115 protein-coding genes, 2 tRNA genes and 1 CRISPR repeat array (2 of these 118 only partly in view) are annotated in these 108,982 nt (G+C 66.3%); of the genes, 55 read left to right on the top strand and 62 right to left on the bottom strand.

The features are described from left to right. The 4 genes in view from DV704_RS00855 to DV704_RS00840 are tightly spaced (at most 12 nt apart) and all read left to right on the top strand, a layout consistent with a single transcriptional unit that may run on beyond the window. A protein-coding gene (locus tag DV704_RS00855) for an alpha-amylase family protein (protein ID WP_114797666.1) crosses the window boundary here: on the top strand, nt 1–506 show its 3' portion. 1,405 nt of this gene lie to the left of the window's left edge; only the last 506 of its 1,911 coding nucleotides appear in the window; the start codon falls outside the window, past its left edge; it ends in the stop codon at nt 504–506. A gap of 12 nt (nt 507–518) precedes the next feature. Then, nucleotides 519–2,108, top strand: coding sequence for an alpha-amylase family glycosyl hydrolase (locus DV704_RS00850; RefSeq protein ID WP_114797665.1), 1,590 nt, complete (start codon nt 519–521; stop codon nt 2,106–2,108). Then, nucleotides 2,105–2,557: a low molecular weight protein-tyrosine-phosphatase gene (locus DV704_RS00845; protein WP_233498187.1), complete on the top strand. Its 453-nt coding sequence runs from the start codon at nt 2,105–2,107 to the stop codon at nt 2,555–2,557. Before DV704_RS00850 ends, DV704_RS00845 begins: the two co-directional genes overlap by 4 nt. Further along, entirely contained in the window at nt 2,544–3,332 is a 789-nt protein-coding gene (locus tag DV704_RS00840; RefSeq protein WP_114797663.1) for a fructosamine kinase family protein, read from the top strand. Before DV704_RS00845 ends, DV704_RS00840 begins: the two co-directional genes overlap by 14 nt. Nucleotide 3,333: 1 nt before the next feature. On the opposite strand, the gene DV704_RS00835 is transcribed toward DV704_RS00840, so the two are convergent. The 3 genes from DV704_RS00835 to DV704_RS00825 are packed head-to-tail and all read right to left on the bottom strand — an operon-like array spanning nt 3,334 to nt 6,580. Further along, a complete protein-coding gene (locus tag DV704_RS00835; protein ID WP_114797662.1) occupies nt 3,334–4,548 on the bottom strand; it encodes a VWA domain-containing protein in 1,215 nt (404 codons plus the stop codon). Between the two features lies 1 nt (nt 4,549). Beyond that, complete coding sequence (locus DV704_RS00830) at nt 4,550–5,968, bottom strand: sigma 54-interacting transcriptional regulator (RefSeq protein ID WP_114797661.1); 1,419 nt, start codon at nt 5,966–5,968, stop codon at nt 4,550–4,552. Between the two features lie 24 nt (nt 5,969–5,992). Beyond that, complete coding sequence (locus tag DV704_RS00825; RefSeq protein WP_114797660.1) at nt 5,993–6,580, bottom strand: lactate utilization protein; 588 nt, start codon at nt 6,578–6,580, stop codon at nt 5,993–5,995. 277 nt (nt 6,581–6,857) lie between these two features. Between DV704_RS00825 and DV704_RS00820 the strand changes: the two genes are divergently transcribed. Beyond that, nucleotides 6,858–7,259, top strand: a complete 402-nt coding sequence (locus tag DV704_RS00820) for a bacteriohemerythrin (RefSeq protein ID WP_114797659.1) — start codon at nt 6,858–6,860, stop codon at nt 7,257–7,259. Between the two features lie 44 nt (nt 7,260–7,303). After that, nucleotides 7,304–7,534: a hypothetical protein gene (locus tag DV704_RS00815; RefSeq protein ID WP_114797658.1), complete on the top strand. Its 231-nt coding sequence runs from the start codon at nt 7,304–7,306 to the stop codon at nt 7,532–7,534. On the opposite strand, the gene nth is transcribed toward DV704_RS00815, so the two are convergent. Together nth and proS are read right to left on the bottom strand one after the other, a co-directional pair. Next, nucleotides 7,531–8,187 carry an endonuclease III gene (gene nth, locus DV704_RS00810; protein ID WP_114797657.1) on the bottom strand — a complete coding sequence of 219 codons (657 nt, stop codon included), beginning with the start codon at nt 8,185–8,187 and terminating at the stop codon, nt 7,531–7,533. The two genes, DV704_RS00815 and nth, sit on opposite strands and share 4 nt — an antisense overlap. 3 nt (nt 8,188–8,190) lie before the next feature. Further along, nucleotides 8,191–9,624 (bottom strand): proline--tRNA ligase, encoded by a 1,434-nt coding sequence (gene proS, locus DV704_RS00805; protein WP_114797656.1) that lies wholly within the window; start codon nt 9,622–9,624, stop codon nt 8,191–8,193. 49 nt (nt 9,625–9,673) lie between these two features. On the opposite strand from proS, the gene alr reads away from it, so the two are divergent. Both alr and DV704_RS00795 read left to right on the top strand, forming a co-directional pair. Then, nucleotides 9,674–10,777 carry an alanine racemase gene (gene alr / locus DV704_RS00800; protein ID WP_114797655.1) on the top strand — a complete coding sequence of 368 codons (1,104 nt, stop codon included), beginning with the start codon at nt 9,674–9,676 and terminating at the stop codon, nt 10,775–10,777. A 39-nt stretch (nt 10,778–10,816) separates the two neighbouring features. After that, complete coding sequence (locus DV704_RS00795; protein ID WP_114797654.1) at nt 10,817–11,137, top strand: DUF3208 domain-containing protein; 321 nt, start codon at nt 10,817–10,819, stop codon at nt 11,135–11,137. On the opposite strand, the gene DV704_RS00790 is transcribed toward DV704_RS00795, so the two are convergent. The 3 genes from DV704_RS00790 to glgC are packed head-to-tail and all read right to left on the bottom strand — an operon-like array spanning nt 11,134 to nt 13,501. Continuing rightward, entirely contained in the window at nt 11,134–11,547 is a 414-nt protein-coding gene (locus tag DV704_RS00790) for a gamma-glutamylcyclotransferase (RefSeq protein ID WP_114797653.1), read from the bottom strand. The two genes, DV704_RS00795 and DV704_RS00790, sit on opposite strands and share 4 nt — an antisense overlap. Before the next feature lie 15 nt (nt 11,548–11,562). Then, nucleotides 11,563–12,252 carry a SagB/ThcOx family dehydrogenase gene (locus DV704_RS00785; protein WP_114797652.1) on the bottom strand — a complete coding sequence of 230 codons (690 nt, stop codon included), beginning with the start codon at nt 12,250–12,252 and terminating at the stop codon, nt 11,563–11,565. 7 nt (nt 12,253–12,259) lie between these two features. Then, entirely contained in the window at nt 12,260–13,501 is a 1,242-nt protein-coding gene (gene glgC / locus DV704_RS00780; protein WP_114797651.1) for a glucose-1-phosphate adenylyltransferase, read from the bottom strand. Nucleotides 13,502–13,594: 93 nt separating this feature from the next. Between glgC and DV704_RS00775 the strand changes: the two genes are divergently transcribed. Continuing rightward, entirely contained in the window at nt 13,595–15,742 is a 2,148-nt protein-coding gene (locus tag DV704_RS00775; RefSeq protein ID WP_114797650.1) for an AAA family ATPase, read from the top strand. A 14-nt stretch (nt 15,743–15,756) separates the two neighbouring features. Continuing rightward, on the top strand, nt 15,757–16,743 hold the full coding sequence (locus DV704_RS00770; protein ID WP_114797649.1) for a S41 family peptidase: 987 nt from the start codon (nt 15,757–15,759) through the stop codon (nt 16,741–16,743). On the opposite strand, the gene DV704_RS00765 is transcribed toward DV704_RS00770, so the two are convergent. From DV704_RS00765 to DV704_RS00755, 3 genes are read right to left on the bottom strand one after another with little or no spacing between them, the layout of a single operon-like run. Then, complete coding sequence (locus DV704_RS00765) at nt 16,740–17,531, bottom strand: class I SAM-dependent methyltransferase (RefSeq protein WP_114797648.1); 792 nt, start codon at nt 17,529–17,531, stop codon at nt 16,740–16,742. The genes DV704_RS00770 and DV704_RS00765 overlap by 4 nt on opposite strands. Nucleotides 17,532–17,570: 39 nt before the next feature. Next, a complete protein-coding gene (locus tag DV704_RS00760; RefSeq protein WP_114797647.1) occupies nt 17,571–18,344 on the bottom strand; it encodes an S-adenosyl-l-methionine hydroxide adenosyltransferase family protein in 774 nt (257 codons plus the stop codon). A 2-nt stretch (nt 18,345–18,346) separates the two neighbouring features. Next, entirely contained in the window at nt 18,347–19,843 is a 1,497-nt protein-coding gene (locus DV704_RS00755; protein WP_114797646.1) for a CPBP family intramembrane glutamic endopeptidase, read from the bottom strand. 145 nt (nt 19,844–19,988) lie between these two features. On the opposite strand from DV704_RS00755, the gene DV704_RS00750 reads away from it, so the two are divergent. Then, nucleotides 19,989–20,558, top strand: coding sequence for an NYN domain-containing protein (locus tag DV704_RS00750; RefSeq protein WP_114797645.1), 570 nt, complete (start codon nt 19,989–19,991; stop codon nt 20,556–20,558). Then, a complete protein-coding gene (gene queA, locus DV704_RS00745) occupies nt 20,559–21,569 on the top strand; it encodes a tRNA preQ1(34) S-adenosylmethionine ribosyltransferase-isomerase QueA (protein WP_114797644.1) in 1,011 nt (336 codons plus the stop codon). On the opposite strand, the gene cysE is transcribed toward queA, so the two are convergent. From cysE to lnt, 3 genes are read right to left on the bottom strand one after another with little or no spacing between them, the layout of a single operon-like run. After that, nucleotides 21,559–22,104, bottom strand: a complete 546-nt coding sequence (gene cysE / locus DV704_RS00740) for a serine O-acetyltransferase (protein ID WP_114797643.1) — start codon at nt 22,102–22,104, stop codon at nt 21,559–21,561. The two genes, queA and cysE, sit on opposite strands and share 11 nt — an antisense overlap. A gap of 55 nt (nt 22,105–22,159) precedes the next feature. Continuing rightward, nucleotides 22,160–22,897 carry a YebC/PmpR family DNA-binding transcriptional regulator gene (locus DV704_RS00735; protein ID WP_114797642.1) on the bottom strand — a complete coding sequence of 246 codons (738 nt, stop codon included), beginning with the start codon at nt 22,895–22,897 and terminating at the stop codon, nt 22,160–22,162. Continuing rightward, nucleotides 22,884–24,293 (bottom strand): apolipoprotein N-acyltransferase, encoded by a 1,410-nt coding sequence (gene lnt, locus DV704_RS00730; RefSeq protein WP_114797641.1) that lies wholly within the window; start codon nt 24,291–24,293, stop codon nt 22,884–22,886. The genes DV704_RS00735 and lnt overlap by 14 nt, the downstream gene beginning before the upstream one ends. Before the next feature lie 96 nt (nt 24,294–24,389). Here lnt and DV704_RS00725 point away from each other — a divergent pair, with 96 nt between their 5' ends. Together DV704_RS00725 and DV704_RS00720 are read left to right on the top strand one after the other, a co-directional pair. Then, nucleotides 24,390–25,100, top strand: a complete 711-nt coding sequence (locus DV704_RS00725) for a metallophosphoesterase (protein WP_114797640.1) — start codon at nt 24,390–24,392, stop codon at nt 25,098–25,100. A 54-nt stretch (nt 25,101–25,154) separates the two neighbouring features. Next, on the top strand, nt 25,155–25,466 hold the full coding sequence (locus DV704_RS00720; protein ID WP_114797639.1) for a helix-turn-helix domain-containing protein: 312 nt from the start codon (nt 25,155–25,157) through the stop codon (nt 25,464–25,466). On the opposite strand, the gene DV704_RS00715 is transcribed toward DV704_RS00720, so the two are convergent. From DV704_RS00715 to DV704_RS00705, 3 genes are all read right to left on the bottom strand, one after another. Beyond that, nucleotides 25,450–26,010: a hypothetical protein gene (locus DV704_RS00715; RefSeq protein WP_114797638.1), complete on the bottom strand. Its 561-nt coding sequence runs from the start codon at nt 26,008–26,010 to the stop codon at nt 25,450–25,452. The two genes, DV704_RS00720 and DV704_RS00715, sit on opposite strands and share 17 nt — an antisense overlap. Before the next feature lie 56 nt (nt 26,011–26,066). After that, complete coding sequence (locus DV704_RS00710) at nt 26,067–27,239, bottom strand: thiolase family protein (RefSeq protein ID WP_114797637.1); 1,173 nt, start codon at nt 27,237–27,239, stop codon at nt 26,067–26,069. A gap of 119 nt (nt 27,240–27,358) precedes the next feature. Further along, nucleotides 27,359–29,650 (bottom strand): 3-hydroxyacyl-CoA dehydrogenase/enoyl-CoA hydratase family protein, encoded by a 2,292-nt coding sequence (locus tag DV704_RS00705; RefSeq protein WP_114797636.1) that lies wholly within the window; start codon nt 29,648–29,650, stop codon nt 27,359–27,361. 114 nt (nt 29,651–29,764) lie between these two features. Between DV704_RS00705 and DV704_RS00700 the strand changes: the two genes are divergently transcribed. Next, on the top strand, nt 29,765–30,412 hold the full coding sequence (locus DV704_RS00700) for a riboflavin synthase (RefSeq protein WP_114797635.1): 648 nt from the start codon (nt 29,765–29,767) through the stop codon (nt 30,410–30,412). Here the strand turns inward: DV704_RS00700 and DV704_RS00695 are convergent. Next, on the bottom strand, nt 30,356–30,922 hold the full coding sequence (locus tag DV704_RS00695; protein WP_114797634.1) for an NUDIX domain-containing protein: 567 nt from the start codon (nt 30,920–30,922) through the stop codon (nt 30,356–30,358). The genes DV704_RS00700 and DV704_RS00695 overlap by 57 nt on opposite strands. A 29-nt stretch (nt 30,923–30,951) precedes the next feature. Here DV704_RS00695 and rsmI point away from each other — a divergent pair, with 29 nt between their 5' ends. Next, complete coding sequence (gene rsmI / locus DV704_RS00690) at nt 30,952–31,758, top strand: 16S rRNA (cytidine(1402)-2'-O)-methyltransferase (protein ID WP_114797633.1); 807 nt, start codon at nt 30,952–30,954, stop codon at nt 31,756–31,758. A 55-nt stretch (nt 31,759–31,813) separates the two neighbouring features. Beyond that, nucleotides 31,814–32,782, top strand: a complete 969-nt coding sequence (gene pfkA, locus DV704_RS00685; RefSeq protein ID WP_114797632.1) for a 6-phosphofructokinase — start codon at nt 31,814–31,816, stop codon at nt 32,780–32,782. Here the strand turns inward: pfkA and DV704_RS00680 are convergent. The 4 genes from DV704_RS00680 to DV704_RS12110 form a co-directional block, all read right to left on the bottom strand. Further along, nucleotides 32,779–33,900, bottom strand: coding sequence for an MFS transporter (locus tag DV704_RS00680; protein WP_114797631.1), 1,122 nt, complete (start codon nt 33,898–33,900; stop codon nt 32,779–32,781). The genes pfkA and DV704_RS00680 overlap by 4 nt on opposite strands. After that, a complete protein-coding gene (locus DV704_RS00675; protein ID WP_114797630.1) occupies nt 33,897–34,394 on the bottom strand; it encodes a cupin domain-containing protein in 498 nt (165 codons plus the stop codon). Before DV704_RS00675 ends, DV704_RS00680 begins: the two co-directional genes overlap by 4 nt. Nucleotides 34,395–34,397: 3 nt before the next feature. Beyond that, complete coding sequence (locus tag DV704_RS00670; RefSeq protein WP_114797629.1) at nt 34,398–34,907, bottom strand: metal-binding protein; 510 nt, start codon at nt 34,905–34,907, stop codon at nt 34,398–34,400. Nucleotides 34,908–35,276: 369 nt separating this feature from the next. Then, nucleotides 35,277–35,837: a CRISPR direct-repeat array (repeat unit 35 nt; unit sequence GTTGCAATCCCCTTGCGGGGCTATTTGTTTGCAAC). A gap of 65 nt (nt 35,838–35,902) precedes the next feature. Next, nucleotides 35,903–36,373 (bottom strand): hypothetical protein, encoded by a 471-nt coding sequence (locus DV704_RS12110; protein WP_147279579.1) that lies wholly within the window; start codon nt 36,371–36,373, stop codon nt 35,903–35,905. 31 nt (nt 36,374–36,404) lie between these two features. On the opposite strand from DV704_RS12110, the gene DV704_RS00665 reads away from it, so the two are divergent. Next, nucleotides 36,405–36,968, top strand: coding sequence for a TetR/AcrR family transcriptional regulator (locus DV704_RS00665; RefSeq protein ID WP_199489911.1), 564 nt, complete (start codon nt 36,405–36,407; stop codon nt 36,966–36,968). Next, nucleotides 36,965–37,459, top strand: a complete 495-nt coding sequence (locus DV704_RS00660) for a CarD family transcriptional regulator (protein WP_114797627.1) — start codon at nt 36,965–36,967, stop codon at nt 37,457–37,459. The genes DV704_RS00665 and DV704_RS00660 overlap by 4 nt, the downstream gene beginning before the upstream one ends. A gap of 38 nt (nt 37,460–37,497) precedes the next feature. Here the strand turns inward: DV704_RS00660 and rbsK are convergent, their stop codons facing one another. After that, a complete protein-coding gene (gene rbsK, locus DV704_RS00655; protein WP_114797626.1) occupies nt 37,498–38,415 on the bottom strand; it encodes a ribokinase in 918 nt (305 codons plus the stop codon). 59 nt (nt 38,416–38,474) lie between these two features. Between rbsK and DV704_RS00650 the strand changes: the two genes are divergently transcribed. Further along, nucleotides 38,475–39,410, top strand: a complete 936-nt coding sequence (locus DV704_RS00650) for a carbohydrate kinase (protein ID WP_114797625.1) — start codon at nt 38,475–38,477, stop codon at nt 39,408–39,410. Here the strand turns inward: DV704_RS00650 and DV704_RS00645 are convergent. Further along, nucleotides 39,391–40,440 (bottom strand): [LysW]-lysine hydrolase, encoded by a 1,050-nt coding sequence (locus DV704_RS00645; protein WP_114797624.1) that lies wholly within the window; start codon nt 40,438–40,440, stop codon nt 39,391–39,393. The genes DV704_RS00650 and DV704_RS00645 overlap by 20 nt on opposite strands. A 123-nt stretch (nt 40,441–40,563) precedes the next feature. On the opposite strand from DV704_RS00645, the gene DV704_RS00640 reads away from it, so the two are divergent. Beyond that, entirely contained in the window at nt 40,564–40,803 is a 240-nt protein-coding gene (locus DV704_RS00640; RefSeq protein WP_114797992.1) for a ferredoxin, read from the top strand. A 26-nt stretch (nt 40,804–40,829) separates the two neighbouring features. Here DV704_RS00640 and DV704_RS00635 read toward each other — a convergent pair whose 3' ends face one another. Both DV704_RS00635 and DV704_RS00630 read right to left on the bottom strand, forming a co-directional pair. Continuing rightward, nucleotides 40,830–41,786: a branched-chain amino acid transaminase gene (locus DV704_RS00635; RefSeq protein WP_114797623.1), complete on the bottom strand. Its 957-nt coding sequence runs from the start codon at nt 41,784–41,786 to the stop codon at nt 40,830–40,832. A 60-nt stretch (nt 41,787–41,846) separates the two neighbouring features. Continuing rightward, nucleotides 41,847–42,647 (bottom strand): DUF721 domain-containing protein, encoded by an 801-nt coding sequence (locus tag DV704_RS00630; protein WP_114797991.1) that lies wholly within the window; start codon nt 42,645–42,647, stop codon nt 41,847–41,849. 229 nt (nt 42,648–42,876) lie between these two features. Here DV704_RS00630 and DV704_RS00625 point away from each other — a divergent pair, with 229 nt between their 5' ends. The 3 genes from DV704_RS00625 to DV704_RS00615 are packed head-to-tail and all read left to right on the top strand — an operon-like array spanning nt 42,877 to nt 46,189. Further along, complete coding sequence (locus DV704_RS00625; RefSeq protein WP_114797622.1) at nt 42,877–44,373, top strand: ABC transporter substrate-binding protein; 1,497 nt, start codon at nt 42,877–42,879, stop codon at nt 44,371–44,373. A 48-nt stretch (nt 44,374–44,421) separates the two neighbouring features. Continuing rightward, the gene (locus tag DV704_RS00620) at nt 44,422–45,369 is read left to right on the top strand and encodes an ABC transporter permease (RefSeq protein WP_114797621.1); all 948 of its coding nucleotides are present in this window, start codon (nt 44,422–44,424) and stop codon (nt 45,367–45,369) included. Then, on the top strand, nt 45,362–46,189 hold the full coding sequence (locus tag DV704_RS00615) for an ABC transporter permease (protein WP_114797620.1): 828 nt from the start codon (nt 45,362–45,364) through the stop codon (nt 46,187–46,189). The genes DV704_RS00620 and DV704_RS00615 overlap by 8 nt, the downstream gene beginning before the upstream one ends. A gap of 2 nt (nt 46,190–46,191) precedes the next feature. Here DV704_RS00615 and DV704_RS00610 read toward each other — a convergent pair whose 3' ends face one another. Next, on the bottom strand, nt 46,192–46,986 hold the full coding sequence (locus DV704_RS00610) for a carbohydrate ABC transporter permease (RefSeq protein WP_114797619.1): 795 nt from the start codon (nt 46,984–46,986) through the stop codon (nt 46,192–46,194). A 9-nt stretch (nt 46,987–46,995) separates the two neighbouring features. Continuing rightward, entirely contained in the window at nt 46,996–47,829 is an 834-nt protein-coding gene (locus DV704_RS00605; RefSeq protein ID WP_114797618.1) for a carbohydrate ABC transporter permease, read from the bottom strand. Nucleotides 47,830–48,152: 323 nt separating this feature from the next. On the opposite strand from DV704_RS00605, the gene DV704_RS00600 reads away from it, so the two are divergent. The 3 genes from DV704_RS00600 to DV704_RS00590 all read left to right on the top strand — a co-directional run bounded on the left by DV704_RS00600 (nt 48,153) and on the right by DV704_RS00590 (nt 53,608). Then, complete coding sequence (locus DV704_RS00600) at nt 48,153–49,352, top strand: ABC transporter substrate-binding protein (protein WP_114797617.1); 1,200 nt, start codon at nt 48,153–48,155, stop codon at nt 49,350–49,352. Between the two features lie 71 nt (nt 49,353–49,423). Further along, entirely contained in the window at nt 49,424–50,620 is a 1,197-nt protein-coding gene (locus tag DV704_RS00595) for an ABC transporter substrate-binding protein (protein ID WP_114797616.1), read from the top strand. A 387-nt stretch (nt 50,621–51,007) separates the two neighbouring features. Beyond that, nucleotides 51,008–53,608, top strand: coding sequence for a hypothetical protein (locus tag DV704_RS00590; protein WP_233498185.1), 2,601 nt, complete (start codon nt 51,008–51,010; stop codon nt 53,606–53,608). Here the strand turns inward: DV704_RS00590 and DV704_RS00585 are convergent. The 7 genes from DV704_RS00585 to DV704_RS00555 form a co-directional block, all read right to left on the bottom strand. Beyond that, nucleotides 53,603–55,039, bottom strand: a complete 1,437-nt coding sequence (locus DV704_RS00585) for a UDP-N-acetylmuramoyl-L-alanyl-D-glutamate--2,6-diaminopimelate ligase (RefSeq protein WP_114797614.1) — start codon at nt 55,037–55,039, stop codon at nt 53,603–53,605. The two genes, DV704_RS00590 and DV704_RS00585, sit on opposite strands and share 6 nt — an antisense overlap. Before the next feature lie 7 nt (nt 55,040–55,046). Continuing rightward, on the bottom strand, nt 55,047–56,192 hold the full coding sequence (locus DV704_RS00580; protein WP_114797613.1) for an ABC transporter ATP-binding protein: 1,146 nt from the start codon (nt 56,190–56,192) through the stop codon (nt 55,047–55,049). A 132-nt stretch (nt 56,193–56,324) separates the two neighbouring features. Beyond that, entirely contained in the window at nt 56,325–58,370 is a 2,046-nt protein-coding gene (locus DV704_RS00575; RefSeq protein ID WP_114797612.1) for a (Fe-S)-binding protein, read from the bottom strand. An 82-nt stretch (nt 58,371–58,452) separates the two neighbouring features. After that, entirely contained in the window at nt 58,453–59,604 is a 1,152-nt protein-coding gene (locus tag DV704_RS00570; RefSeq protein ID WP_114797611.1) for a pyridoxal phosphate-dependent aminotransferase, read from the bottom strand. Between the two features lie 42 nt (nt 59,605–59,646). Then, entirely contained in the window at nt 59,647–60,165 is a 519-nt protein-coding gene (locus DV704_RS00565) for a DUF402 domain-containing protein (RefSeq protein WP_114797610.1), read from the bottom strand. 1 nt (nt 60,166) lies between these two features. After that, nucleotides 60,167–61,486: a TldD/PmbA family protein gene (locus DV704_RS00560; RefSeq protein ID WP_114797609.1), complete on the bottom strand. Its 1,320-nt coding sequence runs from the start codon at nt 61,484–61,486 to the stop codon at nt 60,167–60,169. A gap of 15 nt (nt 61,487–61,501) precedes the next feature. After that, on the bottom strand, nt 61,502–62,896 hold the full coding sequence (locus DV704_RS00555) for a TldD/PmbA family protein (RefSeq protein ID WP_114797608.1): 1,395 nt from the start codon (nt 62,894–62,896) through the stop codon (nt 61,502–61,504). Nucleotides 62,897–63,000: 104 nt separating this feature from the next. On the opposite strand from DV704_RS00555, the gene DV704_RS00550 reads away from it, so the two are divergent. Then, entirely contained in the window at nt 63,001–64,182 is a 1,182-nt protein-coding gene (locus DV704_RS00550) for an N-acetylmuramoyl-L-alanine amidase (protein ID WP_233498184.1), read from the top strand. A gap of 25 nt (nt 64,183–64,207) precedes the next feature. Beyond that, nucleotides 64,208–65,170 (top strand): calcium/sodium antiporter, encoded by a 963-nt coding sequence (locus tag DV704_RS00545; RefSeq protein ID WP_114797607.1) that lies wholly within the window; start codon nt 64,208–64,210, stop codon nt 65,168–65,170. Here DV704_RS00545 and holA read toward each other — a convergent pair. Next, nucleotides 65,137–66,069, bottom strand: a complete 933-nt coding sequence (holA, locus tag DV704_RS00540; RefSeq protein ID WP_114797606.1) for a DNA polymerase III subunit delta — start codon at nt 66,067–66,069, stop codon at nt 65,137–65,139. The two genes, DV704_RS00545 and holA, sit on opposite strands and share 34 nt — an antisense overlap. Next, nucleotides 66,044–66,376, bottom strand: coding sequence for a DUF4160 domain-containing protein (locus DV704_RS00535; protein ID WP_114797605.1), 333 nt, complete (start codon nt 66,374–66,376; stop codon nt 66,044–66,046). Before DV704_RS00535 ends, holA begins: the two co-directional genes overlap by 26 nt. Nucleotides 66,377–66,415: 39 nt before the next feature. On the opposite strand from DV704_RS00535, the gene DV704_RS00530 reads away from it, so the two are divergent. Next, nucleotides 66,416–67,099, top strand: coding sequence for a hypothetical protein (locus DV704_RS00530; RefSeq protein WP_114797604.1), 684 nt, complete (start codon nt 66,416–66,418; stop codon nt 67,097–67,099). On the opposite strand, the gene carA is transcribed toward DV704_RS00530, so the two are convergent. From carA to DV704_RS00510, 4 genes are read right to left on the bottom strand one after another with little or no spacing between them, the layout of a single operon-like run. Then, the gene (gene carA / locus DV704_RS00525) at nt 67,050–68,216 is read right to left on the bottom strand and encodes a glutamine-hydrolyzing carbamoyl-phosphate synthase small subunit (RefSeq protein WP_114797603.1); all 1,167 of its coding nucleotides are present in this window, start codon (nt 68,214–68,216) and stop codon (nt 67,050–67,052) included. The genes DV704_RS00530 and carA overlap by 50 nt on opposite strands. Nucleotides 68,217–68,231: 15 nt before the next feature. After that, nucleotides 68,232–68,783, bottom strand: a complete 552-nt coding sequence (locus DV704_RS00520; protein ID WP_114797602.1) for an N-acetyltransferase — start codon at nt 68,781–68,783, stop codon at nt 68,232–68,234. After that, nucleotides 68,780–70,171, bottom strand: a complete 1,392-nt coding sequence (gene argH, locus DV704_RS00515; protein ID WP_114797601.1) for an argininosuccinate lyase — start codon at nt 70,169–70,171, stop codon at nt 68,780–68,782. The genes DV704_RS00520 and argH overlap by 4 nt, the downstream gene beginning before the upstream one ends. 8 nt (nt 70,172–70,179) lie before the next feature. After that, entirely contained in the window at nt 70,180–71,373 is a 1,194-nt protein-coding gene (locus DV704_RS00510) for an argininosuccinate synthase (protein ID WP_114797600.1), read from the bottom strand. 285 nt (nt 71,374–71,658) lie between these two features. Here DV704_RS00510 and DV704_RS00505 point away from each other — a divergent pair, with 285 nt between their 5' ends. Genes DV704_RS00505 through folK form a run of 9 tightly spaced genes read left to right on the top strand, consistent with a single transcriptional unit; the run spans nt 71,659 to nt 78,448 of the window. Then, a complete protein-coding gene (locus tag DV704_RS00505; protein ID WP_114797599.1) occupies nt 71,659–72,219 on the top strand; it encodes a glycerol-3-phosphate acyltransferase in 561 nt (186 codons plus the stop codon). A 51-nt stretch (nt 72,220–72,270) separates the two neighbouring features. After that, nucleotides 72,271–74,541: a hydrogen gas-evolving membrane-bound hydrogenase subunit E gene (mbhE, locus tag DV704_RS00500; RefSeq protein WP_114797989.1), complete on the top strand. Its 2,271-nt coding sequence runs from the start codon at nt 72,271–72,273 to the stop codon at nt 74,539–74,541. Further along, nucleotides 74,538–74,957, top strand: a complete 420-nt coding sequence (locus DV704_RS00495) for a Na+/H+ antiporter subunit B (RefSeq protein WP_114797598.1) — start codon at nt 74,538–74,540, stop codon at nt 74,955–74,957. The genes mbhE and DV704_RS00495 overlap by 4 nt, the downstream gene beginning before the upstream one ends. Beyond that, a complete protein-coding gene (locus DV704_RS00490; RefSeq protein WP_114797597.1) occupies nt 74,957–75,370 on the top strand; it encodes a sodium:proton antiporter in 414 nt (137 codons plus the stop codon). The genes DV704_RS00495 and DV704_RS00490 overlap by 1 nt, the downstream gene beginning before the upstream one ends. Next, nucleotides 75,367–76,839, top strand: a complete 1,473-nt coding sequence (locus tag DV704_RS00485; protein ID WP_114797596.1) for a proton-conducting transporter membrane subunit — start codon at nt 75,367–75,369, stop codon at nt 76,837–76,839. The genes DV704_RS00490 and DV704_RS00485 overlap by 4 nt, the downstream gene beginning before the upstream one ends. Next, nucleotides 76,836–77,315 carry a Na+/H+ antiporter subunit E gene (locus DV704_RS00480; protein ID WP_114797595.1) on the top strand — a complete coding sequence of 160 codons (480 nt, stop codon included), beginning with the start codon at nt 76,836–76,838 and terminating at the stop codon, nt 77,313–77,315. The genes DV704_RS00485 and DV704_RS00480 overlap by 4 nt, the downstream gene beginning before the upstream one ends. Further along, nucleotides 77,312–77,578 carry a monovalent cation/H+ antiporter complex subunit F gene (locus tag DV704_RS00475; RefSeq protein ID WP_114797594.1) on the top strand — a complete coding sequence of 89 codons (267 nt, stop codon included), beginning with the start codon at nt 77,312–77,314 and terminating at the stop codon, nt 77,576–77,578. The genes DV704_RS00480 and DV704_RS00475 overlap by 4 nt, the downstream gene beginning before the upstream one ends. Further along, entirely contained in the window at nt 77,579–77,953 is a 375-nt protein-coding gene (mnhG, locus tag DV704_RS00470) for a monovalent cation/H(+) antiporter subunit G (RefSeq protein WP_114797593.1), read from the top strand. It abuts the gene before it with no gap. Then, nucleotides 77,954–78,448, top strand: a complete 495-nt coding sequence (folK, locus tag DV704_RS00465; RefSeq protein ID WP_114797592.1) for a 2-amino-4-hydroxy-6-hydroxymethyldihydropteridine diphosphokinase — start codon at nt 77,954–77,956, stop codon at nt 78,446–78,448. It begins immediately after the preceding gene. On the opposite strand, the gene DV704_RS00460 is transcribed toward folK, so the two are convergent. The 4 genes from DV704_RS00460 to DV704_RS00445 form a co-directional block, all read right to left on the bottom strand. Further along, nucleotides 78,437–79,753, bottom strand: a complete 1,317-nt coding sequence (locus tag DV704_RS00460) for a folylpolyglutamate synthase/dihydrofolate synthase family protein (protein ID WP_114797591.1) — start codon at nt 79,751–79,753, stop codon at nt 78,437–78,439. The genes folK and DV704_RS00460 overlap by 12 nt on opposite strands. Then, nucleotides 79,750–80,103, bottom strand: a complete 354-nt coding sequence (gene folB, locus DV704_RS00455; protein ID WP_114797987.1) for a dihydroneopterin aldolase — start codon at nt 80,101–80,103, stop codon at nt 79,750–79,752. The genes DV704_RS00460 and folB overlap by 4 nt, the downstream gene beginning before the upstream one ends. Next, nucleotides 80,096–80,881: a dihydropteroate synthase gene (gene folP, locus DV704_RS00450; RefSeq protein ID WP_114797988.1), complete on the bottom strand. Its 786-nt coding sequence runs from the start codon at nt 80,879–80,881 to the stop codon at nt 80,096–80,098. The genes folB and folP overlap by 8 nt, the downstream gene beginning before the upstream one ends. A 74-nt stretch (nt 80,882–80,955) precedes the next feature. Next, the gene (locus DV704_RS00445; protein WP_114797986.1) at nt 80,956–81,690 is read right to left on the bottom strand and encodes an esterase family protein; all 735 of its coding nucleotides are present in this window, start codon (nt 81,688–81,690) and stop codon (nt 80,956–80,958) included. A gap of 47 nt (nt 81,691–81,737) precedes the next feature. Between DV704_RS00445 and DV704_RS00440 the strand changes: the two genes are divergently transcribed. Then, nucleotides 81,738–82,064 carry an HIT domain-containing protein gene (locus DV704_RS00440; RefSeq protein ID WP_114797590.1) on the top strand — a complete coding sequence of 109 codons (327 nt, stop codon included), beginning with the start codon at nt 81,738–81,740 and terminating at the stop codon, nt 82,062–82,064. A gap of 12 nt (nt 82,065–82,076) precedes the next feature. Here DV704_RS00440 and DV704_RS00435 read toward each other — a convergent pair whose 3' ends face one another. Further along, a complete protein-coding gene (locus DV704_RS00435; protein ID WP_114797589.1) occupies nt 82,077–82,508 on the bottom strand; it encodes a bifunctional nuclease family protein in 432 nt (143 codons plus the stop codon). A gap of 77 nt (nt 82,509–82,585) precedes the next feature. Between DV704_RS00435 and DV704_RS00430 the strand changes: the two genes are divergently transcribed. Both DV704_RS00430 and DV704_RS00425 read left to right on the top strand, forming a co-directional pair. After that, nucleotides 82,586–83,122 carry a phosphoribosyltransferase family protein gene (locus DV704_RS00430; protein ID WP_114797588.1) on the top strand — a complete coding sequence of 179 codons (537 nt, stop codon included), beginning with the start codon at nt 82,586–82,588 and terminating at the stop codon, nt 83,120–83,122. 33 nt (nt 83,123–83,155) lie between these two features. Further along, nucleotides 83,156–83,692 (top strand): adenine phosphoribosyltransferase, encoded by a 537-nt coding sequence (locus tag DV704_RS00425; RefSeq protein ID WP_114797587.1) that lies wholly within the window; start codon nt 83,156–83,158, stop codon nt 83,690–83,692. On the opposite strand, the gene DV704_RS00420 is transcribed toward DV704_RS00425, so the two are convergent. From DV704_RS00420 to DV704_RS00405, 4 genes are all read right to left on the bottom strand, one after another. Then, nucleotides 83,689–84,342 (bottom strand): alpha/beta fold hydrolase, encoded by a 654-nt coding sequence (locus DV704_RS00420; RefSeq protein WP_114797586.1) that lies wholly within the window; start codon nt 84,340–84,342, stop codon nt 83,689–83,691. The genes DV704_RS00425 and DV704_RS00420 overlap by 4 nt on opposite strands. Nucleotides 84,343–84,348: 6 nt before the next feature. Next, nucleotides 84,349–86,004: a methylmalonyl-CoA mutase gene (locus tag DV704_RS00415; protein WP_114797585.1), complete on the bottom strand. Its 1,656-nt coding sequence runs from the start codon at nt 86,002–86,004 to the stop codon at nt 84,349–84,351. Nucleotides 86,005–86,070: 66 nt separating this feature from the next. Further along, the gene (locus DV704_RS00410; protein ID WP_233498182.1) at nt 86,071–87,543 is read right to left on the bottom strand and encodes a SpoIID/LytB domain-containing protein; all 1,473 of its coding nucleotides are present in this window, start codon (nt 87,541–87,543) and stop codon (nt 86,071–86,073) included. 5 nt (nt 87,544–87,548) lie between these two features. Further along, nucleotides 87,549–88,241 carry a DNA repair protein RecO gene (locus DV704_RS00405; RefSeq protein WP_114797583.1) on the bottom strand — a complete coding sequence of 231 codons (693 nt, stop codon included), beginning with the start codon at nt 88,239–88,241 and terminating at the stop codon, nt 87,549–87,551. A gap of 38 nt (nt 88,242–88,279) precedes the next feature. Between DV704_RS00405 and DV704_RS00400 the strand changes: the two genes are divergently transcribed. Both DV704_RS00400 and DV704_RS00395 read left to right on the top strand, forming a co-directional pair. Further along, nucleotides 88,280–88,516 carry a hypothetical protein gene (locus tag DV704_RS00400; protein WP_114797582.1) on the top strand — a complete coding sequence of 79 codons (237 nt, stop codon included), beginning with the start codon at nt 88,280–88,282 and terminating at the stop codon, nt 88,514–88,516. Continuing rightward, nucleotides 88,517–89,506, top strand: a complete 990-nt coding sequence (locus DV704_RS00395; protein WP_114797581.1) for a P1 family peptidase — start codon at nt 88,517–88,519, stop codon at nt 89,504–89,506. On the opposite strand, the gene DV704_RS00390 is transcribed toward DV704_RS00395, so the two are convergent. Continuing rightward, the gene (locus DV704_RS00390; protein WP_114797580.1) at nt 89,503–90,147 is read right to left on the bottom strand and encodes a hypothetical protein; all 645 of its coding nucleotides are present in this window, start codon (nt 90,145–90,147) and stop codon (nt 89,503–89,505) included. The two genes, DV704_RS00395 and DV704_RS00390, sit on opposite strands and share 4 nt — an antisense overlap. A gap of 124 nt (nt 90,148–90,271) precedes the next feature. Between DV704_RS00390 and aroQ the strand changes: the two genes are divergently transcribed. Continuing rightward, nucleotides 90,272–90,712 (top strand): type II 3-dehydroquinate dehydratase, encoded by a 441-nt coding sequence (gene aroQ, locus DV704_RS00385; protein ID WP_114797579.1) that lies wholly within the window; start codon nt 90,272–90,274, stop codon nt 90,710–90,712. Beyond that, nucleotides 90,709–90,957, top strand: a complete 249-nt coding sequence (locus DV704_RS00380) for a hypothetical protein (protein WP_114797578.1) — start codon at nt 90,709–90,711, stop codon at nt 90,955–90,957. The genes aroQ and DV704_RS00380 overlap by 4 nt, the downstream gene beginning before the upstream one ends. Here the strand turns inward: DV704_RS00380 and DV704_RS00375 are convergent. The 4 genes from DV704_RS00375 to DV704_RS00360 form a co-directional block, all read right to left on the bottom strand. Beyond that, entirely contained in the window at nt 90,929–91,525 is a 597-nt protein-coding gene (locus DV704_RS00375; protein ID WP_114797577.1) for a biotin transporter BioY, read from the bottom strand. The two genes, DV704_RS00380 and DV704_RS00375, sit on opposite strands and share 29 nt — an antisense overlap. Continuing rightward, complete coding sequence (locus DV704_RS00370) at nt 91,522–92,451, bottom strand: biotin--[acetyl-CoA-carboxylase] ligase (protein ID WP_114797576.1); 930 nt, start codon at nt 92,449–92,451, stop codon at nt 91,522–91,524. Before DV704_RS00370 ends, DV704_RS00375 begins: the two co-directional genes overlap by 4 nt. Nucleotides 92,452–92,493: 42 nt before the next feature. After that, complete coding sequence (rlmN, locus tag DV704_RS00365; protein ID WP_114797575.1) at nt 92,494–93,519, bottom strand: 23S rRNA (adenine(2503)-C(2))-methyltransferase RlmN; 1,026 nt, start codon at nt 93,517–93,519, stop codon at nt 92,494–92,496. Between the two features lie 110 nt (nt 93,520–93,629). Then, nucleotides 93,630–93,706, bottom strand: a tRNA-Ile gene (locus DV704_RS00360). A gap of 121 nt (nt 93,707–93,827) precedes the next feature. Between DV704_RS00360 and DV704_RS00355 the strand changes: the two genes are divergently transcribed. Beyond that, nucleotides 93,828–93,904, top strand: a tRNA-Pro gene (locus tag DV704_RS00355). 42 nt (nt 93,905–93,946) lie between these two features. Here the strand turns inward: DV704_RS00355 and DV704_RS00350 are convergent. The 3 genes from DV704_RS00350 to DV704_RS00340 form a co-directional block, all read right to left on the bottom strand. After that, nucleotides 93,947–95,185 carry a 2-oxo acid dehydrogenase subunit E2 gene (locus DV704_RS00350; RefSeq protein ID WP_114797574.1) on the bottom strand — a complete coding sequence of 413 codons (1,239 nt, stop codon included), beginning with the start codon at nt 95,183–95,185 and terminating at the stop codon, nt 93,947–93,949. A gap of 13 nt (nt 95,186–95,198) precedes the next feature. Continuing rightward, nucleotides 95,199–97,919 carry a pyruvate dehydrogenase (acetyl-transferring), homodimeric type gene (gene aceE / locus DV704_RS00345; RefSeq protein ID WP_114797573.1) on the bottom strand — a complete coding sequence of 907 codons (2,721 nt, stop codon included), beginning with the start codon at nt 97,917–97,919 and terminating at the stop codon, nt 95,199–95,201. Between the two features lie 197 nt (nt 97,920–98,116). Next, entirely contained in the window at nt 98,117–98,791 is a 675-nt protein-coding gene (locus DV704_RS00340) for a hypothetical protein (RefSeq protein ID WP_114797572.1), read from the bottom strand. Between the two features lie 55 nt (nt 98,792–98,846). Between DV704_RS00340 and DV704_RS00335 the strand changes: the two genes are divergently transcribed. Further along, the gene (locus DV704_RS00335; RefSeq protein WP_114797571.1) at nt 98,847–99,761 is read left to right on the top strand and encodes a tRNA (guanosine(46)-N(7))-methyltransferase TrmB; all 915 of its coding nucleotides are present in this window, start codon (nt 98,847–98,849) and stop codon (nt 99,759–99,761) included. Nucleotides 99,762–99,818: 57 nt separating this feature from the next. Then, nucleotides 99,819–100,778: a Stp1/IreP family PP2C-type Ser/Thr phosphatase gene (locus DV704_RS00330; protein WP_114797570.1), complete on the top strand. Its 960-nt coding sequence runs from the start codon at nt 99,819–99,821 to the stop codon at nt 100,776–100,778. Here the strand turns inward: DV704_RS00330 and DV704_RS00325 are convergent, their stop codons facing one another. Beyond that, the gene (locus DV704_RS00325; protein ID WP_114797569.1) at nt 100,779–102,614 is read right to left on the bottom strand and encodes an arginine--tRNA ligase; all 1,836 of its coding nucleotides are present in this window, start codon (nt 102,612–102,614) and stop codon (nt 100,779–100,781) included. 17 nt (nt 102,615–102,631) lie between these two features. Then, nucleotides 102,632–103,138: a molybdenum cofactor biosynthesis protein B gene (locus DV704_RS00320; protein ID WP_114797568.1), complete on the bottom strand. Its 507-nt coding sequence runs from the start codon at nt 103,136–103,138 to the stop codon at nt 102,632–102,634. A gap of 40 nt (nt 103,139–103,178) precedes the next feature. Between DV704_RS00320 and DV704_RS00315 the strand changes: the two genes are divergently transcribed. After that, nucleotides 103,179–103,775: a GNAT family N-acetyltransferase gene (locus DV704_RS00315; RefSeq protein ID WP_114797567.1), complete on the top strand. Its 597-nt coding sequence runs from the start codon at nt 103,179–103,181 to the stop codon at nt 103,773–103,775. Here the strand turns inward: DV704_RS00315 and DV704_RS00310 are convergent. Then, nucleotides 103,755–104,360 carry a hypothetical protein gene (locus DV704_RS00310; RefSeq protein ID WP_114797566.1) on the bottom strand — a complete coding sequence of 202 codons (606 nt, stop codon included), beginning with the start codon at nt 104,358–104,360 and terminating at the stop codon, nt 103,755–103,757. The genes DV704_RS00315 and DV704_RS00310 overlap by 21 nt on opposite strands. 75 nt (nt 104,361–104,435) lie before the next feature. Between DV704_RS00310 and DV704_RS00305 the strand changes: the two genes are divergently transcribed. From DV704_RS00305 to DV704_RS00285, 5 genes are read left to right on the top strand one after another with little or no spacing between them, the layout of a single operon-like run. Next, a complete protein-coding gene (locus tag DV704_RS00305; protein ID WP_233498181.1) occupies nt 104,436–105,260 on the top strand; it encodes an alpha/beta hydrolase in 825 nt (274 codons plus the stop codon). Between the two features lie 33 nt (nt 105,261–105,293). Then, on the top strand, nt 105,294–106,154 hold the full coding sequence (gene purU / locus DV704_RS00300; protein ID WP_114797564.1) for a formyltetrahydrofolate deformylase: 861 nt from the start codon (nt 105,294–105,296) through the stop codon (nt 106,152–106,154). Nucleotides 106,155–106,212: 58 nt separating this feature from the next. Next, nucleotides 106,213–107,448, top strand: coding sequence for a S1C family serine protease (locus DV704_RS00295; RefSeq protein ID WP_114797563.1), 1,236 nt, complete (start codon nt 106,213–106,215; stop codon nt 107,446–107,448). A gap of 27 nt (nt 107,449–107,475) precedes the next feature. After that, nucleotides 107,476–108,249, top strand: coding sequence for a cobalamin-binding protein (locus DV704_RS00290; RefSeq protein WP_114797562.1), 774 nt, complete (start codon nt 107,476–107,478; stop codon nt 108,247–108,249). Then, complete coding sequence (locus tag DV704_RS00285) at nt 108,240–108,536, top strand: hypothetical protein (protein WP_369910778.1); 297 nt, start codon at nt 108,240–108,242, stop codon at nt 108,534–108,536. Before DV704_RS00290 ends, DV704_RS00285 begins: the two co-directional genes overlap by 10 nt. On the opposite strand, the gene DV704_RS00280 is transcribed toward DV704_RS00285, so the two are convergent. Beyond that, on the bottom strand, nt 108,533–108,982 hold the 3' portion of the coding sequence (locus tag DV704_RS00280) for a WD40 repeat domain-containing protein (RefSeq protein ID WP_233498180.1). It continues 1,293 nt past the right edge of the window; 450 of the gene's 1,743 nt are visible here — the last part of the coding sequence; the start codon falls outside the window, past its right edge — the gene reads right to left on this strand; its stop codon occupies nt 108,533–108,535. The two genes, DV704_RS00285 and DV704_RS00280, sit on opposite strands and share 4 nt — an antisense overlap.

Raw genomic sequence — 108,982 nt, 5'->3', positions numbered from 1 at the left:
TAGAGCGCCTCCTGCTGGCCCATGCGGTGATCATCGGCCACGGCGAGGGCATCCCCCTCATCTACATGGGCGATGAGCTGGGCATGCTCAACGACTACGAATACGCCCAGGAGCCCGCCCACCAAGACGACAACCGCTGGCTGCACCGGCCCCGAATGGACTGGGGCAAAGCCGAGCGGCGCAAGCAGGCCGGCACGGTGGAGCATCGGCTCTTCCAGGGTATAAAAGCGCTGCTCGAGGCCCGCGCACGCACCCCTCAGATGCACGCCGCCTTCCCCACCCGGCCCCTCTGGCAGCCCAACCCCCACCTGCTCCTCCTCAAGCGCGAGCACCCCCAGGGCGTGCTGGTGCAGGTCTACAACTTCAGCGAGCAGGAGCAGCCCTTTCCCTTTGAGGCCCTGCGGCAGGAGGGCATCGTACAACCCTTCGACTGCATCACCCAGGCCCCCGCCCCAGCCTACCTGCGGCCCTACGAACGCCTCTGGCTCATCCAACACCCCCTTTGAAAGGAGACCCCCATGGAATGGTGGCGCACCGCCAGCATCTACCAGATTTACCCCCGCAGCTTCCAGGACTCGGACGGCGACGGCATCGGCGACCTGCCGGGCATCCGCCAGCGCCTTTACTACATCCGCGACCTGGGCTTTGATGCCATCTGGCTCTCGCCTTTTTACAAAAGCCCCATGAAAGACTTCGGCTACGACGTGGCCGACCACTGCGACGTAGACCCCATCTTCGGTACCCTGGAGGACTTCGATGCCCTTTTGGCCGAGGCCCACCGGCTGGGCCTCAAGGTGCTCATCGACTTCGTGCCCAACCACACCTCCGACCAGCACCCCTGGTTTTTGGAGTCCAGGAGCAGCCGCGAAAACCCCAAGCGCGACTGGTACGTCTGGCGCGACCCCGCCCCGGACGGCGGCCCCCCCAACAACTGGATGTCCTACTTTGGCGGGCCTTCCTGGACCTTCGACGAAAAGACCGGCCAGTACTACCTACACCAGTTCTTGCCCGAACAGCCCGACCTCAACTGGCGCAACCCCGAGGTGCGCCAGGCCATGTACGACGTGATGCGCTTCTGGCTCGACCGGGGGGTGGACGGCTTCCGGGTGGACGTGCTCTGGCTTTTGGTAGAAGATGCCCTTTTCCGCGACGAGCCCGAAAACCCCGACTACCGGCCCGGCCAGATCGACCGGTTCCGCCATCTGCACATCTACCAGGAAGACCAGCCCGAGACCCGCGAAATTGTGCTGGAGATGCGCAGGGTGCTGGATGAGTACCCCGGCGACCGGGTGATGGTGGGGGAAATCTACCTGCCCTACGAAAAGCTCATCCCCTACTACGGCACCCCTGAGCGGCCCGGCTGCCACCTGCCCTTCAACTTCCACCTGATTTTCAGGGGCCTCAACAACTGGACCGCAGAAAACATTCGCAGCATTGTGGAGGAGTACGAAAAAAGCCTGCCCCCCTTCGCCACCCCCAACTGGGTGCTGGGCAACCACGACCAGCACCGCCTGGCCAGCCGCATCGGGCACGACCAGGCCCGCGTGGCGGCCATGATGCTCTTTACCCTGCGGGGCTCGCCCACCTGGTACTACGGCGACGAAATCGGGATGGTGGATGGGGTGATTCCACCCGAAAAAGTGCAGGACCCCGCCGCGCTGCGCCAGCGAGGGGCTGCGGGTGAGCACGGCTTGGACCCAGGGCGTGACCCCGAGCGCACCCCCATGCAGTGGACCGGTTTTGCCTACGCGGGCTTCAGCACGGTGGAGCCCTGGCTGCCGGTGAACCCCGACTACCTCGAGCGCAACGTGGAGGTGCAGGACGCCGACCCCTTCTCCATGCTGACCTTAGTCCGCACCCTGCTGGTGGTGCGGCGCGAGACGCGGGCCCTGCTTTACGGCGATTACCAAAGCTACAAGTCGCCCCCGGGGGTCTACGCCTACCTGCGGGGGGGTGAGGTGCTGGTAGCGCTGAACTTCACCGCCGAGCCCAAAAAGCTCTCCACCCCTGGGGGAGAAATCCTGCTCTCGACCCACCTGGACCGCTACGAGCGGGTGGGGGGGGTGCTCGAGCTGCGCCCCCACGAGGGCGTTATCGTAAAGCTATGACGAGGGTACTCTTCGTTTGCATGGGCAACATCTGCCGTAGCCCCATGGCCGAGGGCATTCTGCGGCGCAAGCTGCGCGAGCGGGGGCTGGAGGAAGAGTTTGAGGTGGACTCCTGTGGCACCGGCGGCTGGCACGAGGGCGAGCCGGCCGACCCCCGCACCCAGGCCGTGCTGGCCAGGTATGGGGCCCTTTTCCCCCACACTGCACGGCAGATTCGGGCCGAGGACCTGGAGCGCTTCGACCACATCTTCGTGATGGACCGGGAAAACCTCCGGACCCTGGAGCGCAGGTTCCCGCAGCACCGGGGCAAGGCCCGGCTGCTGCTCGAGCTGAACGGCGGGGGTGAGGTGCCCGACCCCTACTATGGGGGCATGGAGCAGTTCGAGGAGGTCTACCAGATGCTGGAGGAGGCCATCGAGCAGTTCCTGAACACCCATGCACCCCGCTGAGCTGCTGCGCCGGGCCGGCCTGGAAGCCCATCCCCTCGAGCCCCTCCACGGGGGCGATATGGGCCAGATCTGGCGGGCCGGGCCCTACGTGGTCAAAACCCACCCCCAACCACCCCGGGGCCTGTTCCAGGCCGAAGCCCAGGGCCTCTCTGCCCTGGCCCGGTCTGGAGCGCGAACGCCCAGGGTCTACTGGGCCGGCCCAGAGGGGCTGGTGCTGGCCTACCTGCCGCCGGGCCCTCCCGACTGGCCGGCGCTGGCCCGGATGCTGGCCGAGCTCCACCGGCAGGCCGCCCCCACCTACGGCTGGCCTGGCCCGGTCTTCCTGGGCCGCTTCGAGCTGCCCGGCGGCACCCTGGACGACTGGCAGGGCTTCTGGCTAGAAAAGCGCATCCGGCCCCTGCTGGAGGCCACCTGGGCCCAGCTAGGGCCCCTGGGACCCAGGGTGGAAGCGGCCCTGGAGGCGCCTTTACCCCGGGAGGGGCCGGTGCTGATCCACGGCGACCTGTGGCAGGGCAATGTGCTGCACACCCGGGAAGGGCCGGCTCTGATCGACCCCTCGGCCTGGTGGGGCGAACGGGGGGTGGACCTGGCCATGATGCACCTGTTCGGGGGCTTCCCACCCGAGTTCTGGGAGCACTACCAGGCGCTTTACCCCATCCCGCCCGCGGTGGAGGCTGCTTTGCCCCGCTACCAGCTTTACTACCTGCTGCTGCACCTTTGCTTCTTCGGCCGAAGCTACCTGCCGGCCATCGCTCGAACGCTGGCGGAGGGCTAGGTCAGTTCCGGCTCACCTTGCGGTTCAAAAAATCCATCAGCACGTACTTGCCTATGTTGGCCGGGGTGGTCAGATAGGCCTTGCCCCGGGTGATCTGGGTGATTTTCTTGACGAAGGCCAGAAGCTCGGGCTCCCGCGCCAGCATGAAGGTGTGGATGGGAATCCCCTCCTTGCGGGCCAGGGTGGCCTCCTTGAGGGTCTCGGCCAGAATCACCGGGTCAAGCCCCCAGGCGTTTTTGTAAATCTGCCCCGAGGGCAGGGTGAGCGCCGAGGGCTTGCCGTCGGTGATCATGATGATCTGCTTCATCTCCCCGCTCATCTTGCGCAAAAGCTTGCGGGCCAGCCTGAGCCCCTCGGCGGTGTTGGTGTGGTAGGGCCCCACCTGCACGGTGGGCAGCCGGCCCAGGGGCACCTCCTCGGCGCTGTCATGGAAGATGCAAAAGCGCACCTGGTCGCCTGGGTACTGGGTGCGGATCAGATGGGCCAGGCCCAGGGCCACCCGCTTGGCCGGGGTAAAGCGGTCCTCGCCGTAGAGGATCATGGAGTGGGAGCAGTCCAGCAGGACCACCGTGTTCATGGCCGCGGTGTACTCGGAAAGCTCCACCACCAGGTCCTCAGGGGCCAGGTTCTCCAGGCCCTTCATCACCACGTTCTTGAGGGTCTCGCCTATGTGCAGGTTGGGCTGGTCGCCAAACTCATAGGGCTTGGTCTCCCCGCTCGACTCCACCCCTGAGGCGTAGTGGCGGGTGGGGTGGGCCCCCGGGGCGTTCTTGCCCAGCGAACCCAAAAGGGCCCGCAGGCTCTTGAGGCCCAGGAAGTCCACCGACTTGTTGGTAAGTTCGATGCGAACCTCCTGCGCTTCGCCCTGGTAGCCCTGGCCCATCGGCGGCTCGGTGCCCGGCAGGCGGATGTACCCCTCGTCTTGCAGGCGCTGGATGAGCTTCTGAATCTCGCGGTAAAGCCGGGTCTCCTCCTTGCGGTTGGCAAAGCGCGCCTCCCTGAGCCACTCCTCGGGGATGCGGCCCTGCTCCATCAGGGCCTGCAAAAGCGCGTCGTAAAGGTCTTCCAGGGTAGGGACCCGGTTGGGGTCGGGCTGGTAGCGGTTGTAGGGGTCAGAGAAGCCCGAGTCCATGAGGAAGTCCTGCAGCATCTCCATCAAATCGGCCCCGGTAAGGTCGTCGAAGCCGGGCTCGTACTTGGAGTACCGGACGCGCATGTTAGTTCCCACTCCCCCATCGCTCGCCCCGCTCCACAGGGGCGCTGTAGCTCTCCTCGCCGCGGGCAATCTTGCGTCGGCCCGCCAGCCCCTCCAGGATGAACTCCGCCGCGGCCACCAGGGCCTCGGGGGAGGACTGGGCCTCGAGCCGGCGGGCTGCGGCCAGAAGCCCCGGCACCCGCTCCATGGTCCGCAGCACCTCCCTAGCGCCGGCCTCGGGCAGGGTGAGCAGGTTGCCCTCGGCAAAGTACTGCACCACCTCGTCCACCCCAAGCCCCCGGGCCCGCTCGCCATAGGCCATGGCGAAGGCCTTCTGCAAAAGGTCCTTGGCCACCCGCTCGGCCCCTTGCAGCTCGCCCTCGTACTCCAGCTCTATCTTGCCGGTAATGGCCGGCAGGGCTGCGTACAAATCGAGGGGTCGGGCCACCGGCCGCTCGCCGAAGCGCAAAGCCCGCCGCTCGGCGTTGGAGACCACCAGCTCCAAAAGGCTGATGGAAAGCCGCTGCGAGACCCCCGAGGTCTTGTCCACGCGCTTGTCTTCACGGGCCACAAAGGCCACCGCCTCCGCGGCCTCGGCCACGTAGGCCGGCACGTAGATGCCCTCCTCGCGGGCTATCCAGGCCTCCTGCCGGGTGATGGAAAGCCCCTCCTCCAGGGTGCGGGGGTAGTGGGTGCGAATCTCCGAACCGATGCGGTCCTTGAGGGGGGTGACGATCTTGCCCCGGGCGGTGTAGTCCTGGGGGTTGGCGGTGAAGGTGAGCCACACGTCGAGCGCCAGCCGCACCGGGTAGCCCCGGATCTGCACGTCGCCCTCCTGCAGGATGTTGAAAAGGGCCACCTGCACCTTGGGCGAGAGGTCGGCCACCTCGTTGATGGCGAAGATACCGCGGTTGGCCCTGGGCAGAAGGCCGTAGTGGACGGCCTCGAGGTCCGAAAGGCCGCTCCCCCGTCGGGCGGCCTTGATGGGGTCGATATCGCCCAGAATATCGGCCACGGTGGTGTCGGGGGTGGCCAGCTTCTCCACGTAGCGCTCGTGGCGGGGAACCCAGACGATGGGCGCGTCGTCCCCGGCCTCCTCTAAAAGGCGCTTGGCTTCGGCTGAAAGGGGAAAAAGAGGGTTATCGCGAAGCTCGGTGGGCAGGGCTGGGATTTCTTCGTCCAGAAGGTCGGTGAGCTGGCGCAGGATGCGGCTTTTGGCCTGGCCGCGCAGGCCCAGCAGGATGAAGTTGTGCCGGGCCAAAATGGCGTTCACCAGGCTCGGGATGACGGTGTCGTCGTAGCCCTGAATGCCAGGGAAAAGCCGCTCGCCTGCCCGAAGCTTGGCAATGAGGTTTGCCCGTGCCTCGTCCTTCACGCTGCGGCGAAGCTTTTCCAGGGGGTAGGTACGCTTGAGTTCGCCGAGGGTTCGGGCCTTGGTCATTGCCTAAGTGTAGCCGGGTCTGCCCTAGGATTGTGTAAACCAAACCCCGCTTCGCAGCACCGCCACCACCAACCGCCCCGGCCCGTGCACCCCTTTGACCATGATCTGGCCGATATCGGCGGACTTGCTGGGGCCAGAGTGCAGCCCGATGGCCGAGGGCAGGTGGGGCTTCAGGGCCTCCAGGGCCTCGTAAAGCGTCGCGTATATCCTCTCCGCAGACACAAACACCAGGTGGGTGGGGGGCAAAAGCTGCACCCGGCGGCCTTCCTGGCTGCCCAAAATAACGCTCCCGGTCTCGGCCACCGCGCCCAGGGCCCAGGAGACGCCCAGGGGAGCCTCCTCCGGGGGCCGCTGGGGCAGGGCAGGGCGCAGGGCGGGGGGCACCCCCTCCCCTATGGCCACCCCCTCGAAGGTCTGGGCAAAGCTCTGCAGCCAGGCCGGGGCCTCGTCCTCCTGTAGGAAGACCACCTCGCCCCCGTTCTCGCAAAGCCGCTTCTGGAAAAGGGCCCAGGCGGCGGGCTCGAGGGCCGCGGCCCCCAGGGGCTCGGGCAATCCAGGGCGCAGGCGGTGATTGAGGGCCTGCCGGAGGCGGGCCAGAATGCGCTCGCGCATAAAGGCAGTCTAGCAGGCCCGACGATGGGGCAGGAAGGGTGCGGATAATCGAGGCCTCCAAGGCGACGCTGCGGTAGGGGGGTGGGTACTTTGTGCGGGGATGCACTCGAGGGTCCATAGAAGGCTGCCCGATGGAGAGAACCAAAGGTGGGCCCCTGGGCGACGGTGGACAGCGGCACGTGGGGGTCGGTGGGAGGGCCGGCATCGCCGCCGATGGGGCTGGACATAGGACATTCCTCCGCCCCACCCTCCCCTACAATCCCCCCAGGGGGAGGCCATGCCCATCGAGTGGAACGAACAATACGCTGTGGGGGACGCCCGCACCGACAGCCAGCACAGGAATCTTTTCACCTATGTGAACCGGCTCGAGCAGCTCATCGAGGAAGGGCGCAAAAGGGGCCTCGACCGGCAGGCGGTGGAGAACCTGTTCATCTTCTTAGATGCCTACGTGAACACCCACTTCGCTTATGAGGAGCTCTGCATGACCCTTAGGGCCTGCCCCGCTGCAAGGAAGAACAAAGAGGCCCACGATAAATTCCTGGCCTTCTGGAACGAATTCAACCGCCAGCATAACCCCAACAGCGTTGGGCTAGTTGCGCTGGAGGAGCTGCACGCCGCGCTGGCGGGATGGCTCACCCAGCACATCTGCCGGATTGACGTGGCCCTGCGCAAAAACTGAGCCGGCTTACCCCGCTCATCCACAAAGGGGGGTAGACTGGTGGCATGGGCGCGTACTTCCTCCGCATCCCCCGAGGGCCCCTGGGGCTGCTGGTGCTTTTGCTGGCTGGGACGGTGGGGCTCTTCCTGGCCCTGTGGCTCATCACCACCCTGTGGGTCCTGGCGGTGGGGGCGGGGCTGGTGGGGGCGCTGGCGTATGCCTGGCGCCGGCTGGAGGCCAGGCTGCGCCCCCGCCGCTGGCGGCGGCTGCCGGTGCGGCTGCGCCGGTGGGGCTAGTAGCGGCCCTTGCTCAGGCAGTCGGTGTAGAGGGGGCACCCTCCGCACTTGGGCTTGCGGGCGGTGCAGTGGTAGCGGCCGAACAGGATTAGGGCGTGGTGGACGAAGACCCACTTTTCCCGAGGGAAAAGGCGCTCGAGCTCGGCGCCAATGCGCTCCGGGGTCTTGGCCTCGGAAAGGCCAAGCCGTCGGGCGAGCCGGGTGATGTGGGTGTCCACCGCAATCCCCGGCACCCCAAAGGCCGCCCCCAGCACCACCGTGGCGGTCTTCCAGCCAACCCCGGGCAGGGCCTGGAGCTGGGCCTTGTCCGATGGAACCTGCCCCCCGTGCTGCTCTACCAATCGCCGGGCCAGCGCCACCAGGTTTTTGGCTTTGGCCCTGTAGAGCCCAATGTGCCTGATGTAGGGCTCCACCGCCTCAGGGGTGGCCTGGGCCAGGGCAAAGGCATCCGGGAAGCGCTGGAAGAGGGCCGGGGTAGCCTTGTTCACTGCAGCGTCGGTGGCCTGGGCCGAGAGCACCGTGGCCACCAGGAGCTCGAAGGGGTTGCGGTGCACCAGCTCGGTGGCGGCCTGGGGGTATAGCTGCTCCAGCACCGCCAGCACCCGCCCTGCCCGCCTGGCCTTGTCGTCCGACTCTACTGCTCCAGGCTCCATACCTCAGTAGGCCTTGGCGAAAAGAATCCGCTTGCCATAAGCGCTGGGCCGGCCGCAGCGCACGCAGACCCCGCTGGCCTCGGGCTCCTCAAAGGGAATGCAGCGGGTGGTGGCGGTGGTCTCGGCCTTGATCTGCCGCTCGCACTCCTCATCGCCGCAATGGAAGGCCTTCACGAAGCCCTGCTCCACCTTCTCCCTGAAGACCTCGTAGCTATCCACCACAAAAGTATGCGCATCGCGGAAGGCCAGGGCCCGCTCGTACAGGGCCTGCTGGAACTGCCCAAGCCGGGCTTCGAGCGCCTCGGCCAGCCCCGAAAGCCCCAGCGTCTCCTTGCCCCCCAGACGGCTGGCCAGCACCACGGTGCCTGCCTCCACGTCGCGGGGGCCCAGCTCCAGCCGCAGCGGCACCCCCTTGAGCTCCCATTCGTTGAACTTGTAGCCGGGGCTGTACTGGTCGCGGTCGTCCAGGTGGACCCGCAGGCCGCTGGCTCTGAGCCCCTGGACCAGCCGCTCGGCTGCCGGCAGCACCACCTCACGCGTCTCGGATTTGTAGATGGGCACCACCACCACCTGGATGGGGGCCAGCCTGGGGGGCAGGATCAGGCCCTTGTCGTCGCCGTGGGTCATCACGATGGCCCCTACCACCCGGGTGGAGAAGCCCCAGGAGGTGGTGTGCACGTACTTGTTTTGCTGGTCTTTGTCCTGGAACTGGATGTCGAAGGCCTTGGCGAAGTTCTGGCCCAGATAGTGCGAGGTGCAGGACTGCAGGGCTTTGCCGTCGCGCATCATGGCCTCGTAGCTGATGGTGTAGACCGCCCCAGCAAACTTCTCCGAGGCGGTCTTGAGGCCCACCCAGCCCGGGATGGCGCACCACTCCCTGAGCACCTGGGCGTACACCTCGGCCATCCGGTGGGCCTCGGCCTCGGCCTCCTCCTGGGTGGCGTGGGCAGTGTGGCCCTCCTGCCACAAGAACTCGGTGGTGCGCAAAAAGGGCTTGGTGCGCAGCTCCCAGCGCACCACGCTGTTCCACTGGTTCAAAAGCTGGGGCAGATCGCGGTAGGTGCGGATCCACTTGGCCCACATGTAGCCGATGATGGTCTCGGAGGTAGGCCGTACCGCCAGGGGCTCTTCCAGGGTCTCCCCCCCAGCCTGGGTTACGAGGGCCAGCTCAGGGGCAAAGCCCTCCACGTGCTCGGCCTCTTTCTGCAGAAAGCTCACCGGTATAAAAAGGGGAAAGTAGGCGTTCTGGTGGCCGGTTTCCTTGAACAAGCGGTCCAGCTCACGCTGTATGTTTTCCCAGATGGCATAGCCGTAGGGCTTGATGACCATGGTGCCGCGCACCGGCCCGTAGTCCACCAGATCAGCCCGCAGAACCACCTCGTTGTACCACTCGTTGAAGTCTTGGGACTGAGGGGTGATACCCTTCTCCTTGGCCATACCGACCCATCATAGCTGAAGCGCAAGGGTGCGGGCTAAACTATCTCCCATGCGTCCGGCCTGGCTGGAGGTAAACCTCGACACGCTGGCTCAGAACTACCATCGGCTCAGGCACAAAGCAGAAGGAGCCCAGGTCATCGGGGTGGTGAAGGCCAACGCCTACGGCCACGGGGCGGTGGAGATAGGCAAGGAGCTTTTGCGGCTGGGGGCCTGGGGGCTGGCGGTGGCCACCCCCCAGGAAGCCCTCGAGCTGCGCAAGGCCGGCGTTGTGGGGCGCATCCTGCTCTTGGGCAGCCTGCATCCCGAGCAGGCCCGGACGGTGGTGGAGCTGGAGCTGATTCCCTCCCTCTCCACCCTGGAAAGCGCCGAGGCCCTCAACGCCCTGGGCCGGCCGGTACCGGTGCACCTGGAGTTCGACACCGGGCTGGGCCGGGTGGGTTTTGCCCCCGAAGAGGCCCCGCTGGTGCAGGAGCGGCTGGCCAGCTACGAGAACCTGCTCATCCAGGGCATCTACACCCACTTCGCCAACGCCGAAGAGGACGAGGAGGGAAGCCGCGACCAGATGGCGCGCTTCGAGCGGGTGCGACAAGTGTTCGGGCCCGGCTACCTCTACCATGCCTGCAACACCGCCGGCACCTTGAGATTTGGCGCCTACGGCCTTGGCGCGGTGCGGCCCGGGATTGGGCTTTACGGCCTGCTGCCCGCAGAGGGCCTGCGACCTATAGCCCGGCTGCTGGCCAAGCCCACCCAGGTCAAGCGGGTCCCTCCGGGTCAAAAAATCGGCTACGGCGGGGCTTACACCGCCCAAGGCGAGGAGTGGATCGCCACGTTGCCGGTGGGCTACGCCGACGGCATGCCCCGCCAGGTCTTCGGCCGGGCCACGGTGCGGTACCAGCCAGAGGGCAGCCCCACCCCTTGCGTCTGTCCGGTGGTGGGGAGAATCTCGATGGACCAGATCACCGTGCGCCTGCCGGGGCCGGTGGACCTCGAGCAGGTCTTCGAGGTGGTCACCCCGGACCACAGCCCCACCAGCAGCCTATGGGGCTGGGCCGAGCTCAGCGGGACCACCAGCTACGAGACCGCGGTGCGGCTGTCCCCCCGCCTGCCCCGGGTCTACCTGCGCGAAGGGGTGGAGGTGGCCCGGGTCGAGTAGGTCACTTTTGCCGCCAGAGCCTGGCACGAGAATCTAAGAATGAAGGCCATCCGGCTGTTTCAGGGCTATCTGTGGCATCCCAAGAGCCTCCTCTTCGAGCCCCGGGCCCACATCCCCCCCCGGCTGGGGGAGGTCTACGTGCTCATCGACAAGGTGCGCCCGCCGGTGAGCTTCTTCGAGGACGGCACCCCCACCGAGACCCAACAGTTCTACCAGCTCACCCTGCTGGTGCGAAGCGACAAGGAGCCCGCGGAGCTAAAACCCCTGGCGGCCTGGGCCAGTCGGGAGCTGGATGCCTATCTGCAGGCCACGCCCAAGGAGGTAGGCTGGCAGATCCTGGAGGACCTGCGCCCCCTCTAGGCGCGGCCCTCCCCCGGCCAGACCCCCTCGGGCAGCCATATACCCTGGGCCCCCTGGACCCGCTGCACGCTGGGGTAGACGTAGAGCCAAACCCGTACCGGGTCCCCCTCCTGGGGATAGGCCCAGCCCGCCACCCGCTGGTACTCGCGCCCGGCGTCCTCGAGCCAGTCCAGCAACCTGAGGGCCGAGGCCAGCTCGGCAAACCACTGCACCTCGCCCCACACCCGCCCCTCGCCCGCCACCACGGCCGGATAGGCGTAGGGGCGGCTTTTCCCCTTGGGCAGGTGGAAGAGCCGGAAACCCTCGATGTAAGCGGGCACCGAGCGCACCCAGCCGGCCCGGCGGGCCACCTCGAAGTTGCGCTCGCCCTGCTTGAGGGTGCCGTATACGAAGACGGCCTCCGGCTCCACCCCTAGAGAATACCCTCAACGCCCCAGCAAGAGCACCACCACCGGGTGCTCCCCCTCGGGCAGAAGGAGCAGGGAGCGCACCTCCTCGTCGTAGAAGGTGGCGGCGGGGTAGGCCTGCAGGCCCAGAGCGGTGGCGGCCACCAGCACCTCCCCTACCGCGTAGCCCACCTCGAGCAAAGCGTAGCGGAAGCCCCGCAGCCCGAAGACCGCCTCCGAGCGCTCCGGCACCGCGCAAAAGACCAGCAAAGCCGCCGAAGCCTCCACCGCCTCTAAATCCAGAAGGGCCGAGCGCCAGGCCCGGCGGTCAAAGCCGCTGGCGAGCTGCTCGAGCTGGTGCTGTTTGGCGGCGTAGTGGTAGACGCCCTGGAAGGTATCCTGCAGCCGCTGCACCGCCAGGTAGACCTCGAGGGGGTACGCCCCCCCCGCCGAGGGGTAGCCCCGCCCCTCGCGGCGCACCGCCAGGGGGGCCAGCACCTGCGAGAGCTCGGCCAGGGTGAGGGAGGAGCCTACCTTAGGTGCGGTAGGGGCCACCCGGGCCAGCACCCGCCAGACCGCCGGCCCCCCCTCCCGCACCGGCTCCGAAAGCTCCACCGACTCCAGCGGGTTGGCGTAGACCTTGGCCGCCGGCACCCGCCCCAGGGGGAGGGAGTCCCCTGGGAACAGGCGGGTGAGACGGTAGAACAGCTTGCCCGGGTGCTTATCCATGCAAGCCCTAGAACCTGTAGCTCTTGGGCACCACCACGATGCCCTCCGGGGTTACGGTGAAGCCGCGGGCCCGGTCGGCCTCGAGGTCGTAGCCGATCTCGGTGTGGGGAGGAATCTTGACGTTCTTATCCACGATGGTGTTGCGGATCTTGCAGTAGCGTCCCACCTCCACCTCGTCGAAAAGCACGCTCCGCTCTACCAGGGCATATGAGTTGATGCGGCAGCGGCGGAAGACCACCGACTCGCGGATGGTACCCCCGGAGATGATGCACCCCCCCGCAATCAGGCTGTTGAAGGCCTGGCCGGTGCGGGCCCCAGCCTCGTGCACGAATTTGGCTGGGGGAGAGTTGAAGTTGGCCGCCCGCAGGGGCCACTCGGGGTTGTAGAGGTCGAATTCCGGGGTGACCTGGATCAGGTCCATGCTGGCCTCGAAGTAAGCGTCGATGGTCCCCACATCGCGCCAGTAGGTGTTGGGACCCTGCTGGCCGGGGATGGGGTTGCGCTTGAAGTCGTAGACCTGGATGCGATAGCCCTCCTGCAGGGCCCGAGGGATTACGTCCTTGCCGAAGTCGTGGGAGGAGTTGGGGTCCTTGGCATCGTGCTCGAGCTTCTCTACCAAAGCCTCGGTGCGGAAGACGTAGTTGCCCATGGAGACCAGGGCCATGTCCGGTTTGCCGGGGATGGGGGTGGGGTTCTTGGGCTTCTCCTGGAAGCCCACCAGGCGCCACTGTTCGTCCACCTGCAGAACGCCAAAGCGGCTGGCCTGCTCGATGGGGACCGGGTAGGCGGCAATGGTCAGATCGGCCTTGTGGTCGCTATGGTACTCCACCATGTGGGCGATGTTCATCTTGAAGATGTGGTCGCCCCCGAAGATGGCCACGTTCTCGGGCCGGTGGTTGTGGATGAGGTGCAGGTTCTGGTAGATGGCATCGGCGGTGCCGCGGTACCAGACCGGCCCCAGCTCCTCGTAGCGGTACATCTGGGCCGGCACCAAAAAGATGAAGGCGTCCTCCAGAAAGCCCCCAAAGCGCCAGTGGCGCTGCACGTGCTCGGTGAGGGACTGGGCCTTGAACTGGGTGAGAACATATATGCCGTATATGCCCGAATTCAGGAAGTTGTTGAGCACAAAATCGATGATGCGGTAGCGGGCCCCGAAGGGTACCGCCGGCTTGGCCCGCTTCGCGGTCAGGGGGTACAGCCTAGAACCCTGCCCCCCCGCGAGAATCATCCCCAAAACTCGCATCGCCATGGCGAAGTTGCCTCCTTTGGCTCCAAGATAACAGGAGGCGCCCCAGGCTGAAAGCCTTTCCAGCGTTTAACCCCTGGGTATACTTTTCCCGCCATGGTTTCCTACGAGGCCCTGGAATGGCGCACCCCCCTACCCGACGAGGACGAGGTGCTCAACCTGCCCCCCCCACCCCCCTTCTTCGGCCAGGAGCGGGCCCGCAAAGCCCTCGAGCTCGCGGTACGGGGCGGGTTTCACGCCTATCTGGTGGGGCCTCCGGGCCTGGGCAAGCACGAGGCTCTTTTGAACTACCTCAGCGCCCAGCGGGTGGAAACCCCGCCCGACCTGCTCTATGTACCCCTTTCGGAGCGGAAGGTGGCGGTGCTCACCCTGCCCAGCGGGCAGGAAAACGAGCTGGCCGAGGCGGTGGACGGCTTGCTGCTGGAGGTAAATCATCTGGACGAGCTTTTCCGCCAGGCCTCCTTCCTGCGCGAGAAAAGCCGGCTCGAGGCCCGCTTCAAAGCGCGCTGGGAGGAGCAGCTAGCCCTCCTGCGGCAGGAGGCCCAGGCGGCAGGGTTTGCCCTTTCCGAGGAGGGGGAACGGCTGGAGCTGGCCGGCCCAGGGCCCGTTCCCAGCGAGCTTAGCGCAAGGCTGGAAGAGGTCCTGCTCAGCCGGCTGGCCGCAAGCGGTGAGCTCGAGGTGGCCCTCAGGCGGTTGCGGCGCGAGTGGGCCTTGCAGTACCTAAAAAACCGCTTTGAACCGCTGTTCAGGCGCTTTCCCCAGGCCCGGGCTTACCTCGAGGCCCTCCAGAACCGCCTGGCCCGCTATGCCGAGACCGGCGAGCCCCTCGAGGCCGCCCAGTGGCGGCCCAACCTGCTCACCTCCAGCCACAGCGGCAGCCCGCCCCCCATCGTCTACGAGCCCTACGCCACCGCCCCACGGCTTTTTGGGCGGTTGGATTACACCGTGGAAAAGGGGGTCTGGAGCACCAACGTGAGCCTGATACGCCCGGGCGCGGTGCACCGGGCCCAGGGGGGCTATTTGATTCTGGATGCCCTGAGCCTCAAGCGCGAGGGCACCTGGGAAGCCTTCAAGCGGGCCCTGCGCAACGGCCAGGTGGAGCCGGTCACCGAGCCCCAGGCCCCGGCCAGCCTCGAGGTGGAGCCCTTCCCCATCCAGATGCAGGTGATGCTGGTGGGCACCCCCGAAGCCTTCGAGGGGCTAGAAGAGGACCCGGCCTTCGGCGAGCTCTTCCGCATCCGGGTGGAGTTCTCCCCCACCCTGCCGGCCACCCCGGAAAACCTGGAGGCCCTGGGCGGCTGGCTCCAGGCCCAGGGCTTCCGGCTCACCCGCGGAGGGCTGGTGCGGCTTTTCGACGAGGCCCGCCGCATGGCCGAGCAGCGCAGCCGGATGGACGCGAGGCTGGTGGAGATTCGCGCCCTGGCCGAGGAGGCTGCGGTGTTGGGGGAGGGTCTCCTGACTGCCTGGGCGGTGGAGAAGGCCGTACAGGCCCGCGAAGAGCGCGGTTTTTTGTCCGAGGAGGAGTTCCTGCGGGCCGTGCAGGAAGGGGTCTGGAGCCTGAAAACCCAGGGCCTGGGGGTGGGCGAGGTCAACAGCCTGGTGGTGGTGGAGTCCCCCCCCTACTGGGGCCGGCCGGCCCGGCTCACCGCCCGGGCCGCTCCAGGACGCGACCACCTGATCTCCATCGACCGCGAAGCCGGGCTCGGAGGGCAGATCTTTCACAAGGCGGTGCTCACCCTGGCCGGCTACCTGCGCAGCCGCTACATCGAGTCCGGGCCGCTCCCGGTCACCATCAGCCTGGCCTTTGAGCAGAACTACGTCTCCATCGACGGCGACTCGGCCGGCCTGGCCGAGCTGGTGGCGGCCCTCTCAGCCATCGGGAACTTCCCCTTGCGGCAGGACCTGGCCGTCACCGGCGCGGTGGACCAGACCGGCAAGGTGCTGGCGGTGGGGGGCATCAACGCCAAGGTGGAGGGCTTCTTTCGGGTCTGCCAGGCGCTGGGGCTCACCGGCACCCAGGGGGTCATCCTGCCCAAGGCCAACCTCCCCCACCTGACCCTGAGGCCCCCGGTGCTGGAAGCCGTGCGGGAAGGCCAGTTCCACATCTACGCGGTGGAAAGCGTGGATGAGGCCCTGGAAATCCTCACCGGCAGCCGCGTGGAGGGGTTCCGCGGCCTGCACCACCGGATCAAAACCGCCCTGGCCGAGTTTGCCCGGCTGGAAGAGGGAGAAAACTCCGACTGAATTATGATGGGGCCATGCGCAGGTGGGGGGTGGCCCTGGTTTTTTTGGCCGGCCTGGCCCTGGGCCAGAACCAGGCCGAGTTCGCCCTGCGGCTCGAGCAGGCCTGGCGGCTGGTCAAGGAGCGCTACTACGACCCGAATTTCAAGGGGGTGGACTGGGCGCAGGTGGGCCAGGCCTACCGCTACCGCCTGGGCGAGGTCAAAAGCTGGGAGGAGCTCTACCGGCTGCTGGACGAGATGTACGGAGAGCTGAACGACGGGCACTCGCGCGTGCTGAGCCCGGCCCAGGCCCGAAGCCTGGGGGGGCAGGCATGCCAGCCCCTGCCCTTCAAAGACCAGGACCTCCTACCCCTCCCCTCTCCCCCCACCGCCCCGCCCTACCTGCCGCCCCCTCCCAAACCCCTACCCCAGGCCCCTGCCCTCGGCCTCGGCGACTTTGAGGCCCAGCTTCTTCAGGGGGTGGTCGTAATTCGGCTGGGCAACCTGCTGGAATCCCAGGGGCCTGCCCTGCTGCGGCAGGCTGTCCGCAGGTACGAGCCCCAGGCCAGGGGCTACCTGCTCGACCTGCGGGACAACCCAGGAGGCCTGGTGCTCCACATGGCCGAAGCGGCGGGGGTCTTCATGCGGGGGGTGCCATGGCGGCTGGTGGGTCGGGGCCTGGGGGCGGTGCCCCTGCCCACCCTGCCCTTTCTGGGCCCCCCCACCACGCAAAAGCCCCTGGCGGTCCTGATCAACGGCCAGACCCACTCCGCTGCTGAAGGGCTGGCCGGGGCCCTCAAGAACGCCCGGCGGGCCTACCTGGTGGGCACCCGCAGCGCGGGCAACACCGAGGCCCTGGTGCCCTACTGCTTCCCGGACGGTGGGGTGGCCCTGGTGGCCGCCGGGGTGCTGGCCCCCCTGAGCGGGCCCACCTGGGAGGGGCGGGGGGTGGAGCCCGACCAGGTAGAGGAAAGACCCGAGGCGCAGCTCGAGGCCGCCCTCCGCCACCTCCGGCAGCGCTAAAGGCGCGTGGTGCGCACCAGGAACTTCCAGCGCACCGGATACTCCGCATCCAGATTGGAATAGACATCGCTGGCCCAGGCCAGAAGCTCGGCAATGGAGGGGCGGAATACCTCTTCAGGCACGGCCCAGGTAAAGGAGTAGATGCGCTCCGAAAGCATCTCCAGGCTGGTGCGGGGGCTGCGCATCTCCACCCACTCGGCCACCACCCGGGTCCTGGGCTCTAGCTGGCGGCGCAAAAGCTCCCGCTCCACCTCGGCCAGCCGGGCCTGGTGACGGCCCCGCACCAGGCGGTAGCCCATGCGGGCCAGGATCTCCTGCCACTTCTGCTGGATGCGCCAGTCCTCGCTCTCCCCGTCGCCCTGGTCCCACCCCTCGAACAAGAACCCCCCTGGCCGCAACACCCTAAGCGACTCCCGCAGGGCCTCCTGCCAGCAGTCCAAAAGGTGCCAGAAGTGCACCGCTATGACCGCATGGAGGCTGTGGCGCTCAAAGGGCAGCTCGCAGGCATCGGCCTCCACCAGCCGGGCCTTGCGCGCCACCCCCGCCACCTTCTGCCGCAGCACCTCGAGCATAGCCGGGTTGTTGTCCAGGGCAATGTAGCGATACCCCCGGGCAATAATAGGCACCGCAATCCGGCCCGTACCGGCCCCCAGCTCTAAGAACAGCGGGTCGCGAAAGAACTTCTCCACAGGGGCCGTAATGGCGGTGGCAATCCGGCCCGACACCTCGGGCGGATGGTACCGGGTACGGTCGTAGGTGAAGGCCACCCGACTAAAATGAGAGGCCATGCTTGGTTGTATGATAGCAACAGACTCATAAAATGCAAATCATCGAGAAAACTGCCCCACCAGCTCCACCCGGTCGCCCTCCTTGAGGCCGAGCTGCTCCCGGGCGTTGCCCAGGTGCACCGCCACCTCCAGAAGTCCCGCGCTCCCCACATAGGCCAGCGCCCCCCCCACCGGCACCTCGGCGTAGTGGGTGGCGGTGGGAATCCGGTGGTAGCGGATGCGCACCACCTTGCCCCGGATCTGGGCCGGGGTGGCCAGCAGGGTGGTGATGGCGTTGCCAAAGCGGTCGAAGGTGAGGATTTCCCCCTGGCTGCCGAAGCTGAGCTGAACCGGCAGGCGCACCAGCGTCTGGACGGGCAACTCCGGGCCGAAGCGCTGGGGTTCCACCCCTGCAGCCAGGTGCGCCGCCACCGGCCCAAACACATCCCGCCCGTGAAAGGTGGACGATTTGCGCGGGAGGTGGTAGGCGGGGTTTTCCAGCAGGTAAGCCCGCCTGGGGGGGTCCTGCAGATAGGCGAGGGTGAGCAGGCCGTTGTCGGGGGCCACGTAAAAGAGCCGTTCCCCCTGGACCAGCACCGCCCGGCGGCTCGAGCCCACCCCGGGGTCCACCACCGCCAGCACCACCGCCTGGCGCGGCAGGTAGGGCACCGACTCGTAGAGAATGTAGCTGGCCCGCCGCAAATCGCCGGGCGGCAGGTTGTGGGCCAGGTCATGCACCACCAGCCCTGGCGCCACCTGCCGCATCACCGCCTTGACCACCGCGGCATAGGGGTCGGCCAGGCCGAAGTCGGAGAGAAAATAAACCTCCCGCAAGGCTAGCTCCCCAGCAAGGTGCGCACCCAGGGCAGGTCGGCCACCAGGGCCAGCCCCACCCCAGCCAGCACCCAGGCCACCACCCCCGCCAGCGCTCCTTGGGTGCGCTCGTAAAGCCAGCCCAGAAACAGCCCTGCCATTAGGAAAAACAGGGTGGGCCCCGGAACCGCCAAAGCGAAGAGCACCGGCAGCATGGCCAGCGCGAGCGCCTTGTAGCGCTCTTTGAAGACCGGATAGCCCACCCCCCGCACCACCAGCTCCAGCAGCGCCAGGCCGAAAAAGATGGGGTACATGGTGCCCAGTCCGCTCAAGCCCAGCGGCCTGGCGACGTAGGCGTAAACGCCCAGCAAACACAGCAACACCAATCCAGCCCAGGTGCCCTCTATCCAGTTGGACCCCTGTCCCAAGGCGCGGGCTATACCCTCCCGGCCCACCGCCCAGTAGGCTATTAGGAGGGCAAAGGCGCCCAGCAAGAAGTAGAAAAGCGGCCGCACCACCTGGCCCTGGTACGGGGTGAACAGGGCCAGCAGGTTCTGGTAGAGAAGCTGCCCGATGCCCACCGCAGCCAGCCCCGAAAGTAGCAGGGCCAGCAAGAGCCACAAATGAAGCGTGCCCGGGCCAAACCGCCGCTCGACCCCTACCTCCACCGTGCGCATGGGCTCAATCTGGCTCTCGCCGTAGAGCAAAAGCCCCAGATAAAGCAGGAGAAGCACCAACCAGGGCCAGATTTTGCTCAGGAGGTTGTTGGGCAGGCTGATGCGGGAGGAAAGCTGCCGCAGGACCAGCGAGCCCTTGTCGAACTCCCCCAGGCCATAGTAGACCATGGCCAGAAGCCCCAAAGCACGGGTGTAGTCGGCCTCCAGGGGCCCTAAGCGAGGCAAAACCTCCTCCAGGGCCCCGGCGGCCTGGCGGGCATCCCCCGCAATCCACATCAGGCGGGCCTTGACAAGCTGCTCCTGGGGGCTGTTGCCCAAAAGCCCTATGGCCTCCTGCGGGCGCCCCAGCCGTTCGGCCAGCCGGGCGGCCCCGAGGCGCGCCTCCTCCAGCGCGGCAACCCGGCGAAAGGTGGCGTAGGCCTCCTCGTAGCGGCCCAGGGCCTCGTAAATCTGGGCCCGCAGAAGCACCGCCTCGCTGCCAAGCCCCTCAGGCAGCCGCTCCAGGGCCTCTGCCGGGCGGCCTATTTGCAGCAGATACCGAGCCCAAAGCAAAGCCCCCTCCGGGTCTCGAGGGCCAAGCTCACTCACCTGCTGCAAAAAGGGCTGGGCCGCCGCGGGGTTGTTTTCTTCCAGGTAAATCCGGGCCAGCAGTTTAATGCTAGGCAGGTGGCTGGGGTTGGCCGCCAGGGCGAGCTGACAGGTGGCCCGCGCACTGTCCCGCACACCCCGTTCGTATAGAAGCCTGCACTGGGCGTAGTAGCCCTCTGCGCCCAGTTGGGCCCAGGCCGTAAAAGCGAACAAGGCGATTCCCAAGGCAAAAGGAACCGCTCGTAACGCCGCCATGGGGGTAGTGTAACACGGCCTTTTTCCCTTCCCGTCCAAAGATGCACAATAAAGGCAGCGCCCTGGCTGGCCCAACCCACGCTGGGACCAGAGTTGCTAGAATTGAGGATGGCTTTTTAAAACCGGGTTTCTAAAGGAGCTTTTCATGAACGACCCTTTCAACCGCATCCCCGGGTACAGCCCCCACCAGCGGGTGGGCCTGTTTGTTGACACCCAGAACCTCTACCACTCGGCCCGCGACTATTACGGGCAAAACGTCAACTTCGAGAGCCTTTTGCGCTTTGCGGTGGCAGGCCGCCAGCTCGTGCGGGCCACGGCCTATGTGGTCGAGCGGGAGAACGACACCTCGGCCTGGCCCTTCATCTACAAGCTCTCCACCCTTGGCTTCCGGGTGCGCCGCATGCAGCTTAGCCTCAAGGAAACCACCGACGACGGCCGCCCCATCTACGAGGGCAACTGGGACATGGGGATTGCCGCCGACATGGTGCGGCTGATGCACGTTCTGGACGTGGTGGTGCTGGGCAGCGGCGACGGCGACTTCGTGGAGATTGTGGAGGTTTTGATGGAGCGGGGCCTGCGGGTGGAGGTCATCGCCTTCAAAGAGACCACCTCGCAGAGGCTGATTGATGCGGTGGACCGCTTCGTGCACCTGCCGGACATAGAGAACGCTTTTGTGCCCAGCAAGGAACGCCACGCTGCGCCTCGAGGGGAGTAGATGAGACTGGAGGACTTCGACTACCACCTACCCCCCGAGCTCATCGCCCAGCAAGGGGCCGAACCGCGCGATGCCGCGCGCCTAATGGTGGTCGAACGCCAAAGCGGGCGGATCGAACACCGCGTCTTCCGCGAACTGCCCCACTACCTGCGGCCTGGGGATGTGCTGGTGCTCAACGAAAGCAAGGTCATTCCGGCCCGCACCTTCGCCCAGAATCCCCAGGGCACCCCCATAGAGGTGCTGCTGGTGCGGGAACTGCCAGGGGGGGACGGCCGCTGGGAGGCCCTGCTCAGGCCGGCCCGGCGGGCCCGGGTGGGCACCCGGCTTACCTTTCCCGAGGGGCTTTGCGCCACCGTGGAGGCCGTGCAGGCCGATGGCAGCCGTCTCCTGCGCTTCGAGGGGGATATCTGGGCCCACCTCGAGCGCATCGGCCAGACCCCCCTCCCCCCCTACATCCGCGCCCCGGTGGAGCCTACCCGCTACCAGACGGTCTACGCCCGCACCCCGGGCTCGGTGGCGGCCCCCACCGCAGGCCTCCACTTCACCCCGGAGCTCCTGGCCTGCCTCCAGGCGATGGGGGTAGAGATAAGCTACCTCATCCTGCACGTGGGGCCCGGCACCTTCAAGCCGGTGAAAGAAAGCCCGGAAACCCACGTAATGCACCGGGAACCCTACGAGATTCCCCCCAGCACCGCAGCGGCCGTCAACCAGGCCAAGGCCCAGGGCCGACGGGTGATTGCGGTGGGCACCACGGTGGTGCGGGCGCTCGAGACCGCCTGGTCGGAAACAGGGCTACAGCCTGGAGCGGGCGAGACCCAGCTCTTCATCCGCCCCGGGTTCCACTACCGCGTGGTGGACGCCCTCATCACCAACTTCCACCTACCCAGGTCCACCCTGCTGATGCTGGTCTCGGCCTTCATGGGCCATGAACTGATGCGGCGGGCCTACCAAACCGCCGTGGCCGAGCGCTACCGCTTCTACAGCCTGGGCGACGCCATGCTCATCCTCTGAGCTCAAGCTCCGCCTCGGGCAGGAGCACCCGCGCTGGGTTGCCCACCACCGTGGCCCCCGGGGGCACCGGCTTGGTCACCACCGCTCCAGCCCCCACCCGGGCCCCATCCCCCACCTCAATGGGCCCGAGCACCACTGCATGAGCCCCCAGCAAAACCCCGTTGCCGATGGTAGGATGGCGCTTCTCCCGGGTAAAACCGGTACCCCCTAAGGTCACCCCGTGGTAGATCATCACATCGTCGCCTACCTCAGCGGTCTCGCCGATCACCACCCCCATCCCGTGGTCGATCACCACGCGCCGACCGATGCGGGCCCCAGGGTGAATCTCCACCCCGGTGAGCATCCGGGTCAGGTGGGCCAAAACCCTGGCCAGCAGCCGGAAATTCGCCCGCCAGAGCCAGTGGTTGAGCCGATGCATCCAAAGGGCATGCATCCCGGGACTAAAAAGGATGGCGTCCAGCGGTCCCCGGGCCGCTGGGTCGCGCTCCAGCACCGCCCGCACGTCTTCCCTGAAGTACTCGAGGAACTTTCGCATTTTACGGCTATTCTAGGGGGAAGCAGCACCGGCTGCTGTGAGCCTGCACCCTTATTCAGACCTCCACCGAGACGTTGTCCAGGCTCAGGTTGGTGTAGACGTTCTGCACGTCGTCCAGCTCTTCCAAAGCCTCCACCATGCGCAAGACCTTCTCGGCCTCGGCCTGGCTTAGGCTGACGGTGTTCTGGGGCACCAGGGTGATCTCGGTGTTCTCGGGCTTGAAGCCCCGGGCCTTCAGCGCGCTGGCCACCGCGTAGACCTCCTGGGGGTCGGTGTAGACCTCCAGGCCCTCCTCGCCCTCCTGCAGATCGATGGCCCCCGCCTCGATGGCCGCCTCCTGGGCTGCTTCGGTGTTGGAGGCGAGGAAGATGTAGCCCCGGCGCTCGAACTGCCACGAGACCGAGCCGGTGGCCCCCAGGCTGCCGCCGTGCTTGTTGAAGATGTGGCGCACCTCGGCCGCGGTGCGGTTGCGGTTGTCCGATAGGGCCTGCACGATGATGGCCACCCCCCCAGGGGCGTAGCCCTCGTAGACCACCTCTTCGTACTGGGTGCCCTCCTCCTCCCCCCCAGACAGGCGCTTCAGAAGGCGCTCGATGTTCTCGTTGGGCACATCGGCGTCGCGCGCGGCCTCAATCAGGTTGCGCAGGCTGGGGTTGGCCGCAGGGTCCGTGCTCCCCCCCGCCCGGGCCGCTGCGGCGATGAGGCGCAGGTACTTGCTGACAATCTTGCCCTTTTTGAGGTCGTTGGCAGCTTTTTTGCGCTTGATCTGAGCCCACTTGCTATGACCGGCCATACTTCACCTTAGTATACGCGCCACCCGCACGGCGGCGCGCCAGCAGCCCCAGGACCCCCAGCAGCCCCGCCAGCCCCACCGCCCAGTCCCCAAGGCGCACATAGGGCGTCGCCCCTCCCAGGTAGGCAAAGGAGCCGCCGAGGAAGCCGGGCTGCCGCTGGGGGATGCGCTCCACCACCCTGCCCAAAGGGTCCACGATAGCGGTCACCCCGTCGTTGCCGGCCCTGAGCAGCCACCGCCCGGTCTCCACCGCCCTCAGGCGGCCCATCTGGAAGTGCTGCAGCCCCCCAAAGCTCGGGCCGTACCAGGCGTCGTTGGAACCCAGCACCAGCACCTCGGCCCCCTGCCGCACGAGCTGCCGGGCCACCGAAGGGAAGACCGACTCGTAGCAGATGAAGGCCCCGTAGCGCCCCAAAGGCGTGTAGCCTTGGCCGGGGCTTCGGCCGGCCAACTCCCCCTCAAAGCCCAAGGCCCGGAAAAAGAAGCGGTAGAGGGGGCGCAGGGTATCAGACCAAGGAAAGCTCTCCCCAAAGGGCACCAGGCGGTTCTTATCGTAAAAATGGGTAATCTGTCCCCCGGCCACCCGAACAAAGCGGTTGGCAAAGCCGGTCTCGAGCCCACTCAGAAGCTCGCGGTCCCCCAGCAGGGAAAAGAGCCCTGGCGGGAACTGCGCCACCGCGGTCTCGGGCCAGACCACCACCCGGGCCTCCGGGTGGGCCCGCAGCCCCTCTCGGGTGAGCTCGAGGTAGACGCTCTCCGCCGAAAACCCCTCCAGCTTGCGCAAGGGGTTGATGTTGCCCTGCACCAGCAAGGCTCCAACCCTCCCCTCGGCCTGCGGCAGCGGCCAGAGCCAGAACCCTGCCCAAAGCAGCAAGAGCCCCACCAGGCCCAGGCTGGGAGCCGAGAAGAGCACCCGGTCGGCCCACCAGCGCCGCCCAAAGTGGAGCCAGCCCCACGCCACCATGAGCACCCCCAGGGAAAGCAAGTAAACCCCACCCCAGCGGGCCAGCATCCGCCCGGGCGCCTCCACCAGGGCGTACCCCAGGAAGCCCCAGGGGAAGGCCAGCGGCCCCAGCGAGGTCAGGTACTCCTGCACCACCCAAAGCCCGACCCGGGCCAGTGGACGGCCGCGGCTAAGCCCGAAGACCAGACCCCAGAAAGCCGCCTTGGCCAGCACCAAGGGCCCATAGGGCACCGCACCCCAGGGGGTTTCGAAGAGCACCACAAAGCTCAGGGGCAACCAGACCAGGTGCACCCCCCAGAAGCCCACCCCCGCCCAAAAACCGAAGCGAAACCCCCCCAGGGCCAGCAGGGGCAGCAGCGGCAGGGGGGCCAGAAACCCCAGGGGGCTCGGCGGCAGGCACAAGGCCAGCCCCACTCCCAGGCCGAGGGGCATCCAGAGACGCACCCTCCTAGCATACGCCCCACCGCAAAGGTGAGGGGCAGATGAAGCTATCCGGAGAGAGTTTTCATGGCAGAATATCAACCAGCCATGCGCTTGGGCATTATCGCTGAGATTCACGCCAACCTGCCGGCTTTGGAGGCAGCCCTGGAAGCCTTGCGCAAGGAGGGGGTGGACCAGGTGCTGGCGGTGGGGGACCTGGTGGGGTATGGCCCCCATCCCAGGCAGGTAATTCGCAAGCTCGACCGCGAGGGCATTCCCTGCGTACCCGGGGCCGCCGACCTGCGGGTGGCCTACGCCCTTCCCACCCCACCCCGGGAAGGCATTGCCGAGACCACCATCGCCTGGACGCGGGAGCAGCTAGGCCCCCGCGAGATGCAGTTCCTGCGCAACCTGCGCCCCCGGCACCGCTACGAGACCCCTGGGGGGCGGCTTATGGCTTTTCACGGCTCCCCTGAGGACCCCGAGCAAAAGCTCGACCTGAACGAGGCCCACCCCCAGGACATCCTGCGGATGCTCGAGCGCATCCGCTCGCGCTACGCGGTGGTGGCCGGCAAGCACATCCCCTTCCGCCGGGTGGTCCACAAGGGGGTGGTCTTCGACCCGGGCTCGGTGGGCCTCAGCCTGGGCGGCGAGCCCGGGGCCGACGTGCTTATTCTGGAAGACGACATCCGCGGCGAGGTGCTTCACCGCTTTCTCAAGCTGCCCTACGACTACGGCCAGGTGGCCTTCGACCTGGCTGCCTGGGAGCTGCCCGAGGTGCTGGCCGAGGTGGTGCGGCAGGGACGATTCCCCAAGTAACTTTGTAGCCCCGGGGCCACTACAATCTGGACAAAAGGGTATAATTTGTAATCTATGGCCAAAACCAAAGGGCCCACCCTGGAGGCCCTGCTGGAACTCTTAGGACAGCGCGGGGTGTACGCAATTCTGCGCGCCCTCCAGAACGGACCTTTGCGTTTCGGGGCCCTGCAGCAGGCCACCGCCCTGCCCCCCCGCAGCCTCTCGCTTAGGCTCAAGGAGCTCGAGGAGCTGGGGCTCATCCGCCGCACCGAGTACCCCGAGGTTCCCCCACGGGTGGACTACGCCCTCACCCCCAGGGGCCAGAGCCTGCAGCCTGCGCTGGAGGCCCTGGCGGCCTGGGCAGCCCAGGTTAGCGCCCCGCAGTGAGGGTAAAACGGCGGTCCTCCTCCACCAAAAGCGCCTGGCCCTGCCATAGCTGCCAGCGCAGGGTGTAGACCCCCGGGTCTGCCTGGGGAATCTCGAAGCGGTAGAGCACCTCGAGCCAGGTGCGGTAGCGCAGCCTCTCCCGCCCCCAGGCATCCCGCTCAAACCGGCCGCACTGCAGGCGATAGGCGGCCCGCTCCAGGCTCACCCCAAAGCCCGGCGGGGCCTGGAGCAGCACCAGCCGCACCTCAGAAGCAGGCCGCTCGTCCTGCTGGGCCAGGCGGCAACTTCCTATTGGGTCGGGAAAGGGAGGCCTGGGGAAGCTGCCCAGCTCGAGGGAGAGGTAAAAGCTAACCCCCCCCACCCCTTGCCGCCCGACCGCCGTCCAGTGCCGCTCCTCGTAGCGCCGCTTTCCGTACAGGGGGACCCCTGCCGGGCTGGCGAAGACGGGGAAGTCGTCCAGGTCATAGGGGTAGTAGGGCGCGCTGCCCAAGGGTGTGGGGGCGCAGGCCGCCAGCGCCAGCAGAACCCCGAGCGCTTTACGCATAGTTTTAGCCTAGCCAGTAGGGCCAAGCCGGGCGAGGTTGGAGGCTACAAAGCCCCTCAGGCCTGGGGGTAGACCTCGAAGATGCCCGCTGCGCCCATCCCCCCGCCGATGCACATGGTCACCATGCCCAGCCCACCCCCGCGCCGGCCCAGCTCGTGCACCAACTGGGTGGTGAGCTTGGCCCCGGTGGCCCCCAGGGGGTGGCCCAGGGCGATGGCCCCCCCGTTCACGTTGACCACCTCGGGGTTCATCCCCAGCTCGCGCATCACCGCCAGCACCTGGGCGGCGAAGGCCTCGTTGAACTCGATGAGCTTCAAGTCCTCCAGCCTGACCCCGGCCTTGGCCAGGGCCTTGGGCACCGCCTTGATCGGGCCCACCCCCATGACATCGGGCTCCACCCCCCCGGTGGCGAAGGAGATGAAGCGGGCCAGCGGCCTCAAGCCCAGCTCCCTGGCCTTCTCCGCGCTCATCAAAAGGAGGGCCGCGGCCCCATCGGAGTAGGGCGAGGCGTTGCCCGCGGTCACCGTGCCCCCCTCCTTGAAGGCCGGTTTGAGCTGGGCCAGCCGCTCCAGCGAGGTGTCGGGCCGGGGCAGCTCGTCCCTGGCAAAGAGGGTCTCCTCCACCTGCTTCTTGCTCCCCTTCCAGTGCACCTTCCTGACCGGGATGGGTACAATCTGCCCCTCAAAAGCCCCCCGGGCGATGGCCTCCAGGGCTTTTTGGTGGCTGCGGAAGGCCCAGGCGTCCTGGTCCTCGCGGCTTACCCCCCAGCGCTCGGCCACCCGCTCGGCGGTGAAGCCCATGCCGATGTAGGCCTCGGTCAGCTCGGGGTGCAGCTCGGTGTGGTAGCCGGACATGGGCACCCGGCTCATCATCTCCACCCCTCCGGCCAGCACCACCTCGTTCATGCCCGACATGATGGCCTGGGCGGCATAGGCCACGCTCTGCAGCCCCGACGAGCAGAAGCGGTTGATGGTGGCCGCGGTCACCTCCACCGGGAAGCCCGCCCGGAGCATGGCCAGCCGGGCTATATTGAGCCCCTGGCTGGCCTCGGGCATGGCACAACCCCACTGGATGTCCTCGATGAGGGCCGGGTCCACCCCCGCCCGCTCCACCGCGGCCTTCATCACCGCCGCCGAGAGGTCCACGGGGTGCACCGTGGCCAGCGAACCATCGCTCTTGCCGCGCGCAACCGCGCTGCGAACTGCACTGACAATTACCGCCTCTTTCATCCGAATCGGGGTCTGGGGCGGGATGGCCCCGAACCCCTCACCTCCTTTCTACGAAACGCCACTCTATGCACCTTTTGTGCCCAGTCCCGAAGATGGCCCCTCCAAGGGCAGGGCCATGGCTAGTTCCGCAGGGGCTTCCCGGTCTTGAGGGTGTGGGCGATGCGCTCCTGGGTCTTCCGGGTCCCCAAAAGCTTCAAGAAGCCCTCGCGCTCCAGATCGAGAATATCCTGCTCGCTCACCTCGCGCGGTGGGCCGTCCCCCCCGCAGAGCACATAGGCCACCTGGTTGCCGATGTACACGTCGTGCTCGCTGGCCTGGCGGGCTTCGTGGAACTGCCAGAGGGCGTAGCGCAAATTGCCCAGGGCCTGGTTGCCCAAAGCCCGAATCCTCCTTGGAGGAGGCGGCACGTAGTCCGGGGCCATGAAGAGCACCCGCCGCTTGGCATCGGCAATCAGGCGGTCGCGGTTCATGCTGATGCCGTCCCCCTGGCGCAAAAAGCCCATGTTGCGGGCCTCCAGGGCGCTGGTGGAGGTCTGGGCCAGCATGATCATCTGAAAAGCCCGCCGGACCCCCTCGAAGAGGTCGATCTCGGGGCCGTAGGCCGATAGCTCCTGGGTAAAGCGGAAAAGCAGCTCCTTGGTACCCCCTCCAGCCGGCAAAAGCCCCACCCCCGTCTCGACCAAACCCATGTAGAGCTCGGCGTGGGCCTGAATGGCGCTGGCGTGCATGCTGAACTCGGCCCCCCCGCCCAGGGTGAGGCCGAAGGGCGCGGCCACTATGGGGAAGGGTGCGCGGGAGAGGCGCATAGAGGTCTGCTGGAAGCGGCGTGTGGCGAGCTCGAGGTCGTCCCAGGCCCCCTCCTGGGCGGCCATCAAGACCAGGGCCAGGTTGGCCCCTGCCGAGAAGGTGCGGGGGTCTTCGTGCCCAATCACCAGGCCCGCGTAGCCGTTGCTCTCCACCCAGTCCAGCGCCTTGTGCAAGCCCGAGATGGAGCCCTCGCCCCAGGTGCCCATTTTGGCCCGGTTCTCAAAGAGGGCCACCCCATCCCCGAGGTCCAAAAGCGCGTACTCCTTGCCCTCCAGGAGGGTCTTGCCCGCGCTCTTCAGCGGGGCCAGGCGGATGACCCCCTCCTCCGCCGGGATGGGGTGGTACTGCCCATCGAAGCCCAGGTACTGCCCATCCTTGTAGAAGCTGCCCTGGGCCTTCTTGAGCAGCTCGGGCTCCTCCAGGCCCAGCTCGGCGAAGCCCTGGCGCAAATAGTCCAGGCCCACCGCGTCCATGTTTTTGAAAGGCCCCTGCTCCCAGGCAAACCCCCACTCCAGCGCCCGGTCAATCGAGACGATGTCGTAGGCAATCTCCTGGGCTTTGGAGAGGGCGTAGTGGGCGGTGGTGAGGAAGAGCTTCCTGGCAAAAGCCCCGTACTTGCCGGGCAGCTCGCCCACCCGCCGCAAGCGCTCGGCCAAAGGCAGGTCCTTGATGGCCGCAATTTCATCCAGCCTGAGCTTCTGCTGCGGCCTGTACTCACCGGTGGTGTAGTCGTAGGTGTAAATGTCCTTCCCCACCTTCTTGTAAAAGCCTGCCCCGGTCTTCTCGCCCAGATGCCCCCGGGCAATCAGGTCCTCTACCCAGGCAGGCAGGGCGAAGTCCTCCCCGGTGGTCTCGGCAAGCTCGCTGGAGACCAGCTTCAAAACGTCCAGGCCGGAGATATCGCCGGTGCGGAAGGTGGCCGACTTGGGCCTTCCCACCAAGGGCCCGGTCAGGGCGTCCACCTCGTCGATGGTGAGCCCTTCCTCCATCATGAGCCGCATGGCCTGGCTCATCCCGTAGACCCCCAGCCGGTTGGCAATGAAGCCAGGGGCATCCTTGCAGATGACCGTCCCCTTGCCCAGGATGCGCTCGCCGAAAGCGCGCATGGCCGCCAGCACCTGGGGGTCGGTCTCGGGGGTGGGGATGAGCTCTAAAAGGTGCAGGTAGCGCACCGGGGCGAAGAAGTGGGTGCCCAAGAAGCGCCTGCGAAAGGCCTCACCGCGCCCCTCCAGCAGGGTTTTCATGGGGATGCCCGAGGTGTTGGAGCTGACGATGGCCTGGGTGCCCAGGGCCTCAATCCGGGCAAACAGCGCCTGCTTGGGCTCGGGCTTCTCGATGATCACCTCCACAATCCAGTCGCAGTCCTTGAGCTTCTCCAGCTCTTCGGTGGTACCCAGCTCGATCAGGGCTGCCCGGCTTTTGTCCATGAAGCTGGCAGGCTTACTCTTGAGCTGGCGGTCCAGGCCTTTTTTGACCAGCTCGAGCCGGTCCTCTTTACCCGGCAGGTCCAGCAGCACCACCGGCACGCCCGCTGAAGCGCACAGCGCCGCGATGGCTCCGCCCATGGTCCCCGAACCCACGACACCTACCTTCTTGATTCGCATTGGGCCTCCTTTGGCATTTTTATACCGAGTCAAAGTTTATAACGCAACCGCCCGGGCGTCTAGCACTGTGCCCCCGTCCAACCAAAACACAGCGGTGGCTGCTAAGCTGGGGGCGTGTTTACGGGCATTGTGGAGCAGACCGGGCAGATACGCCAGGCCAGAACCCAGAGCGGAAACCGAGAACTCTACATCGCCCCCCAGCAAATGTGGGACGACCTGGGGGTAGGCGAGAGCATCGCGGTGAGCGGGGTCTGCCTGACCGTGGTGGCCTTTGACAGGGTGGGCTTCACGGTCCAGCTCTCGCAGGAGACCCTGGCTAAAACCGCCCCCTACTGGCAGGAGGGGGCCTGGGTAAACCTGGAGCGCGCCCTGGCGGCCAACGGCCGGCTGGGCGGGCACCTGGTGACCGGCCACGTGGACGGGGTGGGGCGGGTGCTCCGGGTAGAGCCCGAGGACGGGCGCTACGTGGTCTGGCTGGAGGCCCCGCCTCATCTAGCCCGCTACCTGGTGCCCAAGGGCAGCGTGGCGGTGGATGGGGTGAGCCTTACGGTGGTGGACGTGGGGGGCCCGGCCGGAAGCCGCCCCGAGCTGCCCTCCACCCACTTCAGCCTCTGGCTCATCCCCCACACCCTGGCGGTGACCACCCTGGGTAACTGGCAGCCCGGGCGCCTGGTCAACCTCGAGGCCGACATCCTGGCCAAGTACCTAGAGCGGCTGGTTCGCCTCGAGCCAGTCGAGCAAAAGGCGGGACCAACCCTCTAGACAGCCCCGCACCGAGAAAAGCTCGGGGAGCCCCACCAAGCGGCCCTCGAGCTTGTCCACCTCCCGCACCCTGGGCTCGACCCCGGCCTCCACCACAAACGCCACGCCGGCGTGCACCCGGCTCACCGGGGTATCGGACATCACAATCAGGCCCACCGGCCGGGCCTGGTAGCGCCCCACCCCCACCTCTTCCCAAAGCTCCCGCCGCAGCCCCTCCGCCAGGGGGTCGTCCCCGTCCCCCGGGTTGATGTGGCCGCCCACCCCCAGGGTGTACTGGCCGCGCAGGCGGCTCTCGCCGCCCCCTTTGCGCCGCATCAGGAGGTAGCGCCCCCGATAGCGCACCAGGGCATAGGGGATGAGCTGGCGGTAGCGGGGGTCCTCCTCGGCCAGGTCCCGCACCAGGAAAAACCCCTCGCGCCGCAGCCGCTCCAAAAGGGTGGCCTGCAAGGGAATGAGCCTGTTTTCTGCTGGGGGAAAGGCCCAGGCCGGAAGGACGTAGACCTGCTCCACAGGGCCCACGATACCACTAGACTGGAAGCGTGCGCCTGGTGCTGGTCCCCACCCCCATCGGCAACCTCGAGGACATCACCCTGCGGGCCATTCGCGAGCTCAAAGAGGCTGAGGTGGTGGCCTGCGAGGATACCCGGCGCACCGGGGTTCTGCTGAAGCACCTGGGGATTTCCAAGCCGCTTCTGCGGCTCGACCAGCACACCATAGGCCAGGCCCGAAAGCTCCTGCAGGGCTATGGGCGGGTGGCCTATGTGACCGATGCCGGCACCCCGGGCATCTCCGACCCGGGGGCCGAGCTGGTGGCTTTGGCTCTGCAGGAAGGCTGGCAGCTCGAGGTGCTCCCCGGTCCTACTGCCCTGATTCCGGCCCTGGTGGCCTCGGGTCTCCCCACCGCACGCTTTGCTTTCGAGGGGTTTCTGCCGCAAAAGCGCAGCGAGCGCGAAGCGCGGCTGAAGCAGGTGGCCGAGGGGCGCACCGTGGTGCTCTACGAGGCACCCCACCGCCTGCGGGCCACGCTGGAAGACCTGGTGCAGTTCTACGGGCCCGAGCACCCTGTGGCCGTGGCCCGGGAGCTCTCCAAGGCCCACGAGGAGGTCTGGCGGGGCACCCTGGCCGGCGCGCTGGCCCACTTCCAAGCTCCCCGAGGGGAGTTCGTGCTGGTGCTGGGGCCCAAGGCGCCTACCCCCCAGGTCCCTCTGGAAGCTGAGCCGCTGGTGGGGGCTTTGCGAAAGAAGGGGCTCGAGGGCAAAGCGCTGGTCAGGGCCCTGGTGGAGGCTGGCATCCCCCGCAACCAGGCCTACGCCCTGGCCCACCAAAAAACCGAAGCCAACCGGTAAACTTTTAGGCGGCTTTTGGCCTGCGGCCTTCACGCTTTGCCACGCGGGGTTTTCCATGAAGCGAATCGCAGTCTTCACCAGTGGGGGCGACGCCCCAGGCATGAACGCAGCCATCCGGGCTGTGGTGCGCAACGGGGTGGCCCACGGCCTCGAGGTCATCGGCATCCGCAACGGCTACCAGGGCATGATCGAGGGCGACCTGGTGCCCCTGGGTCCGCGCGACGTGGCCAACACCCTGCAGCGCGGGGGCACCATCCTGCTCACGGCCCGTAGCAAAGAGTTCATGACCCCCGAGGGGCGGGCCAAGGCGGCGGCCAACCTCAAGAAGGCCCGCATCGATGGGCTGATTGCCATCGGAGGCAACGGCACCTACGCCGGGGCGGCCAAGCTCATCGAAGAGCACCAGATTCCGGTGGTGGGCGCCCCCGGGACCATCGACAACGACCTTTACGGCACCGACTACACCATCGGCTTCGACACCGCGGTGAACACCGCGCTGGAGGCCATCGACCGCATCCGCGACACCGCCGCCAGCCACTCCCGGGTCTTCTTCATCGAGGTAATGGGCCGCCACGCCGGGTTCATCGCGCTCGAGGTGGGCATCGCCGGTGGGGCCGAGGTCGTCGTAATCCCCGAAATTCCCACCGATGCCAAAACCTGTGCAGAGGTCATCAACCAGTCGGCGGCCAAGGGCAAGCGCTCCTCCATCGTGGTGGTGGCCGAGGGGGGCTATCCCGGAGGAGCAGAGCAGCTCGAGAAGGACGTGCGCCAGTACTCCGGCTTCGAGGGAAGGGTCTCGGTGCTGGGGCACATCCAGCGCGGCGGCAGCCCCACCGCCAAAGACCGGGTGCTGGCCAGCCGGCTGGGGGCTGCGGCGGTGGAGGCCCTTCTCATGGGGGCCAGCGGGGTGGCAGTGGGCGAGGTCAACAGCGAAATCCGCCTCACCCCCTTCAAGGAGGCCATCGAGCAGCGCAAGGAAATCGACCGCAAAAAGTTCGAGCTGGCCAAGGTGCTGGCGCTCTAGCGGCGCAGCAGCCCAGCCAGCGCAACAATCACGAGGGCCAGCCCGGCCACCAGCGAAAGCGAAAACCTAAGCGAGGTGAACTCGGCCACCAGCCCAATCAAAGGTGGGCCGGTGAGAAAACCCAGATACCCCAGGGTGGCCACCGCGGCCAGGGCCACCCCGGGCTCCACCCCGGGTACCCGCCCTGCCGCGCTGAAGGCCAGGGGAAAAAGGGTGCAGTAGCCCAGCCCCACCAGCCCAAAGCCCAGGAGGGCCAGGCCCGGGCGGTTGGCCAGCAGCACCACCCCAAAGCCCAGGGCTGCCAGCCCCCCCCCACACCGCGCTAGAAAAACAGGCCCCAAGCGCTGGACGAGAGCATCCCCGCTGAGGCGGCCCACCACCATGGCCAGAGAAAAGGCCGAGAAGGCCAGGGCCGCCACCGCCTCGCTGGCTTCGAGAACCTGCTTCATGTACACCGCCCCCCAGTCCCCTACCGCCCCCTCACCCATCCCGGTGCAAAAGGCGATGATACCCAGCCCCAAGAGCACCCCCCGGGGCCATACGAAGCGCGGTCCCTGCCGGCTGGGAGGAGCTTCCAGAAGATGGCGCAGCCCCCAGAGCAGACCCAATGCCGAAAAAAGCGCCACGAGCGAGAAAAAGGGTAGGGGCCCCAGGCCCAGGGCCGCCGCCGCGCCCCCAAGAGCTGCCCCCACCACCCCCCCCAGGCTGAAGAAGGCGTGGAAACCGGACATGAGGGGCCGGGCCAGCCGCCGCTCGGCCTCCACGGCCTGGGCGTTCATGGAGACATCCATGGCCGCGTTGACGTAGCCAAAGGCAAACAAGGCCAGGGCCAGCCACCCCTCGCTGGGCGCCAGGGCCAGCGGGGGCAGGGCCAGGCAACTGGCCAACGAAGCAGCCGCCAGCACGGGCCGGCTGCCCAGGCGGGCGATGAGGCTGCCCGTAAGCGGCATGGCCAGCACCAGGCCCAAAGGAGCAGCCCAGAGGATGAGCCCCAGCTCGCCGGTACCAAGGCCCAGCGCCTGCTTGATGGCCGGGATGCGGGAAACCCAGGCGGCCACCAGCAAACCACACACGAAGAAGTTCAGGTAGATGGCCACACGGGGCCAGAGGAGGCTCATCGGGTCAGCCTTTCGATAAGGGCCCGGTGCTGGGGAAACTGGCGCAGCAACGCCTCGCGCTCGGCCAGCTCAAAGTCGACGAAGTCGAAGCCTGGGGCCACGGTGCAGCCCACCAGAGCGAAGCTTTGGGGATGCTCGAGACTGGCCGCAAACCAGCAGCCAGCCGGCACCACCCTCACAGGCTGCTCCCCCCGGGCAGGGTCGCGGCCCAGGCGCAGGACCTGCAAGGCCCCAGCAGGGTCGATCAGCCAGAGGATGAGGGGGCTTCCGTCGTAGAAGTGCCATATCTCGTCGCTTTTTAAGCGATGGAAGGCGGAGAAGTCGGGGTGTTCAAGCAGATAGTAAATAGCGGTGGAAAAGGCCCTATCCCCCCCGTAGCGCGAAGGAAGGTGTTCAGCCTCCACGCTCTCTGCCGAGCGGTATATCTCGCGGTAGTAGCCCCCCTCGGGGTGGGGAAGGAGTCCTAGCTGTTCGATCCAAAAGCGCGCGTCCATGGCTTAGCGCCGGCGGGACCGAAGCGACCTTACATCAGGCCAGATGCCATCGGCCAACAGGTGCAGCCACTGGGAAACGTAGTACCCGAGCACTAAAGCCCAGACCACCTCGGGGGGTGGAGGGGAAAACCGGGCTTCTAGGACCGGGTGCAAGCCCAGGTAGCGAACCAGCACCAGGCCCAACCAGCCCAGTACCAGCCCCACTCCGCCCAGGTAGAGGAGCCGCGTGAGGGGGCCCACCAACCAGGTGTGGGAAAGCCCCCGGTGGGTAAAGAGCCACCCATAGGGCACCCAGAGCCAGCCCAACCAGCCCCAACGGCGCTTGGAGCGCACCTGTCGCTCAGCCAGGTCGAGGTCGGGGGTAATCAGGAAGGTTCCCACCAAATAGCTCCCCACAAAGGCCACCGCTATCGGCTCCGGTATGGCGAGCGTCTCCCGATAAAGCCAGTAAACCCCGGCGGCCAACCCTAGCACGCTCAGATTGATAGCTTCATGCACTCGGCCCGACGGCATAGGCACAGTTTACCCGTTGCAGAAGGCGCGTTCTCTACACTCCCACAGGCCTCCCACCACACCGTGGGGGCATGGGAGTCAGGCCAGTGGGCTGGGCACACCGGTAGTCTCGCTGCCCGCCGAACTGCCGGATGAAAAGCCTATTTGGAGTACAGCTCGAGGGGTCTTTGGGTGGCAATGTGGGTTTGCTACGCCCCATGCAGAGGGCTTTTGGGTTGGAGCGTCGGGGTTGATGGTCTCCCGACCGGCTTCCCAGAGGTTGCCCCGTCCTGCAGGGCCGGGGCCTACTCTGGTGGGTTCCTCGAACCAAACTTGCTTATATGGCCTGATTGCCAACCCAGGCAGACTGTTCAGTGGGGTTTTCGTATGGCTGCAACCCCCTTGCGGGGCTATTTGTTTGCAACTGGCGTAAAGCGGTGCGTTTTAGGAGGTGTCATGAAGGTGTTGCAATCCCCTTGCGGGGCTATTTGTTTGCAACAGGTATATAGGAAAAAAGTGATAAGGCTTATACATGAGCCCTGGTTGCAATCCCCTTGCGGGGCTATTTGTTTGCAACATTCTCAAGCGCCTAGAGAAGACCGGCCGGGTAGAGGGTTGCAATCCCCTTGCGGGGCTATTTGTTTGCAACCAGGGCCGCCGTGGCCGCCATAATCCGCATCAATGGGCTGGGTTGCAATCCCCTTGCGGGGCTATTTGTTTGCAACACGCCCAAAACGTAGTCGTCGTCGTTGATGAGGCGTACCTCGTTGCAATCCCCTTGCGGGGCTATTTGTTTGCAACGCTATCCGGACCTTCTCCTGGGGATCCAGATCATCCCACCGTTGCAATCCCCTTGCGGGGCTATTTGTTTGCAACACGGCGCCGAGGATACCGTGGACATCCGTGTGACTGTCAAGTTGCAATCCCCTTGCGGGGCTATTTGTTTGCAACAGCATACCCCGTTAAATGCCGTCCTGTACAGCACCCCCAGAGGGGGGTTTTATGAGAGCTGCTGGTTATCCACAGGCAACCTGTGGATAACTCCAAAAAAAGCGCGGTTTTTTACGATGGATGCTTACAAAGTCGCGCTTTTGGATTTTTCGTATCCCCATATTTCGATAAGAATCGAAAAAACTCATTTTCAAGGAACCCGCCGGACAGGCCCGGCGACTACAGTATAGCACTTTGCGCAAAACATAATGGTTCACTCTAAAAAAGCGCTTCCATGGCCTTTGGAACGGCATCTTCGGGGCATTTTTCAGAAAAGCGCGTGCCTTTGCCATCGCATTTTTGACCCATGAAAGCGGGGTAACGTTGGGCGTAACGGCCGCCTCTCGGGACCGTGGTGGCTGGGAGCTTTTTAAATTCAACCCAAAAAGAAAAAACAATCCCCGGTGCAGCATATCGACAAAAAATTTGCCAAATAAAGCACTTACCGCTCCTTCAGAAGCCCTTTCCTTGCCTAAAAAAGAGCCAATCTCATCCACAAAGCCAGCCCTTCTGTTAGACTCTATACCCGTGACCGTGGAGGCTCGGACTGCCCCCAAGCGCGAAGCCATCCTCGAGGCAACCATCCGAGTCCTAAGGGATCGAGGGCTCTCGGGGCTGAAGATCGAGGAGGTGGCTAGGGAAGCCGAGGTAGGCAAGGGCACGGTCTACCTTTACTTCCGCGACAAGCAGGACCTCCTCAGGGCGCTTGTGGAGCACCACACCTTCGCCTACTACCGCAAGGTAGAAGCGGTGGTGCAGCGGGAAGCCCCTTTTCGCGAGCGGCTGGCCGAGGTCCTGCGGCTGCGGGTGGACTGGATCGAGGAGTGGCGGGGGCTTTGGGCCGCAGTGGCCCGGGAAGCCCGTCCGCTCGATACCACCGGCTGGCTTAGGGGAATGCATGAACATTATCAGCGGCTTCTTGAGCAGCTTGTCAGGGATGGCCAGGCCCAAGGCCAGGTGCGGCCGGAGCTGGACGTGAGCCTCACCGCGGCCAGCATCGCAGCCCTAGCCTGCGCTCCGCAGCTCGAGTTTCCACGGGACGCGTACCTCGAGCATCTGCTCGAGGTGCTTTTGAAAGGAGTGGCGTTGTGAGCGAGTACCGTCCAGGAGACAAGGTTGTTTTGCCGCCGTATGGTGTGGGCGTGGTGGCGGGTATAGCCCAACGTTCAGTAGCTGGCTCGGACAGGTCCTACTATCAAGTTGACTTTCCTGGGACGCGTTCCAAAGCCTACGTTCCTGTGGAATCCCCCCAAAGCACCCGCCTGCGCCGGGCCCTTTCACCGGAACAGGTGAGCGAAATCCTAACCCTCCTGCGGGAAGGGCGCCTGCCCTTGCCGCGCCAATGGGCGGCCCGCCACCGCAAAACCACCGAAATCCTGGCCGAGGGCGACCCGTTCCGCATTGCCACGCTGGCCGGCCAGCTCCGGGCCTGGGAGCTGGAAAAAGGCCTGCCCGACCTCGACAGGCAAGCCCTTCGCCGGGCACTGCACCTTCTAGCCGAGGAAATCTCCCAGGTTCTGGAGATTAGCCTGGAGGAAGCCCGCCGGATGTTCGAGGAAGCGGCGGGCGAGAGCCTCAACTAAACTGAACAAGACCCCAACAAGCCCCCTCTGGGGGCTTTTTACACTTGCCCGAGCCGGGCCAGCACATCGTCCCGGCAGGGCAGCGCGGGCTGGGCCCCCACCCGGGTGGTGGCCAGGGCCCCGGCCACCGCCCCCCAGCGCACCGCTTCGGGTAGAGCTTGCCCCTCGAGGAGGGCCACCGCCAAAGCCCCGATGAAGGCATCCCCTGCCCCGGTATTGTCCACGCTGGCCACACGCAAAGCGGGCTGGTAGCCCGAGCCCTGGGAGCCTGCCCAGACTGCTCCCTGCTCCCCTAGGGTGACCACCACCGCAGGCACTCTTTGCGCCAGATGCCGGGCCAGCTCCAAAGCCTGCTCCACCGAGGCGGGCGCCACCCCAGTCAGGCCCTGGGCCTCGTTCTCGTTCAGCACCAGCAGGTCCACTTGTTCAAAGAGCTTCTCGGGCAGCTTCTGGACCGGAGCTGCGTTCAAAATGACCGTGGCCCCAGCCTGGCGCCCCAGCTCGGCGGCCCGGCGGACCGTGTCCAGGGGGATCTCGAGCTGCAAAACCACCACCCTCGCGTCCTCGAACTCGGCGGGGGTCAGGTTCTCGGGGCGCAGCCGATGGTTGGCCCCCGGCGAGACGATGATGGTGTTCTCCCCGTTCTCGTCCACCGCAATGAAGGCCACCCCCGTGGGGGCTGGGATGGGCAGCACGGCATGCACGTTGATGCACTCGCGCTTGAGCGCATTGCGAAGCTGCTGGCCGAACTCGTCCTGGCCCACCCGCCCAATCATCCGAACCTTGGCCTTGGCCGGGCGCCCCAGCATCCTCGAGGCGGCCACGGCCTGGTTGGCCCCCTTGCCCCCGAAATGGGTCTCATAGTCCGAGCCCAAAAGGGTCTCCCCTGCCCTGGGGTGCCGCTTGACCCGCACCACCAGGTCCATGTTGAGGCTGCCCACCACCACAATACCCATGAGCTATAGCTTAACCGACCCCTACCCCCACAAAGCCCCGGCCAGCTTAAACTGCAGGCATGCTAATCGTTGCGGGAGAAGCCCTGATTGACCTGACCCCAACGGCCCACCCGGAGGGCACGGCCTACATCCCCCGGCCTGGGGGTTCCCCCTACAACGTGGCCTTGGGAGCGAGCCGCCTGGGCACCCCGGTGGCCTTTCTGGGCCGGGTCTCCCAGGATGCCTTCGGGCAGCTATTGAAGCGCCACCTGGCCGCCAGCGGGGTACGCCTCGACTACCTGAAGGAGGGCCCCGAGCTCACCACCCTGGCCCTGGTCACCCCCTCTGAGGGCGGCGAGTTCTTCTCCTTTTATTGCGAGAACACCGCCGACCGCCTGCTCAGACCCCAGGACCTCCCCCCAGACCTTCCCCCCAACGCCGCGCTGCACCTCGGGTCTTACTCGCTGGTGCTCGAGCCCTCGGCCTCCACCCTGGAACAGCTCATGGCGCGCGAGGCCCGCCAACGCCTCATCTCGCTCGACCCCAACGTGCGCCCATTCCTCATCCCCGACAAACAGGCCTATCTGGAACGGCTTGCACGCTGGCTAAAGCAGGTGGACCTGGTCAAGGTCAGCCAGGCCGACCTGGCCTGGCTCTACCCCGGCCAAGCGCCCGAAGACCTCGCCCAGGCGTGGCTGGAACAAGGCCCTGCCCTGGTGGTGGTCACCCAGGGCAGGGAGGGGGCTTTCGCCGTTGGCCGGTGGGGAACCCTGCGGACCCAGGCCCCCCTGGTCCAGGTAGTGGACACCGTGGGGGCAGGGGATGCCTTCATGGCGGGCGTGCTGAGCTGGCTCTGGGCGCAAGGAATCTGGTCGCGGGGAGGGTTGGCGGCCCTGGATGCTGGGGCCGTAGGAGAGCTATTGCGCTTCGCCGCCCGTGTGGCGGCCCTGACCTGCACCCGGGCGGGGGCTAACCCCCCCTGGCGCGAGGAGCTCTCTAGCCTGCCAGGCGAATAAGGGCTGCCCGCAAGGCCTCAATGGCCTTCAAAAACTCGGGAATCTCCAGGTGCTCCACGGGGGTGTGGTCGAGGGTGGAGTCCCCCGGCCCGTAGGCCACCATTGGTACCCTCCAGTAGGGGGCCACCACGTTCATGTCGGAAGTGCCGGTCTTGTACTTGAAGACCGGCTCCCCCCCCGCCTGACGTATGCCCACCCGCAGGGCCCGGGTCAGGGGGGTATCTTTGGGCCCCACGTAGGGCACCTCCCGCCCGGAGAAATCCAGGTCAAGGGTGGGCGGCGCATAGGCGGTGAGGTGCCGGATGGCCTCCTCCACCGAGAGCCGGGGGGGCAGACGCAGGTCGAACCTCATCTCGGCAAACTGACGGTTGTCCGGGTTCTCGATGCGAAAGTCCCGCAGGCTGTACTGCACCTGGTGGAAGGGCCCCTGGCCCACATTCATGGCCTCGGCCCAGGCCTTGATGCTCACGAAGTAGCTGATGAGCTCCTCAGCCGCGTTGGGTTCGTGGTGGGCAGAGTGAAAGTTGTCCTTCTCCCGCCGCACCCGCACCAAAAGGCGCCCTTTGTAGCCCAGGGTAATGCCCTGCCAGCCCGAGGGCTCCCCGATGATTACGAAATCGGGCCTGAGCTTGTCCACCACGTACCGCGCCCCCTTGGAGCTGGGCACCTCCTCCTCGGTGGCCCCCACCAGGTGCACGGTCATCCGCCCAAGCACCTCCTCGGGCAGGGCAGCCGCGGCCAGCACGAAGGTCACGAAAGGGCCCTTGGCATCCACCGAGCCCCGCCCAAAGAGCTTGTCCCCCACCAGCCGCACCGGAATCTCCCCCGGCACGGTGTCGATGTGCCCCAGGAGCACCACCTGCAGCGGCCCATTCCCAATCTGGCCGCGGGCGTTGTCGGCCTCGTCCACCCAGGCGCGGGGGTACCCCATCCGCCGCATTCCCTCGACCAGGTACTCGGCCACCGCCCGCTCCTGCCCGGAAACCGAGGGAATCTCCAGCGCGCCGCGCAAGAACTCTACCGCTTCCATGCTGCCCAAGGCGCCTCCCAGCGCCCCAGTATAGGGCACCCATTGACTTTTCCCAGATTCCCCTAGAATAGGTAGCTAGCTTGTCGGTCTCGAGCAAGCAAAACCCCTTTGTTGGAGGAACCCATGCCCCACGTGATCACCGAACCCTGCATCGGCACCAAGGACAAGTCCTGCGTAGAGGTCTGCCCGGTCGAGTGCATCTACGACGGCGGGGACCAGTTCTACATCCACCCCGATGAGTGCATCGACTGCGGCGCCTGCGTGCCGGCCTGCCCGGTCTCGGCCATCTACCCCGAGGAGGACGTCCCCGAGCAGTGGCGCGAATACATCGCTAAGAACCGCAGGCTAGCCGGGCTGGAATAGGGGGCAGAGGCTGCCCAAGGCAGCCTCTACACGTAGGTAAGCCAGGCTTCGTACCTGGGGTTTTTGCCCTGCACCACGTCCATGTAAGCGGCGCGAAGCCGCATGGTGTGCTCCCCTGCCTGGCCGTTCCCGATGGGCCGCTGGTCGAGGTAGGAGATGGGGGTCACCTCGGCAGCGGTGCCCACCATGAAGGCCTCGTCGGCCATGTAAAGCTGATCCCGGGTGGCCCGCACCTCGCGCACTTCGTAGCCCAGGTCGCGGGCCAAGGTGATGATGGTGTCGCGGGTGATGCCCATCAGGTTGACCGAGTGCTCGATAGCGTAAAGCACCCCCCCGCGGAAGAAAAACAGGTTCTCCCCCGAGCCCTCGGCGACAAAACCCTCCTTATCCAGCAAAAGGGCCTCATCCGCTCCAGCCTGCTGGGCCTCCATGCGGGCCAGAGCGCTGTTGACGTAGTTGCCCCCCACCTTGGCCTTGCCGGGCATTACGTTGGCAGGAAAGCGGGCCCAGGAGGAGGTGATGAGCCTGGCCCCCTTCCGCACTGCCTCCTCGCCCAGATAGGTACCCCACTCCCAGGCCGCAATCATCACCTCGGCAGGGTTGTTGGGCAGAGGGTTCACCCCAAGGGTGTGGGCACCCATCCAGGCCAGCGGGCGGATATAACAACTTCTGTAGCCGTTGGCCCGCACCACCTCCTGGATGGCCCGGTTGATCTCCTCGGGGCTGTAGGGAATTTCGAACATCATCACCTTGGCGCTATGAAAAAAGCGCTCGGTGTGCTCAGGTAGGCGGAAGATGGCCGGCCCTTTGGGCGTCTCGTAGGCTCGGATGCCCTCGAAGACGCTGGTGCCGTAGTGCAGGGCATGGGTCAGCACCGAGACCCGCGCCTCCTCTTGGGGCACCAGCTGCCCGTTGAACCAAATGAGCCCGGCCTTTATCTTGCTATCGCCACCTATACGCTTGGGTTTGGTCTCGCTGGACATAGCCTCCTCCAGTTTAGACGGGCAGCGGCAATGATGCCCCCTTACCCTCGAGTGGGCCTATCATATCTCTTTCAAGAGCGATGCCAGCTCCGCAGGCAGTAGATGCCGGTAGGCCTGCACCTCCTGCTGGCCGGTGCAAAGCTGGAGGTAGCGCCGAGCGGTGTCCTGCAGTATGGCGATGAGCTCGGGCTGCCGAATGGCCTGAGGCAGCAGCTCCTTGAGCTGGGCCTCCAGCTTTTTCCGGGCCAGATAGCGGGCCGCTTCCAGAGGTTCCCCCTCGAGCCTGGGCCGCAGGGGAAAACGGGAAAGACGCACGGCCTCGCGCCGCACCACCGGTTCTGCAAGCAGCCGCCGGCAAGCCCTGCAGGGATGAACAGGGCTGGGCGCCCCACACACCGCACAAGGCCCATGGGGGCTGGCCTTGTACCGCCGCAACACCGCCTGCCCGGCCCGCAACAACACCGGCTGCAACTCCACGGGGCTCCCCTTTACCAGCGCCTGCAAACGGGCCTCCTCCTCTGGGGAAAGAGGGGGGAGCGAGGAGGGCTCCGCCTTGGGCTTGGGTCTCTTCCCTCCCCCTACGAAAAAGCGCACCTCCCGGATTACCCCCGGCAGGTGCTCCTGGTAGCGGCGGATAAACTCCTCGCGCAGGTAGGTGAGCTGATGGGCCACCACCGAGTCGGTAACCCGCACGAACAGCACCCCATCCTCCAGGCGCTCGGCTTCGCTCATCTGGCCCAGAGCAGGGCCCGCCACCTGCGGCCACAAAGCGATAGCCCGTCCCCGCTCCACCCCAGCCCGCAGCTCTTTGCGCCCCAAAATGCGGGCTACGAGTTCGGCAGCCGAACGGGCCGAGGGCATCTTCACCAGGGTATCCGATTGAGCCTATGAGCGTCTACCAGAGGCTTTGCAAAAGCTTGGCTTCGTGTTATGTTGCAAGTTACGAGCGATACCGAAAAAAGCCCTGCGCTTGGGCTTTTTTCGGGTGGGGAGGGTGGAGAAAACCCGACCTAAATTTCCGGTGAGGCAATCGCCCACCCGCGCGGCGCGACCAGAAATCGCGATTTTCCCAACACAAGGAGGAAACGGGATGAATCGTTGGTTGCTGATAGGCTTCGCGGTTTTCTTTGGTCTTGGGATGGCCCAGCAGCGCGGAGGTTCCATCACCATCGCCCTCCAAACTGAGCCCGCAGCCTGGGACCCCACCCAAGTGGCCGGGGCGGACATATCCCGGGTGGTCTACGACAACGTGCTGCAGGGTCTGGTCAAGCGCAACCCCAGGGGGGAGATTGTCCCTTCGCTGGCCACACGCTGGAGCGTTTCCGACTCTGGTCTCACCTACACCTTCACCCTGCGCCAGGGGGTGAAGTTCCATGACGGCTCCGACTTCACCGCCCAGGATGTCATCGCCAAGTTCAACCGGGCCAGAAACCCTGACACCCGGGCTTCAGGCCATCTGCGCCCCGACCTATACCGCGACATCACCGAGGTGAGCAGCCCCAACTCCAACACCGTGGTTTTCCGGCTACGCCAGCCCAACAACGACTTCCTGTTCATCCTCTCAAGGCCCGAATCGCTCATAGGACCCCGCCAGCGCCCCCTGGCCGAGCAGCGAGTACAGCCCGTGGGCACCGGGCCCTTCCGCTTTGCCGCCTGGGAGCGGGGGGTAGCCGTTCGGCTGGAGCGCAACCCCAACTACTACATCCAGGGCCTGCCCTACCTGGACCGGGTTAACTTTCGCTTTCTTGGCGATGGGGATGCCCAGCTCGCGGGGCTTCGGGCTGGCGACCTGGACGTAATTGCCTACGCCCTTCTGCCCGAGAACGCCCTCCTTCTCTCGCGCGACCCCAACTTCCGGGTGGTTGCCGGCACAGCCACCGCCGAGGCTGTGGCAGGCTTCAACAACAGCCGCCCCCCTTTCAACGACGTACGGGTGCGCCGGGCCATCACCCTGGCCATCAACAAGGATGAGCTCATCCAAGGGGCCATGCTGGGCTACGGCACCAAAATCGGCTCCATGCGCTCCCCGGGGGAGGCCTGCTACGTGGACCTTTCCAACTTTAACCCCTACAACCCGGAAGAGGCCCGGCGCCTCTTGGCCGAGGCAGGCTTCACCAACCAAAACCCCCTTCGCTTCACCTTCAACCTAGCGGCCGAGTTTCCCTACGAAAGGCGCATTGGGGAAGCCCTGGTGGCCCAGCTCAACCGATTAGGACCGCTGCAGGTCAGCATACAGGTGACCGATTTCAACACCTGGATTCAGCGGGTCTTCACCCAGGCCGACTACGCCATGACCCTCATCGGGCACGTAGAGGCCAACGACATAGGCAACTACGCCAACCCCCGCTACTACTGGCGCTACAACAACCCCCGCTTCCAACAGCTTTTCACCCAGTACCTCAGGGCGCCCAACGCAACCCAGGCCTGCGAGGCCCTGGCCGCAGCCCAGCGTCTCCTAGCCGAGGACGCCGCCAGCGTGTGGGTGATGAGCCTGCCCGCGCTGGGTGCCCACCGGGCCCGGGTGCAGAACTGGCCCCAGGGCTTCCTATCGCCCGGAATTAGCGTGGCCGAGGTCTGGGTGCGCTAACCCCTGCTGGTAGCCGGCAGCCGGGGCCGGCGGCCGGCTCTTTCTACCATGCTCGCCTACAGCGTTCGCCGCCTGGGCTTCGCCCTGGTCACCCTCTGGTTGGCCAGCTCCCTGGTGTTTGCCGCGTTGCTTCTGATTCCGGGCAACCCGGCCCAGGCCATTCTGGGCATCGAGGCTACGCCTGAGGACGTGGCTGCTCTAGAGGCCCGGCTAGGCCTGGACAAGCCCCCGCTAGAGCGATACCTAAGCTGGCTTTCGGGGGTGCTGAGGGGCGATCTGGGCCTCTCCATTCGCTACGAGCAGCCCATCGCCGCGCTCATTCTAAACAGGCTCGGAATTACTCTTCCCATCGTGCTGGTCTCGCTTTTTTTGGCGGTCCTGATCGCGGTGCCGCTTGGGGTCCTGGCCGCGCGACGGGCCGGAAGCTGGGTAGACCTGGCGGTCTCGATGGGCTCGCTTGTGGGCGTTGTGCTGCCCTCGTTCTGGGTGGGGCTGATGTTCATCTATCTTTTCGTCGTCTGGCTCAGGCTGCCCTTGCCCACCAGCTTTCCCGTGGAGGGCTGGGAGAACCCGGGACGCGCCCTGGCATCATTGGTGCTGCCAGTGCTCACGGTGGGGCTGGCCAGCGCCGCATTCCTGGTTCGGCTGGTGCGAGGCAGCGTGCTCGAGGTCCTCTCACAGGACTACGTCCGCACCGCAAGGGCCAAGGGCCTCTCGGAGCGAAGCGTGCTTTACAAGCACGCCCTAAGGAACGCGGCCTTGCCCGTGGCAACGGTGCTGGGCCTCGAGTTCGCCAACCTGCTCATCGCTACAGTGGTGGTGGAAACAGTATTTGGCATTCCAGGCCTGGGCTCCTTATCACTTACCGCCATAAGCGCGCGAGACTATCCGCTTTTGCAGGGTGTGGTGCTGGTAATAGCAGCCTTCATCGTGCTTACAAACCTGGTGGTGGACCTTTTGTATGCACTACTCGACCCCCGTGTGAGCTATGAGTAACCGGAAGTGGCGCAACCTCCCCCTCCCACTCAAAGCCGGGGGGGTTCTGGTGTTGCTGGTTCTTTGCATGGCGCTTCTTAGCGCCCTGAACCCCACCGACCCCAACGCCACCACCCCCAACCGTCTGGCCCCTCCCCTCACCCCAGGGCACCCCTTGGGAACCGATATCTTGGGGCGCGATACCCTGGCCCGCTTACTGGCCGGTGCCCAAAACGCCCTGTATGTGGGCCTGGTGGCCGTAGGGATCGGGCTTTCGCTGGGGGTGGCGCTGGGGGTGTTGGCCGGGTATGTGGGGGGATGGCTCGACCAGGCGCTTTCGGTACTGCTGGAGGCCCTGTATGCCCTGCCCGCTCTTTTGCTGGCCCTCCTGCTGGCCGCTGTCTTCAACCCTGGCGTAACCACCTCCATGGTGGCCATTGGCCTGGCCGCAGTGCCGGCCTTTGCTCGAGTGGCCCGGGCTGGGGTGCTCGCCACCAAAAATCTTCCCTACGTGGAAGCCGCTCGAGCCCTGGGTGCAGGGCACCTGCGAATCGCACTCCGCCACGTGATGCCCAACATAACTGGCCCGCTGGTGGTTCAAGCCAGCCTGGCTTTCGCCCTGGCCATCCTGGCCGAGGCTGCGCTCTCCTACCTGGGCCTGGGCACCCAGCCCCCCGACCCAAGCTGGGGCCGCATGCTGCGGGAGGCCCAGAGCTACCAGGAGCTAACCCCCTACCCCGTCATCTTTCCCGGCCTGGCCATCAGCCTGGCGGTTCTGGGCTTCAACCTTTTGGGCGATGGCCTGAGAGACCACCTAGACCCCAGGAAAAGAGGGCGATGAGCCTATCCCTTGAGCCCTTCCTCAAAGGTTTCCACGATGCGCCGCTCGTATAGCAGGTAAACGATAACCAAAGGCAAAGTAGCGGCCAGGGCCGCAGCCGAAAGAGGCCCCCAGTCGGCAGGATTTTGCCGTTGCAGGTCGGTGATCCAGGTCTGTACGGTTTTGAGCTCCTTGCTACCGGCCACAATTCGGGGATACAACACCAGGTTCCAGTGGGCAGCAAAGGCCAGCACCCCGGCAGCTATAAGCTGGGGCCGCATCAGGGGCAGAAGAATACGGGACAAAAGCACCCGGTGACCCGCGCCGTCTAGCCGGGCCGCTTCCAAAAGCTCCTCGGGTACGGTGCGCATGCCTTGGAAAAGCAGATAGACGATGAAGGGGCTGGCGGCAAAGGGCAGCACCAAAGCCCATAGGGTATCGAGCAAGCGCAGCCCGGCCAAAATGCCGTACAAAGGCACCAGCAGCAGTTCTACGGGGATGGCCAAAAGCAGCAGGAAGAAGGGCAAGAGCGGGACCCCCTCTTTCAGGGCATAGGCAGCCAAGAAGCCGGTGAAAAGCTGGAGCAGGGTAACCCCTCCGGTAAGCAGGGCTGAGAAGAGCAGGCGCCCCCAGAAGCCCTCCCAAAACCCCTCTCGGCCCAATACCTGGAAGTTCTCCAAACTAAAGGCGAGCTGGCTGAAAATTTCCCCGGTGAAGATGAGCTTAGGCGGAATGAAAGCTGCGTAGGCCATCCAGATGAAGGGCAGGGCTACCAGGAAAACCACTACCCCCACGAAGAGATGTCCGAGCCAGCGCATGGGGCCTCCTTATTTTCCCTCTCGCAAGAGCCTTAGCTGGGCCACGGCGAAAAAGAGGGTGAGCAGAAGAATGACCACCGTAAGAGCCGCTGCATACCCCAGCCGGCCCACCTCAAAGCCGGTTTTGTAGAGGTAGTAGCCCAGCACCTCGGTGCCCCCGAAGGGCCCTCCCCGGGTAAGCAGGAAAACCGCCGTATAGGACTGAAGTGAGAGCACCGTCCCAATGACCAGCAGATAGGTAATAGCCGGGCGCAGCAGGGGCAGGATGATGAAGCGAAAGGCCTGGGCCGGCGAGGCTCCGTCCACTGCTGCCGCCTCGAGCAGCGTTTTTGGAATAGCCTTGAGCCGCGCCGAAACCACCAGCACCCCGTAGCCGATGTGCCGCCAAATGGTAAAGAGCATTACCAGCACCAGGGCCCAAAAAGGGCTTTGGTCCCAACGCGGCACCGGCACCACCGAAGCCAATGCCCCATACTCGGGGCTGAAAAGGGTGTACCAGGCCACCGTGGCCCCCCCCAGGGTAACCAGCCCGGGAAGGAAAAGAAGGGCCTTGACGGGGCGCTCATAGGGTTGGCCGTCCAGGGCCACGGCAAGCAGGATAGAGAGCAGAATGAATGGTACGAGGGTCATGACCCCGAAGACCAAAGTGATTTGCAGACTGCGGTAGAAGTCGGGGTCGCGCAGGATATCGCGATAGTTCTGCAGTCCCACTGGCCGGGGTTCCGACAGGCCCGACCAGTCCCAGGTGGAAAAGCGCAGCACATCCAGGAAGGGATAAAGCAGGAATAGTCCCAGAAACCCTACCGCTGGTAGGGCGAACCAGTACGCAGACCTTCGGTGCATGCTAAGCCTTACCCCCTAGGGCAAGCGACACCAGGTTACTATACCGGGACCGGGGCGGGGGTTCGAATCAACATCGAAGGCTGTTTGGCAGGTGTTGGTAGCAGACAAAGGATGTTTTCCAACTGGTTTTAGGCAGTTGCTGCTAGCATAGGGGCAGCACCTGTGTTGCGCGAACCCCAAGCAGGTGCTAAAACCCCAGGGGGTTCGTCGCACTCGGGCGAAAGCTCAAGTGAGGGTTGAAACACAAAGCCTGATAGCAGAAACAAACGGGTTTCTCACCAAAGGTGTGGCAAACTGGGTCCGAGAGTTCGGGAGGAGGACCTATGCGCACCTGGTTGTGGCTTGGCATGCTTTTAGGAATGGCGCTGGCCCAGCGCCCGGTGGACATTCCCTTCTGGCACACCGCGGGTCCACCGGGCCAAGAGCCCTTGGAGGAGATGATCCGCGAGTTCAACGCGCGCCAACGAGAGTACCGGATTGTACCCAGCTTTGTGGGCGACTACCGCGAGGGAGGATTGAAGCTGTTGGCAGCGCTTCGCTCAGGAGGGGCACCGGCGCTTTTCCACGCTGAGCTTTCCTTCCTGGGGCGCATGGCCCAGGACAACGTGGCCGTACCTCTGGACGAGTACCTGGGGGGTATTCCAAACGACTTCTACCCGGGCTTCTTGGAAACCGGCCGCTTCCGGGGGCGCACCTATGGCCTGCCCATTGGGCTTTCGGTACCGGTCTTCTTTTATAACGCCGACCAGTTCGCTGCCCGAGGGCTGAACCCGCCCCGCACCTGGGAAGAGGTGGCCCAAGCCGCCCAGCGGCTTACCACCCGCGCCGCCAAGGGCTACACCCTTTCCAGCGACATCTACAGCTTCAACGTGGTGGTGATGAGCCGAGGGGGGCGTATCGTGGACGCTCAGGGCCGCCCCGACTTCACCAACCCCAAAGTGGTGGAAAGCCTGGAGTTCATGCAGGAGCTGGTGCGAAGAAACATCGCCCAAAGCCGCAACATCGCCGAGGCCCAGTTCTCGGTGGCCGACTTTTTGCGCACCAAGACCTTCATGGGGGTGGCCCCCATCACCATGTGGCCCCTGATCGAAAGCCGGGCCCCCATCCCTTTCAAGCTAGGAGTGGCGGCAGTACCCCGAGTCGAGGGCGGCAAGGTGCCGCTTTCGGGCGGGACGCTGGTGGTATTGCGGGGGGCCAGCGAGACGCAGATCCGGGGGGCGGTCGCCTTCTGGCGCTATCTGATGGAGCCGGCCAACATCGTTCGTTGGGTGCGGGCCACCTATTACATGCCTATGCGCCGGGCAGCCCAACCGCTGCTGGAAGACTTCTACCGCGAAGACCCTCGCCGCCGGGTGGCCTTTAGCCAAGTAGAGCATGCCGATGTGTGGCTGCAGGACCCCGAGTTTACCGTTTGGTACAGCTACCTGGAAGATGCCCTCGAGCGGGCCCTAAAGGGCAACGCCAACGCCCGCCAGGTGCTGGAGGAGGCCCAACGGAGGGCCATGGCCGTGGAGCGGCGCTAGACGTGACAAACGGCTGACATCCTGGTGGTCTGCTGGGCCATATAGAATGGGGCAACCCATAGGAGGCACCCATGAAGCGTTTTCTCTCCCTGATTCTCCTGGGCGGGCTTGCACTAGCCCAGACCGAGATCACCTTCTGGCACAGCATGGACGGCCCGGCCGAGCGGGCCATCAACCAGTTTGCCAGCGCCTTCAATGCCGCACAGCGCACCTACCGGGTCACCCCGCGCCTGATTGGCGACTACCGAGAGGGGGAGACCCGCCTCCTGGCTGCCCTCAGGGCCGGGGGGGCGCCGGTCATGTTTCAGGCCGAGATCCTGCTTTTCCCCCGCCTGGTGGCCGAGGGGGTGGTGCTGCCCCTGGACGAGCTGGCAGCCGGTCTGCCCAAAGCCTTCACCGACGACCTTTTCGAGGCAGCCTGGGAGTACGGCCTCATCAACAACCGCCGCTACGGCCTGCCCTTCAACACCTCCACCCCGGTGCTCTACTTCAACGAAAGCCAGCTTCGGGCCAGGGACCTCAGGGTGCCCACCAACTGGCGGGAGTTCGAGCAGGTTGCTCGAGCCCTGACCAGCCGCAGCGCAAAGGGGTTTATCGCGCTTACTGAGTCCTGGACCTTCGAAACCCAGGTCACAAGCCGCGGAGGCAATCTGGTCACCCCAGACGGACGGCCCAACTTCACCTCCAAAGAGGTGGTGGAGGCCCTGGAGTTCCTCCAGCGCCTGGGGCGCGAGGGCATCACCAGCGTGCGCAACCTCTCCGAAGCCTTCTTCGCCCAGACCGACTTCATCCGCACCAGGGGGATGATGGTGATGGCCTCCATCGCCAACTGGCCTGCTGCCGAGAACGCCTCGTTTGCCTTCAGGCTTGGGGTGGCCCCCATTCCGCGCGAGCCGGGGGGCAAGGTGCCTCTGGGCGGGGCCCAGTTGGTGGTGCTGCGCGGGGCCAGCCTAGAACAGCAAAGGGGGGCTTTTGAGTTCTGGCGCTTCTTGATGGAACCGCAGAACATCAAGACCTGGGTGGAGGCCAGCTACTATGTGCCCCTGCGCAAGTCGGCCACCCCCCTGCTGGAGGGCTTCTACCGCGAGAACCCCTACCGCAAGGTGGCCTTCGAGCAGGTGGCGGTGGCCCAGCCCCGCCCCCGGGTACCCCAGTTTGCGGTGTGGCGCAACTTCCTGGAAGAAGCCCTGGAAAAAGCCCTCAAGGGCAACACCCCAGCCCGGCAGGCCCTGGAAGAAGCCCAGCGCAAGGCCGAGGCCGTGCGATAAAAAAGCAAGCCCCAGCCACCCGGCGAGCCCTTTATGCGGTAGCCGCTGGGGCCGACAGGCCCATATCCTCTGAACCCCAGCAACCTGCACGGGCCTCGAGCCCGTGGATGCCCTCCCCGAGCGGAAGCGCCATTCCCACTCGCCACCCACCACCCAGCGACCCACCTCCGACCCCAGGGCTTCCTTCGGCTATTCGGGGCTGGCCCAAGCTGCAGCCGGGGCTGTGTTGCTCGGCTCGGGCTGCCCTCACTGATGTACCAGGGATGCCGGCCCCGAGCCACCCAGCACCGCACCCGAGGAAGGTCAGAGCCGGCCTAGCCTTGAAGGAAAAAACCCCTCTTAGGCGATAAACTGTTGGCAATGCCGGTTGCATCGGGAGGTCAGGGCTTGTCACTCTACCAAACCCTTAGCAAGTCCCTCGAGCCCGTCCTGGGCGAGCGCACCCGCGTGGTGCTGGAGGAAGGTATCCGTCGTCTCGGGATTACCCCGGACAAGCTGGACGCCGCACAGGCCGAGGTCATCCTCAAGCGCTTGGTCTACCGTGAGCTCCAAAGCAAGATGAGCCCCAACGCTGCCCGCAGCTACATCGAGGGGATGCTAAAAAACCTAGGGGTAGACCAGAAAAAACCAGAAGCGAAGAAGCTCTCGGCCCACGCCCAGGAGGTGCTGGCCGAGCTCGAGGCTGGCCTGAAGCGTTTCAGCCTCTACCTGGAGTGGCCCGAGGTGGGGCGGTTACGCGGCCTGGTTAATGCCATCAAGCAGGAAAGCGACCCCCAGGCCGCCCGGGGTCTGCTGCGCGAGGGGCAAGAGGTGCTGGCCGGGCTGGAGGAAAAGCTCCAAGCAGCGCTGCTGCGGCAAAGCCGCGACATTGCCGAGCTCGAGTCCTCCCTTGAGCGGGTGCGAAGCGTGGGGGGGGCCAAGGTGCGGCGGCTGGAAAGCTACCTGCGCCAGATCAAGGAGGCCCACGCCCAGGAGACCCTAGCCCCCGCCGAGGTGCAGCGCGCCCGGGCCCTGGCCGCAGAGATGCGCAAGCTGGTGGAGTCCTCGGTGGTGCAAAGCGCCAACGAGGCTGCCATTACCCTGGAAACCCGGGAGGACCCCCCACCCCCCCAACAACCCACCGAGCCACAGGTGGTGCTCAAGGACCCCACCATCGAAGCCCCCAAGAGTGAGGCCAGCGACGACTTCGACGAAGGAGCGCTGGTCTTTGACCTCGACTTTGAGGCCCTCACCGCCGAACAGCAGTCGCGCATTCGCGAGATCGACGTAGCCGAGGACAAAAGGCGGCTGGAGGAGCTCAAAGAGCGCTACGCAGCGGTGCTGGAACTTCCACAGGTGGCCGCCGAGCTGGCGCAGCTCGAGGGGGAGCTCGAGGAAGGCAATCCCCTGGGAGACCGCCTGCAAACCTTCGAAGCACAGCTCAAGGGGGCCCTCACCGAGATACTTTCAGAGGCCCGGGTACGCTACGAGTGGCTGGTAGAGAGGCTGCGTCGGCTGGAGCTACCCGCCGAACGCACCGCCCCGGTGCAGGCCCGGCTCGCGGTGGTGCTAGAAACCCTGCAAGCCGGCGGGCTGCCCGGTGAGCTGCCTGAGCTGGAACGGGCCTTGGGCGAGCTAGAGGCGGAGGAAAAAGCCTTGCGCGAGGAGCGGGAGCGGCAGGCCCGGCTGGCCCAGGCCCTGAACACCCTGCGCAGCGAGGCCGAACACTCCCTCTCGCCCTTCCGCGGCCATCCCAGGGTCGAAGCCTTCCTGGAGGCCTTGGCCCGGCCCGAGATCTCCGAGGCTGCGCTGCAAGGCCTGCGCCAGGAGTTGTCCGAGCTGCTCGGACAGCTAGCCAGGGAGCGCGAGGAGGAAGGCCTCAGGCGGATGGGGCTTAGGGCCCAGCTCCAAGCCCTGCCCCCCCTGGAGGCCCTCGAGGCAGGGCGGAAGGCCCTGCTGGCCCGCCTGGAGAGGGACGCTCTGGCCGAGCTGGAGCAGGAGGTGGGCAGGCTGGTGGGGCAGGCCCGGCAACTGGTAGCCGAGCGGCTTACCGCACTGGAGGGCCGCATCCAAAAGCTGGAGCAAACCCTCAAGGAGTCCCTCATCGAGCTCAAAAAGCCGCTGGAGGCTGCCCGCGAGGCGCTATCCCAGGGCCGCGTGCCCGACCCCAGGCCCCTGGAACAGGCCCTGGTGGAGCTCTACAACGCCCGGCGCAACGCCATCGCCGGCGAGCTGCAGCGCTACGAGGCGGTGGGCCAGAGCATGAAGGGCCTGGGGGGCGAGGAGCTTCTGGAAAAGGTGGGCCAGGCCCGAGCCAGGCTGCAGGCCGGCGAGCTGCCCGACCTGAGTGAAATACACGCCCTTTTGGGTCGCCTGCGCCGGGCCCAGGAGGCTCTGCGCACCGAGCTGCAAAACCGCATCGGGAACGTACTCGAGGCCTACAACACCCACAAGTCGGTGGGCGGCGAGACCGCGCTGCGCCTCAAGCCCCTTTGCGACTTCCTCCAATCGGCCGCCGAGCGGCTGCCCCGGCTGGGGGTGAGCGGGATGCTGGAGGTGCGGCGGGCTTTGGAGGAGGCTGAGCGGCTGGGGGCCCAGCTAGCCCAGGAATACGCAGCGGCGCAAAGCCTGCTAAAGGAGCTGAAGCAAACCGACCTCGACAGCCTGCTCAACGTATTTGAAACGCCCAACCCCACCCTGCCCGAGGCCCTGCGCCCCTTCCAGCTACGCGGGGTGGAGGCCCTGGCCCTCCTAGAGGAGGGGCGGCTTCTGGCCGGCCAGCTCCCCTTCGCCGCTCAGAGCGCCCAGGCCGTCTTCAACGACCTGCACAACCTGGCCCAGGAGCTGCAGGGCAGTCCGGCCCGGCTGGCGGTGGTCTCGCTGCCCCAGTGGGTCTTGCTGCTGGCCCCCTTTAGGCGCAAGGGGCTGGTCATCTTGGCAGAAAAAGCCCTGCTCTCCCGCCTGCTGGCCCTCCTCGAGCGGCAGCGGGAGGCGCTGGAGACCCTATAGCGCCGAAAGCGCTTGGCGCACCTCATCCACCTCGTTCCAGGGCAGCACCTCCAGGCCGCGCTCGAGGGTGCGCTCGTGGCCCTTGCCGCTGAAAAGCAGGGTATCCCCGGGCCGGGCCAGCCCAATGGCATAGCGGATGGCGGCCCGCCGGTCGGGCACCAGCACGTGCCGACGAGGGTCGCCGTGGGCCTCGGCCATGGCCTTTAGGATGGCCTCCAAGGGCTCGGTGCGGTGGTCCTCCTCGGTGAAGATGGCCAAATCGGCCAATTGGGCGGCCACCCGACCGATGCTCGTGCGGCGCGAGGGGTCCTGGTTCCCCGCCGCGCCGATCACCACCACCAGCCGCCCCGGGGTGGTGGGGCGCAGGGTCTGAAGGGCCCGCTCCAGGCTGGCCCCGGTATGCGCGAAATCCACCACCACCCGGAAAGGCTCGGCCTGGATGAGCTGCATCCGGCCCGGTACCCCTGGAAAGCGGGCCAACGCCGCCTGCATCTCAGCCGGCGAAAGCCCTACCCAGGCCGCCGCGGCCATGGCGGCCAGGGCATTTTCGACGTTGAAACGCCCCAGCATGGGCAGCTCTACCGCAAAGCGGCCCAGGGGCGAGCAAACCTCAAAGTAAAGCCCCCCCCTTTCCTCCACCACCCGCTCGGCCCGCCAGTGGCCCTGGGCCCCGTAGCTCCAGGTGCGCGGGCGCCCAAGCAGGCTGCGGGTCCAGGGGTTGTCGCTATTGACCACGGCGAAATTGGAGCGGTCCAGCAACTTCTTCTTTTCGGCAAAGTACGCGGCCATGCTGCCGTGCAGGTCGAGGTGGTCCTCGTAGAGGTTGGTGAACACCCCCACCTCGTAGCCAAGCCCCCGCACCCGATCAAGGGCCAGAGCGTGGCTGCTCACCTCCAGCACCGCCATCCGGCAGCCCGCCGCCACAAAGCGGTGGAGCAAGGCCTGCACCTGGGGGGCCTCCGGGGTGGTGAAGTGGCCGGGAAGGAAGTCCTCCTCCTCCCCTACCCGCACCCCCACAGTGGAAAGCCGCCCCACCGGGGGCCTGGCCGACTGGAGCAGGTGGTGCAGCAGGGCCACCACGGTGGTCTTGCCTTTAGAGCCCGTCACCCCCAGAAGCCCTAGCCGCCGGGCCGGGTGGCCGTGGAAAGCTGCGGCCAAATCTGCCAGGGCGGCCCGCGGGTCGTCCACCTGCAGATAGGGCACCGGCAGCTCCAGGGCGCGGGCCCCTACCACCGCCACCGCCCCCCGGGCCAGCGCCTCGGGAATGTAGTCGTGCCCGTCCAGGGGCTTCCGGCTCGGCAGCGGCACCCCCGGCAGGGCCACGAAGACGAAGCCGGGGGCCACCTGGCGCGAGTCGTGCGTGATGCCCCTGACCTCCAGCGCGGGCGCCGGCTGGCCCCACAGCGCGAAGAGCTCGGCCAGGGTGGGCATCTGGTCGTCAGACCCGGGTCACCGAGCGCGCGTCCTGGGCCATGGCGTGGCCAATGGCCTTCTCCTGCCCCTCCACCTCAAAGGCGTGCAGCTTGCCGGTGTCAATCAAGAGCTCCACTGTATCGCCCGGCAGCACCATAGCGTGCCCGTCCACCTTGGCGGTGAGCGTATGGCCGCCCACCTCGGCATGCACCTCGGTATCGGCCCCCAGGGGCTCCACCACCTCCACCTGGACCCGCACCACGTTCTCCCCCTCTGGGATGCTGGTCCACCCCTTGAGGCCGATGTGCTCGGGCCGGATGCCCATCCAGACCTCCTTGCCGCTGTAGGGCAGGAGGCTGCTGGCCAGGGCGCCATCGGCCCGCACCTTGAAGCCATCCCCTGTGAAGTAGACGCTACCCCCCTCCACCAGGACCCTCGAGCGGATGAAGTTCATGGAGGGGCTGCCGATGAAGCCAGCCACAAAACGGTTGGCGGGGAAGTCGTAGAGGTTCAGAGGGGTGTCCACCTGCTGGATCTCCCCGTCCTTCATCACCACGATGCGCTGGCCCAGGGTCATGGCCTCCACCTGGTCGTGGGTCACGTAGATGGTGGTCACCCCAAGCCGCCTTTGCAGCTTGGCGATCTCGGCCCGCATCTCCACCCGGAGCTTGGCGTCCAGGTTGGAGAGGGGCTCGTCCATGAGGAAGACCTTGGGCTCCCGCACGATGGCCCGGCCCATGGCCACCCGCTGCCGCTGCCCGCCCGAGAGCTCCCGGGGCTTGCGCTGGAGGAGGTGCTCAATCTTGAGGATGCGGGCCGCCTCCTTCACCCGGCGGTCAATCTCGTCCTTGGGGTAGCGCCTGAGGCGCAGCCCGAAGGCCATGTTCTCGTAGACGTTCATGTGGGGGTAGAGGGCGTAGTTCTGGAAGACCATGGCGATGTCCCGGTCCTTGGGGGGGACATCGTTCACCAGGCGGTCGCCGATGTAGAGCTTGCCCTCGGTGATCTCCTCCAGCCCTGCAATCATGCGCAGGGTGGTGGTCTTGCCGCAGCCCGAGGGCCCCACGAAGACCACGAACTCCCCATCCTCGGTCTCCAGGTTGAAGTCTCGGACTGCCGTCACCTTGTTGCCGTAGCGCTTGTAGACGTGCTCGAGCTTGATTTTCGCCATGAAGGCCTCCTCGCGTACCCGCTTCCCACGCTTTGAGTCCTCGCCAGAGCGAGCCCATCGGGGATTGGTGCCGGTACAGCGATAGTCTACCCGGGCGCGAAAGCCGGCTTCAAGCGCCAGTCTGTCCCCAGCCTAGTCGGCAGCGCCCTCTGCGGCCCTGGGTTTGAGGCTCTGCACCACCAGCTCAGCGATATCCAGCACCCGGGGGGCCTGGCCTTCGGGCTCCTGGGTGGTCTCCACGTTCATCATCTGCATGCAGAAGGGGCAGCCCACCGCAATGGTGGCCGCACCCGTAGCCTTGAGCTCGCGGTAGCGGTGGGTGGAGACCCGCTCCTCCCCGGGCTCCTCCTCCTTCCAAAACTGCGCCCCGCCCGCCCCACAGCAAAAACTCTCCCGGCCATGGCGAGGGGGCTCTTTGAGCCTGAGCCCAGCGGCCGCCAGCACCTGGCGGGGGGGCTCCAGAATGCCGTTGTGCCGCCCCAGGTAGCAGGGGTCGTGGTAGGTGACCTCGCCGGCCATGGGTAAAAGCTCGAGCTGCTTGGCTCCGATCAGCTCGGCGATGAACTCGGTGTGGTGCTTCACCGTGTAGTGCCCGCCAAAGTCCTTGTACTCACTCGCCAGGGTGTGGAAGCAGTGGGGGCAGGTGGTGACGATGGTCCTGGGCTTGGCCGCCATGGCCGCGTTCAGGGTCTCGACGTTCTCGAGGGCAAGCTGCATGAACAAAAACTCGTTGCCGGCCCGGCGCGCCGCGTCCCCGGTGCACTTCTCCTCCCTGCCCAGCACCGCCCAGCTCACCCCCGCCTCGTGGAGGACCTGGGCAAATGCCCGGGCGGTCTTCTGCGCCCGGGGGTCGTAGGCCGGCGCACAGCCCACCCAGTAGAGCACCTCGGCCTCGGGGTTCTGCGCCAGGGTCTTGACCTCGAAGGGCAGCCCCTCGGCCCAGGCCAGCCGCTTGTCGGCCCCCAGGTTCCAGGGGTTGCCGTTGCGCTCCATGCCCTTGAAGGCGTTGTTGAGCTGGCTGGGGAAGGCCCCCTGCATCATCACCTGCTCGCGCCGCACGTCCAGGATGTGCAGCATGGGCTCGTTGCCCACCGGACAGACCTCCACACAGGCGTTGCAGGTGGTGCAGGCCCAGATGGACTCCTCATTCATGGCGAAGTCCATCAGGGGGCGAGGGCTCTCCTTGCCGGCGGCGAACTCGGGCAGGATCCGGTTGAGTTCGTAGCGCTCGCTGATCAGAATGGCCGCCGGCGAGAGGGCCTTGCCGGTGGTGTAGGCCGGGCAAACCTCCTGGCAGCGGTTGCACATGATGCAGCTATAGGCGTCCAGCAGGCGGGGCCAGGTGAAGTCCTCCAGCTTGGCCACCCCGAACTTCTCCATCTTCTCTAGCGCCTCGAAGTCCTTGGCGATGGGCAGAAGGGCCCCTGGCTTCTCCTTCTTGAAGGCCAGGTTCAAAGGGGCCAGGAAGAGGTGGATATGCTTGGAGCGGGCAAAGTAAGGGATGAAGACCAGGATGGAGCCGATGGCGAACCACCAAAAGATGTGCTCCAGCACCACAAGGGCATCCAGATCCACCCAGAGGAAGAGGTTGGAGAAAAGCGCGGCCACCGGCTGGTAGGGGTCGGGCTCGAGGTGAGCGGCCTGGACCGACTTGTGCATGAGGCGGCTGCCCACGTGGAAGAGGATGAAGCCCCCCACGATGGCGCTATCGGTGGGAATGCCCTGGCGCACCCGCTCGTGCAGGGGGGTCCTGGGGTTCCAGCTAAAAGTTCTGCGCCCAGCGCTGGAGTAGCGCCGCACCAGCAGCCCGGTGATGCCCACCAGAATAAGCGCGGTGAGGAGGTCGGCCACCAGGTTGTAGCCGTTCCAGAAGCCCCCCTGGGCCTTGAAGGGGAAGAGGCCCTCGAGCACGTCCACCAGGTTCACGCTCAGGTAAAAGACGAAACCGTAGAACACGAAGGCGTGCAGCAGGCTCACCCAGGGCCGCTTCTTGAAGACGGTCTGCATGGTTAGGGTCTGCCAGAGGGCCCGGCCCACCCGGGCCGGCAGGTGGTCGAAGCGGTCCTCGGGTTGGCCGCGGCGGATGGCCCGGTAGACGCGCAAAAGCGCCCGGCCGCCAAAGTAGGCTGAGGCCAGCACTAAAAGCAGGAAGGCTACTTTTTCGGGCGTGGTCAGCATGGGATTCCCTTTGCGGAGCCAAAATTGTACTTGGTATAAGTTTAGCCGGCCCAGGAGTCCCGAATCAAGCCCACCCCCTGGCCTATAGGATGGCCGCGATACGCCGCAGGGCCTCTTGAATCTGGGCCTCGCCGGTAGCGTAGCTAAAGCGCACGTGGCGGGGAGCAGCGAAATCGGTGCCGGGCACCACCGCCACCCGGGCCTCTTCCAGAAGGCGCAAAGCCGCCTGGCCCTCGTCGGGGTGGATGCGCGAGACGTCGGAGAGCACATAGAAGGCCCCGCTCACCCGGGGGGTGGGCAGGCCCAGGGCGTTTAGGCCCTCCACGATGATTTCCCGCCGGGCCCGGTAGGCCTCGCGGGCCATCTGGATGAACTTCTGCGCCTCCTCTACATTGTTCAAAGCCTCCACCATGGCCCACTGGGCGATGGTGTCGGGGCTGGTGGTGGACTGGCTGGAGACGTCGATGATGCCCTGGATGACCTCCCTGGGGCCGCCGGCGTAACCGATGCGCCAGCCGGTCATGGCGAAGGCCTTGGCCGCACCGTTCACGGTAATGGTGCGCTCAGGGGCCACCAGGCCGGGCGAGAAGTGCTCCCCCTCGTAGATGAGGTGTTCGTAAATCTCGTCGGAAACGATATAGAGGTCGTATTTGTTGGCCAGCTCAGCGATGGCCACGAGCACCTCCTTGGGGTAGACCGCGCCCGTGGGGTTGCCCGGCGAGTTGACCACGATGGCCTTGGTGCGGGCCGTGATGCGGTGCTCGATTTCGGCTGGGTCGGGGATGAAGCCCGACTCCGGCCCTGTGCGCACCTCCACCGGCACCCCTTCGGCAAAGCGGACCATCTCCGGGTAGCTCACCCAGTAAGGGCCGATCACGATCACCTCGTCGCCCGGGTTGAGGATGGCCTGGAAAAGGTTGAAAAGGGCCTGCTTACCCCCCACCGTGACCACGGTGGCCTCGGGGGGGATATCGAGGCCGTTCTCCCGCTTGAACTTGGCGCTGATGGCCTCGCGCAGCTCGGGGATGCCGGCTGGGGGGGCGTACTTGGTCTTGCCCGCAGCCAGGGCCCGGATGGCGGCCTCCTTGACGAAGGCCGGGGTGTCGAAGTCGGGTTCCCCGGCGGTCATGGCGATTAGGTCTACCCCCTGGCGGCGAAGCGCCATGGCCTTGGCGTTGACCGCCACCGTGGCGGAGGGCTTCAGGGCTCGGACGCGGTCAGAGAGGCCTCGCATACCCGTACGATTCTCCCCTGCCCCAAGCCCAGGGTCAAGGCCCTAGAGCCGCTCCAGCCAGTCCCGCGCCGCCCCCGGGGGCCGCACCGGCCATTCCTGCCGCCGCATGTGCCGCTCCACCTGGCCCACCGCCCGCAGGGCCTCCTCCACCCAGCCCGGGGGGTAAAGGGAAGCCTTGGCGGCGAACTCCTCCAGGTCGAAGACCTGGCAGGTGTGGTCGGCCCTGCACTTCACGTCAATCTCCAGGTCGTACTGCCAGATGCGCTTCGGCTCGAAGCGCGGGGGGGTCTGGATATTCCAGTAGTACTCCAGCACCCGCCCCTCGGCGTCCAGGTCCGGCCCCCCCGAGTACCAGCGGCCTACGAAGAAGGCCACGTAGGCCTGGTGGGGCACCCGCAGCGTCCGCTTCTTGCTCTCGTGATGGAAGGTAAAGCCCAAGGGCATATGGACCAGCAACCCCTCCTCGCGCTGCTCCACCACCCGGGCCTCCCACCAGTAGTGGAGGGTGAGGGAGGGGTATTTCCAGAACTCAACGCGCAGGGTCTCGCCCAGCGAGTACATCCTAGGCCCCAGCGAAGGAAAGCTCGGCCACCTCCACCAAAGGGGTTCCCACCGCGCCCGCCATGGTGGGTTGCCACTCGAGCTCCGACCCCAGCGCGCTAATCTGGGCCAAAAGCTCCAGGAAATTCCCTGACACGGCGAAGTTCTCCACCGGATAGGCCACCTCGCCCCCTTCCACCCAAAGGCCCAGAGCCTGCAGGCTGAAATCGCCCGAGATGGGGTTGGCCCCGGCGTGAAGCCCCATAACCTCGGCGATGATGACCCCCTGCTCGAGCCGCACCCCCGAACCAGGCTCCACCAGGAGGTTGCTGGGGGCCACCCCCAGTACCCCGTTGTAGCTGCGCGAGGCGTGGCCGGTGCTCCTGGTCTGCATGCGGTGAGCGGTCTCGCTGTTGTGGGCGAAGGTGCGAAGAACCCCCTGTTCGATCAAGACCGTGCGCCGGGCCTCGGTCCCCTCGGCGTCAAAGGGCCGCGAGGCCAGCCCGCCGGGCAGGGTGGGGTCGTCCACCAGGGTGAAGAGGTCCGAGGCCACCTTCTGCCCCAGGCGGCCGGCCAGCGGGCTTTTGCCCTCCAGCACGTTCTTGGCCGAGAGCATGAACCAGCCCAGGAAGACCAGCATGGGGCCAAAGGCCCGGGGCTCGAGGTAGGCCCGGTAACGCCCGGTCTTGAGGGGGCGGGCCCCTAGCAGCCGTCCGGTGCGCTGGAGAAAGGCCTGGGCGGTGCGGCCTGGCTCCAGGGCGTGGAACTCCCTGGAAAAGTCGAGCTCCCAGCCCTGCTTTAGGCTCTCCCCCTGGCGCATGACCGCGCTGACCCCCAAGACCGCATAGCCGGTGCGGAAAGCCCCCGCCACCCCCTGGGTGGAGGCCAGCAGGGTGCGGCTTTCCCGCTCGGTGTACCCACCCATCCCTACCTGGGCCACCTGGGGGTGGGCCCGGAGCTCAGCCTCCAGGGCCAGGGCCTTCTGCCGCTTCTCCTCCAGCGGGGCCGAAAGCCCCTCCCCCAAAAGGTCGTGCTGCCCCAAAGGGCCACCCTGGGGCAAAAACCCTCCGGCTTCAGCCTGCAAGCGCGCGTTTTCCCGGGCCTCCTCCAGCGCCCAGTCCAGCGCCGCTGGGCTGAGCTCCTCGGTGTAGGCGTAGCCCGTTCTGCCCCCCTCCACCACCCGCAGCCCTATCCCTCCCTGGCGGGCCTGGGTGATCTCCTCCACCCTTCCTTCCCGCGCCCTCACGCTGAGCTCGCGGTGCTCCGTAGCCAGCACCTCGACCTCCAGGCCCATGGCCCGGGCTTTCTGCAGCAAGTAGTCCCTAGCCTCTTCAAAGGTCATCCCGAACCCCCTCGCTCAAGCCTGTCCCCCCACCACGATCTCCGAGATGAGCAGATGGGGCTGGCCCACCTCCACCGGCAGGCTGCCCGAAAGGGAGCCGCACATCCCGGGACCGGTCTCCAGGTCGTCCGAGACCGCCACGATGCGCCGGATGCTCTCAGGCCCCTTGCCCACCAGGATGGCCCCCCGCACCGGCTCCTCGATGCGGCCATGGCGGATGATGTAGCCCTCCTTGACGGCAAAGTTGTACTCACCCGAACCGGGCCGCACCTGCCCCCCGCCCATGTCGGCGGCATACAGGCCGAACTCAACCCCCTCAAAGAGCTTCTCCTTGGGGGTGGTGCTGGGGGCGATGAAGGTGTTGCGCATCCGGCTGGTGGGGGCGAAGGTGTAGTCCTGGCGGCGGCCCGAGCCGGTGGGGCGGTAGCCGGTGAGCAGGCTGCCCCAGCGGTCCACCATGTAGCTTTTGAGCACCCCTTTCTCGATCAAAACGGTGCGCTCGGTGGGGCGCCCCTCGTCGTCGAACTCGGAGGAACCAAAGCCGTGGGGGGTGGTGCCATCGTCGATGTAGGTTACCACCGGCGAGGCCACCTCCTCCCCCAACCGGTCGGCCAGCACGCTGGTCTTGCGGGCCACCGAGGTGGTCTCCAGCAGGTGGCCCAGAGCCTCGTGGAAGAGAACCCCGCCAAAGCCGTTCCCGATCACCACCGGCATGCTCCCTGCCGGAGCCGGCCTGGCCCGCAGGTTGACCAGGGCCTGCTGGGCCGCCCGGCGGCCCACCTCGGCCGGCGGATAGCGGTCGAAGAGCTCGAGGCCCACCGAGAGCCCCGGCCCTGCTGTCCCGGTTTGCATTCCGCCTTCGCCCTGGGCGATGGCCGTTACAACCAGCCGGGTGCGCACCCGGCGGTCCTCGGCCCATACCCCCTCGCTGTTGGCCACCAGGACCTCCTGCTCCCACTCCAGAAGCTGGGTCTGCACCTGTTTTATTTCCGGGGCCAACCATGCCCCCGCTTCCGCCTCCCGAAGACGCTCCAGGCGGTAGCGCTTATCCTTGGCGCTGAAGGGCACCCTGGGGGCGTGCAGGCCCTGGGCCGCTGCCTTGCGAAAGTCGAGCCCGCCCCGACCCTGCTCATCCACCCGGCCCGCGCTGCCCCTGAGCCTGACCAGGGTTTCGACCAGCTCCAGCAGGCCCTCGGGACTCAGGTCGTTGGTGTAGGCGTAGACCACCTCGAGGCCGTAGAAAAGCCGCAGCCCACCCCCGTAGTCAATCCCGCTCGTGGCCTCCTTCACCTCGCCCGAAAGCATGCGCAAAGCCCGCCGCTGCCAGCGCTCTACGTAGAGCTCGGCGAAGTCGGCCCCGCCCGCGCGGGCTTTCTGCAGCACCTCGCTCACCAATGCCTCGTCCAGCATAGCCCTCCTTTCGAAAGAGGAGCTTACCAGGGATTGACCGACGAAAAGGACCCCTAGCTTTCGTTTGGCCCCTCCCCACCCCGGGGGCTTAGACTGAAGCTGCCTTGAGAAGGTTGCTCATCTCGCTCCTGCTGCTTGCCGCGGCCCAGGGCCAGAGCCTACCCCCGCTGCGCATCGGCGACCACCCCGGCTTTGCCCGGGTGGTGCTCGACCTGCCCAAGGGGGCAAGCTACAGCCTCGAGCCTCTGGGAGCCGTTCTGCGGGTAAACCTGCCGGGGCTTCGGGTAAGCCCGGGCCTCCAGTTCGTGAACCAGCCCGAGCTGAGCGGGTACGTGCTGGAACAGCACGAGGACAAAGCGGTGCTTCTCCTCCTCACCCCCCAAGGGGTCACCCCCCGCTCGGGCTACCGCACCTTGGTTCTGCCGGCCCTGGAAGGGGAGGGCGAACGGCTGGTAATAGACCTATCGGGGGCCTTTGTGGACAAAAGCCCCCTACCCCCCCTGCCCAGCTTCCGCTTTGTGAAGGCCAGCGGGCGGCGCTTCTCGGTGGTGGTAGACCCAGGGCACGGCGGCTTTGACCCGGGCGCGGTGGGGCCGGTGGCAGAGAAGTGGGTCACCCTCGAGCTGGCCCTAAGGGTGCGCCGCTTCCTGGAGGAGGCCGGGGTAGAGGTGGTCCTGAGCCGTGAAGGCGACACCGCTTTGGGGCCCGACAAGCGCACCGACCTGGCCCGGCGGGTGGCCCTGGCCGAGGGCAGGCATCTCTTCGTCTCCATCCACGCCAACGCAGCCCCCCCCGCCAGGGCCGACGGCTGGTGCGGCCTGGAGGTCTACTACTACGGCCCCCCTGAGGCGCGCCCCTTCTTCCCCCCACCTGCCCCTCTACCCCCTTCTCCCCCGACGCTGGCCGTTGGCCCCCTGGAGCTCTTCGGGCAGGGCAGAGAGGAGCCGGCCCAGCCCAGTGCCGAGGACATCCCTCCGCCCCCCCACCTCCCTGCCCCTACCCCCGCCATGGATGCCCCGCGCCGCCAGGAGCTTTCGCGCCTGCTGGCCAGCCGGGTGCTTTCGCACATGCTGGGCAGCACCGCAGCCCTCAACCGGGGGGTGCGCAGCGCCGAGTTTTACGTGATTCGCTACACCACCGTTCCGGCCATCCTGGTGGAGGTGGGCTACCTCACCCACCCCCTGGAAGGGATGAACCTGCTCGATCCCAACTACCTAGACCGGCTGGCTTACGGAATCGCGCGGGGGGTGCTGGAGTACCTGGAGAACGACCATCCCCTGGAGTAGCCCGGAATCTGCTACCCTACTCGCCATGGAGTGGGCCCTGAATCTCCTTCTGATTGGGTTTGGCATCGTGCTCCTCTACTTTGGCGGCGAGGCCTTGGTCAACAACGCGGTGGTGCTGGCCCGCAGCTGGGGGGTCAGCACCATGGTGGTGGGCCTCACCGTGGTGGCTTTTGGCACCAGCAGCCCGGAACTGGCCGCCAGCCTGGCCGCGGCCCTCTCCGGCAGCCCGGCCATCGCCATCGGCAACGTGGTGGGCTCCAACATCCTCAACATCCTGTTCATTCTGGGGCTTGCTGCCCTTATCCAGCCCATCCGCGCCCAGGCCCTCTTCATCAAACGCGAGGTGCCCATCATGATTGGGGCCACCCTCCTGCTCTTCCCCCTGCTCTACTTCGACCAGCAGATAAGCCGCTGGGAGGGGCTTCTGATGGCCTCTCTGCTTGGGCTTTACATCTGGTTCCTGTACCAAAGCGGCAGCAAAGAGAGCCCCGAGGTGCAAGGGGAGTTTGACCAGGAGTACGGCCAGCGCCCCAAAGCAAACTGGAAGACCTACGCCGGGGTGCTGCTGGGCCTGGCCCTGCTGGGGGCGGGGGCCCGGGTGCTGACCATGGGGGCCGTGGCGCTGGCCCAGGCCCTGGGGGTAGGCGAGCTGGTCATCGGGCTCACCATCGTGGCCCTGGGGACCAGCCTCCCCGAAGTAGCCGCCTCCATCACCGCAGCCCTACGGCGCGAGCCAGATATTGCCCTGGGCAACATCGTGGGCTCCAACATCTTCAACATCCTGGGCATCCTGGGCCTCACTGCTTTGGTCACGCCGGTCGGCCAGCCCTGGGCGAGCGTCGCCCGCGACATGTGGGTCATGCTGGGGGCCAGCCTGCTGCTGTGGCCCTTTTTGGCCACCGGGCTGCGGCTTGGGCGACGGGAGGGTGGGGTCTTCCTCGGGCTATATGGGCTTTACGTGGGGCTGCTGGTGAGCGCCCCCGCCTGAGCCGCAAGCCGCACCACCGCCCGCTCGAGGGCGAGCCGGGGGTCCCGCCCGCTCTTGGCGGCCTCCTCGGCCTGCAAAAGGGTCTCCAGAGCCCCTAACACGGCCTCCTCGGACATCCTCCTGGCCAAGAGAAGGACCTGCCTGGCAGCGTAGGGGCGCAGCCCCAGCCGCTGGGCCGCAGCGCTTTCCCCGAGCAGAGGGTCCTCCTGCAGAAGGGCCCAGGCTCGAGCCACCCGCACATACTGCCAGGAGAGTGCCCCCAGGATGCGCAGGGGGTCCTCGCCCCGCTCCAGCAGTTGCTTGGCGGTGCGCAGGGCCTGCGAAAGGCGGCCTTCCGTGGCCGCCCGCACCAGATCGAAGCCCGAAAGCGGGGCCTCCAGGGCCACCAGGGCCTGCACCTTCTCCAGGCTGGGGGGCGAGGGCAGCAGCGCGAGTTTTTTCAGCTCCTGGTCCAGGGCCTCCAGGCCCAGCGGGTCGTCCTTGGAGAGGAGGCCGGCCAGGTAGCCTGCCACCGCAGCGCTAAGCTTCAGCCCATGGTAGCGGGCCCGGTTCACCACCCACTGCGCCAGCTCCTTGGGGGCTGGGGCAGGGTGGTCGCGGCGCTGGGCATGCTCGGCGTACCACCGGTTGCGGGCCGCGCTGGGCTGGGGGTCGAGCAAAAGCACCAGGGCCCCGGGGGGAAGGCCTTCCAGCACCTCCCTCAGGGACCTCCACTCAGCCTCGGTGGCCTCGCGCAAATCCACCAGGGCCCCCCCGGGACCAAAAAGCCCCCCGCTGGCCGCCTGGGCCACCTGCTCCGGGTCGGGGGGGATGAGCTGAGGGGTCAGGCCCTGCAGGCGGGCCTCCTGCAGCAGGGCCTCGCGGGCCAGAAGGCTATCCCCGGTGAAGACCTGGATCATCCTCGGGCTCCGCCGGAGTTTCGGCCGCCTTGGGAGCTCTGCGCTCCTCCTCGGGCGGCTTCACCCCCTGGGTTTTGGCGTAGTCCCACCAAAGCTGGAGGAGCTGGGGCTCGAGCTCCATCACCATCCCCTGCACCCGGTTGAGCTCGTTGCGCGGCAGACCGTTGTTCACCACCAGACCGACGGGGCTCAGGGTGAACTTGGCCCAGGCCTCATGGTCGCGGCCCACGTAGACGTGGGGCCTTTCCTGGGCGCTGCCCGACTTGACGTAAAAACGGAAACCCGCGCGGCGCAAAAGGGTCAGCACAAACTTCAGTTTATCCCCAATTAAAGTGAAGGAGTGGGGATGCGGCTCAGGCTTCTTCTGGCTGCGGTTTTACTGGCGGGCTTCTTCTTCTATAGCTGGCGCGGCTTGGGCGAGGTTTTCCGCGAGCGGGGCCGCTACACCGATGCCCTGGGTCTAATCCCCGCTGCCACCCCGCCGCTGCGCTTCGGCGTGCCCTCGCTCCAGGAGCTGGCGGTGCGCTACCACCTCGAGCCCCGCCAGGCCACCTGCGCCCTCTGCCACCTAGGCCGGGTGGAAAGCGGCCGGTTCAACCCCTTCGGAGAGGACTACCGGGCGGTGGTGCGGCGGATGCTGGCAGGGCTGGAGGAGCAGAGCATCTTCCAGCTCAGCCCGGCCCAGATCCGCCAGGCCCTGGCCGAGGCCACCCAGGATGGGCTGGACTCGGACGGCGACGGCTACGACAACGACCTGGAGCTCCTCTTTGGCTTCCTGCCAGGGGAGGCCCGCTCCCGCCCTCACCTCCCGGTCGAGACCCTGGAGGCCTACCGCACCATGCTGCGCCAGGCAGCGCGGGATGGACGGCTCGAGGCCCTTCGGCGCCGGGGAGCCGGACAGGCCGACCCTACCCTTTTCGGGTTTGCCCCCGGGGAAGTCCCCCTGGTGCGCCTCGAGCGGCTGGCGCTGTACCAGGCGGTTATACTCCCAGCTTCCCCACCCGCTGCTTTTCCACCGGAAGGCCGCTGAGGCCGTTGAAAGCGTCCACCTCCTCCAAAAAACGCTGGAACAGGTAGAGCGAGTCGTGGGGACCGGGGTTGGCCTCGGGGTGGTACTGCACGCTAAAGACCGGATAGCGCTGATGGGCCATACCCTCCAGGGTGCCGTCGTTCAGGTTGATGTGGGTGGGCCTGAAGTCCTTGAGGGAGTCGGGGTCTACGGCATAGCCGTGGTTCTGGCTGGTGATCTCGATCTTGCCGGTAAGCAGGTTCTTGACCGGGTGGTTGGCCCCCCGGTGGCCGAACTTGAGCTTGAAGGTGCGCCCCCCCGCGGCCAGGCCCAGAAGCTGGTGGCCCAGGCAGATGCCAAAGGTGGGCAAAAGCCCCATCAGCTTCCAAAGGGTCTCGTGGGCGTAGCGGGGCATGCTGGGGTCGCCGGGACCGTTAGACACGAAAAGTCCGTGGGGCTCCAGGGCCATGATCTGCGCGGGGCTGGTCTTGCCCGGCACCACGATGAGCTCAAAGCCCAGCTCGGCCATATAGCGCATCTGGGCGTGCTTGATGCCGAAGTCCATCACCACCACCCGGCGCTGTCCTTTGAAGGTGGGGAACTGGTAGGGGAGGGGGGTGGAGACCTCGGGGGTCATGTCCCGTCCGTCGATGTCGGTCCAGCGCCTGGCCTCCTCACGCAAAGCGGCCAGGTCCTCAGGGGTGAAGCGGTAGTCGGGGCTGCCGAAATGGCTGGCATGGGCAATCACCCCCTTCAAGACCCCCCCCTCGCGGATCTTGCGCACCAGCGCCCGGGTGTCAATCCCCTCCAGGCCCACCACCCCCGTATCCTGCAGGAACTCCTCCAGGCTCTGCTGGGCCCGGGGGCCCGCGGCATAGCGGCTGAACTCCCGCGCCACGAAGCCCCGCACCCAAGGACGGTTGCTCTCCATGTCGAAGACGTTCACCCCGTAGTTGCCCTGGTGGGGGTAGGTCATGACCACAATCTGGCCGTTGTAGCTTGGGTCGGTCAGAATCTCCTGGTAGCCGGTCTGGGCGGTGTTGAAGACCACCTCCCCCACGCTCTTGCCCCGGTAACCGAAGGCGTAACCATGGTAGGCGGTGCCGTCCTCCAGTACCAGCACTGCACGCTCCCTCATCACTCACCCTCCATACTAGGGGCGGGTTGGCCCCTTGTAAGCCTCCTTCGGGTTTAGAATCTTGGTCACCCCAATCTCGCGGCAGTTGTCGTAAAAGGGACAGGCGCTGCACTCGGCGTACACCTTGGGGGGCAGGGCCTCGCGGGTGGTCACCTGGTAGCCCAGGCTGGTGAAGAAGCGCACCTGGAGGGTCCAAGCGAAGATCTGGGGGATGCCCAGGTCCTTGGCCTCCCGTTCGGCGGCCAGGGCGATCCAGCGGCCCAGCCCCTGCCCCTGCCGGTCGGGGTGGATGGCCAGGCCCCGCACCTCGGCGATGTCGTGCCAGAGGATGTGCAGAGCACCGCTGCCCACAATCTGCCCATCCTCGTCCTCCAGCACGAAGAAGTCGCGCAGGTTTTCGTAGAGGTGGTCGTGGCTGCGCACGAGCATAAGGCCCCGCTCGGCCCAGTACTTGATGAGGTTGTAGATGGAGTCCACATCCCGCATGCGGGCCTTGCGCAGCTCCACCTCGGCCCCCCGGCGTACCCTGGGAAGCACTGTGGTGCCCAGCTTAATCAGGTTGCTCATGACCCCACCTCGAGCTTGACCTCGGCCAAAGCCGCCCGCACCGCCTCAGGCGCGGTACCCCCGTAGCTTCTACGGCGGTGGATGGCGTTTTCTAAACGGGTAAGGGCCAAGGCCTCCTCACCGAAAAGGGGGTGGAAGCTCTTGAGCTCATCCAGGCTGAGCTCGGAAAGCTCCTTGCCCCGGTCGATGCAGTAGCGGACCAGACGGCCCACCACGTGGTGGGCCTCGCGGAAGGGCACCCCACGCTCGGCCAGGTAGTCGGCCAGCTCGGTTGCCAGCGCGTACCCGGAGGCGGCGGCCTTCGCCATGGCCTCGGGGTTCCACTCCAGGCCCGGCAGCATGGCAGCGAGGAGCCTGAGCGAGGCCCGGTAGGTATCCACCGCGTCGAAGAGGGGCTCCTTGTCCTCTTGCAAATCCTTGTTGTAGGTGAGGGGCAGCCCCTTGGTCAGGGTGGCCAGCGCCACGAAGCCGCCCAGCACCCGCCCCACCTTGCCCCGGATCAGCTCGGCATGGTCGGCGTTCTTCTTCTGGGGCATGATGGAGGAACCGGTAGAAAAGGCATCGGGCAGCCTGGCGAAGCCGAACTCGAAGGTGGTGTACAAGACGATCTCCTCGGCCAGCCGGGATAGGTGAACCTGGCCGATGGTGAGGGCGGCCAAGGCCTCGAGCGCGAAGTCGCGCGAGGCCACCGCGTCCATGGAGTTGCGCATGGGCCGCTCAAACCCCAGCTCCCGGGCGGTGTGGTGCCGGTCGATGGGGAAGCCCGTCCCGGCCAGGGCTGCTGCCCCCAGGGGGCACTCGTTGAGCCGCCGCAGCGCATCCGCAATCCGCCCCGCATCGCGGGTGAGCATCTCGTAGTAGGCTAAGTACCAGTGCGACAAAAGCACCGGCATGGCCCGCTGCAGATGGGTATAGCCGGGCAGAACCAGAGGGGGCTCGAGGTACTTCTCGGCCTCCTGCACCAGCACCCTGCGGAGAGCCTTCAGGTCGGCCAAGGCCCCCTCCAGCTCCCCCCGCAGCCATAGGCGCAGGTCGGTGGCCACCTGGTCGTTGCGGCTGCGGGCGGTGTGAAGCTTGCCCCCCACCGGGCCTATGAGCTCGACCAGGCGGGCCTCGATGTTCATGTGCACGTCCTCCAGCGCCTCCCGCCAGGGAAAACGTCCATCCAGAATCTCCTGCCGCACGGTCAGAAGCCCCCGGCGAATCTGCTCGGCCTCCTCTGCGCTGAGAATGCCCTGCTGCGCCAGCATGACCGCGTGGACCAGCGAGCCCTCGATGTCCACCAGGGCCAGGCGCTTGTCAAAGCCCAAGGAGGCGTTGAACTCCTGCGCAATCTGGCTCGGGGCCTGGCTGAACCGTCCCCCCCAGGTCTTCTGCACTTCCCTCAAGGTCCCTCCTAGTCCCTGGGCTGGGCCTTGGCCCGCACCCTAAGCCTGAGCGAGTTGAGCTTGATGAACCCCTCGGCATCGGCCTGGTTGTAACCGCCCTTTTCATCAAAGGAGACCAGGCTCTTGTCGTAAAGCGACAGGGGCGATTTGCGCCCGGCCAGGATGATGTTGCCCTTGTACAGCCTGAAGCGCACCGTACCGGTTACGTTCTGGGCCACGTGGTCCATATAGGCCTGCAGCGCCTCGCGCTCAGGGGCGAACCAGAAGCCGTTGTAGACCAGCTCGGCGTACTTGACACTGAGCTGGTCGCGCTGGTGAAGCACCTCGCGGTCCAAAGTGAGGCTCTCCACCGCCCGCCGCGCATGGTAGATCAGGGTGCCGCCAGGGGTCTCGTAGACCCCCCGCGACTTCATGCCCACGAAGCGGTTCTCCACCAGGTCCACCCGGCCGATGCCGTGGCGCCCGCCGATCTCGTTGAGCCGGGCCAGCAGGCCCGCCGGGGAAAGGCGCTCGCCGTTCACCGCCACCACATCCCCTCTTTCCACCTCGATCTCCACCAGCTCGGGCTCGTCGGGGGCTTCCCAGGGGTCTTTGGTCAGGCGGAACATTCCCGCGGGCGGTTCGGCCCAGGGGTCCTCCAAAATGCCCCCCTCGAAGGAGTTGTGCAGCAGGTTGGCATCCACGCTGTAGGGCTTTTCCAGGGTGGTGGGCACCGGGATACCGTGCCTGGCCGCGTACTCCATCATCTCCGGCCGGCTCACCAGGTCCCACTCCCGCCAGGGGGCAATTACCTTGATATCGGGCTTGAGGGCATAGGCGGTAAGCTCAAAGCGCACCTGGTCGTTCCCCTTGCCTGTAGCCCCGTGGGCGATGGCCTCTGCCCCCTCCTCCTGGGCGATGCGCACCAGGTGCTTGGCGATGAGGGGCCGGGCGATGGAGGTGCCCAAAAGGTAGTAGCCCTCGTAAAGGGCGCTCGCGCGCATCATGGGAAAAACGAAGTCGCGCACGAACTCCTCGCGCAGGTCTAGGGCATAAGCCTTGGAGGCCCCGGTCCTGAGGGCCTTCTGCCGGGCCTCCTCCACCTCCTCACCCTGACCGATGTCGGCGGTAAAGGTGATAACCTCGGCCTTGTAGTTTTCAATCAGCCACTTCAGGATGATGCTGGTGTCCAGGCCGCCGGAGTATGCAAGCACAATCTTCATTCACTCACCTCTGGGCTCGAGCCCACACAAAGCCATACAGTACCGCTAAACCCCGGCAGACACAAGCGCGGGTCGGACGCCGGCATACTGCATAAGTATACGCAGACCGAGGAAAGCGGTCAAGAAAAGATTTGCATCGGCAAAACGAGAAAGCGTTGGTCTAAATGTCTACATGTGGGCAGATTTTAATACGCGAGTTGCCCAGAACGGTGTGAATGTGCGCCGGGTGGAATTGCATAAACGTGCAGTTGCGACCCAAAGCTCCAGCAGTGGTAGCCTGGGGCTGTGGAGTGGGTCTACGCAGCGCTGGCCGGCTACCTGCTGGGCTCCTTGCCTTTTGCCTATTGGTTTGGAATCTTGCAGAACAAGAACATTTTGCTCGAGGGCTCCGGCAACCCCGGCAGCCTCAACGCCTGGCGGGTGCTGGGGGCGGTGCCCGGGCTGATGGTGCTGGTGCTGGACCTGGCCAAAGGCCTGATGGCCGTGGCCTTGGGGGAGTTCCTGGCCCGCGACCCCGCTGGGGGGCTTCTGGGGGGGGCTATGGCGGTGTGGGGGCACTGCTACTCGCTATGGCTGCTAGGGCGAGGAGGCAAAGGCATCGCGCCCAGCCTGGGAGCGCTCTTCGCCGTTCAGCCGGCCCTCCTCCTGCTGGCGGGGGCTTCCTTCGCCCTGGCCTACCTCCTCACCCGCCACCCCTACCGCAGCGTCTTCCTGGCTGCTTTGGTCTTCCCCATTGGCTCGAGCGCCTTCGGGGGCCACCCGGCCTACCTGTGGTTCGGCCTGGGGATAGCGCTTCCCGTCCTGATGAAGCACCTCCCCGACTGGAACCGCCAAGCTGGGCCTTAGACTTCCAGAGTCGGGTCCCATGCTATGTTGTAGATGCTTCGCGGAGCTTTTATGGTGGTTGCAGTACTCATCGCTTTCATAGGGGCCCTAGCCGCCCCCTGGGTGCACCGGGGGCTGGGTAAGCAGGCGGGCTGGGTGCTGGCCCTATTGCCCCTGGGCCTCACGGCCTACTTCGCCAGCCTGCTGCCCACGGTGATTGCGGACGGCCCTGTGCGCCACAGCGCAACCTGGGTGCCCACCCTCTCGGTCAACTTCTCCTTCTACCTGGATGGGCTCTCGCTTCTGTTCGCCCTGCTCATCACCGGCATCGGCACCTTCATCGTCATCTACTCGGGCGGCTACCTGAAGGGCCACCCAGACCTGGGCAGGTTCTACCTGGTCATCCTGCTCTTCATGGCCTCCATGCTGGGGCTGGTGCTGGCCGACAACGTCGTGACGCTCTTCGTGATGTGGGAGCTCACCAGCCTCACCTCCTATCTGCTGATTGGGTTCCACCACACCGAGTTCCGCTCACGCCGCGCCGCTACCCAGGCCCTCATCGTCACCGCGGGCGGTGGGCTGGCTTTGCTGGCCGGGCTCATTTTGCTGGCAGGCATGGGGGGCTCGTGGGAAATTTCCGAGCTGCTCGTAAAGGGCGAGGTGCTGCAGGCGCACCCCCTCTACCTCCCAGCTTTGGTCCTGGTGCTTCTGGGGGCTTTCACCAAGTCGGCCCAGTTCCCCTTTCACTTCTGGCTGCCCAACGCCATGGAGGCCCCCACCCCGGTCTCGGCCTACCTGCACTCGGCCACCATGGTCAAGGCCGGGGTCTACCTGCTGGCCCGGCTCCAGCCCGCCCTGGGCGGCACCGAGGTCTGGAGCAGTACCCTGATGGCCTTTGGGCTGGCCACCCTGCTCACCGGGGCCACCCTCACCTTCCGCCACACCGACCTCAAACGGCTTCTGGCCTACTCCACCGTGGCCGCGCTGGGGGCGCTGGTCTTTGCCATCGGGATGGTACCCCTCACCAGCTACTACGGGGCGATGGGCTTCGCCACCTTCCTGCTGGCCCACTCGCTCTACAAGGGAGGGCTCTTCATGGCCGCGGGGGCGGTGGACCACGAGGCCGGAACCCGCGATATCAACCAGCTTTCGGGCCTCTTTCGGGTGATGCCCCTCACCGGGGTGGCGGTGGGGCTCTCGGCCCTTTCGCTAGCAGGCCTGCCGCCGGTGCTGGGCTTTATCGGCAAGGAAGTGCTCTACATGGCCTCGCTGCAGGCAGCCCCCGTTTGGATGGTGGGGCTGGCGGTGCTGGGCTTTGCCGTAGGGGCCACCCTGGCGCTTTTGCTCACGGTGCCCTTCTTTCGCGGCCCCTCCCCCGAAGGGGTGCACGAGGGGCCCCCAAGCCTGTGGTTGGGGCCTTTAGCGCTGGGAGGGCTCGGGCTCCTGGTGGGGCTTTTCCCCGGGCTTTACAACCCTCTGGCCGAGGCGGTGGCCAGTGCGGTCAAGGGCCAGCCCGTCGAGTACCACCTCAAGCTCTGGCCGGGGTTCAACCTGGCCCTGCTCCTGAGCCTGCTCACGGTGGCGGTAGGGGTGGGGCTTTACTTCCTCTACCCGCGCCTGCAGGCCTGGATGGCCCAGGAGCCCCTACCCGGCCCCGAGAACGCCTACGTGGCCCTTATGCGGGGGTTGATGCGGCTTTCGGTAAGGGTGGAGAGGCTTTTGCAAAGCGGCTCGCTGCGGGCCTACCTGGTCTGGACCTTCGGGGGGCTGGTGGGGCTGGTGGGGCTGGCGCTGGTGCGGGGTGAGCCCTTCTGGCCTCTGGGCCTCGAGCTCGAGCCCGGCCAGAGCCTGCTCCTGGGGCTGGTGCTGCTGGGGGCCCTGCTGGCCTTGCGCCTGCGCTCGCACCTGGGCATGGTGGTGGTGGTGGGCGTCGTGGGGGCCGGGGTGGCCCTCCTTTTCCTGCGACAAAACGCCCCCGACCTGGCCATCACCCAGTTCCTGGTGGAGACCCTGACCGCCATCCTGATTGCCCTGGTGCTCCTGCAGGTCCGGCAGACCGGGCCGGTGCCGCGGGGGCGCTGGCTGGATAAGGTGGTGGCTTTGGGGTTTGGCGGGGTGGTGACCTGGCTGATGCTGGGGATGCTCGCCCAGCCCATGAGCCCCCACCTGCAGCAGTTTTTTGTCGAGAAGAGCTTGCCTGAAGGCTTTGGCCGCAACATCGTGAACGTGATCCTGGTGGACTTCCGCGCCCTCGACACCTTCGGCGAGATCACCGTGGTGGGGCTCGCGGGGCTTGGGGTCTACGCCCTGCTGCGCCGGCGCAAACCGGAGGAAAAACCGTGAACACGCTCATCCTGAAGACCACCTCGAGGTTCCTCTTCGCCCTTTTGCTCCTGCTTTCGGTCTTCCTGCTTCTCAGAGGCCACAACGAGCCGGGTGGGGGCTTCATCGGCGCCCTGGTTGCGGTGGGGGCCTATGCCCTGTACGCCCTGGCCCACGGGGTCGAGGCAGCCCGGCGGCTCCTTCCCCTACCGCCTCTTAGGCTGGTGGGGTGGGGGCTTCTGCTCGCGCTTCTGAGCGGCCTGCCAGCCCTTTTTGCCGCTAAGCCCTTCATGACCGGGGTGTGGTTTACCCTCCTGGGGGTCAAGGTGGGCACCCCGGTGATCTTCGACCTAGGGGTGTACCTGACGGTATTCGGGGCACTCTTATCGGCCATATTCGACCTTGAAGAGAGGGCGCAAGCGTGGGAGGGTACCTGATGGAGGCTTTGCTGGCGTTTGCGGTTGGGGGCCTCTCGGCGGTAGGGGTTTACCTGATGCTCAGGCCCCACCTTATTCAGTTCCTCATTGGGTTTTTGGTGCTGGGCAACGCGGCCAACCTGGTTATTTTCACCGCAGGCCGCCTGGGCAGCGAGTTTCCTCCCCTGGTGCAAAGAAGCGGGGAGGTGATGGAGCCCATTGCCAACCCGCTGCCGCAGGCCCTCATCCTGACGGCCATCGTGATCGGCTTCGCCCTGGCCGCTTTCGGCATCGTGCTCTTCTTCCGTACCCAAGAGGTGCTGGGCACCCTCAACGCCGAGGTGCTGCCAGAGGTCTTAGAGGAGGCCCCCACCCCTTCCCCGGTCGAGGAGGTCTTGCCTCCAAGGCCTGAAAAGGAGCGTGTGGCGGTATGAGCCTGGTGGTCCTGCCCCTGCTGGTTCCCCTTACCACCGGCATCCTGGCCCTCCTCCTGCCGCAAAGGGCCCAGCGCTTCATGGGCCTCCTGGGGGCCTTGGGCCTGCTGGCCGCCGCAGCAGCCCTGCTCGTTCAGGTCAACCAGCAGGGCATCCAGGCGGTGCAAATCGGCAACTGGCCGGCGCCCTTCGGCATCACCTTTGTGGCCGACCACCTCTCAGCCCTTATGGTGCTCATCACCGGGGTGGTGGCGGTGGCGGTGGCGCTTTACGCCCTCCTGGAGGCCGACGCCCCCCGCGAGCGCCTGGGCTACCATGCTCTCACCCACCTGCTTCTCTTCGGGGTGAACGGAGCCTTCCTCACAGGGGATGTTTTCAACCTGTACGTCTGGTTCGAAGTGCTCCTGCTGGCCTCCTTTGTGCTGATGGTGCTGGGTGCCGGCCGGGCCCAGCTCGCTGGGGGGGCCAAGTACTTCGTGGTCTCGCTTCTCTCCTCCCTCCTTTTTCTGGCCGCGGTGGGGCTCATCTACGGCTCTACCGGAGCCTTGAACCTGGCCGACCTGGCCACCCGGGTGGGCGGGGTGGACCCCACCCTCATGAACGCCATCGCCATGCTCTTCCTGGTGGCCTTTGGCCTCAAGGCGGCCATCTTTCCCTTCTTCTTCTGGCTCCCGGCCTCCTACCCAGCCCCCCCGGTGATCGTCTCGGCCCTCTTCGCCGGGCTTCTGACCAAGGTGGGGGTCTACGCCCTGATCCGGGTCTTCACCCTCCTCTTTACCCAGGAGCCGGCCTTCACCCACGGGGTCATCCTCTGGCTGGCTGGGCTCACGCTGGTGCTGGGGGCCCTGCTGGCCCTGGCCCAGGGGGAGCTCAGGCGGCTTCTTTCTTTCCAGCTTGTGAGCCACATCGGGTACATGCTGATGGGGCTGGGCATCCTAACCCCCCTCGCCCTGGCCGGCTCGGTCTTCTATGCCCTCAATCACATGATCGTCATCTCAGCCCTCTTCCTCTTCGCCGGGCTGCTCCAGCGGTTGCAGGGCACCACGGTGCTGGTGCGGATGGGGGGCCTCTACCGCACCCACCCGGGCCTCTCGGCGCTCTTCCTGCTCCCGGCCTTCTCGCTGGCGGGGCTGCCGCCGTTCTCGGGCTTCTGGGCCAAGTTCACCCTGGCCGCTGCAGGGCTGGAGGCCGGGCAGTACGCCATCGTGGTCGTGGCCCTGCTGGTAGGCCTCCTGACCCTGCTCTCCATGGGTCTGGTCTTCGCTGAAGCCTTCTGGAAGGAGCCGCCGGAGAACCGCCCGGCCCCAGGGCACCCGGGCGGGCTGGTGCTGCCGGTGGCCCTGCTCGCCCTGCTTAGCCTGGGGATTGGAATCTGGGCCGAGCCCCTGCTGGCGCTTTCGCAGCAGGCCGCCCAGGAGCTGCTCGAGCCCACCCCGTACATCCAGGCCGTGCTGGGGGTGAGCCGATGAGGGCTTTTGTGCAAAACGTGCTCCTCAGCATCTTCTGGATGCTGGTTACAGAGAGCTTCACCCTCACCAACTTTTTGGTGGGCTTCGCCATCGGCTTCCTCATCTTGCTGCTGGCCCGCCCCCTCTTCGACGCCCCCTCCAGGCGCTACTTCGCCCTGGCCTGGAAGCTTCCTCGCTTCGTGCTCCTGATGCTCTGGGAAATTCTGCTCTCCAGCCTGCGGGTAGCCCAGGCGGTGCTCTCGCCCAACATGGGCATCAAGCCCGGGATCATTGCCTATCCCCTGACGGTGGAGAGCGACCTGGAGATCACCCTGCTGGCCAACCTGATCACCCTGACCCCGGGTACGCTGAGCCTGGACGTCTCCGACGACCGCAAGGTGCTCTACGTGCACGGGATGTTCGTGGACGACCCCCAGGCCGTCGTCCAATCCATCCACGAAAGCCTGGAAAAAGCCGTGATGGAGGTGACGCGATGAGCTTTTTAGAAGGGGCCATGCTGGCCTTGTTTTTCACCCTACCCTTTGCCATCTACCGGCTGGTGCGGGGGCCCACCCTGCCCGACCGGGTGGTGGGTCTCGACCTCATCACCACCGTTGCGGTGGCCCTGGCCGCGCTATACGCCATGGTAAGCGGCCAGACCGCCTTCCTGGACGTGGCCACCGCCCTGGCGCTCTTTGCCTTCCTGGCCACCTTGGGGCTGGCCCGCTACATCGAGTACCGGGGGCAGAAGGGGGAGTGAATGCTCGAACTGCTGGTGTACGCGCTGGTGGCGGGGGGGGTTTTCTTCCTCTTTATCGCCGCCATCGGGGTTGTGCGGATGCCCGACCTCTACAACCGCATGCACGCCACCTCCAAGGCCGGCACCCTGGGGGTGGGCCTCATTCTCCTCGCGGTAGCGGCCTTCTACCAAGAGCTGGCGGTGGCTGCCCGGGCCCTGGCCACCCTGGCCTTCATCATCCTCACCGCACCGGTGGCAGCCCACGCTCTGGGCCGGGCGGCCTACCTCTCGGGGGTCAAGCCCTGCGAGAGCACCTACGTCGACGAGCTGGCTGGGCACTACCAGAAAAACCACCGGCTCACCTCGGTGGAGAAAGCCCCACCCAAGGAGCCCTGAGTGCACCGCTACGCGATAGCCCTGGGCTCCAACCTGGGCGACCGGCTGGCCTACCTGCGGCAGGGGCTGGCCCTGCTTCTGCAGCGAACCGACGCTTTTGAGCTCTGCTCAAGCCAGGTCTACGACACCGACCCGGTGGGGGGCCCCGAGGGGCAGAACACCTACCTCAACGCCGCCGTCACCTTCAAAAGCCGGCTGGAGCCCCCGGTGCTGCTCGAGCACCTGCTCGCCATCGAGCGCCAGGCCGGACGAAAGCGGCATAGGCCCAACGAACCCCGCACCCTCGACCTCGACCTGCTGCTCTGCGACGCGCTGCGCTTGCAGACGCCGGCCCTGACCCTTCCCCACCCCCGCATGCACCTGCGGGCCTTTGTGCTGGTGCCCCTGGCCGAGATTGCCCCCGACTGGGTGGTGCCGGGCCTGGAGCAAAGCGTGGGGGCCCTGCAAGCCCGGCTGGGCACCGCCGGCGTCCGCCCCACCGGCCTACGGCTTTAGGGCTAGGCGGCGGTAAGGCTCGGGCAGCTCGCCCACCGTGAGGAAAGAGCCGGTGAGCACCACCGGCTGGTGGGGGTCAGCCTGGCCCAGGGCCTGCTGCAGCGCCTGGGGGACGCTGGGGGCAGCCTCGACCCTGAGCCCAAGGGCCCGGGCCACCCGCACCAGCTCATCGGGCGGGCGAGGGCTGGTGCGCGGTGGGGCAATCCAGATGCGCTCCACCTGGTCTTTGAGGGGGGGGAGGAAATGGGCCGGGTCGTGGTTGGCCTTCATCCCCACCACGAAGAGCTTTTTCTGGGCAGGAAAGGCCTGCTCGAGGGCCTCGGCCAAAGCGCGGGCCCCATCCTGGTTGTGGGCCACGTCGAGCACCAGGATGCGGGGCGGGTGCTGCAACCGCAGAACCTGGAAGCGGCCCGGAAGCCAGGTCTTTTCCAAGCCCCGCCGCAAGGCCGCCTCCGGCACCTCCAACCCCCGCGAGGCAAGCAGGTGAAGGGCGGTGGCGGCCACCGCCGCGTTGGCCTGCTGAAACCGCCCCCGAAGCCCCGGGCGCAACCCCCTCAGCTCAAGCCCCGGCAGCCTGAGCCAAAGCCCCTCTCCGTCGAGGCCATAGCCGGCGTAGGCGCCCTCTCCCGCCGGGGCTACCCGGTACACTGGGCAGCCCTGCTGGTGGGCCACCGCCTGGATGGCCTCGAGGGCCTCGGCCTGGTCCACCCCCGTCACCAGCGGAACCCCCGGCTTGAGGATGCCGGCCTTTTCCCGGGCAATCTGCCCCAGCGTAGGGCCCAGCACCTCCTGATGGTCCAGGCCGATGCTGGTGATGACCGCCACCAAAGGCGGAGGGATGACGTTGGTGGCATCCAGACGGCCGCCCAGGCCCACCTCGAGCACCGCCACCTCTACTTTTTCCTCGGCGAAGTGGCAAAAAGCCGCCGCGGTGACCAGCTCGAACTCGGTGGTGGGGCCATAGCGCCCGTCCTGGGCCAGGGCCTCGGCAACAGGACGAAGGCGCTCTATCTGCCGGGCAAAGGCCTCGGGAGAAATCGGCACCCCGTTTATCTGGATGCGCTCGCGGTAATCGAAGAGATGGGGAGAAAAGTAGCTGCCGGTGCGGTAGCCCGCCTCGCGCAACGCCGTGGCGATGAAGGCCGTGGTGGAGCCCTTGCCGTTGGTCCCGGCCACGTGGACCGCCTGGAAGGCTGTGTGGGGGTCCCCCACCCGTTGCAGCAACGCCCGGAGGCGCTCCAGGCCCAACCGAACGCCAAATTTGAGCAAACCGGTGGTGTAGGCCAGGGCTTCCTCGTAGGTCATCGTCGCCTCAGGGTCTCTACAAACACATCCCGCACCACCCCGGGCAGGGGGGCGTGGGGTTTATGCACCCGCACCACCACGGCCTGCACCTCGGCGAAGCGGGCCATAATCTCGTCGGCCAGGTGGTCGGCCAGGGCCTCGATGAGGTAGAAGCGGCGCTCGGTGGCCAGCCGCTGCACCAGCAGAAAGACCGCGCTATAGTCCACCGTGGAGGCCAGCCGGTCGGGCCGGCCCTCGAAGGCCACCTCCATCTCCACGTCCACCACAAAGCGTGCCCCGAGCCGCTCCTCTTCGGCATGAAGCCCATGGCGGGCGTACAGCTCGATACCCGCCAGCACCACCCTACCCACGCTGCCCCTCCCCCGCCAGGGCACCCCACACCGCCAGGGCCTCCCTATGGGCCCGCACATCGTGCACCCGCAGGATGTGAGCGCCCCGGCTCAGGCCGAAGAGGTGGGCGGCCAGTGTGCCCGCCAGCCGCTTCTCAGCCACCTCCACTCCGCTCAGCTCCCCAATGAAGCGCTTGCGGCTGGCCCCCAGGAGCACCGGGTGGCCCAGCGCAACCAGCTCGCCCAGACAGTTGATAAGCGCCAGGTTGTGCTCCAGCCGCTTACCGAAACCAATCCCCGGGTCGAGCACCACCTGGGGCACCCCGGCGGCCAGGGCCCTTTGGGCCTGGGCCTGCAGGAAGGCCTTCACCTCGGCCACCACATCGGCGTAGTGGGCGTGCTGCTGCATGGTGGCCGGGTCGGGCACCGGCATGTGCATGATGACCGCGGGCACCTGGTAGCGGGCTGCCAGCGCAACCATGCGCTCATCACGCAGCCCGGTCACATCGTTGAGCAGGTGCACCCCCAAGGCCAGCGCCTCGGCGGCCACCTCGGGCTTGCGGGTATCAATGCTGATGGGCACCCCCAGCGAAAGAAGGGCCTCCAGCACCGGAAGCACCCGGCGCTTCTCCTCTGCTGCGCTCACCGGCTCGGCCCCCGGGCGGGTGGACTCTCCGCCCACATCGATTAAGTCGGCCCCCTCGGCCACCATCTGCCGGGCCCGCTCTATGGCGGCCTCGAGCCGGTTGTACCTTCCCCCATCGGAGAAGGAGTCCGGTGTAAGGTTGAGCACCCCCATAAGGCGGGGGATAGAGAGGTCCAGGGTATACTGGCGCAGGCGCAAAAGCACGGGCCTATCATAAGCCCCTGGCCCTAGACCCCAAGGCGCTCGAGGTAGTAAGGCAGCATCCGGCGCCACCAGGGCCAGTCGTGGTCCACGTCGTGGCCCCAGTACTCCACGATGGCCGGGATGCGCTTCTCGGCCAGCACCCGCTCCATGGCCCGGGTGTCCTCGAGGCAGGCCTCCTCCCAGCGCCCCTGCCCCACCACAAAGACAATCTTCTTGCCCTGGCGGTAGCGCTCCAAGAGCGCCTCGTCCATGTTGGGCAGGTACCAAAGCGGCGAGTTGAAGTAGGCGTCCATGCCCCCCTCGTCGCCCACGAAGTCCCGCACCTGGTAGAGCCCCGAGAGGGCGATCACCCCTTCGAAGGCCTCCGGATGCTTGAAGAAGAAGTTGGCCGCGTGGTAGGCCCCCATGCTGCAGCCGGTGAGCCAGAGGGGCAGCCTTAGGCTTTGCTGCAAAAAGGGCACCACCTCCCGCATGATGTAGGCGTCGTAATCGTTGTGGCGGCGGGCCCGCTCCCAGGGCGGAAGGCCCTGGTTGCACCAGCTCTGCCAGTCCACACCATCCACGCAGATGAAGCGGATGCGGCCCGCCTCCAACAAGTACCCGCAGGCCTCCACCATGCCCCCGTGCCCCTCCCAGTCATACCAGCGCCCGTTCTGGGCTGGAAAAACCACGACGGGCTGGCCAGCATGGCCGTAAAGCTTGAGTTCCATCTCGTGCCCCAGCGCAGGGCTGTACCACCTGTGGTATTCGCTATGCATGGCCTCAGGCATATGGTACCAGCAGGGGCCCCACTTATACTGGGGCCGTGGAAAACCCCACCGTTTTCGGCAAAATCATCCGGCGGGAACTCCCTGCCGATATCGTCTACGAGGACGAAGAGTTCATTGCCTTCAAGGACATCCGGCCCCGCTCCAAGGTGCACATCCTGGTCTGCCCCAAGGAGTACATCCCCACCCTGGCCCACTACCCCGAGACCGAGGAGGGGGCCCTGAAGCTGGGGCGGCTCATGCTCACCGCCAACAAGGTGGCGCGGCTACTGGGCCTCGAGGGCTACTTCCTGCGCATCCACGTGGGCGAGAAGGGGGGGCAAGAGGTCTTCCACGTCCACGTCCACCTGCGTTCCGACGCCTAGCTCCTGGAGGGGCTAGGCCTTGGGCGGCTCGCCCTGGCGGGTGAGCTGCGACTCCTGAATTCCCGCCTGGCGTAAAACCTCCTCGGCGATGAGGATGGGGGCCCCAGCCCGGATGGCCAGGGCCATTCCGTCGGAAGGACGGCAGTCCACCTCGTACTCCATCCCCCGGTGCTCGAGCACCAGCCGACCGTAGAAGGTGCCCTCCTTGAGCTCCACGATTTCTACCCGCAGCACCTTCACCCCCAGGAGGTCCAGGGTGTTGTAGAAAAGGTCGGGGCCCAGGGGCCGGGGCGGCTTCTCGCCGGAAAGGTGGATCATGATGTTCTGGGTCTCCAAAGCGCCGATCACCACCGGCAAGACCAGGTTGTTCTCGGCCTTGAGCATCACGATCAGGTTGCCGTTTCCGGGGTCTACCCCCATGCCTTCGATGCGCGCGGGCACCATACCTTAAAGTATAGGACGCCTCCTCTGAGGAAGTGTGCGGTATATGCGTTTCCTCCACCAACCGATAAACTGGGGCCGTGAGGACCTACGAGGTAGATATCGCCGGTGTGCGCCGTGAGCTCCCCATCGTGCAGGTGGGGCCCGACGTGGCGGTGGCCCTGTTCAACATGCTGGGCGACACCGAGGTGGTCGAACAGGCTGCCGCGGCCCTGGCCCAGCGCCTGCCCGCTGATGTGGACACCCTGGTCACCCCCGAGGTCAAGGCCGTCCCCCTGGCCCATGCCCTCTCCCGCCTGAGCGGCAAGCCCTACGTGGTGGCCCGTAAGACCGAAAAACCCTACATGATTAACCCGATTTCCCGTACGGTCATCTCCATCACCACCGGCAAGCCCCAGCTTTTGGTGCTGGACGGGAGCGACGTGCCCCTCATCAAGGGCAGGAAGGTGGCCATCGTGGACGACGTGGTCTCCACCGGTAGCACCCTCAAAGGCCTATCCGACCTGATCGCCGAGGTGGGGGGTGAGGTGCGGGCCGTGCTAGCCGTTTTCACCGAGGGCTCTCCCCGCGACGACGTGATTGCGCTAGGCCATCTGCCCCTTTTCAAACCTGAGTGAGCCCGGCGGTGCTATCCTGAAAGGGAACCCTTTATGGAAACCTACCCGATCACAATCGGAAAAATCACCCGTCACGTGCCGGTGGTGGAAACCCTGCCTGGCGTTCACATCCCGCTGGTGGAGATTATGGGCGACGTCGAGCTGGTGCAGGCCGCCGCCGAGGGCCTGGTCAAGCACCTGCCCCCCGAGACCGACGCCCTGCTGACCCTCGAGACCTCCCCGATCGTGCTGGCCCACACCATGAGCGCCCTTACGGGCAAGCCCTACGTGGTGGTGCGCCGCAGGCGCCGGCCCTACATGCAAGACCCCATCATCCAGGAGGTGGAGTCCCTCACCCTGGGAGTCAGCGAGACCCTCTGGCTCGATAGCCGCATGGCTGAGAAGCTGCTGGGCCAGAACGTGGCCCTGGTCTTCGACGTGGTTTCCTCGGGCGGCACCATGGCCGCCTTAGAAAAAGTGGCCCAGAGAGCAGGCGCCCGCGTGGTGGCCCGCCTGGCCGCCTTCCACCAGGGCAACCGCAGGCTGCCCATCACCTTTCTCTCGGAAATCCCCATTTTGCAGACGGCCTAGGGTGAAGCTTTTCTCTGGGCGAACAACCAGCGGATAAACCCAGGCTCGCGGTAAACTCGCTCCCACACCGCATGCTCCTCGTTCGGGTACTCAGTGAAGTGTGCACGGGCGTTGCCTGCTTTGGCCAGGGCATCGGCTAGAGCGCGGGAAAAGCTCACCGGAACCACCCCATCGGCGCTCCCATGGAAGTTCCAGATGGGCACCCTGGCAAGCCGCTGCCATACCCAAAAGGGGTCGCCCGCCCCGCAGATAGGGGCCAGCGCGGCAAACCGCTCGGGATACTGGCAACCCAGGTTCCAGACCCCATACCCCCCCATGGATAGCCCGGTCAGATAAACCCGCCGGGGGTCGGTACCGTACTGGGCTTCTACCTGGTTCAGGATTTCGTAGGCCTTTGCCAACGGCTCGCCCCGCCACCACCCTGTCTTGGGGCACTGCGGCATCAAAACTATGGCCGGCCAGCGGCTGGGGTTTTCCTGCAGGGCCGGGCCCAAGCCCACCGTGGTCTGTTTTCTCCCGTCAGCCCCCCGCTCCCCAGCACCGTGCAGGAAAAGAATCAGGGGCCAGCCCCTTTTAGGGGCTGGCCCACTGGGCAGGTAAAGGGCGTAGGGCAGCAGGCCTCGGGGCCTACGATACAGGAATAGGGCCATGCTTCTTTATACCAGCACCGGCTCCTCATAGACCCCGTAAACCTCCCGCAGCACATCCATCATCTCCCCCAGGGTGCAGTAGGCCAGGGCGCACTCCACGAAGTGGGGCATGGTGTTCTGCCCCTCCACCGCCGCCTGGCGGAGGCCCGAAAGCGCCTCCTCCACCCGCTTGGGGTCCCGTTCCCGCCGCACCCGGGCCAGCCGCTCCGCCTGGACCCGCTCCACCTCGGGGTCCACCAGTTGAATGGGCACCTGCAGCCCCTCGTCCTGAAAGGCGTTGACCCCCACGATGATGCGCTCACCCCGCTCCACCTCTTGCTGGTAGCGGTAGCTGGCATCGGCGGTCTCGCGGAGGAAATAGCCCTCCTCAATGGCCCGCACCACCCCGCCCATGCGGCGGATCTCCTCAATGATGGCCATGGCCTGGCGCTCCATCTCGTCGGTGAGCCACTCCACGTAGTAGCTGCCCCCCAGGGGGTCGATGGTGTGGGTCACCCCAGACTCGTAGGCGATGATCTGCTGGGTGCGCAGGGCGATTTTGGCGCTTTCCTCGGTGGGCAGGGCCAGGGCCTCGTCGTAGGCGTCGGTGTGCAGGCTGTTGGTGCCCCCCAAAACGGCGGCCAGGGCCTGGATGGCCACCCGGGCCACGTTGATGAGGGGCTGCTGGGCGGTGAGGGAGACCCCGGCGGTCTGGGCGTGGGTGCGGAGCATCCAGCTCTGGGGGTTTTTGGCCCCGTAGCGGTGGCGCATCTCCTTGGCCCAGATGCGCCGGGCGGCGCGGAACTTGGCGATTTCCTCAAAGAAGTCGTTGTGCACATCAAAGAAGAAGCTGATGCGGGGGGCGAACTCGTCTATGTCCAGGCCCCGCTTAAGGGCCCACTCCACGTACTCAAACCCGTCCGCCAGGGTCCAGGCCAGCTCCTGCACCGCAGTGGCGCCGGCCTCGCGGATGTGGTAGCCGGAGACGGAGATGAAGTTCCACCTGGGGACGTTTTTGGGCCCCCACTCAAAGGTGTCGATGACCAGCTTCACGCTGGGCTCCGGGGGGAAGATGAACTCCTTCTGGGCGATGAACTCCTTGAGGATGTCGTTTTGAATGGTGCCGCCCAGCTTCTTCCAGTCGAAGCCCCTCTTCTTGGCCATCGCCAGGTACATGGCCCAGATGGCGTTGGCTGGGCTGTTGATGGTCATGGAGGTGGTGACCTCCTCCAGGTTGATGCCGTCGAAGAGGATCTCCATGTCCGCCAGGCTGCTTACAGCCACCCCGCACTTCCCCACCTCCCCTTTGGAGAGGGGATGGTCGGAGTCGTAGCCCATGAGGGTGGGGAGGTCGAAGGCGGTGGAAAGCCCGTTCTGCCCGGCGGCTAGAAGCTTTTTGAAGCGCTCATTGGTCTGCTCGGCGGTGCCGAAGCCGGCGAACATGCGCATGGTCCAGAGCTTGGACCGGTACATGGAGCCGTAGACCCCCCGGGTGTAGGGGTACTCTCCGGGGTAGCCCAGCTTCTCCTCGTAGTCAAAATCCCTGAGGTCCTCGGGGGTGTAAAGGGGGTCGGGGGCAATGTTGGAGAGGGTGCGGTGGGCAATGGGCCGCTCGGGCATCTTCTCGAGCGATTTCCGGTAGGTCTCACGCATCCAGGCGCTCTTGGATTTGGATTGTGCCATGCGGAAATTATATAACGCCTTTGGCGCAGGAAAGTGTCATTTCGTTAGATTGACCGGGTCAAACCGCTACCACCCCCAGGCCGACGAGGCCACTGTGGCGTAGCGCAGAACCTCCAACCGAGCACCCGGGTAGAAGTGCTCCAGGATTCGGCGGTAATTCTGGCCCTGCTGGGCCAGACCCAAAGCCCCGAACTGGCTCATCCCCACCCCGTGGCCGAAACCGCCTCCCCAGAGGACAACCCGCTGGAGTTCGCCCCGGGCGTCGCGCTCTTCCTGGATGGCGAAGGCTGCGCTGGGAAGCAGGGGAAAGTTCAGCCGGGGACCGCCCTGCCAGCGCTCGAGCACCACGTCGCCCCCACCGGTGAGGGCCTTGTCGGGGCGCAGCAGGTGGCGGATGTTGGACTCGCGCCGCACCCTGTAGCGCCCCGTGGAGGTTCTGACCTCCAGCTCGGTCACGTAGCCCCCAGGGCTCCGGGCCGCGGCCCGGAGCTGCAGCAGGCGGCCCAGGGCAAAACCAGGGGCCCCAGGGGAAAGGGGGCCCTCCAGGGTCTGCACAAACTGGGGCGCAACCCGGGCCCGCTCGAGCAAGGTGCGGGCCAAGAGGGACTCCAGCTCCTCCCGGCTCAGACTCAGCCGCCAGCGCCAAAAGGGTGAGGCGGCATCATAGAAGCCCCGGGGATTCCAGTTTTGGAAGAAAGCCACCGCCTGGGCCTCGCTGCGAATCGCCGCCGAGGGGGGCTGGGCCTGGGGCCGCGCGCGCAGGTAGGGCGTGGCGGGGCGCTCGGGCCAGACCTCCTCTATGGAGGCGGTGAAGCCGGGGCTGGTTGAAAAGAAAAAGCTTTGGATGGGGGCTCCCCGGAAGGTGAGAACCTGGCCGCGGGTGGCCTCCACCGCGGCATCGCTGGCCGGATGGGTAGCGGTCCGGTTGTAGGCTTGCTCGCTTACCGAGTCGTCCACATCGGCCCACCAACGCTTCCAGAAGCTATCGGCCTGCCGCCGGGCCAGGGCGTAGGTGCGGGCCACCACGGCCTGGGCCTTGAGGGCCTCCGGATGAAAGTGGACCGGCATCTCGCTGGGCAGAACCCGCCTCAGGTACTCCTCCAGGCCGACCTGGTTGACCACCCAGAAGCCCCCGGGGCGGGCCTCGAGCCAAAGCCAGCCGGGATAGGGTGGGCGCTGGGGGAGATGGAAGAGCACAGGGCGGGCAGGGTCTGCTGGCCGCAAAAGGAGGTGGGGACCCAGCTCGAAGCGGAGCCCCTCGAAGAGGAGCACCCCTCCCTCCCCTTGGGGGCGGAGGAGGATAGGCTTTCCAGGAAACAGGGTGACCACCGGCCGCAGCGATGCACGGCCCCTGCCGCTCAGCACCTCCACCTCCCCGCCCAGCGGCACCAGGCTCAGCTCGGGGAACGAGTACCGCTCTGAAGCCCCCCCACCCTCCCGGTAGGTCAGCAGCACCCGCATAGCCCCATCAGCAGCTCCGGGCGCAGGGGAAAGGGGCAGCGCGGCCAGCGCGGCGATGCTCAGAAGCGTCCCCCACATCGCGCTCATTCTGGCCTTTCGGGGTGAGAAAGGGTTAGGAGAGCGCTGGCCCCAAGCTCCCCCACCGCGTAGCGCACGTGGGCCAGCAAGGCCTGCTGGAGGCGCGAAAGGGGGGCCTGCTCCAGCCGGGCCACGGCCTCGCCGCCAGGCAAGCGCAGCACCGCGGCCAAAGCCGCCATCCCCTCTTCGCCCAGGTAAACCCCTCCCTTCAGGACCCTCTCACCGTCCAGCAGGTAGGCCCCCTCCCCCTGCAGGTTGGGGGCCAGGCCCGCCGCCCTGAGCACCCGCCAGGCCGCCCACAGGAAGGCCACCTGGGGGTCTGGGTGCTTGGCGATGCCCTTTAGACCCGAGATGAGCAGGGGCCAGATGCGGGGTGCGGCCTCGGGCGAGGCGGTGTGAAAGGCCAGCTCGGCCAAGAAACTGGCCAGAGGAAAGCGCTTGGGGACCTCTAGGCCCTCCAGCCGCCCCACCAGCTCGGCCTGGGTCAGGGTGGGCAGGTCGCTTCCGGGCCTCTGGTAGACCTGGTAGCGCAGATGGTGGAAGAGGGAAAGCCGCCCGCTGCGGCCTGTGGGCCGCAAGGCCTTGCGGGCCACGGCCTGCACTGCGCCCTCTGGCCCCACGAAAGAGACGATCAGGTCCCCCGCTGGCAGGGGTTTCCGGCCCACCAGAAGCCCCTCGTAGAGGCGGTAGCGTTCCACACCCTCATGCTACGAAGGGTCTGTGTTATCCTGAGTCTATGAACGAGCGCACGCTGCAGGACATCTTGGAGTGGGTCGTGCTGGGCCTCCTGATCGCTGTAGCCGTGCTGGCGCTGCTTTGGGTAGGAGGCTGGCTCTTCACCCTCCTGGGCTCCCTCCTCAAGGGGCTGGCAGGCTTGGTCTGGGCCCTCTTGCGCGTGCTGGTGCCGGTGCTAATTCTGGTGGCTGTGGCCTACTTCGTGGTACGCTTCATTCAAAGACCCAAGACGGCCTGAATGCAGCCAGGCCCCCACAACGCCATCACCGATGTCCCGGGCATCCTGGTGGGCCACTACACCGACCTAACCCACCTCACCGGGGTAACCGTGGTTTACCCTGAGGGAGGGGCGGTGGCGGGGGTGGATGTGCGGGGCAGCGCCCCCGGCACCCGTGAAACCGACCTTCTGAGCCCGACCCACCTGGTGGAAAAAGTACACGCGGTGGTGCTGGCAGGAGGGAGCGCTTTTGGCCTCGAGGCGGCCGGCGGGGTCATGCGCTACCTGGAGGAGCGGGGGGTGGGCTACCCGGCGGGCCCGGACATCCGAGTGCCCATCGTGCCTGCAGCGGTGATCTTCGACCTGGGGGTGGGCAGTGCCCGCGTGCGGCCCACCGCTCTTTGCGGCTACCGGGCGGCACAAAACCTGCGGACCGGACCGGTAGAACAAGGGTCGGTGGGGGCCGGCACTGGGGCCCGCAGCGGGGGGCTCAAGGGCGGGGTGGGCAGCGCCAGCGTGGTGCTGGAGGGAGGCCTGGTGGTGGGGGCCTTGGCGGTGGCCAACGCCCATGGCCGGGCCCACGACCCCAAGAGTGGGGAGCTTTACGCCCGCTACTTGGAGCTAGAGGGAGAGTTCCGCCTCCGACATCCTCCCCGCCCCCTCCAGGTCCCTGACTACCCTCCGCCCCCAGAGGCCCCCTTTCACCACACGGTGATTGGTTGCGTGGCGACCAACGCGAAGCTCAGCAAAGCCCAGGCACAAAAGGTGGCCCAGATGGCCCACGACGGTATTGCCCGGGCCATTCACCCCGCCCACACCATGTTCGACGGGGATACCATATTCTGCCTGGCCACCGGGGCCCTACCCTTGAAGGGGCCTGCCGAGCTCAGCCTGCTGGGGGCCGCCGCAGCCGATGTATTTGCCCGGGCGCTGGTGCACGGAATCCTGCACGCCCGCTCGGTGGGGGGATTGCCCTCCTATCGCCGGCTGTACGAGGGAGAGGAGGACTAGGGGCCGAAACCCAGGTTGAGGTGAAGGGTGCGAAAGTGGCCCCAGATATAGCCTTCGGCGATCTGTAAACGGCTCAAGCCTAGGGTAAGCTTGCCTTCCACAAACGCCCCAGCCCAGCCGGGCCACCCCACCCCCAGCGCCACCTGCCCTCCCACCCCGCCCAGGTGGTAGTAAAGGGGGTCACCGTCTACTCCCCAGGCCTGGCCCCGCACCACCGTCTCGGGGTGGGGCACCACCGCCCCCAACCCCAGCCGGGGCCAGAGCCGAAGGGCGCCTGTATCCAACCCATAGGCCAGGTTCAACGGCAGGTAGTTGAATCCATCGGTCACGTGGAGTTGCTGGAGAATCTCTCCTCCCGCCTCGGCTTCCACGAAGTAGAGTTTTTGGTGGATGAGCTCCAGCTCGAGCCGCCACCCTACGGGCTCCCCGTACCACAACCGCAGGGTGTAGTAGGGGAAGGGCTCGAGGTCCCGCCCCTCGAACCGGGCCCCCTTCACCCAGGCCTCGGGGTGGCCCTGCTGCACCACCAGCAGGTCCACCGGGGGGTTGAGGGTAAGCCCAAGGGCCATTTGCAGCCCCCAGACCTGGGCGTGGACCAACCCCAGCAGGGTGAGAAGGCTAGTGCAGATGCAGAGGCGCATTTTTTTGGGCTCGGATAAGTTCAGTTTACCGCTTTATGCACTATGCGTCAAGTCCATGCAGCAAGCCCGGCCCCCGCCGGGCAATTTGCCGGTTGGAGCTGGTCTTCGCTAGCATGGAGGCCGGATGATTCTGATTCTGAACGGTCCCAACCTAAACCTACTGGGAAGGCGGGAGCCCGAGATTTACGGGAGGATCACCCTGGAGGAGCTGGAGGAGCTCTGCGCGGGCTGGGGCGCCGAGCTGGGGTTGGGGGTGGTGGCCCGGCAGTCCAACTTCGAAGGGCAGCTTGTCGAGTGGATCCAGCAGGCCGCCGAAGAGGGTTTCCGGGCCATCGTCCTGAATCCTGGGGCCCTCACCCATTACTCCATCGCCCTGCTGGACGCCATTCGGGGCCAGCCCCTACCGGTGGTGGAGGTACACCTCTCTAACCTGCATGCCCGCGAGCCCTACCGACAACACTCCCTAACCGCAACCGCCGCCAAGGGCATCGTCTCGGGCTTCGGACCCCTTTCCTACAAGATGGCCCTGGTCTACCTGGCCGACCTGCTCGAGGCCCGCCCATGAGGGTGCATCCCCAGGAAGTGCTCATGGTGGGGGCCATCGCCTGGGTCCTCACCCTGGTGGCCCAGATCCCGCAGGTGGGGTTTTGGAGCGCACTTTGGATGGGCTTCCCGCTGGCCCTGCTGGCCGGCGGCGCCTACTGGCTTTTGATGCCCTGGGTTATCCGTTGGGCAGCGAAGGGCCTAGAGAAGAATCCCCCTCCCGAGGAGGGGGAAAAGCCTAGCGATGAAGCAGACGCCAAGCGGTAGGAAGCAGGGCTGCGGCAATGGCCGCCTTGATAAAATCCCCCAAAAGGAAGGGAAACATCCCAGCCTGCAGCACGCCCAAAACCCCGGTGTAGCGCCCAGCCCCCGAGAGGGCAAAGCCCAGCCAGGTGACCCCAATGGCGTAAATCAACAGGTTGGCCAGGAGCATGGCCCCAAAGGTCCTCAAGGGGCTTCGGTCGGCACCGTAGCGCTCCACCAGGTAGCCCACCAGGTAGGCGGCCAGGGGGAAGGCCAGCAGGTAGCCGGCGGTGAAGGGAATGCGGGGATGGAACCAGGTGGCCCCGCCCGCGAACACCGGCAGCACCAAGCCCTCCAACAGGTAGGCCACCATCGCTAAAAAGCCCAGCCGGCTGCCCAGCGCGGCCCCCACCAGCAGCACCCCCAGGGTCTGAAGGGTGATGGGCACCGGCTGCAGGGGAATCGTCGCCTGGGCTAAAAGGGCCAAGAACAGGCTACCGCCCAACACCAGCAGGGCATCGCGCCGCAGGCTGCGCACGGGGAACAAGGACTTGGAAAGGGGTAGGTACGGTAGGGTTTGGGTTGGGTTCACGCTTTTCCTCCTGCGAAGCTAATGAGTTCCACCTCACCTGCTCCGATGCGATGGATAGTGCCTGCCCCCTCCACCACCAGCGCGCCATCCGGAGCCACCCCAGTGGCCACGCCCCGGACCTCCCCCCGGGGGGTCTCAACCCGCACTGGCTGCCCCAGGGTGTAGCTCTGTGCCTGGTAGTCGCGCAGAAGCCCCTCAGGGTCGGCCTCGAGCTGGGCGCAGCGAACCTCTAGCCGCTCTAGAAGGTGGGCCAGCAGCTCCACCCGCGAAACCGCCCTGTACTCCTCCAGGGCTGCCGCCTGTGGGGGCAGCAGGGCTGAGCGGTGCACGTTTAGGCCGATGCCCAAAAGCACATAGGCCACCTCTTCCCCGCTCACCTGGGCCTCCAGAAGCACCCCCGCCAGCTTGCGCCCATCGGGTGCCAAGAGGTCGTTGGGCCACTTGAGCCCCCCCACCCCACAGGCCTCCCGCAGGGCCAGCCCTGCGGCCAGGGAAAAAAGGGGGAGAATCGAGGGAGACAGACAGGGGCGCAGCAGCAGCGAGAAGGTGAGGCTCTTACCCGGCTCGCTCTGCCAAGAGCGCCCCCGGCGGCCCCGGCCCTTCCGCTGGCGCTCGGCCAGCACCACCGAGCCCTCCTCCGCTCCGTCCTGGGCCCACTGCCTGAGCACGTCCTGGGTGCTCTCCACGGTGCCCAAATAGGCATAAAACGCACCAAACCGGCCTCTACGCAGCGCTTCCAGGGCCTGGGGGGTGGGGCTGCCGGGCGAAAGCCGGTACCCCTGGCCCCGCTGGGTTTCCACCGGATAACCCGCCTGGCGCAACAGGGCCACCTGCTTCCAGACCGCCGTACGGCTCACGCCAAGGCGGCGGGCCAGGGCCTCGCCGCTTTGGTACTGCTCCGAAAGGTGGGCCAGAAGGGGAGGCACGTCAACCAAAATAGCCTTTTGGGGTTAACAAAGCAAGCGCCCCTATGCCGGCTGCTGCAGGGCGAGCTGCCCGCAGGCTGCCCCCACATCCCGTCCCCGGCTGAAGCGCACCGAGGTGGGAATGCCCTGGGCCTCCAGCACTGCCTTGAAGCGCAGAATCTGGGCCCTGGGGGTGCCCCGGTGGGGCGCCCCCGGCCAGGGGTTCCAGGGAATCAGGTTGACGTGCGCGCTAATTCCCCGGAAGTGCTGGGCCAGCGCCCGGGCCTGCCACTCGCGGTCGTTGAGGTCCTTGAGCAAGGTGTACTCCAGGGTCACCCGGCGCCGGGTCTTGGCGTAGTAGTAGCGCACCGCCTCCATAATCTCAGCGATGGGGTAGCGCTGGGCGGTGGGGATGATCTGCTTGCGGGTCTCGTCGTCGGGGGCATGCAAAGAAAGCGCCAGCCGTACCCCCAGGCCCGAGTCGGCCAGCCGGTAGATGCCCCGGGGGATGCCTACGGTGGAGAGGGTAATCCGGCGGGGACTCATGGAAAGCCCCTGCGGGTGCAGCATCCGCTCGATGGCGGAAAAAACGTTCTCCAGGTTCAACAAAGGCTCGCCCATTCCCATCAACACCAGGTTGCGAATTTCACGGGGCGAGTGGTTTTGGTGGTAAGCAGCAAAAAGAACCTGGTCCAGTATCTCCGCCGCGCTCAGGTTGCGCCCGAAGCCCATCCGGCCGGTGGCGCAGAAGGTGCAACCCGCGGGACAACCCACCATGCTGGATACGCAAAGGGTCCTGCGGTTCTTGTAGGGCATGTAGACCGCCTCGGTCTTCTGGCCGTCTAGGAGGATATACAGGTACTTCACCGAGCCGTCCTGGCTGGGGTAGGCCTGCACCTCGGTAAACTCCGAGAGCCGGTAATGCTCAGCCAGCTCCGCCCGAAAAGCCTTGGGCAGGTCGGTCATCGCATCCCACTGCCGCACCCCCTTCTCATAGAGCCAGGCCGCAAGCTGGCGCTTGCGAAAGCCCTCGCCGGGAAGCGCCTCTGGAGCAAGGGCGAGTAGAGAGGTCTTGGCCATGGGCGCCATAACACCCCAGTATAGGGCATGACCGGGACCAACCATGAGCGAGGCACCCCGGGCGCTAAGGCGGCTTCCTCCGGCGATTGCGAGGGGAAACCAGGGATGCTCTGGGTTTCTGGTGGGCGGTAGTGGACTTGAACCACCGACCTCACGCTTATCAGGCGTGCGCTCTAACCGGCTGAGCTAACCGCCCCCGCAGCGAGTTATGAGTATAGCGGGGGGTAAGGCCCAGGTCAAGCTTGCGTGTTGACGTTTGGCCCACGGGTGGCTAAACTTGGGTTTGCGCCTGCGGGCAACCCCAGGCCAGCCGAGCTCGAGGCGTAGCGCAGCCTGGTAGCGCACTCCTTTGGGGTGGGAGTGGTCGGAGGTTCAAATCCTCTCGCCTCGACCAGAAAAACCGCCTGAGTTCCTCAGGCGGTTTTGGCTTTACCCTCTAGCCTTCGAACCCGAGCAAAACCGGCTCTTCTAAAAGCTCGGCCACGAAGCGACAGAAGCGCGCCGCATCGGCCCCGTCAATTAGGCGGTGGTCGTAGGAGAGCGAAAAGGGCATAATCTGGCGGGGCTCAAAGGCCTCTTTCTCCGGGTTCCACACCGGCTCTATAGCGCTGCGCGAGACCCCCAGGATGGCCACCTCAGGCCAGTTGACGATGGGCGTAAAACCGGTGCCGCCAATACCCCCCAGGTTGGACAGGGTGAAGGAAGCCCCCTGCATCTCCTCTGGAGCGAGCTTGCGCTCGCGCGCCTTGGCGGCTACACTACCCAGCTCAGCAGCCAGGGTAAAAATACCCTTCTTGTCGACATCCCGAATCACCGGAACCAGCAGGCCGGCGGGGGTGTCCACGGCTACCCCGATGTGGATGTAGTCCTTGTAGATAATCTCGTTCCTCTCCGTATCAATGGAGGCGTTGAACTTGGGAAAAGCCTTCAGGGCCGCGGCCAGCGCCTTGAGCAAGATGGCGGTCATGGTGAGCTTGGCGCCGCGCTGCTCTGCCCGGGGGGCCAGCCTCTTGCGCCAGGCCTCCATCTGGGTGATGTCGGCCTTGTCGAAATGGGTGACCATGGGCACCAGACTCCAGGCCTGGGCCATGGAGCGCACCGTGGCCCGGCGCACCCCCGACATGGCCTCCCGGCGAACAGGACCGAACTGGGCAAAATCGGGCAACTTGGACACCAGCGGCGCAGGAAGGGGGCTCTGGCCTTGAGCAGCAAAGCGTCGTACGTCGCCTTCGGAGATGCGGTAGGCCGGACCGCTGCCCACCACTGCCCTCAGGTCCACGCCCATCTCCCGGGCCAGCCGCCGCACGCTGGGGGCTGCGGGGATAAGCCGCCGCCCGGCGGGCACAGGGGCCGGCGAGGGCGGACCGACGGGGCGGGGCGGGGCGGGGGGAGGCGGGGCGCTGGCCTTTGCCGGCGGTTCAGCTTCCCCCGGGCTGGGCTGGGCCTCTTTCAGCACGGCAATGACCTGTCCGCTTTTCACCTCGTCCCCAGGCTTGACCAGCAGCTTGGAGACCGTGCCGCTGGCCAGGGCTGGGGCTTCCATCACCGCCTTGTCGGTCTCGAGCTCCAAAACCGGCTGGCCCTCGCTTACGGTGTCACCTTCCTTAATCAGCACCCCCACCACCACAGCGGAGGTCACGTTGTCGCCTAGGTCGGGTACTTTGAGTTCGGCCATACTGTCCTCTGCGCTAGCGCTTGTGCGCAGCCTCCCGCTCAGGGTCAATCTCCAGCTTGCGGAACGCCGCCTGTACGGTCTGAAGGCTCAGCTTGCCCTCGGCCCGCAGGGCCGAAAGCGCCGCTGCGGTGATGTGCCGGGCGTCCACCTCGAAGAAGTCGCGCAGGGCCTCGCGGGTATCCGAGCGGCCAAAGCCGTCGGTGCCCAGGCTATGGATGGGCCGGTTCAGGTAGCCCGAGAGCAAATCGGGTAGGGCCTTCACGTAGTCCGAGGCGGCCACGATGGGCCCCTCGGTGGGGTTCAGGCACTGCGCCGCATAGCCCAGCCTGGGCTTTTCGCCAGGGTGCAGCCGGTTGTAGCGGGCCGTCTCCATGGCCTCGTAGTAAAGAGCCTTGTAGCTGGTCACGCTCCAAACGTCGGCGGCCACCCCATAGGCCTCCAGCAGGCCCTGGGCCTTGAGGACCTCGTTGAGGATGGTGCCGCTGCCCAAAAGCTGCGCCCGGGCCCTGGGTTTTTTGAGCTCGCTTTTGCGGAAGAGGTACATGCCCTTGAGGATGCCCTGGCGAACCTCCTCGCGGGGCTCGGGCATGGGGGGCTGGGGGTAGTTCTCGTTCATCAGGGTGATGTAGTAGAAGATGTCCTCCCCATCCTGGTACATCCTCTTCATGCCATCCTGCAGGATGACGGCCAGCTCGTAGGCAAAAGCAGGGTCGTAGGCCATCAGGTTGGGCACCGGCAGGGCCAGAAGGTGGGAGTGACCGTCCTCGTGCTGCAGCCCCTCACCGTTGAGGGTGGTGCGGCCGGCCGTGGCCCCCATCAGAAAACCCTTGGTGCGCTGGTCGGCAGCGGCCCAAACCAGATCGCCAATCCGCTGCAGGCCGAACATGGAGTAGAAGATGTAGAAAGGAATGGTGGGAATGCCGTGGTGGGCGTAGGCGGTGCCCGCCGCGATGAAGCTGCACATGGCCCCTGCCTCGTTGATGCCCTCCTGCAAAAGCTGGCCGGTCTCGGACTCGCGGTAGACGGTCACAGTACCGGCGTCCACCGGGGTGTAGAGCTGGCCCTTTGGCGAGTAGATGCCCACCGCCGCAATCACCCCCTCCATGCCAAAGGTACGGGCTTCGTCGGGAACGATGGGCACGATGAGTCTGCCCACCTCGGGGTGGCGCACCAGCTTGGTAAGCATCCGCACGAAGGCCATGGTGGTGGAGATCTCCCGCCCTCCGGAGCCAGTTAGGAACTCCTCGAAAAAGGCCAGGTCCGGGGTCTGGATGCGGTAGTCCTTAACCTGCCGCACCGGGATGAGCCCCCCCAGGGCCTTGCGGCGCTCGAGCATGTAGCGCACCTCGGGGGAGTCGGGGCCCGGGTGGTAGAAGGGGGTGTTCTCCAGCTCCTCGTCGGGAATGGGAATGCCCAGATGGTCACGGGCCTCGCGCAGGTCGTCCAGGGTGAGTTTCTTGACCTGGTGGGCCACGTTCTTGGCCTGGGCGGTGGGGCCCAGGCAGTAGCCCTTGATGGTGCGGGCGATGATCACGGTGGGCGAACCCCGGTGCTCGGCCGCGGCCTTGAAGGCGGCATAGATTTTACGGTTGTCGTGGCCGCCGCGCGAGCGGGTGAGGCGGTCCAGGTCCTCATCGCTCATCCCCTCGATGAGCTTCTTGAGGGCCGGGGTGTTGAAGAACCTCTCCCGCAGCTCCTTCCCTCCGTAGGCCGCATAGCGCTGGCTCTCGCCGTCCACAAGCTGCTCCATCCGCTCCAGGAGCACCCCTTCCGTATCCCGGGCGAAAAGCTCGTCCCAGGCGCTGCCCCAGACCACCTTAATCACGTTCCAGCCAGCGCCGCGGTAGAGCGATTCCAGCTCCTGAATGATCTTGGAGTTGCCCCGCACCGGCCCGTCCAGCCGCTGCAGGTTGGCGTTGATGACGAAGACCAGGTTGTCCAGCTCCTCGTTGGCCGCCACCCTAAGCGCACCGGTGGTCTCGGGCTCGTCCTGCTCGCCGTCGCCCAGGAAGGCCCAGACCTTGGCCCCTGTCTTGGGCTTGAGACCGCGCTCCTCCAAGTAGCGCATGAAGCGAGCCTGGTAGATGGCCTGGATGGGCCCCAGGCCCATGCTGACGGTGGGGAACTCCCAGTAGTCGGGCATCAGCCAGGGATGAGGGTAGCTGGAAAGCCCCCGGCCAGGCCCCCCCAGAAGCTCGCGGCGGAATTTGGCCAGATCGGCCTCGCTGAGGCGGCCCTCCAGGTAGCTTCGGGCGTAAACCCCAGGCGACATATGCCCTTGGTAGAAGACCAGGTCGCGGTCGGGGGACTCAGGGCCCCGGAAAAAGTGGTTGAAGCCCATCTCCATCAGCTCAGCGATGCTGGCGTAGGTGGAGATGTGCCCCCCGATGCCCTCGGCCTTCTTGTTGGCCTGCTGCACGATGGCGATGGTGTTCCAGCGCAGAATGTTGGCGATGCGCTGCTCGAGCTCCAGGTCGCCTGGGTAGGGCGGCTCGTGCTCTTTGGCGATGGTGTTGACGTAGGGGGTGTTGACCTTGTCGTGGATGACCACGCCCATGCGGTAGGCGTAGTTCTCCAGCATCTCCATGAGCTGGGCCACCCTGTCGCGCCCCGCGCTCCGCAGCACATACTCCAGGCTTTCGCGCCACTCCTGGTTCTCGAGGTCCTCGAGCCGTAGCTGCTCCTCAGCAGAAAGCCCGGCTCGAGCGGCGATCAGTTCGCGGTCCTCAACCATACCGGCCTCCCGTGGGGCAAAGACCCCCTGGCCAGACCAGGGCGGTTCTTTGTCATCGGCCTTACATTACCGCAGAAGGATGACCGGAATCGTAAGGAAACCCGTTTTTTACAGCTCATAAAAAACTTTTACCAAATGGCAAAGCCGCATCAGAGGGCCCCTCGTCGGCCACGGCCGACCGCAGCGCCCCCCAACCCCTAGGGCCCCAGCTTGCGCTTCAGGTACAAAAGCAGGTCCTCTAGCGCAGTGCGCAAGGCCCGTTGCTCGCGCAGGAGGGTCTCGATGCGGTCCTCAGGGGTGGAGAGGGTGAGGGTTTTGAAGATCATGTGGGTGTTGCCGCAGCGGGGGCAGGGCACGGTGGGGGGGGAGCTGGTGGGGGCGTAGAAAATCCTGGTGTTGTCGCGGGTGCAGAGCATGTACTTGGCCCCCGCGGCCTCGCCCCGGCGGATGGCTTCGGCCAGCTCCCTGGCCTCCTCAGGGGCATAGCCCAGGAAGAAGTCGCCCCCTACCTCCTCGATAGCCGGCAGCACCTCGCGGGTAGCGGTTAGATCGGACTTCAGACCGCGGGGCGCCGTCCAGGAGATGCCGTTCCACTTGAAGTGGCGCAGGTGACGCTTGCGGGCCTTGTCCTCAATCTCCACGATCAGGGTGACCTCAGGGTCCTTGGGGTAGTAGTAAAGCCGCACCGCCGCCACCCCGCTCAACGCCGGCTCGGGCGGCAGGGTGTAGGAGAGGGGGCCATCGGTCTTGAGGCGGCTGTTGTAGCCCACCAGGTTCTGCAGGTCGTACAGGGTGAGCCCCGGATGCTCAAAGTCGCCCTCCAGAAGGGCCCGTACCTTGGCGAAGGCTTGCTCGAGACCTGCATCCGCCATAAGCCAGAGTCTACCATTCCCAAACACCCCTCTAAAGGCTCTATAATGCACCTTTGTGCTGGTTCGGGTGGGCGAGTGCCCCTTCCCCCTAGACCCCGCTCCCGAGGTGCTCGAGGTGGGCTTTGGCGACGGGCGCTTTACCGCAGCGCTGGCTCGGCTGCACCCCCAGCGGCGCATCCTGGGGGCCGAGGTCTCGGCGGCCTCGGTGGCCCGGGCCATCCGGCGCTTCCGACGAGAGGGCATAGCAAACGTCGTGGTCTACCATGGCCAGGCCACCTTTGCCCTCAGGAACCTGGTGGCCCCCCGGAGCCTAAAGCAGGTCTACGTCAACTTCCCCGACCCCTGGCCCAAGGCCAAGCACCAGGAAAACCGCCTGCTGCGCCGGGAATTCTTCCGGCGGCTCTCCACCCGGCTGGCCGAGGGGGGTGAGCTGCTCCTCACCACCGACCACGAGGCCTACTGGCGCTTTGCCCAGGACGAAGCCCTGGCCAGCGGCCTGTACACGGTGGAAACCCCGCCCCCGCCCCCCCACCACCTCACCACCAAGTACGCCCTCAAGTGGAAGGAGCAGGGCCGCAGCTTCTACCACGCGGTCTTCCGTAAGAAGGGTGAGGACCCCGACCCCTGGCCACCGCTTCCGAGGTACCCCATGCCCCACGCCCTGATGTCCGGTAAACTGCCCCTACTGGAGAGCTTCCCCAAAACCGTGGTCCGCTTCGAAGGCGGCACGGCGGTGCTGCTCGAGGCCGCCCGCGCCCTGCCCGAGGGCTACTATTTTCTCACCCACCTGGATGAAGAGGACCTGGTGCAGGATGTGCTCCTGGAAGCCCGGCCCAGCGCCCACGGCCTCTATGTGGGCCTCGCCCGCTTCGGGGCCCCCTTAGCGACCCCAGGGGTCAAGGCCGCGGTGGCCTGGCTGGTGGGCTTCCTGGAGGGGCAGGGGCTGAAAGTGATACAACGCTCATACTGAAGCCGGTGTGATTTTTTGGCCCTACTCCGGTCCGGCCTGGCCTATAATGCGCCTAGTATGCCAGGTTCGGAAAGCCTCCCGATGGTGTATGCGGCAGCGCTGACCGACCCTGGCCGCAAGCGCGCCCTGAATGAGGACGCCGTCGCCCAGTGTGTGATGCCCTATGGGGGAATCTTCATCGTGGCCGACGGCATGGGCGGCCACCGCACCGGCGAGGTGGCCTCGCAGATGGCGGTGAGCCGGATTATGGAGATGCTGCGCCGGAGCGAGCCCTCGCCCCAGGGGCTCCTGGAGGCCTATGAGGCCGCCAACGAGGCCATCTACCTAGCCGGACAAAAGCCCGAGTCGCGCGGCATGGGCACCACCTGCACCACCCTGTGGCTCGACCTACCCTACGCCCTCATCGCCCACGTGGGGGACTCCAGGGCCTACCTGCTGCGCGACGGCGAGCTAACCCAGCTTACCCAGGACCACTCCTGGGTGGCCGACCGGGTACGCCAGGGCCTGCTGACCGAAGAAGAGGCCCGCAACCACCGCTGGCGCAACGTAATCACCAACGCTTTAGGCTCCTTCCCTGCCGCCCGGGTAGACCTGGTGGGCCTGAAGGTGCGGCCCGGGGATGTGTTCCTGCTCTGCTCCGATGGGCTAAGCGGGGTGCTGGAAGACAGGGTGCTGGCCGAGATGATCCTCACCCACCCGCCCGAACCCGCGGTGGCCAAGCTCATCCGGCTGGCCAACGACTGGGGCGGCCCCGACAACATCAGCGCGGTGGTGGTGACCATCGGCAGCCAGGTGCCGGAAAATCCGCGTCCTTATGCTCTACCGCTCGAGGCCGGCGCGGGACCGGTACGGCTGCAAAGCGGCAACGACCCCGAGGTGCTGGCCACCCAGGTGACCGGGCCCACGCCCCGCCCCTCCTTCTGGCAGCGCTGGGGCAACCTGATCCTGCTGCTTTTGTGGTTCGCCCTGCTGGGCTTCGTGCTCTTCAACCAGTTTGGCTCGAGCCACACCCCCTAGCTACATCACCTCGGGGGCCCTCAGTCCCAGAAGCCAGAGCCCCTGCCGTAGGGTTGTGCGCAGGGCCTCCACCAACCGCAGCCGCACCCCCCGCAGCCCCGGCGGTGCGGTGAGGACCGGGGTGGCCGGACGGCCCTCGGGGGTTTTGGCATTGTAGAAGCTGTTCCAGGCCGCGGCCAGATCCAGCAGGTACTGGGCCAGGATATGAGGGGCTTTGTTGCGCGCGGCGTCCTGCACCACCTCGGCGAAGCGCAGCAGGGTCCTGGCCAGGGCGACCTCGTAGGAAGTGGCCTGGGTGAAGTCCGGCGCCTCCTCCCCCAGACCCATCTCCTCTGCCTTGCGCAAGATGGCCCCGGCCCGGGCGTAGGCGTACTGCACGTAGGGCCCGGTGTCGCCCTCCAGGCTCAAGGCCTGCTCGTAGCGAAAGTCGATCTGCTTTTTGGCCTCGGTCTTGAGCATGGCGAAGCGAACCGCCCCCACCCCAATCGCCTCGGCAGCCTCGGCGGGGCTGGGGTGGCCGGGGTTCTTCTCGTCGATTACCCGGCGCACCCGGCGCACCGCCTCGTCCAGCACCTCGTCGACCGAGATGGTGATGCCCTTGCGCCCTGACATCTGCTGCCCCTCCAGCAGCACGGTCTCGTAGGCCAGGTGGAAGCACTTCTGGGCCAGGTCGGGCCGCCCTTCGACCTCGAGGGAGGCCTGCACCACCCGCAGCGCGTGGCTCTGGCGGGCGTCCACCACGTTGATGGTCTCCTGAGCCCCGCCAAAGGGCATGGGCTGGCCCTCGGGATGGGTGCTGTACAGGATGGCCCCGCTGGGCTGGGTATCGTAGGGAAGGAAGCGAAGGCCCTGCAAAAGCCCCATCTTCCAAAACTGCAGGGCGATGTCCTTGGCGGTGTAGGTGGAGGTGCCGTTGGAGCGGATGAGCACCAGGTAGGGGTCCTCCAGCCCCGGGATGAAGGGGCTGGTGTCCATCACCAAAGCCCCGGCATACTTGCCCTCCTTGGGGCGCAGGACGTAGGGGGAGGCCTCCAGGGCCCGCATGGCCTTCTCCAAAAGCCCCTCCCGCACGATGTCCGACTCCCAGACCAGGAGGTCGTACTCGGCCCCCAGGCGGTACATGGTGGCGAGCTGGGCCTTCAGAATCCGCTCCACCTCGGCCCTGAGCTCCCCAGCCTCCAGCCGGTGCAGGGTTGCCTGGACCCCTTCCTCAATCCGGGCCTTTGCCGCGGGGTCTTCCATCGCCCGGTGAAGCCGCACGTAGGCCTGCCCCACCCAGTGGTCGTACTTCCCCGAGGGGGCCCCCAGGCCAAAGTAGGCCAGGGCGAAAAGGCTCTCGGCCGCCTGCCGCCCAGTGTCGTCGATGTAGTTCATCACCTCCACCTGGTGCCCCACGAAGCGCAGGATGCGGGCCAGCGCGTCGCCCAGGCAGATGTTGCGCAGGTGGCCCACGTGAAGCTCCTTGTTGGGGTTGACCGAGGTGTGCTCCAAGAGCACCTTGCCTTCCTTGGGGGGAAAGGGCGGCAGGGGCTGGGTGGCGTTCTCTACCAGGAAGGCCGGCTCGAGCTCGAAGTTCAGGTACCCCCCCAGGACCAGAACGCGGCGCACCCAGGGGGGAGGCTGGAGGGTCTGGGCCAGGTCGGCGGCGATCTGTGCGGGGGCCTTGCGCAAATGGCGGGCCAGGGCCATGGCCACCGGGGTGCCGTAGTCGCCCGGCTTATCCGGCGGGGTCTCCTGCACCACCACCTCCGGCAGCTCGCCAAGGCCCAGGCCCTGCAGCGCCTCAACCAGGGCTTCACGAAGCGTGGCTTTTACGTCCAGACGCGATGCTCGCACCGCAATAGGATAGCAGACTAGTCAAACCAGAAGGACTGGGCCATCTGGCCCACCGGGCGGCCGGTGATGCGCTCCACCGCCTCGGGAATCAGGGGCAAAAGGACCTCCAGGGAGTCGCGGCAGGCCTGGGGTCCGCCGGGCAGGTTGACAATCAGGGTCTTGCCCCGCACCCCGGCCACCCCCCGCGAGAGCGCAGCCAGGGGGTTTTTCTTGTAGGTTTCGCGTCGAATCAACTCCGCGATGCCGGGGGCTTCCTTCTCGAGCATCTCCCGGGTGGCCTCGGGGGCGTGGTCGCGGCTGCTTAGGCGGATGCTGCCGCTGGTAAGAATCACATCCAGCCCCTCTCGGTCGGTCCAGAGCCTCAGGACGCGCTTGATCTGGGCAGGCTCATCAGGAACGATTTCGTAGTGGGTAATCTCGTATGGGCCCAGAGCCAGGGCCTCGCGGACAGCGGCATAGGCCTGGTCCTCCACCTCGCCCCGCGCCTCCCGGTCGGAGATGGTCAGCACGCCCACGCGAATCACACCCCCAGTCTAGCCCAAAACAGTGGTAGCCTTGGGTCATATGTGGCACGAGAGCATTCCCCTGGAGGGGCGCTTCGTGCGGCTTATACCTTTGGGGCTGGAGCACGCCGCGGCCATGCTCGAGCACTTCGACCCCGAAGCACTCCGCTACATGGCCCTCACCCCCCGCGAGGCCACCCTGGCTGCCATGGAGGAGTACATCCGCTCGCTCCTCGCGGCCCCCGACCGGGTCAACTGGGCTATTCTGGATAGGGCCAGCAACCGAATAGCCGGGCGCACCGGGTATGTGCGGGTCAACCCGGCCCATCGCTCGGTAGAGATCACCACCTGGATTTTCACCCCTTTCCAGGGCAGCCATGTCAACCCCGAGAGCAAGTACCTCTTGCTCGAGCACGCCTTCGAAACCCTGGGGGCCATCCGGGTGCAGCTCAGGGCCGATGCCCGCAACCTGCGGAGCCGAAGGGCCATCGAGAAGCTGGGGGCCACCCTGGAGGGCATCCTGCGCAAGGACCAGATCTACCCGACCGGGGAGGTGCGCGACACCGCGGTCTACTCGATTGTGGACGAGGAGTGGCCCCGGGTCAGGGCCCGCCTTCGCGCCCGGCTTTACGGCGAGCTAGCGCCGGAACTCGATTAGCTCGCTGCTTATGCCGCCAAAACTCCCCTCGCTCACCTGCTTGACCACCCCCACCCCCTCGGCAAACCAGTAGGTGGCGCGCCCTCCAAAGGCCAGGCCGAACTCACCCTTGAAGGTGGCCTCGACCCGCAAAGCCTCGAAGCGCCCCGCCGGCACCACCACGGTCTCCCGGGCCACCACGCGGTTCTCGACCTCGAGGAAGCCGGTGAACTCGAGGAAGGCCACCCTTCCCTTGAGCTCGTAGCGGTAGGTCCAGCTCTCCCCCACCTGCCAGCGGCCGCTCGGGAGCACCACCCCCGCCAGCCGGGTCAGGCGCACGCTGCCGCCTGGAATGGGGCGCTCCTCCTGGGGCAGGGCCTGCAGGCCCTGCGGGGTGCAGCTCCAGGGGGTGGTCTCAGTGCGGTCGGCGAACTGCCGCCGTTCCAGCAGGGCGTTGGGGCCGTTGGACACAAAGCTCTGGGTGTAGACCTGGTTGTCGTTCAAGACGCGGTAGCGCCAGCGCAGGCTGGGGTCGGTGGGGTAGAAGGGGGTGGTGCAGGCCAGGGCCAGGCCGGAAAATATTAGCGCAAAGCCCAGAGCGCGCACACTTTGAGTCTTCTCGAAAAGAACCAAGCAAACCTTGACCCAACCAACAAAACCCGTCTCTCGTAGAATGGCCTGGTGCGCGCCTCCTCGACCTGGACCCCCCACCCCCAGGGCCCCGGCCACACCGTGGTGGGCGAGGTATGGGTCTTCGAAGGCCTGCGGAGCCCGGAGCTCGGCAACCAGCGGGACATCCGGGTCTACCTGCCCCCCTCCTACCGCCAAAGCGAGCGGCGCTACCCGGTGCTCTACATGCACGACGGGCAGAACCTCTTCGACGAGGCCACCAGCTACGTGGGGGAGTGGCAGGTGGACGAGAACATGGAGGCCTTGGCCAGGGAAGGGCTGGAGGCCATCGTGGTGGGCATCCCCAACATGGGCCTGGAGCGGCTCGACGAGTACAGCCCCTTCCGCGACCCCCGGTATGGGGGGGGCCGGGGGGCCCGGTATTTGCGCTTCATCGTGGAAACCCTCAAGCCCTTCATCGACGACGAGCTTCGCACCCTACCGGGCCGCGCCCATACCGCCATCGCGGGCTCCTCGATGGGGGGCTTTATCAGCCTTTGCGCCTACCACCTCTACCCCCAGGTCTTCGGGGGTGCTGGGGTGATGAGCCCCTCCTTCTGGTTTGCTGAAGGGGCCATCTACCACCTGGTGGAAAAGACCCCCCGGGCACCGGGCCGGCTTTACATGGACGTGGGCCACCTCGAGCTAAGCCTCTCCGGGGTGGACAGCCGCCGCTACCTGGAGGATGTGCGCCGAATGCACCGGCTGCTTTTGCAGAAGGGCTGGCGCCTGGGGGTGGATTACCACTACCTGGAGGACCCCGCAGGCGCCCACCACGAGGCCCACTGGGCCCGGCGTTTCCCCGGTATGGCGCGCTTCCTGCTGCAATCCGGTTGAGCTCCGCTCTAAAAGCCGATAGCCTTATCCGGTATGCGGTCCGAGACCACCGCGCGCCTCCTCATCACCTGTCCTGACCGGCCCGGCATCGTAGCCGCGGTCTCGAGCTTCCTCTTTCACCACGGGGCCAACATCACCGCCCTCGACCAGCACTCCACCGACCCCGAAGGGGGGCTCTTCTTCATGCGGCTGGAATTCCAGACCCCGCACCTGGATGTTTCGCGCGAAATCCTGGAGAAAGCCTTCGCCGAGACGGTGGCCGAGCGCTTCCAGATGGACTGGCGCATTGCCTACGCTGCCGAGGTGAAGAAGGTGGCCATCCTGGTCTCCCGCTACGACCACGCTCTTCTGGAACTCCTCTGGCGGCACAGCAACAAGGAGCTCCCCTGCACCATCACCCAGGTCATCTCCAACCACCCCGACCTTCGGGCTGAGGTGGAGCGCTTCGGCATTCCTTTCCATCACGTACCGGTGGAAAAGGGCAGAAAAGAGGAGGCCGAGGCCCGCATGCTGGAGCTTTTGCAGGGCAACGACCTATTGGTGCTGGCCCGCTACATGCAGATCCTCACGCCCGCCTTCGTGGCCCACTACCCCAACCGCATCATCAACATCCACCACTCCTTCCTGCCGGCCTTCGTGGGGGCCAACCCCTACAAGCAGGCCTACCAGCGGGGGGTGAAGATCATCGGGGCCACCGCCCACTACGTGACCGAGGAGCTGGACCAAGGGCCTATCATCGAGCAGGATGTGGTGCGGGTCTCCCACCGGCACAACGTGGCCGACCTGGTGCGCCTGGGCCGCGACCTCGAGCGCACCGTGCTGGCCCGGGCGGTGCAGTGGCACCTGGAGGACCGCATTATCGTCTACGGCAACAAGACCGTGGTCTTTTCATAAATCCACTTCACGCCGTCTTCACCGGGGCTCGCTACACTAAGAACAGGAGGTTTTTTAGATGTCGATGAGAAGCACTTCGACGATTCTCCTGGGGCTCCTCCTGGTGGTAGGGGGTGGGGTGGCCTGGTTCAACCTGAGCAAAAGCCAGGCCCCCGCAACCTCAGAACCCCTGGCCCAGGCCCAGCCCTTCGACCAAAACCGGGCCTTCCTGGAAAACGAGCGCAACACCATGGAGGTGGTGCAGCGCAGCGGGGACGGGGTGGTTTTCGTGGCGGTGCGCAGCACACCGCGGCTTCGCGACCTGGGGTTTTTCGCTCCCTTCCTGCAACCCCAGCCACAGGAGGGCTCCGGCTCGGGCTTCGTGATCGACCAGGACGGTCTTATCCTCACCAACTACCACGTGATCGAGGGGGCCGACCAAATCACCGTGCGCTTCCACAACGACCCCAGAAGCTACCCCGCGCGGGTGGTGGGCACCGCCGAGCCGCTGGACCTGGCCCTCATCCGGGTACAGGCTCCCCGCGAGCGGCTCAAACCCATGCGGCTGGGCGACTCTGACCAGGTGCGGGTAGGGCAGAAGGCCATCGCCATGGGGAACCCCTTCGGCCTCGAGTTCACCGTGACCGAGGGCATCGTCTCGGCCATCCGGCGCAACCCCAACGACGGCAACGCCAGCGGCAAGGGGGCCTTTGTGCCCACCGTGATTCAGACCGACGCCGCCATCAACCCGGGCAACTCGGGGGGACCCCTGCTCAACTCGAGGGGCGAGGTAATCGGCATCAACACCTTCATCTACAGCACCACTGGGGCGCTGGGCGGGGCCCAGTCGGCGGGCATTGGCTTCGCCATCCCCATCAACCTGGCCAAGCAGTACCTGGCCGACCTCAAGGCTGGGAAGAACATCACCGCCGAGGAAATCGTGCGCTCCCGGCCCCGCCTGGGGGTGACCCTCTCGGTGCTCTCCATGGCCGAGTACCCCGAGAACATCCGCCGACAAAACCGCCTGCCCGACTCAGGGCTGATGATCCAGCAAGTAGAACGGAACAGCCCCGCCGAGCGGGCTGGCCTGCGGCCTGCTACCCGCACGGTGCAGCTTCAGCTACGCAGCGGCCAGATCATCGAGCTCGGTGTCAACGGCGATATCATCCTGGAGGCCGATGGCAACCCCATCAACAACATCAACGACCTGCGGGCGGTGCTCCTGGCCAAAAAACAGGGCGAGGCGGTGACCCTCAAGGTCTGGCGCGAGGGGCAGACCCGAGAGGTACGGGTGGTACCACAAATCATTCGCTAGCAGGGGGTGCATAATACGCATAACCCTATGCGCCTGGTGAGCCTCACCTGCTCCAACACCGAGATCATCTGGTCCCTCGGCCTTCTAGACCGGCTGGTAGGGGTAGATGACAACTCAGACTTCCCCCCCGAGGTGGCCCGGCTGCCCCGGGTGGGGCCAGACCTCCAGGTAGACCTCGACAAGGTAGAGGCCCTGCGGCCCGACCTGGTGCTGGCCAGCCTGAGCGTACCGGGGATGGAGCGCGTGGTGGAGGGGCTGGTACAGCGCGGCATTCCCCACCTGGTGCTCGATCCCCAAAGCCTGGAGGGGGTCTACGAGGACATCCTGCAGGTGGCCCGGGCGCTTGGGGTAGAAGCCCGGGGGAGGCAGGTGGTGGAGGCTATGCAGGAGCGGATTCACCGGGCCAGGGCGCTCCTGCCAGCCTGGGAGCGCCCCCCCAGGGTGATGGTGGAGTGGTGGCCCAAGCCCATGATCGCCGCCGGGCGGGATAGCTGGGTCACCCAGATGCTGGAGGCCCTGGGGGCGCAGAACGCTTTTGCCCATCTGCCGGTGCGCTCCAAGCCCCTGAGCCCCGCTGAGGTGGAGGCCGCCCAGCCCGATGTGGTGGTGGTGGCCTGGTGCGGGGCCCGGCGGCTCAGACCAGAACTGGTGCTGCGCCGGGGGCTGGATATTCCGGCGGTGCGAAGGCAGCAGGTTTTCGCCCTGGAGGAGGCCTACCTAGGCCGGCCAGGCCCCAGGCTGGCCGAAGGGGTGGAGCGGCTGGCCCGGCTTTTGGCCTCTGGAGGTGGGCCGTGGCCCTGAAGGTGGTGACCCTGTGGGTGCGGCCCAAGGGCGAGGCCCCCCTGCCCGAGGCCCAGGGGCTGCTGGAAGGGCTGCTTTCGCTTTTTTACGAGGCTTTTCCTGAATACGAGGGAACACTCGCCTACAGCCAGTCGCCCAGGCCGCCCCGCTACGCTTTCGTGTACGTGAACTCGAGCTGCCGCGGGCTCCTACCCCCGGCCGGGTGCTTTCTGCGAGGGCTTCTGGAGCGGGCCTTTCCCCAAGGAGAGGTGCGGGCCTACGGACGGGTCTGGCCAGAGGGCCCTTAGGGCCTGAACAGGGCGATGGTCCCGCCATGGTCCAGGGTGCCGCCCCCCACCGCCAGAAGGCCGCCCCAGGCCACGGCATAAAGGGGGCGGACGAAGCCAGGGGTGGTCCCCAAGAGGTCGCCCTGCACGCTCCAAAGATATAGGGTTTTGTCCCAGCCCACGCTGGCCAGCCTCTGTCCATCGGGGGCAAAGGCCAGAGCCCGGACCGCCTCGGTATGGCCTCTTAGCGTGCGGAGAAGGGCACCGGTCCGAGCCTCCCAAAGCCTTACGGCTCCATCGCGGCCGGCGGTGGCCAGGGTGCGTCCGTCGGGGCTCAGGGCCAGGCCGTGGAGGCCGGAGGGGGTCTTGATCCGGCGTTCCAGCCGCACCCCCTCGGGGGACAGGGCCCAGAAAGCCAGGCTCTCGTCGCTGCTGGCGCTGGCCAGGCGACGGCCTCCCTGAACGAA

Source organism: Meiothermus sp. QL-1 (genome assembly GCF_003351145.1).
Taxonomy (GTDB): domain Bacteria; phylum Deinococcota; class Deinococci; order Deinococcales; family Thermaceae; genus Meiothermus.
This window is presented reverse-complemented; position numbering and strand designations above follow the sequence as displayed.

Bases quoted from the DNA above. Each gene is read 5' to 3' on its own strand.
- DV704_RS00850 (WP_114797665.1), top strand. From the start codon at position 519: ATGGAATGGTGGCGCACCGCCAGCATCTACCAGATTTACCCCCGCAGC.
- DV704_RS00845 (WP_233498187.1), top strand. From the start codon at position 2,105: ATGACGAGGGTACTCTTCGTTTGCATGGGCAACATCTGCCGTAGCCCC.
- DV704_RS00840 (WP_114797663.1), top strand. From the start codon at position 2,544: ATGCACCCCGCTGAGCTGCTGCGCCGGGCCGGCCTGGAAGCCCATCCC.
- DV704_RS00835 (WP_114797662.1), bottom strand. From the start codon at position 4,548: ATGCGCGTCCGGTACTCCAAGTACGAGCCCGGCTTCGACGACCTTACC.
- DV704_RS00830 (WP_114797661.1), bottom strand. From the start codon at position 5,968: ATGACCAAGGCCCGAACCCTCGGCGAACTCAAGCGTACCTACCCCCTG.
- DV704_RS00825 (WP_114797660.1), bottom strand. From the start codon at position 6,580: ATGCGCGAGCGCATTCTGGCCCGCCTCCGGCAGGCCCTCAATCACCGC.
- DV704_RS00820 (WP_114797659.1), top strand. From the start codon at position 6,858: ATGCCCATCGAGTGGAACGAACAATACGCTGTGGGGGACGCCCGCACC.
- DV704_RS00815 (WP_114797658.1), top strand. From the start codon at position 7,304: ATGGGCGCGTACTTCCTCCGCATCCCCCGAGGGCCCCTGGGGCTGCTG.
- nth (WP_114797657.1), bottom strand. From the start codon at position 8,187: ATGGAGCCTGGAGCAGTAGAGTCGGACGACAAGGCCAGGCGGGCAGGG.
- proS (WP_114797656.1), bottom strand. From the start codon at position 9,624: ATGGCCAAGGAGAAGGGTATCACCCCTCAGTCCCAAGACTTCAACGAG.
- alr (WP_114797655.1), top strand. From the start codon at position 9,674: ATGCGTCCGGCCTGGCTGGAGGTAAACCTCGACACGCTGGCTCAGAAC.
- DV704_RS00795 (WP_114797654.1), top strand. From the start codon at position 10,817: ATGAAGGCCATCCGGCTGTTTCAGGGCTATCTGTGGCATCCCAAGAGC.
- DV704_RS00785 (WP_114797652.1), bottom strand. From the start codon at position 12,252: ATGGATAAGCACCCGGGCAAGCTGTTCTACCGTCTCACCCGCCTGTTC.
- glgC (WP_114797651.1), bottom strand. From the start codon at position 13,501: ATGGCGATGCGAGTTTTGGGGATGATTCTCGCGGGGGGGCAGGGTTCT.
- DV704_RS00775 (WP_114797650.1), top strand. From the start codon at position 13,595: ATGGTTTCCTACGAGGCCCTGGAATGGCGCACCCCCCTACCCGACGAG.
- DV704_RS00770 (WP_114797649.1), top strand. From the start codon at position 15,757: ATGCGCAGGTGGGGGGTGGCCCTGGTTTTTTTGGCCGGCCTGGCCCTG.
- DV704_RS00765 (WP_114797648.1), bottom strand. From the start codon at position 17,531: ATGGCCTCTCATTTTAGTCGGGTGGCCTTCACCTACGACCGTACCCGG.
- DV704_RS00755 (WP_114797646.1), bottom strand. From the start codon at position 19,843: ATGGCGGCGTTACGAGCGGTTCCTTTTGCCTTGGGAATCGCCTTGTTC.
- DV704_RS00750 (WP_114797645.1), top strand. From the start codon at position 19,989: ATGAACGACCCTTTCAACCGCATCCCCGGGTACAGCCCCCACCAGCGG.
- queA (WP_114797644.1), top strand. From the start codon at position 20,559: ATGAGACTGGAGGACTTCGACTACCACCTACCCCCCGAGCTCATCGCC.
- cysE (WP_114797643.1), bottom strand. From the start codon at position 22,104: ATGCGAAAGTTCCTCGAGTACTTCAGGGAAGACGTGCGGGCGGTGCTG.
- DV704_RS00735 (WP_114797642.1), bottom strand. From the start codon at position 22,897: ATGGCCGGTCATAGCAAGTGGGCTCAGATCAAGCGCAAAAAAGCTGCC.
- lnt (WP_114797641.1), bottom strand. From the start codon at position 24,293: ATGCCCCTCGGCCTGGGAGTGGGGCTGGCCTTGTGCCTGCCGCCGAGC.
- DV704_RS00725 (WP_114797640.1), top strand. From the start codon at position 24,390: ATGCGCTTGGGCATTATCGCTGAGATTCACGCCAACCTGCCGGCTTTG.
- DV704_RS00720 (WP_114797639.1), top strand. From the start codon at position 25,155: ATGGCCAAAACCAAAGGGCCCACCCTGGAGGCCCTGCTGGAACTCTTA.
- DV704_RS00715 (WP_114797638.1), bottom strand. From the start codon at position 26,010: ATGCGTAAAGCGCTCGGGGTTCTGCTGGCGCTGGCGGCCTGCGCCCCC.
- DV704_RS00710 (WP_114797637.1), bottom strand. From the start codon at position 27,239: ATGAAAGAGGCGGTAATTGTCAGTGCAGTTCGCAGCGCGGTTGCGCGC.
- DV704_RS00705 (WP_114797636.1), bottom strand. From the start codon at position 29,650: ATGCGAATCAAGAAGGTAGGTGTCGTGGGTTCGGGGACCATGGGCGGA.
- pfkA (WP_114797632.1), top strand. From the start codon at position 31,814: ATGAAGCGAATCGCAGTCTTCACCAGTGGGGGCGACGCCCCAGGCATG.
- DV704_RS00680 (WP_114797631.1), bottom strand. From the start codon at position 33,900: ATGAGCCTCCTCTGGCCCCGTGTGGCCATCTACCTGAACTTCTTCGTG.
- DV704_RS00675 (WP_114797630.1), bottom strand. From the start codon at position 34,394: ATGGACGCGCGCTTTTGGATCGAACAGCTAGGACTCCTTCCCCACCCC.
- DV704_RS00670 (WP_114797629.1), bottom strand. From the start codon at position 34,907: ATGCCGTCGGGCCGAGTGCATGAAGCTATCAATCTGAGCGTGCTAGGG.
- rbsK (WP_114797626.1), bottom strand. From the start codon at position 38,415: ATGGGTATTGTGGTGGTGGGCAGCCTCAACATGGACCTGGTGGTGCGG.
- DV704_RS00650 (WP_114797625.1), top strand. From the start codon at position 38,475: ATGCTAATCGTTGCGGGAGAAGCCCTGATTGACCTGACCCCAACGGCC.
- DV704_RS00645 (WP_114797624.1), bottom strand. From the start codon at position 40,440: ATGGAAGCGGTAGAGTTCTTGCGCGGCGCGCTGGAGATTCCCTCGGTT.
- DV704_RS00640 (WP_114797992.1), top strand. From the start codon at position 40,564: ATGCCCCACGTGATCACCGAACCCTGCATCGGCACCAAGGACAAGTCC.
- DV704_RS00635 (WP_114797623.1), bottom strand. From the start codon at position 41,786: ATGTCCAGCGAGACCAAACCCAAGCGTATAGGTGGCGATAGCAAGATA.
- DV704_RS00630 (WP_114797991.1), bottom strand. From the start codon at position 42,647: ATGCCCTCGGCCCGTTCGGCTGCCGAACTCGTAGCCCGCATTTTGGGG.
- DV704_RS00625 (WP_114797622.1), top strand. From the start codon at position 42,877: ATGAATCGTTGGTTGCTGATAGGCTTCGCGGTTTTCTTTGGTCTTGGG.
- DV704_RS00620 (WP_114797621.1), top strand. From the start codon at position 44,422: ATGCTCGCCTACAGCGTTCGCCGCCTGGGCTTCGCCCTGGTCACCCTC.
- DV704_RS00615 (WP_114797620.1), top strand. From the start codon at position 45,362: ATGAGTAACCGGAAGTGGCGCAACCTCCCCCTCCCACTCAAAGCCGGG.
- DV704_RS00610 (WP_114797619.1), bottom strand. From the start codon at position 46,986: ATGCGCTGGCTCGGACATCTCTTCGTGGGGGTAGTGGTTTTCCTGGTA.
- DV704_RS00605 (WP_114797618.1), bottom strand. From the start codon at position 47,829: ATGCACCGAAGGTCTGCGTACTGGTTCGCCCTACCAGCGGTAGGGTTT.
- DV704_RS00600 (WP_114797617.1), top strand. From the start codon at position 48,153: ATGCGCACCTGGTTGTGGCTTGGCATGCTTTTAGGAATGGCGCTGGCC.
- DV704_RS00595 (WP_114797616.1), top strand. From the start codon at position 49,424: ATGAAGCGTTTTCTCTCCCTGATTCTCCTGGGCGGGCTTGCACTAGCC.
- DV704_RS00585 (WP_114797614.1), bottom strand. From the start codon at position 55,039: ATGCCCACCCTGGCCGAGCTCTTCGCGCTGTGGGGCCAGCCGGCGCCC.
- DV704_RS00580 (WP_114797613.1), bottom strand. From the start codon at position 56,192: ATGGCGAAAATCAAGCTCGAGCACGTCTACAAGCGCTACGGCAACAAG.
- DV704_RS00575 (WP_114797612.1), bottom strand. From the start codon at position 58,370: ATGCTGACCACGCCCGAAAAAGTAGCCTTCCTGCTTTTAGTGCTGGCC.
- DV704_RS00570 (WP_114797611.1), bottom strand. From the start codon at position 59,604: ATGCGAGGCCTCTCTGACCGCGTCCGAGCCCTGAAGCCCTCCGCCACG.
- DV704_RS00565 (WP_114797610.1), bottom strand. From the start codon at position 60,165: ATGTACTCGCTGGGCGAGACCCTGCGCGTTGAGTTCTGGAAATACCCC.
- DV704_RS00560 (WP_114797609.1), bottom strand. From the start codon at position 61,486: ATGACCTTTGAAGAGGCTAGGGACTACTTGCTGCAGAAAGCCCGGGCC.
- DV704_RS00555 (WP_114797608.1), bottom strand. From the start codon at position 62,896: ATGCTGGACGAGGCATTGGTGAGCGAGGTGCTGCAGAAAGCCCGCGCG.
- DV704_RS00545 (WP_114797607.1), top strand. From the start codon at position 64,208: ATGGAGTGGGCCCTGAATCTCCTTCTGATTGGGTTTGGCATCGTGCTC.
- holA (WP_114797606.1), bottom strand. From the start codon at position 66,069: ATGATCCAGGTCTTCACCGGGGATAGCCTTCTGGCCCGCGAGGCCCTG.
- DV704_RS00530 (WP_114797604.1), top strand. From the start codon at position 66,416: ATGCGGCTCAGGCTTCTTCTGGCTGCGGTTTTACTGGCGGGCTTCTTC.
- carA (WP_114797603.1), bottom strand. From the start codon at position 68,216: ATGAGGGAGCGTGCAGTGCTGGTACTGGAGGACGGCACCGCCTACCAT.
- DV704_RS00520 (WP_114797602.1), bottom strand. From the start codon at position 68,783: ATGAGCAACCTGATTAAGCTGGGCACCACAGTGCTTCCCAGGGTACGC.
- DV704_RS00510 (WP_114797600.1), bottom strand. From the start codon at position 71,373: ATGAAGATTGTGCTTGCATACTCCGGCGGCCTGGACACCAGCATCATC.
- mbhE (WP_114797989.1), top strand. From the start codon at position 72,271: ATGGTGGTTGCAGTACTCATCGCTTTCATAGGGGCCCTAGCCGCCCCC.
- DV704_RS00490 (WP_114797597.1), top strand. From the start codon at position 74,957: ATGGAGGCTTTGCTGGCGTTTGCGGTTGGGGGCCTCTCGGCGGTAGGG.
- DV704_RS00485 (WP_114797596.1), top strand. From the start codon at position 75,367: ATGAGCCTGGTGGTCCTGCCCCTGCTGGTTCCCCTTACCACCGGCATC.
- DV704_RS00480 (WP_114797595.1), top strand. From the start codon at position 76,836: ATGAGGGCTTTTGTGCAAAACGTGCTCCTCAGCATCTTCTGGATGCTG.
- DV704_RS00475 (WP_114797594.1), top strand. From the start codon at position 77,312: ATGAGCTTTTTAGAAGGGGCCATGCTGGCCTTGTTTTTCACCCTACCC.
- mnhG (WP_114797593.1), top strand. From the start codon at position 77,579: ATGCTCGAACTGCTGGTGTACGCGCTGGTGGCGGGGGGGGTTTTCTTC.
- DV704_RS00460 (WP_114797591.1), bottom strand. From the start codon at position 79,753: ATGACCTACGAGGAAGCCCTGGCCTACACCACCGGTTTGCTCAAATTT.
- folP (WP_114797988.1), bottom strand. From the start codon at position 80,881: ATGGGGGTGCTCAACCTTACACCGGACTCCTTCTCCGATGGGGGAAGG.
- DV704_RS00445 (WP_114797986.1), bottom strand. From the start codon at position 81,690: ATGCATAGCGAATACCACAGGTGGTACAGCCCTGCGCTGGGGCACGAG.
- DV704_RS00435 (WP_114797589.1), bottom strand. From the start codon at position 82,508: ATGGTGCCCGCGCGCATCGAAGGCATGGGGGTAGACCCCGGAAACGGC.
- DV704_RS00425 (WP_114797587.1), top strand. From the start codon at position 83,156: ATGGAAACCTACCCGATCACAATCGGAAAAATCACCCGTCACGTGCCG.
- DV704_RS00420 (WP_114797586.1), bottom strand. From the start codon at position 84,342: ATGGCCCTATTCCTGTATCGTAGGCCCCGAGGCCTGCTGCCCTACGCC.
- DV704_RS00415 (WP_114797585.1), bottom strand. From the start codon at position 86,004: ATGGCACAATCCAAATCCAAGAGCGCCTGGATGCGTGAGACCTACCGG.
- DV704_RS00410 (WP_233498182.1), bottom strand. From the start codon at position 87,543: ATGTGGGGGACGCTTCTGAGCATCGCCGCGCTGGCCGCGCTGCCCCTT.
- DV704_RS00400 (WP_114797582.1), top strand. From the start codon at position 88,280: ATGAACGAGCGCACGCTGCAGGACATCTTGGAGTGGGTCGTGCTGGGC.
- DV704_RS00395 (WP_114797581.1), top strand. From the start codon at position 88,517: ATGCAGCCAGGCCCCCACAACGCCATCACCGATGTCCCGGGCATCCTG.
- DV704_RS00390 (WP_114797580.1), bottom strand. From the start codon at position 90,147: ATGCGCCTCTGCATCTGCACTAGCCTTCTCACCCTGCTGGGGTTGGTC.
- aroQ (WP_114797579.1), top strand. From the start codon at position 90,272: ATGATTCTGATTCTGAACGGTCCCAACCTAAACCTACTGGGAAGGCGG.
- DV704_RS00380 (WP_114797578.1), top strand. From the start codon at position 90,709: ATGAGGGTGCATCCCCAGGAAGTGCTCATGGTGGGGGCCATCGCCTGG.
- rlmN (WP_114797575.1), bottom strand. From the start codon at position 93,519: ATGGCGCCCATGGCCAAGACCTCTCTACTCGCCCTTGCTCCAGAGGCG.
- DV704_RS00350 (WP_114797574.1), bottom strand. From the start codon at position 95,185: ATGGCCGAACTCAAAGTACCCGACCTAGGCGACAACGTGACCTCCGCT.
- aceE (WP_114797573.1), bottom strand. From the start codon at position 97,919: ATGGTTGAGGACCGCGAACTGATCGCCGCTCGAGCCGGGCTTTCTGCT.
- DV704_RS00340 (WP_114797572.1), bottom strand. From the start codon at position 98,791: ATGGCGGATGCAGGTCTCGAGCAAGCCTTCGCCAAGGTACGGGCCCTT.
- DV704_RS00330 (WP_114797570.1), top strand. From the start codon at position 99,819: ATGCCAGGTTCGGAAAGCCTCCCGATGGTGTATGCGGCAGCGCTGACC.
- DV704_RS00315 (WP_114797567.1), top strand. From the start codon at position 103,179: ATGTGGCACGAGAGCATTCCCCTGGAGGGGCGCTTCGTGCGGCTTATA.
- purU (WP_114797564.1), top strand. From the start codon at position 105,294: ATGCGGTCCGAGACCACCGCGCGCCTCCTCATCACCTGTCCTGACCGG.
- DV704_RS00295 (WP_114797563.1), top strand. From the start codon at position 106,213: ATGTCGATGAGAAGCACTTCGACGATTCTCCTGGGGCTCCTCCTGGTG.
- DV704_RS00290 (WP_114797562.1), top strand. From the start codon at position 107,476: ATGCGCCTGGTGAGCCTCACCTGCTCCAACACCGAGATCATCTGGTCC.